The sequence below is a fragment of the Actinoalloteichus sp. GBA129-24 genome, assembly GCF_001941645.1.
In the GTDB taxonomy this organism is placed as follows: Bacteria; Actinomycetota; Actinomycetes; order Mycobacteriales; family Pseudonocardiaceae; genus Actinoalloteichus_A; species Actinoalloteichus_A fjordicus.
The window spans coordinates 2,353,723-2,469,065 of the sequence record NZ_CP016077.1; the positions used below are offsets into that span (position 1 = coordinate 2,353,723).

The 115,343-nt window shown below is 69.6% G+C and carries 104 protein-coding genes, 1 tRNA gene and 1 pseudogene (1 of these 106 running past the window's edge); 73 read left to right on the forward strand and 33 right to left on the reverse strand.

Annotated elements, in window-relative coordinates; genetic code table 11:
* The first annotated feature begins 63 nt into the window (after positions 1 to 63).
* The 20 genes from UA75_RS10630 to UA75_RS10715 all read left to right on the forward strand — a co-directional run bounded on the left by UA75_RS10630 (position 64) and on the right by UA75_RS10715 (position 14,533).
* Entirely contained in the window at positions 64 to 381 is a 318-nt protein-coding gene (locus UA75_RS10630) for a DUF6284 family protein (RefSeq protein ID WP_075740100.1), read from the forward strand.
* A complete protein-coding gene (locus UA75_RS32720) occupies positions 378 to 566 on the forward strand; it encodes a hypothetical protein (protein WP_157434104.1) in 189 nt (62 codons plus the stop codon). The genes UA75_RS10630 and UA75_RS32720 overlap by 4 nt, the downstream gene beginning before the upstream one ends.
* A gap of 2 nt (positions 567 to 568) precedes the next feature.
* A complete protein-coding gene (locus UA75_RS10635) occupies positions 569 to 1,087 on the forward strand; it encodes a hypothetical protein (protein ID WP_157434105.1) in 519 nt (172 codons plus the stop codon).
* A 44-nt stretch (positions 1,088 to 1,131) separates the two neighbouring features.
* A complete protein-coding gene (locus UA75_RS10640; RefSeq protein ID WP_075740102.1) occupies positions 1,132 to 1,410 on the forward strand; it encodes a hypothetical protein in 279 nt (92 codons plus the stop codon).
* Complete coding sequence (locus UA75_RS10645; RefSeq protein ID WP_075740103.1) at positions 1,410 to 2,549, forward strand: hypothetical protein; 1,140 nt, start codon at positions 1,410 to 1,412, stop codon at positions 2,547 to 2,549. The genes UA75_RS10640 and UA75_RS10645 overlap by 1 nt, the downstream gene beginning before the upstream one ends.
* A gap of 43 nt (positions 2,550 to 2,592) precedes the next feature.
* Positions 2,593 to 2,913 (forward strand): hypothetical protein, encoded by a 321-nt coding sequence (locus tag UA75_RS10650; RefSeq protein ID WP_157434106.1) that lies wholly within the window; start codon positions 2,593 to 2,595, stop codon positions 2,911 to 2,913.
* A gap of 90 nt (positions 2,914 to 3,003) precedes the next feature.
* Positions 3,004 to 3,333, forward strand: a complete 330-nt coding sequence (locus tag UA75_RS10655; protein WP_075740105.1) for a hypothetical protein — start codon at positions 3,004 to 3,006, stop codon at positions 3,331 to 3,333.
* Positions 3,334 to 3,410: 77 nt separating this feature from the next.
* Complete coding sequence (locus UA75_RS10660) at positions 3,411 to 5,345, forward strand: hypothetical protein (protein WP_157434107.1); 1,935 nt, start codon at positions 3,411 to 3,413, stop codon at positions 5,343 to 5,345.
* A 225-nt stretch (positions 5,346 to 5,570) separates the two neighbouring features.
* On the forward strand, positions 5,571 to 6,038 hold the full coding sequence (locus UA75_RS10665) for a Pycsar system effector family protein (RefSeq protein WP_157434108.1): 468 nt from the start codon (positions 5,571 to 5,573) through the stop codon (positions 6,036 to 6,038).
* Positions 6,039 to 6,052: 14 nt separating this feature from the next.
* Positions 6,053 to 6,406, forward strand: a complete 354-nt coding sequence (locus UA75_RS10670; RefSeq protein ID WP_075740108.1) for a hypothetical protein — start codon at positions 6,053 to 6,055, stop codon at positions 6,404 to 6,406.
* A 17-nt stretch (positions 6,407 to 6,423) separates the two neighbouring features.
* Entirely contained in the window at positions 6,424 to 6,729 is a 306-nt protein-coding gene (locus tag UA75_RS10675; RefSeq protein ID WP_075740109.1) for a hypothetical protein, read from the forward strand.
* Positions 6,730 to 6,816: 87 nt separating this feature from the next.
* Positions 6,817 to 7,440: a GGDEF domain-containing protein gene (locus tag UA75_RS10680; protein ID WP_075740110.1), complete on the forward strand. Its 624-nt coding sequence runs from the start codon at positions 6,817 to 6,819 to the stop codon at positions 7,438 to 7,440.
* Positions 7,441 to 7,585: 145 nt separating this feature from the next.
* Positions 7,586 to 7,966, forward strand: coding sequence for a hypothetical protein (locus UA75_RS10685; RefSeq protein WP_075740111.1), 381 nt, complete (start codon positions 7,586 to 7,588; stop codon positions 7,964 to 7,966).
* Positions 7,963 to 8,133, forward strand: a complete 171-nt coding sequence (locus tag UA75_RS32725) for a hypothetical protein (RefSeq protein WP_157434109.1) — start codon at positions 7,963 to 7,965, stop codon at positions 8,131 to 8,133. The genes UA75_RS10685 and UA75_RS32725 overlap by 4 nt, the downstream gene beginning before the upstream one ends.
* Positions 8,130 to 9,128: a bifunctional DNA primase/polymerase gene (locus UA75_RS10690; protein ID WP_198044250.1), complete on the forward strand. Its 999-nt coding sequence runs from the start codon at positions 8,130 to 8,132 to the stop codon at positions 9,126 to 9,128. Before UA75_RS32725 ends, UA75_RS10690 begins: the two co-directional genes overlap by 4 nt.
* Positions 9,125 to 9,835, forward strand: a complete 711-nt coding sequence (locus UA75_RS10695) for a DNA cytosine methyltransferase (protein ID WP_075740112.1) — start codon at positions 9,125 to 9,127, stop codon at positions 9,833 to 9,835. Before UA75_RS10690 ends, UA75_RS10695 begins: the two co-directional genes overlap by 4 nt.
* Positions 9,836 to 9,848: 13 nt before the next feature.
* Entirely contained in the window at positions 9,849 to 12,218 is a 2,370-nt protein-coding gene (locus UA75_RS33780; RefSeq protein WP_083690670.1) for a YfjI family protein, read from the forward strand.
* Between the two features lie 298 nt (positions 12,219 to 12,516).
* Positions 12,517 to 12,942 (forward strand): RRQRL motif-containing zinc-binding protein, encoded by a 426-nt coding sequence (locus UA75_RS10705; protein ID WP_075740113.1) that lies wholly within the window; start codon positions 12,517 to 12,519, stop codon positions 12,940 to 12,942.
* A gap of 17 nt (positions 12,943 to 12,959) precedes the next feature.
* Positions 12,960 to 13,160 (forward strand): helix-turn-helix transcriptional regulator, encoded by a 201-nt coding sequence (locus UA75_RS10710; RefSeq protein WP_075740114.1) that lies wholly within the window; start codon positions 12,960 to 12,962, stop codon positions 13,158 to 13,160.
* Positions 13,157 to 14,533, forward strand: coding sequence for a tyrosine-type recombinase/integrase (locus UA75_RS10715; RefSeq protein WP_075740115.1), 1,377 nt, complete (start codon positions 13,157 to 13,159; stop codon positions 14,531 to 14,533). Before UA75_RS10710 ends, UA75_RS10715 begins: the two co-directional genes overlap by 4 nt.
* Before the next feature lie 134 nt (positions 14,534 to 14,667).
* Here the strand turns inward: UA75_RS10715 and UA75_RS10720 are convergent.
* Positions 14,668 to 14,744: transfer RNA gene (locus UA75_RS10720), tRNA-Leu, on the reverse strand.
* Between the two features lie 430 nt (positions 14,745 to 15,174).
* Between UA75_RS10720 and UA75_RS10725 the strand changes: the two genes are divergently transcribed.
* The 6 genes from UA75_RS10725 (at position 15,175) to UA75_RS10750 (ending at position 21,246) form a co-directional block, all read left to right on the forward strand.
* Positions 15,175 to 15,804 (forward strand): ANTAR domain-containing response regulator, encoded by a 630-nt coding sequence (locus UA75_RS10725; RefSeq protein ID WP_075740116.1) that lies wholly within the window; start codon positions 15,175 to 15,177, stop codon positions 15,802 to 15,804.
* Between the two features lie 298 nt (positions 15,805 to 16,102).
* Positions 16,103 to 17,311 carry a branched-chain amino acid ABC transporter substrate-binding protein gene (locus UA75_RS10730; protein WP_075740117.1) on the forward strand — a complete coding sequence of 403 codons (1,209 nt, stop codon included), beginning with the start codon at positions 16,103 to 16,105 and terminating at the stop codon, positions 17,309 to 17,311.
* A 99-nt stretch (positions 17,312 to 17,410) separates the two neighbouring features.
* Positions 17,411 to 18,421, forward strand: coding sequence for a branched-chain amino acid ABC transporter permease (locus UA75_RS10735; RefSeq protein ID WP_232237715.1), 1,011 nt, complete (start codon positions 17,411 to 17,413; stop codon positions 18,419 to 18,421).
* Positions 18,418 to 19,563 carry a branched-chain amino acid ABC transporter permease gene (locus UA75_RS10740; protein ID WP_075740119.1) on the forward strand — a complete coding sequence of 382 codons (1,146 nt, stop codon included), beginning with the start codon at positions 18,418 to 18,420 and terminating at the stop codon, positions 19,561 to 19,563. The genes UA75_RS10735 and UA75_RS10740 overlap by 4 nt, the downstream gene beginning before the upstream one ends.
* A gap of 125 nt (positions 19,564 to 19,688) precedes the next feature.
* On the forward strand, positions 19,689 to 20,546 hold the full coding sequence (locus UA75_RS10745) for an ABC transporter ATP-binding protein (RefSeq protein WP_075743657.1): 858 nt from the start codon (positions 19,689 to 19,691) through the stop codon (positions 20,544 to 20,546).
* Positions 20,533 to 21,246, forward strand: coding sequence for an ABC transporter ATP-binding protein (locus tag UA75_RS10750; protein ID WP_075740120.1), 714 nt, complete (start codon positions 20,533 to 20,535; stop codon positions 21,244 to 21,246). Before UA75_RS10745 ends, UA75_RS10750 begins: the two co-directional genes overlap by 14 nt.
* 206 nt (positions 21,247 to 21,452) lie before the next feature.
* On the opposite strand, the gene UA75_RS10755 is transcribed toward UA75_RS10750, so the two are convergent.
* Positions 21,453 to 21,887, reverse strand: coding sequence for a hotdog fold thioesterase (locus tag UA75_RS10755; RefSeq protein WP_075743658.1), 435 nt, complete (start codon positions 21,885 to 21,887; stop codon positions 21,453 to 21,455).
* A gap of 89 nt (positions 21,888 to 21,976) precedes the next feature.
* On the opposite strand from UA75_RS10755, the gene polA reads away from it, so the two are divergent.
* Both polA and UA75_RS10765 read left to right on the forward strand, forming a co-directional pair.
* Positions 21,977 to 24,688, forward strand: coding sequence for a DNA polymerase I (gene polA, locus UA75_RS10760; protein WP_075743659.1), 2,712 nt, complete (start codon positions 21,977 to 21,979; stop codon positions 24,686 to 24,688).
* 13 nt (positions 24,689 to 24,701) lie between these two features.
* Complete coding sequence (locus tag UA75_RS10765) at positions 24,702 to 25,097, forward strand: VOC family protein (protein WP_075743660.1); 396 nt, start codon at positions 24,702 to 24,704, stop codon at positions 25,095 to 25,097.
* A 179-nt stretch (positions 25,098 to 25,276) separates the two neighbouring features.
* Here UA75_RS10765 and UA75_RS10770 read toward each other — a convergent pair whose 3' ends face one another.
* The 4 genes from UA75_RS10770 to UA75_RS10785 all read right to left on the reverse strand — a co-directional run bounded on the left by UA75_RS10770 (position 25,277) and on the right by UA75_RS10785 (position 30,033).
* Positions 25,277 to 27,412 (reverse strand): YhgE/Pip family protein, encoded by a 2,136-nt coding sequence (locus UA75_RS10770; protein ID WP_075743661.1) that lies wholly within the window; start codon positions 27,410 to 27,412, stop codon positions 25,277 to 25,279.
* Positions 27,409 to 28,137: an ATP-binding cassette domain-containing protein gene (locus UA75_RS10775; protein ID WP_075740121.1), complete on the reverse strand. Its 729-nt coding sequence runs from the start codon at positions 28,135 to 28,137 to the stop codon at positions 27,409 to 27,411. The genes UA75_RS10770 and UA75_RS10775 overlap by 4 nt, the downstream gene beginning before the upstream one ends.
* A gap of 26 nt (positions 28,138 to 28,163) precedes the next feature.
* Positions 28,164 to 29,090, reverse strand: coding sequence for a GNAT family N-acetyltransferase (locus UA75_RS10780; RefSeq protein WP_075743662.1), 927 nt, complete (start codon positions 29,088 to 29,090; stop codon positions 28,164 to 28,166).
* Positions 29,091 to 29,166: 76 nt separating this feature from the next.
* Positions 29,167 to 30,033: a class I SAM-dependent methyltransferase gene (locus UA75_RS10785; protein WP_075740122.1), complete on the reverse strand. Its 867-nt coding sequence runs from the start codon at positions 30,031 to 30,033 to the stop codon at positions 29,167 to 29,169.
* A gap of 268 nt (positions 30,034 to 30,301) precedes the next feature.
* On the opposite strand from UA75_RS10785, the gene rpsA reads away from it, so the two are divergent.
* The 4 genes from rpsA (at position 30,302) to coaE (ending at position 37,543) form a co-directional block, all read left to right on the forward strand.
* On the forward strand, positions 30,302 to 31,795 hold the full coding sequence (gene rpsA, locus UA75_RS10790; RefSeq protein ID WP_075740123.1) for a 30S ribosomal protein S1: 1,494 nt from the start codon (positions 30,302 to 30,304) through the stop codon (positions 31,793 to 31,795).
* A gap of 485 nt (positions 31,796 to 32,280) precedes the next feature.
* Positions 32,281 to 34,308, forward strand: coding sequence for an acyltransferase family protein (locus tag UA75_RS10795; protein WP_232251188.1), 2,028 nt, complete (start codon positions 32,281 to 32,283; stop codon positions 34,306 to 34,308).
* 136 nt (positions 34,309 to 34,444) lie between these two features.
* A complete protein-coding gene (locus UA75_RS10800; RefSeq protein WP_075740124.1) occupies positions 34,445 to 36,481 on the forward strand; it encodes an acyltransferase family protein in 2,037 nt (678 codons plus the stop codon).
* Positions 36,482 to 36,562: 81 nt separating this feature from the next.
* The gene (coaE, locus tag UA75_RS10805; protein WP_075740125.1) at positions 36,563 to 37,543 is read left to right on the forward strand and encodes a dephospho-CoA kinase; all 981 of its coding nucleotides are present in this window, start codon (positions 36,563 to 36,565) and stop codon (positions 37,541 to 37,543) included.
* A gap of 82 nt (positions 37,544 to 37,625) precedes the next feature.
* Here coaE and UA75_RS10810 read toward each other — a convergent pair whose 3' ends face one another.
* The gene (locus tag UA75_RS10810; protein ID WP_232251189.1) at positions 37,626 to 38,021 is read right to left on the reverse strand and encodes a DUF402 domain-containing protein; all 396 of its coding nucleotides are present in this window, start codon (positions 38,019 to 38,021) and stop codon (positions 37,626 to 37,628) included.
* Between the two features lie 267 nt (positions 38,022 to 38,288).
* On the reverse strand, positions 38,289 to 38,852 hold the full coding sequence (locus UA75_RS10815) for a DUF402 domain-containing protein (protein ID WP_075740127.1): 564 nt from the start codon (positions 38,850 to 38,852) through the stop codon (positions 38,289 to 38,291).
* A gap of 208 nt (positions 38,853 to 39,060) precedes the next feature.
* On the opposite strand from UA75_RS10815, the gene uvrB reads away from it, so the two are divergent.
* Together uvrB and UA75_RS10825 are read left to right on the forward strand one after the other, a co-directional pair.
* Positions 39,061 to 41,238: an excinuclease ABC subunit UvrB gene (gene uvrB / locus UA75_RS10820; protein ID WP_075740128.1), complete on the forward strand. Its 2,178-nt coding sequence runs from the start codon at positions 39,061 to 39,063 to the stop codon at positions 41,236 to 41,238.
* Positions 41,239 to 41,306: 68 nt separating this feature from the next.
* Positions 41,307 to 41,738 carry a VOC family protein gene (locus UA75_RS10825; protein WP_075740129.1) on the forward strand — a complete coding sequence of 144 codons (432 nt, stop codon included), beginning with the start codon at positions 41,307 to 41,309 and terminating at the stop codon, positions 41,736 to 41,738.
* A gap of 132 nt (positions 41,739 to 41,870) precedes the next feature.
* Here the strand turns inward: UA75_RS10825 and UA75_RS10830 are convergent, their stop codons facing one another.
* Positions 41,871 to 42,833, reverse strand: a complete 963-nt coding sequence (locus UA75_RS10830) for an ABC transporter permease (RefSeq protein ID WP_232237719.1) — start codon at positions 42,831 to 42,833, stop codon at positions 41,871 to 41,873.
* Positions 42,830 to 45,643, reverse strand: a complete 2,814-nt coding sequence (locus UA75_RS10835) for an alpha/beta fold hydrolase (RefSeq protein WP_075740130.1) — start codon at positions 45,641 to 45,643, stop codon at positions 42,830 to 42,832. Before UA75_RS10835 ends, UA75_RS10830 begins: the two co-directional genes overlap by 4 nt.
* Before the next feature lie 409 nt (positions 45,644 to 46,052).
* Between UA75_RS10835 and UA75_RS10840 the strand changes: the two genes are divergently transcribed.
* Positions 46,053 to 47,042, forward strand: a complete 990-nt coding sequence (locus UA75_RS10840) for a TerC family protein (RefSeq protein WP_075740131.1) — start codon at positions 46,053 to 46,055, stop codon at positions 47,040 to 47,042.
* Positions 47,043 to 47,094: 52 nt separating this feature from the next.
* Here the strand turns inward: UA75_RS10840 and UA75_RS10845 are convergent, their stop codons facing one another.
* Complete coding sequence (locus UA75_RS10845) at positions 47,095 to 48,360, reverse strand: metal-dependent hydrolase family protein (RefSeq protein ID WP_075740132.1); 1,266 nt, start codon at positions 48,358 to 48,360, stop codon at positions 47,095 to 47,097.
* 110 nt (positions 48,361 to 48,470) lie between these two features.
* Between UA75_RS10845 and UA75_RS10850 the strand changes: the two genes are divergently transcribed.
* From UA75_RS10850 to UA75_RS10860, 3 genes are all read left to right on the forward strand, one after another.
* Entirely contained in the window at positions 48,471 to 50,441 is a 1,971-nt protein-coding gene (locus UA75_RS10850; protein ID WP_075743665.1) for a S9 family peptidase, read from the forward strand.
* A 343-nt stretch (positions 50,442 to 50,784) separates the two neighbouring features.
* Positions 50,785 to 51,318 (forward strand): GNAT family N-acetyltransferase, encoded by a 534-nt coding sequence (locus UA75_RS10855; RefSeq protein WP_075740133.1) that lies wholly within the window; start codon positions 50,785 to 50,787, stop codon positions 51,316 to 51,318.
* A gap of 8 nt (positions 51,319 to 51,326) precedes the next feature.
* Positions 51,327 to 51,962 carry a GNAT family N-acetyltransferase gene (locus tag UA75_RS10860; RefSeq protein WP_075740134.1) on the forward strand — a complete coding sequence of 212 codons (636 nt, stop codon included), beginning with the start codon at positions 51,327 to 51,329 and terminating at the stop codon, positions 51,960 to 51,962.
* Between the two features lie 25 nt (positions 51,963 to 51,987).
* On the opposite strand, the gene UA75_RS10865 is transcribed toward UA75_RS10860, so the two are convergent.
* On the reverse strand, positions 51,988 to 52,662 hold the full coding sequence (locus UA75_RS10865; RefSeq protein ID WP_075740135.1) for an RES family NAD+ phosphorylase: 675 nt from the start codon (positions 52,660 to 52,662) through the stop codon (positions 51,988 to 51,990).
* A gap of 44 nt (positions 52,663 to 52,706) precedes the next feature.
* Positions 52,707 to 53,291, reverse strand: a complete 585-nt coding sequence (locus UA75_RS10870; RefSeq protein WP_075740136.1) for a helix-turn-helix domain-containing protein — start codon at positions 53,289 to 53,291, stop codon at positions 52,707 to 52,709.
* Positions 53,292 to 53,498: 207 nt separating this feature from the next.
* Between UA75_RS10870 and UA75_RS10875 the strand changes: the two genes are divergently transcribed.
* The 7 genes and pseudogenes from UA75_RS10875 (at position 53,499) to UA75_RS10905 (ending at position 61,531) form a co-directional block, all read left to right on the forward strand.
* Positions 53,499 to 54,230: a creatininase family protein gene (locus UA75_RS10875; protein WP_232237829.1), complete on the forward strand. Its 732-nt coding sequence runs from the start codon at positions 53,499 to 53,501 to the stop codon at positions 54,228 to 54,230.
* Between the two features lie 166 nt (positions 54,231 to 54,396).
* Entirely contained in the window at positions 54,397 to 56,481 is a 2,085-nt protein-coding gene (gene thrS / locus UA75_RS10880) for a threonine--tRNA ligase (RefSeq protein ID WP_412459533.1), read from the forward strand.
* Positions 56,478 to 57,023, forward strand: coding sequence for an HIT family protein (locus tag UA75_RS10885; protein WP_075740138.1), 546 nt, complete (start codon positions 56,478 to 56,480; stop codon positions 57,021 to 57,023). The genes thrS and UA75_RS10885 overlap by 4 nt, the downstream gene beginning before the upstream one ends.
* Before the next feature lie 164 nt (positions 57,024 to 57,187).
* On the forward strand, positions 57,188 to 57,799 hold the full coding sequence (gene pgsA, locus UA75_RS10890) for a phosphatidylinositol phosphate synthase (RefSeq protein ID WP_075740139.1): 612 nt from the start codon (positions 57,188 to 57,190) through the stop codon (positions 57,797 to 57,799).
* A pseudogene (locus UA75_RS10895) lies at positions 57,796 to 58,746 on the forward strand (phosphatidylinositol mannoside acyltransferase); the annotation flags it as partial. The gene pgsA and the pseudogene UA75_RS10895, both read left to right, overlap by 4 nt.
* Before the next feature lie 401 nt (positions 58,747 to 59,147).
* The gene (locus UA75_RS10900; RefSeq protein ID WP_075740141.1) at positions 59,148 to 60,293 is read left to right on the forward strand and encodes a glycosyltransferase family 4 protein; all 1,146 of its coding nucleotides are present in this window, start codon (positions 59,148 to 59,150) and stop codon (positions 60,291 to 60,293) included.
* Entirely contained in the window at positions 60,290 to 61,531 is a 1,242-nt protein-coding gene (locus UA75_RS10905; RefSeq protein WP_232237720.1) for an NUDIX hydrolase, read from the forward strand. Before UA75_RS10900 ends, UA75_RS10905 begins: the two co-directional genes overlap by 4 nt.
* 199 nt (positions 61,532 to 61,730) lie before the next feature.
* Here the strand turns inward: UA75_RS10905 and UA75_RS10910 are convergent, their stop codons facing one another.
* Together UA75_RS10910 and UA75_RS10915 are read right to left on the reverse strand one after the other, a co-directional pair.
* Positions 61,731 to 62,372 carry a lytic polysaccharide monooxygenase gene (locus UA75_RS10910; protein ID WP_232237721.1) on the reverse strand — a complete coding sequence of 214 codons (642 nt, stop codon included), beginning with the start codon at positions 62,370 to 62,372 and terminating at the stop codon, positions 61,731 to 61,733.
* Positions 62,373 to 62,647: 275 nt separating this feature from the next.
* A complete protein-coding gene (locus UA75_RS10915) occupies positions 62,648 to 63,409 on the reverse strand; it encodes a hypothetical protein (protein ID WP_075740144.1) in 762 nt (253 codons plus the stop codon).
* A gap of 281 nt (positions 63,410 to 63,690) precedes the next feature.
* On the opposite strand from UA75_RS10915, the gene pdxS reads away from it, so the two are divergent.
* On the forward strand, positions 63,691 to 64,539 hold the full coding sequence (gene pdxS, locus UA75_RS10920) for a pyridoxal 5'-phosphate synthase lyase subunit PdxS (RefSeq protein WP_232237830.1): 849 nt from the start codon (positions 63,691 to 63,693) through the stop codon (positions 64,537 to 64,539).
* 74 nt (positions 64,540 to 64,613) lie between these two features.
* On the opposite strand, the gene UA75_RS10925 is transcribed toward pdxS, so the two are convergent.
* From UA75_RS10925 to UA75_RS10935, 3 genes are all read right to left on the reverse strand, one after another.
* Positions 64,614 to 65,018, reverse strand: coding sequence for a type II toxin-antitoxin system VapC family toxin (locus tag UA75_RS10925; RefSeq protein WP_198042988.1), 405 nt, complete (start codon positions 65,016 to 65,018; stop codon positions 64,614 to 64,616).
* A complete protein-coding gene (locus UA75_RS10930; protein ID WP_157434111.1) occupies positions 65,015 to 65,260 on the reverse strand; it encodes a FitA-like ribbon-helix-helix domain-containing protein in 246 nt (81 codons plus the stop codon). Before UA75_RS10930 ends, UA75_RS10925 begins: the two co-directional genes overlap by 4 nt.
* Before the next feature lie 76 nt (positions 65,261 to 65,336).
* On the reverse strand, positions 65,337 to 65,903 hold the full coding sequence (locus UA75_RS10935) for a helix-turn-helix domain-containing protein (protein ID WP_075743668.1): 567 nt from the start codon (positions 65,901 to 65,903) through the stop codon (positions 65,337 to 65,339).
* A 64-nt stretch (positions 65,904 to 65,967) separates the two neighbouring features.
* On the opposite strand from UA75_RS10935, the gene UA75_RS10940 reads away from it, so the two are divergent.
* The 6 genes from UA75_RS10940 (at position 65,968) to UA75_RS10965 (ending at position 71,775) form a co-directional block, all read left to right on the forward strand.
* Positions 65,968 to 66,876: an AzlC family ABC transporter permease gene (locus tag UA75_RS10940; RefSeq protein ID WP_083683109.1), complete on the forward strand. Its 909-nt coding sequence runs from the start codon at positions 65,968 to 65,970 to the stop codon at positions 66,874 to 66,876.
* Entirely contained in the window at positions 66,867 to 67,175 is a 309-nt protein-coding gene (locus tag UA75_RS10945; protein ID WP_075740148.1) for an AzlD domain-containing protein, read from the forward strand. Before UA75_RS10940 ends, UA75_RS10945 begins: the two co-directional genes overlap by 10 nt.
* Before the next feature lie 160 nt (positions 67,176 to 67,335).
* Positions 67,336 to 67,956, forward strand: a complete 621-nt coding sequence (gene pdxT / locus UA75_RS10950; RefSeq protein WP_075740149.1) for a pyridoxal 5'-phosphate synthase glutaminase subunit PdxT — start codon at positions 67,336 to 67,338, stop codon at positions 67,954 to 67,956.
* A gap of 129 nt (positions 67,957 to 68,085) precedes the next feature.
* The gene (locus UA75_RS10955) at positions 68,086 to 68,838 is read left to right on the forward strand and encodes a YebC/PmpR family DNA-binding transcriptional regulator (protein ID WP_075740150.1); all 753 of its coding nucleotides are present in this window, start codon (positions 68,086 to 68,088) and stop codon (positions 68,836 to 68,838) included.
* A 33-nt stretch (positions 68,839 to 68,871) separates the two neighbouring features.
* On the forward strand, positions 68,872 to 69,369 hold the full coding sequence (locus UA75_RS10960; RefSeq protein WP_075740151.1) for a DUF4262 domain-containing protein: 498 nt from the start codon (positions 68,872 to 68,874) through the stop codon (positions 69,367 to 69,369).
* Positions 69,370 to 69,765: 396 nt separating this feature from the next.
* Complete coding sequence (locus UA75_RS10965) at positions 69,766 to 71,775, forward strand: AfsR/SARP family transcriptional regulator (protein WP_075740152.1); 2,010 nt, start codon at positions 69,766 to 69,768, stop codon at positions 71,773 to 71,775.
* Here the strand turns inward: UA75_RS10965 and UA75_RS10970 are convergent.
* From UA75_RS10970 to UA75_RS10980, 3 genes are all read right to left on the reverse strand, one after another.
* Positions 71,705 to 73,636: an AfsR/SARP family transcriptional regulator gene (locus tag UA75_RS10970; protein ID WP_075740153.1), complete on the reverse strand. Its 1,932-nt coding sequence runs from the start codon at positions 73,634 to 73,636 to the stop codon at positions 71,705 to 71,707. The genes UA75_RS10965 and UA75_RS10970 overlap by 71 nt on opposite strands.
* 729 nt (positions 73,637 to 74,365) lie before the next feature.
* The gene (locus UA75_RS10975) at positions 74,366 to 75,559 is read right to left on the reverse strand and encodes a cytochrome P450 (protein WP_075740154.1); all 1,194 of its coding nucleotides are present in this window, start codon (positions 75,557 to 75,559) and stop codon (positions 74,366 to 74,368) included.
* Between the two features lie 159 nt (positions 75,560 to 75,718).
* A complete protein-coding gene (locus UA75_RS10980; protein WP_075740155.1) occupies positions 75,719 to 76,651 on the reverse strand; it encodes an oxidoreductase in 933 nt (310 codons plus the stop codon).
* Between the two features lie 848 nt (positions 76,652 to 77,499).
* Between UA75_RS10980 and UA75_RS10985 the strand changes: the two genes are divergently transcribed.
* From UA75_RS10985 to UA75_RS11030, 10 genes are all read left to right on the forward strand, one after another.
* A complete protein-coding gene (locus UA75_RS10985; RefSeq protein WP_075740156.1) occupies positions 77,500 to 78,663 on the forward strand; it encodes an FAD-dependent oxidoreductase in 1,164 nt (387 codons plus the stop codon).
* Positions 78,664 to 79,054: 391 nt separating this feature from the next.
* A complete protein-coding gene (locus UA75_RS10990; RefSeq protein ID WP_083683112.1) occupies positions 79,055 to 79,519 on the forward strand; it encodes a hypothetical protein in 465 nt (154 codons plus the stop codon).
* Positions 79,516 to 81,102 carry a multicopper oxidase family protein gene (locus UA75_RS10995; protein WP_075740157.1) on the forward strand — a complete coding sequence of 529 codons (1,587 nt, stop codon included), beginning with the start codon at positions 79,516 to 79,518 and terminating at the stop codon, positions 81,100 to 81,102. The genes UA75_RS10990 and UA75_RS10995 overlap by 4 nt, the downstream gene beginning before the upstream one ends.
* A 448-nt stretch (positions 81,103 to 81,550) precedes the next feature.
* On the forward strand, positions 81,551 to 82,966 hold the full coding sequence (locus tag UA75_RS11000; RefSeq protein WP_075740158.1) for an NAD(P)/FAD-dependent oxidoreductase: 1,416 nt from the start codon (positions 81,551 to 81,553) through the stop codon (positions 82,964 to 82,966).
* 36 nt (positions 82,967 to 83,002) lie between these two features.
* The gene (locus tag UA75_RS11005; RefSeq protein WP_075740159.1) at positions 83,003 to 84,535 is read left to right on the forward strand and encodes a peptide MFS transporter; all 1,533 of its coding nucleotides are present in this window, start codon (positions 83,003 to 83,005) and stop codon (positions 84,533 to 84,535) included.
* Between the two features lie 141 nt (positions 84,536 to 84,676).
* Entirely contained in the window at positions 84,677 to 85,414 is a 738-nt protein-coding gene (locus tag UA75_RS11010) for an SDR family NAD(P)-dependent oxidoreductase (RefSeq protein ID WP_075740160.1), read from the forward strand.
* A complete protein-coding gene (locus tag UA75_RS11015) occupies positions 85,414 to 85,794 on the forward strand; it encodes a SchA/CurD-like domain-containing protein (RefSeq protein WP_075740161.1) in 381 nt (126 codons plus the stop codon). Before UA75_RS11010 ends, UA75_RS11015 begins: the two co-directional genes overlap by 1 nt.
* A 5-nt stretch (positions 85,795 to 85,799) precedes the next feature.
* Positions 85,800 to 86,783: an NAD(P)-dependent oxidoreductase gene (locus tag UA75_RS11020; protein ID WP_075740162.1), complete on the forward strand. Its 984-nt coding sequence runs from the start codon at positions 85,800 to 85,802 to the stop codon at positions 86,781 to 86,783.
* Positions 86,784 to 86,844: 61 nt separating this feature from the next.
* Positions 86,845 to 87,708, forward strand: coding sequence for an LLM class flavin-dependent oxidoreductase (locus UA75_RS11025; RefSeq protein WP_075740163.1), 864 nt, complete (start codon positions 86,845 to 86,847; stop codon positions 87,706 to 87,708).
* Positions 87,705 to 88,160: a DUF1772 domain-containing protein gene (locus UA75_RS11030; RefSeq protein ID WP_075740164.1), complete on the forward strand. Its 456-nt coding sequence runs from the start codon at positions 87,705 to 87,707 to the stop codon at positions 88,158 to 88,160. The genes UA75_RS11025 and UA75_RS11030 overlap by 4 nt, the downstream gene beginning before the upstream one ends.
* A gap of 370 nt (positions 88,161 to 88,530) precedes the next feature.
* On the opposite strand, the gene UA75_RS11035 is transcribed toward UA75_RS11030, so the two are convergent.
* From UA75_RS11035 to UA75_RS11045, 3 genes are all read right to left on the reverse strand, one after another.
* Positions 88,531 to 90,012, reverse strand: coding sequence for a cation:proton antiporter (locus tag UA75_RS11035; protein WP_083690674.1), 1,482 nt, complete (start codon positions 90,010 to 90,012; stop codon positions 88,531 to 88,533).
* A 101-nt stretch (positions 90,013 to 90,113) separates the two neighbouring features.
* The gene (locus UA75_RS11040; RefSeq protein WP_075740166.1) at positions 90,114 to 91,145 is read right to left on the reverse strand and encodes a methyltransferase; all 1,032 of its coding nucleotides are present in this window, start codon (positions 91,143 to 91,145) and stop codon (positions 90,114 to 90,116) included.
* Between the two features lie 316 nt (positions 91,146 to 91,461).
* A complete protein-coding gene (locus tag UA75_RS11045; RefSeq protein WP_075740167.1) occupies positions 91,462 to 93,087 on the reverse strand; it encodes an FAD-dependent monooxygenase in 1,626 nt (541 codons plus the stop codon).
* 258 nt (positions 93,088 to 93,345) lie between these two features.
* Here UA75_RS11045 and UA75_RS11050 point away from each other — a divergent pair, with 258 nt between their 5' ends.
* Complete coding sequence (locus UA75_RS11050) at positions 93,346 to 94,353, forward strand: methyltransferase (protein WP_075740168.1); 1,008 nt, start codon at positions 93,346 to 93,348, stop codon at positions 94,351 to 94,353.
* A 302-nt stretch (positions 94,354 to 94,655) separates the two neighbouring features.
* Positions 94,656 to 96,254: an FAD-dependent monooxygenase gene (locus tag UA75_RS11055; protein WP_075740169.1), complete on the forward strand. Its 1,599-nt coding sequence runs from the start codon at positions 94,656 to 94,658 to the stop codon at positions 96,252 to 96,254.
* Between the two features lie 463 nt (positions 96,255 to 96,717).
* Here the strand turns inward: UA75_RS11055 and UA75_RS11060 are convergent, their stop codons facing one another.
* The 9 genes from UA75_RS11060 to UA75_RS11105 form a co-directional block, all read right to left on the reverse strand.
* Entirely contained in the window at positions 96,718 to 97,332 is a 615-nt protein-coding gene (locus UA75_RS11060; protein WP_075740170.1) for an ABC transporter permease, read from the reverse strand.
* 210 nt (positions 97,333 to 97,542) lie between these two features.
* The gene (locus UA75_RS11065; protein WP_075740171.1) at positions 97,543 to 99,690 is read right to left on the reverse strand and encodes a GMC oxidoreductase; all 2,148 of its coding nucleotides are present in this window, start codon (positions 99,688 to 99,690) and stop codon (positions 97,543 to 97,545) included.
* Between the two features lie 251 nt (positions 99,691 to 99,941).
* Positions 99,942 to 100,349, reverse strand: a complete 408-nt coding sequence (locus UA75_RS11070) for a Dabb family protein (protein WP_075740172.1) — start codon at positions 100,347 to 100,349, stop codon at positions 99,942 to 99,944.
* Positions 100,350 to 100,406: 57 nt separating this feature from the next.
* A complete protein-coding gene (locus UA75_RS11075; protein ID WP_075740173.1) occupies positions 100,407 to 101,261 on the reverse strand; it encodes an SDR family oxidoreductase in 855 nt (284 codons plus the stop codon).
* 62 nt (positions 101,262 to 101,323) lie between these two features.
* Positions 101,324 to 102,742 carry an MFS transporter gene (locus tag UA75_RS11080; protein ID WP_075740174.1) on the reverse strand — a complete coding sequence of 473 codons (1,419 nt, stop codon included), beginning with the start codon at positions 102,740 to 102,742 and terminating at the stop codon, positions 101,324 to 101,326.
* Between the two features lie 1,551 nt (positions 102,743 to 104,293).
* Positions 104,294 to 104,683 (reverse strand): SchA/CurD-like domain-containing protein, encoded by a 390-nt coding sequence (locus UA75_RS11090; protein WP_075740176.1) that lies wholly within the window; start codon positions 104,681 to 104,683, stop codon positions 104,294 to 104,296.
* Positions 104,684 to 104,879: 196 nt separating this feature from the next.
* Positions 104,880 to 105,545, reverse strand: a complete 666-nt coding sequence (locus UA75_RS11095; protein WP_075740177.1) for a TenA family protein — start codon at positions 105,543 to 105,545, stop codon at positions 104,880 to 104,882.
* Positions 105,546 to 105,703: 158 nt separating this feature from the next.
* The gene (asnB, locus tag UA75_RS11100) at positions 105,704 to 107,548 is read right to left on the reverse strand and encodes an asparagine synthase (glutamine-hydrolyzing) (protein ID WP_075740178.1); all 1,845 of its coding nucleotides are present in this window, start codon (positions 107,546 to 107,548) and stop codon (positions 105,704 to 105,706) included.
* A gap of 46 nt (positions 107,549 to 107,594) precedes the next feature.
* Positions 107,595 to 108,764, reverse strand: a complete 1,170-nt coding sequence (locus tag UA75_RS11105) for a nucleotide disphospho-sugar-binding domain-containing protein (protein WP_075740179.1) — start codon at positions 108,762 to 108,764, stop codon at positions 107,595 to 107,597.
* Positions 108,765 to 109,021: 257 nt separating this feature from the next.
* Between UA75_RS11105 and UA75_RS11110 the strand changes: the two genes are divergently transcribed.
* The 9 genes from UA75_RS11110 to UA75_RS11150 form a co-directional block, all read left to right on the forward strand.
* Positions 109,022 to 109,705, forward strand: a complete 684-nt coding sequence (locus UA75_RS11110) for an SDR family NAD(P)-dependent oxidoreductase (protein WP_075740180.1) — start codon at positions 109,022 to 109,024, stop codon at positions 109,703 to 109,705.
* Positions 109,706 to 109,991: 286 nt separating this feature from the next.
* Positions 109,992 to 110,765, forward strand: coding sequence for a hypothetical protein (locus tag UA75_RS11115; RefSeq protein ID WP_075740181.1), 774 nt, complete (start codon positions 109,992 to 109,994; stop codon positions 110,763 to 110,765).
* Between the two features lie 339 nt (positions 110,766 to 111,104).
* Complete coding sequence (locus UA75_RS11120) at positions 111,105 to 111,440, forward strand: TcmI family type II polyketide cyclase (RefSeq protein ID WP_075740182.1); 336 nt, start codon at positions 111,105 to 111,107, stop codon at positions 111,438 to 111,440.
* Positions 111,437 to 111,865, forward strand: a complete 429-nt coding sequence (locus UA75_RS11125) for a cupin domain-containing protein (RefSeq protein ID WP_075740183.1) — start codon at positions 111,437 to 111,439, stop codon at positions 111,863 to 111,865. The genes UA75_RS11120 and UA75_RS11125 overlap by 4 nt, the downstream gene beginning before the upstream one ends.
* Positions 111,862 to 113,130 carry a beta-ketoacyl-[acyl-carrier-protein] synthase family protein gene (locus UA75_RS11130; RefSeq protein WP_075740184.1) on the forward strand — a complete coding sequence of 423 codons (1,269 nt, stop codon included), beginning with the start codon at positions 111,862 to 111,864 and terminating at the stop codon, positions 113,128 to 113,130. Before UA75_RS11125 ends, UA75_RS11130 begins: the two co-directional genes overlap by 4 nt.
* A gap of 113 nt (positions 113,131 to 113,243) precedes the next feature.
* Positions 113,244 to 114,485 carry a ketosynthase chain-length factor gene (locus tag UA75_RS11135; RefSeq protein ID WP_075740185.1) on the forward strand — a complete coding sequence of 414 codons (1,242 nt, stop codon included), beginning with the start codon at positions 113,244 to 113,246 and terminating at the stop codon, positions 114,483 to 114,485.
* 58 nt (positions 114,486 to 114,543) lie between these two features.
* Positions 114,544 to 114,804 carry an acyl carrier protein gene (locus UA75_RS11140; RefSeq protein ID WP_075740186.1) on the forward strand — a complete coding sequence of 87 codons (261 nt, stop codon included), beginning with the start codon at positions 114,544 to 114,546 and terminating at the stop codon, positions 114,802 to 114,804.
* Positions 114,805 to 114,808: 4 nt separating this feature from the next.
* Complete coding sequence (locus UA75_RS11145) at positions 114,809 to 115,276, forward strand: SRPBCC family protein (protein WP_075740187.1); 468 nt, start codon at positions 114,809 to 114,811, stop codon at positions 115,274 to 115,276.
* A gap of 28 nt (positions 115,277 to 115,304) precedes the next feature.
* Positions 115,305 to 115,343 carry the 5' end (the start) of a DUF1772 domain-containing protein gene (locus UA75_RS11150; RefSeq protein WP_075740188.1) on the forward strand. It continues 423 nt past the right edge of the window, so only the first 39 of its 462 coding nucleotides appear in the window; its start codon is at positions 115,305 to 115,307; its stop codon lies off the right edge, out of view.

Here is a 115,343-nt window from a genome sequence, read left to right on the forward strand (position 1 = left end):
ATGTGACTTTCGGGTCTCGTCGCTGGTTCTTCGTGGTTTCCGAATGAGAGAGGAAGATGCGTTATGGAAGAAGATTTCAGGCTTGACGGAATCGAGCCGACTGCGGCGGAGTTGGCTGATATCACCGCCGAATTGCCGCTTATCGAGGCGGGTATCACGGTCGTCGATGCGGAGAGTTCCTGGTGGTGTGACGGGGACGAGTTGTCCGGCCGCAGGCTGGTGGCGGCTCGTTCGGCGGAGCGCGAGTTGGCGCTGTTGGTGCAGCGTCGGCGGGCGGTGGCGCACACCACGACGGCAGTCGAGAGGACCGGCCAGGTCATTCCGCTGTTCCGCCAGCCCCGTCGGTCGGGTTCGGCGGTCGCGGCGGGTGACGCGGCATGAGCGCGCTCATCGACTGCTCTGGATGCGCTGGGGTCGGGGTCGCCGACTGCGTCATCTGTGAGGGCTACGGGGTCATGGTCGTGCGGACGTCGGTGCGCAACGTCGTTACCGGGTCGGTCACCGGATCGCTGATCCAGACCAGTGGGGACGTCACCGCGCCGATCGTGTTCGGGGGTGCGGCGTGACGGTGACCGTGATCGATGAGTCCGTTGCTCGGTACGCGGCGTACCTGCGTTTGACGAGTCACCTGTTCCGGCCATGGGACGAGCCGACGGCGGACCCTGGCGAGTTCGCCGCTGCTGCGTGGCGGGTGGCGTCGTCGCCGGTGATGTCGCCGGGCTACGTGTCGTGGCATCCGAAGGTGCAGCAGGCGGTGGTGGTACTCGACGACGATCGCCGTGCGGCGGTGCGCGTCGAGCTGATGGTTCCGCCGCATCCGCTGACCCAGCGGCTTGCTCAGTTCCGGGGCTGGCAACGGCTGGGCGGGTGGTGGGGCGAGCCCGAGAGCAACGCCGCGCTGGTCGCTACTACCACGTTGACCGTGCGCGTCCCACTTGAGAACGCATGCTTGCCGACGCCGCAGTACCAGCCTGACGGGACGCCGGAGATCGACGTCGCCGTAGCGGCGGTGGCCGCTGTGTGCGCCGCGATGTCGTCCTGCCTGCGGCCTGTGCTGGCTGCTCTCGACGCAGGAACCGACTGCTGACCAGCCGACTCCCTACCGCATCTGTCCACTATGGAGGTTCTGTCATGTCCTATATCGCTGTTCCCAACCTCGTCTTGCCCGCCGAGACGGCGGTGGACGTCGAGTCGCCCAGCGGGCTCGGCACCCAGGTTGCCGAGCTGACGACCACCGTTCCGACCCCCTCCGCCTCCGACGCGGAGCGCGCGGCGTGGCTGTGGCGCAAGGCGGCGCTGCTCGACGCGATCGCCAACAGCGGCCTGCCGGGCTGTGAGGTCGCCGAGGAGCACGCGGCGGACGCCCGCCGCGCGGCCGTCTGGCTGATCGCCGATCTGGCGGTGGTCTGATGTCCGAGGTTGATCCCTGGCTTGCGGGGAAGGCGAAGCTGGCCGAGGCGAAGGCCGGTGGACGGGCGAAGGTCGCCGAGGCTCGCGAAGCGGCTACCGAGCGGCGGCGTGAGACCCGGGAGAAGGCAGCCGAGCGGAAGCGGGCGCTGCGGGATGAGCGTCGGGTTCGGCGGTGGTCGGCGGTGCGTGAGGCGGTCGGCCGGTGGCTGCCGGAGCTGCCGTGGCTGCTGATCATCGGCTCGCCGATGGCCCTGTCGTGGTCCGCGATGATGTCGTTCGGGGTCGACCTCTACGGACCGGTCGGTGTGTTGCTGCCCGCGTTCGCGGACGCGGCGCTGCTGGTCTTCACCTTGGCCCGTGCTCGCGCGGTCCGTGCGGGCGACCCGGCAGGGGGTCTGCTGCTGGGCGTGCTCGTGAGTGCGAGCGTGGCCGCTGGTCTGGCGTTCGCTCACGGCATCTCTGATGGGGACCCGCTACGGGCTGCGGTCATGGCCGTGGTCGCCGTCGGCGGTGCGATGGTCCATCAACTCGTGCACGGCCGGTCCCCTCGGACCCGGCGGGTCCGGCGGGTCCGGCCGAGCGCCGTCGAGCGTGCCGCTGCCCGTCGTGCTGATCGCATCCGGCGGGCGGCGGTCGCGGCAGCAGTGCCGGTGGTCCGAGCGGACGGCGAAGTGACCCTGGTGCACCGGTCCGGGCCGGTCCGGGTCACCCGCAGTCGGTGGGGCCGGACCCGTGTGGTTCCCGCACCCGATCCGGCACCGGGCGACCGGCTCGCCGATGAGATCGCGCTGTGGCTCGCCGCAGGCGCCCCGCCTCGCCCCGACCTCCCCTCCGGTCCCGCCGACACCCGAGCGGACCCGAGTTTGACCAGCGGCGGTCCCGACGAGACCACCACCCCGACCGCTGCCGCACCCGCCGATCCGGCACCCCACACCGCGTCGGACTCGGACGGGTCCGACGACGAGACGGCGATTCGCCGCGTCCTCGACGCCCACGCGGCCGACGGCCGTCGGATCACCGTCGACGGCGTCCGCCAACTGCTGCGAGTCCGCAAGAACCGCGCGTCCCGGATCGCCCGCGCTGCACGGGACCGACTCCGCCGCGACGACGGCGGTACCGGACCGGTCCCGGTCCGCTGACCCATCACCTGAACCCATCACCTGATCTGAAAGGACACGAGCCGTGATCAACCCTCTGACTCGCTATTGCTTCGACCGTGCTCAGCGTGCGGTGTCGCTCTCCGCTCGAGGCCGGATGGACCGTGACGGCGTCGCGGTGCTGTTGCGGACCGCCCGGTTGTGGTCCGGGGCCGCCGACCTGGCCGCGTGGACCACGAACAGTATCGCCGCAGCGCATCTGCGGTCGTTGGCCGCCGAGCTGGACGACGTGACCGATCACCGGCAGCTCGACCGGGCCGAGGCGTACCTGCACCTGGCCCAGACGGCGCACCGACTCAACATCGACGACGTCGACCAGGCGACACCGGCTCCCGCCGCTGCCTGACGTCTGGTCTGACCGTGCCGCCCGCCCACCGCCCCATGCCGGGTCGGTGGGCGGGTACGGGGCGACCCAGCCCAGATGAAGGGAGCGGCCATGAGTGAGAGCCAGTTGGGCGATCCGGAGTTCTTCTCGACTACGGAGATCAAGGCCTATTGCCAGCGCGGTCGGAACTTGCTGCGGCCGTTGCATCACGAGCTGCACGTGGCGGGGGAGGAGATGCAGATCGTCCTCTCGTACGTGCCGGGAGTCGATTCGCGGGTGCGGGCGCGACTGGTCGCCGGACACCTGCGGCGCGCGGCGGCGGCGGTGGAAATCGCGAACCTCGAAGTGGTTCGCACCTTCATGTCGTTTCAGCGGCACTTCACGGCAGAGCTGTCCCAGGTCAAGAAGTCACCGCGCCGGGAGTTCAAGTTCGAAGACTGAGCACAAGTGCAACAAGTGATCGAGGGCGGGCCGACCAACGTCGGCCCGCCCTTTCCGTTTCGAGAGAGGAGATCGTGATGAGACGGAACCACATGGGGGGCGAGTACGCCCAGCTCAGTGCGGGGGGATCGACGGCGGGCGGCTACTACGTGCCCCGGCGGTTCTGGGCGTCGCGTCTGGCGCCGTACGCGCCGGAATGGGCGGCGCTGCCGCTGGGGTACCTGGCGCCGTTGGCGGCGCATCCGTTGGCGGCTGATCCGACGGCGATGCCGTGGGTGGCGGCCGGGTTGGCCACGAGTGCCACCGTGCTGACGGGGGTCACCTGGGCGTCCGGTTCCACACGGTCGACGGTGGCGCGGACGCACGCCACGGTCACCGCTGGTGCGGGCGGAGCGTGGCTGACGGCCGCGACGATCGCCGGGCCGCTCTCGCCGCTGCTGGCCTGGACCTATGCCCTGGCCGGTACCGCCGTCGCCGCCTCGTGGTCGATCCGCAAGGTGATGCGCAAGACCAGCGACGACGGGGACAGCGGCACCGGGTTCTTCGAGCGCATCGGACTGGCCAAGGCCAAGTTCGACGGCGACATCCAGGTGTCACCGAACAAGGTCACGGCGGCCGTACAGCTCCCTGCGGGGATGACCTCCGCCGATCTGGCGGAGAAGAAGAGCACCATCGCCTCTCATGCCCACCTGCCTGACGGTGCCGTGCGGGTCGTGGCCGACCCCGACGACGTGTCACGGGCTCATCTGACCGTGGTCCCACGTGACGTGCTGCGGCATTCCAGCAAGTGGCCCGGTCCGTCGTCGCCCGGCGGGTCGATCACCGAGCCGATCGTGGTCGGCCTGTACGAGGACGGCGAGGTGTTGCAGTTCTGGTTTCCCGGTGACCCTGCGACTGGTCGCAACGCCACACATTTCGTGGTCAACGGCATGAACGGTTCGGGCAAGACCCAGTCGGGGAAGGTCGCCTGGACCGAGGTGCTCAGCAGGCGCGATGCCGAGCTGGTGGTGTTGGACCCCTCCAAGGGCGAGCAGTCGGTGGGCTTCCTGCGGAACACCAGGGCGAAGCTCGTCTTGGGCAAGCAGGCGAGCAAGAACTATGTGAAGGCGCTGCTCGCCGAGGTGACCGAGCGGGCGGATCGTCTCGGCAAGTGGGGTTTGAGCCAGTGGACCACTGAGGCGTTCGACATCCACGGCATGGCGTACAAGGTGGTGTGGATCGAGGAGGCCACCAAGGTTCTGGAGAACGCCAAGGTGGCGACTGAGCTGGTACAGGAGGCGCGGTCGGCGGGGATCTCGGTGGTCATGTCCCAGCAGCGGTCGACCTATCGGTTGATGAGCACCGACGTGCGCGCACAGATGGGCGGTGCGTGGTGCTTCGGTGTCAATGACCTCGAGGACGCCTCGTTCATCCTCTCCGACGACACCTTGGCCGCCGGGGCACGGCCCGACCGCTGGAAGAACCGGCGGCCCGGCTGCTCGTACCTGGAAGCCCCCGGTGTCGACGAGGCCCGGTACCCGACGGCGGCGCGGGGCTTCGACGTCGATGACGCCGAGCTGCGCGCCTCGCTGGACACCACCGGCCCCGACCAGACCGGAGACACCACCGTGACCACCCAGCCCGAGGCCACTGCGGCAGACGACGAGTTCGACACCGACCCCGACGACATCGGGGACGACATCGACGACGAGGTGACGATGCCGCCCGAGGATGCCGAGGACGGCGGGCTGACCGACGACCCCGAGGCCGAGCTGCCCGACATCACCCCGATGGACCTGCCCCGACCGCGACCGAGCCTCGCCGAAGCCCGCCGGGCGCTGGGCGGCTGGCTCAGCGAACGGCAGGCCGCCGGGCTGCCGACGGTCGGCCCGAAGGACGTCCCCGAGGACCTCCACGGTCGGTCGCGGGCGTGGGTCTCCAGTGAACTGTCCCGCCTGGCCGAACTCGGATCGCTCCTCCGTACCGGTACCGACGGTGTCTACACCTACCCACCCATCGCGCACGCAGCGTAACCGCACGCGAGTGCGCGTGGTGCGTGCCTGACACCTGACGGGTGTCAGGTGTCAGGCACGCGCGAACCCCCGACCAATGCGCGCGCACATGTGCGCGCCTGCGCGTGCGCGCGCGAAACCAGTTCTATAACGCCGTTCTGACACCTCGGCTGCGGAGCTGACACCCCCCAGCCGAAGCCCCGTCACACCCAAACTCAACTACATAAAGTGACGAATGGAGTGGTGATGACCATCGACCACGACGCCCTACAGGCTCGGATCGAGACTGAGATCGAGGGCGCGCAAGCCCAGATCGCCCGAGGAGACACCAAGGCCACCGCGTTGCTGACGCTGTTCGGCGGCGGCCTGGCCGGAGTGATCGCCCTGTCCACCCGCAGCGGGCTCTCGACGGCGGCTGCGGTGCTGCTGGGGGTCGCGCTGCTGCCGATGGCCGCCGCCCTGATCGTCCTGCTGGCCGCCGTCCGCCCCCGGCTCGGCTACACGGGCGGGATCGCCCGATGGGCCGTGATCGACGCCGACGGCCGTCGAGACCTCCTCTCCGACCTCACCGCCACCGCGACACCGGCCGCCGCCGCCCGGAAGCTCGCCGCCCTCTCCGCCCTCGCCACCCGCATGTACCGCCTGGCCCGCCGCGCGGTCGATCTGCTGATCGCCGGGCTGGCCCTGGTCCTGCTTGCCGTCCCCCTCGCCTGACCTGAGGAGAAGCCATGTCCTTCACGGAAGCCACTCACTCCGCCCAGCTCGCCGCTGCCGACGTCGCTCGTGCCGCTGCCGCCGGGGGGCGACGGTTCACCCCGAATGAGGCGCTCTCCACCATCATCACCTGCGTCGAATTGATCAGCGCCGTCGAGCGCACCGTCGACGCGCTGGAGCGACACGCCCGCGACCACGTCACCGACGACACCACCCCCGACGCGGCCAGGGAGGAATGGCAGCGGCTGCTCTCCGCACTCCAAGCCGCTCACCTGCCGCTGTCGCGCAGCTTTACGCAGCTCGCCGCTGCCGAGACGCCCGCCTACTCCCTCGCCGACATCGCTCGCCGGAAGCGCCGCACCCTCTGATCAGAGGAGACATCGCCATGAGCCGACATCACCTCCCCAGCATCGATGGATGGCACACCGTCGCCGTCGGCTGGGACGCCCCGACGGGCACCTACTTCGCCCAGGTCCTCGACTGGGCTGACGCCGTGATCCTCGATCGGGGCTCCCCGATCGACCCGATCACCGACCCGACCGCCGTGCTCAACCTGGTGCGTGACCACGTCATCGAGATGCCCGCTGGTCTGGCCGCGCTGTTGGCGGCTGACCGCGACGCCGCCCCGCACGACCCGCGTCGACTCGCCCAGGCCACCGCGCTGCTCACCGTGCTGCGCGACGCCGCCTGACCACGAAAGACACCGACCAGACCGCCAATGCCTGCAAGCGAACGGCGGTCTGGTCGGCCCACCTTCCCCTTCCGAGGAGGCACCGTCATGTTCTCACTCATCCGCCGATCACGGCTCCGCCGTCTGCTCATCGAGGTCGGTGAGCTGCGTGCGATGGTCCGCACCGACCAGCTCACCGGCCTGCTCAACCGCCTCGTCCTCGAAGAGGCAGCCGACCGCTCCCGAGGCCCGGTCGGCTTGCTGCTGCTCGACCTCGACGGGTTCAAGCAGATCAACGACGTGCACGGGCACCGGACCGGAGACGCGCTGTTGTTCGCGGTCGCCGAGCGGCTCACCGACCTCACCGGCGGACCGGACGGCGACGGCGTGACCTTTGCCGCCCGACTGCACGGCGACGAGTTCGCGATCTGGCTCGGACGCACGGACCGTGCCACCGCGACGCGGCGGGCTGCCGAGGTCAGCGCCGCGCTCGCCGAGCCGTACACGCTCCCCGGTGGTCTGCGGCTGCGGGTCACCGCCTCGGTGGGCGCCGCCGTCGGCGCCGCACCTGTCGATGTCGAGACGCTGCTCGCCGACGCCGACGCCGCGATGTACCAGGCGAAGCGCGCCCGCCGCGCGAACCGAGCCGTGTCCCTGCCGAGCAACCCGGCCCGCCCCACCGCCCGCGCGCACCGCGACGACCAGGCCTCCGCCGACGAGACGGCCGCCTGATGCCCCGCGACCCGCGCGTGATCCGCGCCCGCCGCCGACGCCACACCCGACCTGGCCCGTCCCGGTGGGGCTGCCGCGACCACGGCACCCCCGCCGGAGTGCGCTGCCTGCCCTGCACCCGACCCGACACCGACGGGGAGATGCGATGAACGACCTCAACGACCTGGCCTGGCAGATGCCCGACCTGCTCCGATGGATACACCCCGCGCGCGACCCGCAGCACCACGATGTCCGAACGGTCTGGGCCGAGGTCCTCGACCAGCACCGTGCACCGCTGACCGAGGGCTGCGGGCAAGACCGCCGCTTCGTGCCCCTGCTGATCATGGCGCGCTTCATCCGCCGGAGGCAGGACGGTGACTGGTCGGTGTTCGTGACCATCGGCGGGCCGCAGATCCGCGCAGACGGCAGCATCGGCACCCGGCTCATCACCCGCGCCTACTGGTCGGATAAGCCGATGCCGACCTGGGCAGCCGACTACGCCCTGGACCACCACCCGAACAACGACCCGGCGGTGGCGACCCGATGACCACCGACACGCACCGGCAGCTCACCCCGGACGCCGACGACCCCTACGACTGCACGCACTGCACCCCCGACGGGTGGTGCCACTACCACCGGGGCTACCACGACGGTGTGGCCGACGGCTGGACGGCCCTGGCCGAGATCATGGCCGCGTCGAAGGACACCCGGTGACCGGGAACATCCGGTCCGCTCTCCGCTCCGCCGCGCTGGACGCGGCGGGGCGCGGGTGGCCGGTGTTCCCGCTGCGCGCCCCGAACGACCCGATCGGGGCGAAGAAACCCGCCTCGTTCTTCCACAGCGTCACGCGGTGTACCAGGCAGGGCTACTGCCGTGACGGGCACCAAGGCTGGGAAGAGTTGGCCATCACCGACCCCGACCGCATCGAGCGGGCGTGGTCCCGCAGTACGCACAACGTCGGCATCGCCTGTGGTCGGGCCGGGCTGCTCGTGATCGACCTCGACCAGCCGAAACCAGGCGCCCTACCGCCGAAAGAGGCTGAAGCCGGAGGGGGGATCGAGTGGGGTGCCGATGTCCTGACCGCCCTCTGCGAGCAGTACGGCCACGACGTCGCGGCACTGTGGGAGACCTACACCGTCACCACGCCCCGAGGTGGTGTCCATCTGTACTTCCGCCAACCACACGGCGTTCGGCTGGGCAACACACAAGGCGGCCGGGGTACCAGCCTGGGCGAGCTGATCGACACCCGAGGCCACGGCGGGTACGTCGTCGCCCCCGGATCGATCACCCCCGACGGCGCCTACCGGCTCGTCGAAGACCTCCCCCCGGCACCGCTGCCGGGGTGGCTGGTCCGGCTACTGGCTCCCAGGCCGTCTACGGCCGTCTCACGGCGCGCTGTGACGGCCGCTAGCCGTCTGCCGTCCTATGTGGACGCCGCTATCCGAGGCGAGTGCGAACGGGTCGCCACGGCCGCACTGGGCGCGCACAGCCGTGTCCTGCTCGCCTCGTCGATCGCCCTCGGGCAGCTCTGCGGCGGAGGAGCACTCCCCCCGGCTACAGCCGCTTCTGATCTCGCCGACGCCGCGCAACACATGATCACCAACCCCAAATGTGACTGCACCGCCCGCGAGATCACCCGCACCATCACCAACGGACTCCACCTCGGCAGCGCCCGACCCCGCCGCATCCCCAACAGGAAAGCGGCATGAGCGATCCGGTGAACGTCCTGCACCTGTTCGAAGGCATCGGCGGGTTCTCCCTCGGTTGCCAACGCGCCGGAATGCGGCCGGTCGGTCAGGTCGAGATCGACCCGTGGTGTCGCTCTGTACTTGCTCGTCATTGGCCGGAGGTGCCTCGTCATGACGATGTCCGCACGGCTGCCGCCTGGTGGCAGTCCCGACCCGATCGGCCCCGTGTCGATGTCATCACCGGTGGTTTCCCCTGCCAGCCGGTCAGCGTCGCCGGACGCCGCCGGGGAGTCGACGACGACCGGTGGCTGTGGCCTGCCATGGCCGACGTCATCGCGGCCATCCGGCCTCGATGGGTGTTGTGGGAGAACGTGCCCGGTCTGCGCACGGCTGGACTCGACGTCGTCCATGCCGACCTTGTTCGACTCGGATACCGACATCGGGTCGGCTACGCCTCCGCTTGTGAGATGGGCGCCCCACACCCACGACGACGCCTGCTCGGTCTGGCCCACACCCACCGCCCGCGACGGGCCACGGGGAGCCGGATGGAACCGACCAGGCCGCCCACTGTCGGAACGGGTCGGTGGCCCGCTGAACCCGACGTGGGTCGAGTGGCTCATGGGCTTCCCGGACGGGTGGACCGCGTCACCGCCCTCGGTAACGCCGTCGTCCCCCGCCTCGCCGAACACATGGCCCGACTCATCCTCGCCCACCACGACACTGCCTGATCAGGAGGACAGCATGATGCCGCATCGACATGTCGTGATGATGTCCGGCGGGATCGGTTCGTGGGCGACGGCGGCCCGTGTGATCGCCGAGCACGGCCGCGAGCACGTCACGTTGCTGTTCGCCGATACCCGCTCGGAGGACGAGGACCTTTATCGGTTCCTGGACGACGCTGCCGCCGGGTTCGGTGTGCCGATCACTCGGGTGGCCGACGGTCGGACGCCGCAGGAGGTGTTCCGCGACGTCCGTTGGATCGGCAACAGCAGGGTGGCGCCGTGCTCGCACCTGCTCAAACAGGTGCCGTGCCGCCAGTGGCTGGAGACCAACACCGACCCCGCCGACACCACGTTGTACGTCGGCGTCGACTGGTCGGAGATCCATCGGCTTCCTGCGATCGAGGCCGGGTGGTCTCCCTGGACGGTGCGCGCACCGTTGACCGAGCCGCCCTACACCGACAAGGCCGGGCTCATGCTCGAAGCCGAAGCCACCGGACTCCGCCTGCCGGGGCTGTACAGCCTCGGGTTCCCGCACAACAACTGCGCAGGTTCGTGTGTGAGGGGCGGGCAGGCCCAGTGGGCACTGCTGCACCAGACCAACCCTTCCCTGTTCGACTCCTGGGCGGACTTCGAACACGACATGCAAGACGTCGTCGCCGGTGACCAGCCCCGCACGATCCTGCGCGAACAACGCGACGGACAGCGCATCCCGCTACCCCTCACCGTGCTCCGAGCCCGCCTGGACACCGACCAGTACGACCGCGACGAGTGGGGCGGCTGCGGCTGCTTCACCGAACCTCCCGAGCAGACAGGAGACCCCACGATGACACCCACGGGCGCCGACGCGCCCCACCCCGACCCCCCAACCACCAGCACCGCCGCACAAGCAGCCGGATGGGAGGAGCCGATTGCCCTGGACACTGTCCGGGGATTGCCCGTGTTCCCGGTCACGGCTCTGCCGTCGTGGGTGGCGGACTTCGTGGCGGCGGTGGCGGTGGAGACGCAGACACCGCCGGATCTGGGCGGGTGCGTGGCCTTGGCGTGTCTGTCCACGGCGGCCGGTGGCCGCGCTGAGGTCGTCGCCCGTGGTTCGTGGCGGGAGCCGGTGAACATCTTCACGTTGGTGGCCCTGCCGCCTGGCGCGCGGAAGTCGGCGGTGTTCCGCGCGCTGACGTCGCCGCTGCGCACCGCACAAACACTGCTGATCGAGCGGTCACGGGTCGCGATCGCCGAGGCCGTCACCGCCCGGTCGGTGGCCGTGCGCGAGGCGGAGGCGTTGGCCCGGTCGGCCTCGTCAGACGATCCGGAGACGGTGGCACGGGCGGCCGAGGCCACGGCCTCCGCCGATGCCATCCGCGTGCCCGTCGAACCGAGGCTGATCGCCGGAGACATCACACCCGAGGTCGCCTCCACCGTGCTGGCCGACCAGGGCGGCCGCCTAGCCGTGCTCTCCGCCGAGGGACAGATCATCGCCAACCTGGCGGGCAGATACTCGGGAAAGCCGAACTTCGAGCTGTTCTTGCAAGGCCACGCCGGAGACAGCTTGGAAATCGACCGTCGAGACCGCAAGGAATTCGTCGACAAACCCGCGCTCACCCTCGGTCTGGCGGTGCAGCCTGCGGTGATCCGCGACCTGGCTGCCATCAGCGGAGCCGACGACAAGGGCCTCACCGCGCGAATCTTGTACTCGCTGCCCGCCGATAACGTCGGCTTCCGCCAGGTCCGCCCGCCCGTCGCACCGCCGGAGACCGCCCAAGCGTACCAGTCGGTGCTGTGCCGCCTGGTCTTCGACCTGGCCGCCTGGGACGAACCCGCCCTGCTCCAGCTCTCACCCGAGGCTGACGAGTTCCTCGCCGAGCTGGAGACCACCACCGAGACCGCCCTCGCCCCGGACGGGGCCTGGCGCGGGATGCGCGGATGGGCCTCGAAGTACGTCGGTGCCGTGTTGAGGATCGCGGGGCTGCTGCACCTCGCCGACCACGCCGCCCATGACGACACCGACGCGTGGCGGGTGCCGATCAGCCTCGACACCCTCACCTCCGCCGCATGCCTCGGTGAGTACTACGCCGCGCACGCCAAAGGCGCCTTCGACCTCATGGGCGCCGACACCGACCTTGAGGCCGCCCGCACCCTGCTCGACTGGATCACCCGTACTCGACCCGCGTCGTTCACCAAGCGCCAGGCCCACATCGCCAACCGCGGCACCTTCCCCCGCGCGGCCGACCTCGACGCGCCCCTTGCCCTGCTGGAGGAGTACGGCCACCTCCACCAGGCCTCCGCCCCCGCAACGCCCGGTCGCGGCCGACCACCCTCACCGACCTACTGGACCCACCCAACCCACCGAGAAGGCCCCACAGAAAGCACAGAAATCACACAAATACCCGCCTGACCACAAAACCCCAGCTCAGCGCCCCCGCGTCCCACTCGAAGTCGATCAACACACAAATCCACAGAAACACCACAGAAATCACGGACCGCCGCTCACCGAGCCGCCGACCGCCCTCGAACCGATTTGTGTGCGAATTCTGTGGATTTCTGTGCACGCCAACCAAGATCGCCCCGCGCGTCCTTGACCTGCACAGACCAGGGTCGCCCCGGCTTTCTGTGATTTGTGTGATTTCTGTGCAGCCACCCGAGGGCCGCCCGCCGCCGCGCGGGCGGCCCTTGCTCTACCCAGGAGGCAGACCATGCCCACCCGAAGCCGGTGGACCAGCAGCGCCGACTGCTGGGACGAGACCGGCGAACACCACGGCGGACTCCCCACCTACCCATGGGGACACGCACCCACCGGACTCGTCACCCGACGACAACTCCGCGCCCTCGACCTCGCCCCCGGCGGACACGACCCCGTGGCCCAAATGCTCCGACCCCGCCGACGACGCCCCACCGAACCACTCACCGCCTACCTCTACGACATCACCACCGCCGTCGACAAACGCACACCCACCGAACGGCAACAGGCCGCCATCCGCGCAATGAACCGCGCACACCGCATCTGCGCTGCCTGCGGACTCGACGCCGGATACCGAATTCCCACCACCTCTCCCTGCCTTGGCGACTGCGTCGACTGCACCGGAGCCGCCGGACGCATCGAGGGATACCAGGCCGCGTGACCGTTGAGAGGAGCCCAATGTCAATGCCGGTGAAACTCGGGAAGTTCCTCACCATAGCCGAGTTCTGCGAGGAACTGGGAATCGCGCGATCGACGTTCTACGACTGGAAGGCGAAAAGGCGCAGTCCTCGGTGTATCAAGCTGCCGAACGGCGACTTGCGGATCAGGCGGACCGAATACGAGGCGTGGCTCGACTCGCATGCGGAGGAGGCTGCATGAAGACTACTTTCGATGTCCGGTTCTGGAAGACCGAGGTGTACAAGGGTGTGAAGACCACTACGTTCACCGTGCGGTGGATTGTGGGAGGCAGGGCGTGGAAGGAACCCTTCCGGGCCAGAGCCTTGGCCGACAGCTTCCGGTCGGAACTGGTGACCGCTGCTCGAAAAGGCGAGGCATTCTCGGTGGACACCGGTCGACCGGTGTCCATGTCGCGCACCGAAAATGAGATGTCCTGGTGGGACTTCTCCATTGCCTACGTCGACATGAAGTGGCACGAATCAGCGGGCAACTCTCGAAAAGGCGTCGCTGAGACGCTGACGAACGTCAGCATGGCGATGTTGAAGGCAAGACCCGTCGCACTGGCCGACGACGTGATCAGGAAGGCGCTCAAGGGGTGGGCCTACAACAAGGAACGACGTGACACGGTGCCACCTCCGGCGGACGTCGTCACGGCGTTGAAATGGTTGCGGTCGAATACTCGCCCGGTCTCGGTTCTGAACGACCCTGCGCAGATGCGGGCACTCATGGCGCTCGTCTCACAGAAGCTCGACGGTGAGAAGGCCGCGCCATCGACGGTCAAGAGGAAGCGGGCTGTGCTCTTCAACGTGGTGGAGTACGCCGTCGAAAAGAGGCTGCTCGAGAAGAACCCGATCCCAGGTTTGAAATGGAAGGTGCCACGCGCTGTGCGCGCGATCGATAAGCGTGCGGTTGTCAACCCGCGACAGGCCGTGGCACTTCTGGATGCCGTTCGTGCGCAAGCTCCGAGCGGACCGAGGTTGGTCGCATTCTTCGCCACCATGTACTACTCGGCTGCACGGCCCGGTGAGGCAGTGAACTTGCGGAAGCAGGATGTCCTCGTCCCCGCCGGAAAGGAGGATTCCGGCGGCGAACTGTTGCTGTCGGAATCGGCGCCAGAGACCGGAGCATCGTGGAGTACCACCGGCCGCCGCCGAGATCGCCGACAGCTCAAGCATCGGGAAGTAGGGGAGACCCGACCCGTCCCGTGTCCGCCGCAGCTCGCTCTGCTCTTGCGACAACACATCGATCACTTCGGCACGGACTCCGACGGCTTCCTGTTCCGGGGAGTGCGTGATAAGGGCTTGGTATCGGAGTCGACGTACAGCCGGGCCTGGCGGCAAGCACGCAGGGACGCCTTGACGGACGGGGAGTTCGCGTCGCCGTTGGCTCGCCGCGCGTACGACCTGCGGCACGCTGCCGTCTCGACGTGGCTTGCTGCCGGTGTGCCGCCAACCCAGGTGGCGGAGTGGGCCGGGCACTCGCTCGACGTCCTGTTCAAGATCTACGCCAAGTCCCTCGTCGGACAGGAGGAGCAGTCCCGCAGGCGAGTCGCCGAGGCGTACGCGGTGAAATGATCTTCGGCGGATTTCGGCGCGCATTCGGCGTGGACAGCCGGAGATCGTCGTAGACCGCCGGACACCTCCGGACATGAGAGAAACAGCCCCTGGCCGAGAATCGCTGGTCAGGGGCTGTTTCTCCCGGTCGGTTGTGGTGCCCCCGGTCAGACTCGAACTGACACTGGACGGATTTTGAGTCCGCTGCCTCTGCCGATTGGGCTACGGGGGCGTGCGCTGGTCAGAGACTCTAGCCAATGCGATCTACTTCTGCGCAACCGGTCTCGGTAACGCGGCAGGTCGGGCCTGTCGTCGCAACGACACGCCTCGGGCGCGGACTGCTCCCGCCGGGTGGGGCAGGCTCGTCGGTGAACCCCGTCCCTGCTCAGGGTGCGGTCGACGCCGTCGGGGACTCGCGACTCCGGCTCGCCCAGGCCTCCGCTCTGCTCCGGTCGGGGGGTGGCCTCCGGTCGTCTTTCGGACCGAGTCGAGACTGCTCCTCGCCACACTGTGCCCAGCAGGCAGGACGATCACTGCGGCGCGCCGCCGACATGTGGTGAGCGTGATACACCGGAGGGGTGCGCCGGGCGCTAAGCTCGGACGTCGAGCCATGCCCATCACGATGGTCCGCCCATCCGCTGCCACACCCCTGGAGGACCCCGGTGACCGAGCCGGCTGCCGAGGCCCGACCGACGGCCCAGCCCAGCAACGCCACTCCGCCCGCGCCCCGTCGGGTGGTCGTCGCGGAGGACGAGGCGCTGATCCGGCTGGACCTGGTCGAGATGCTTCGCGAAGAGGGCTACGAGGTCGCGGGTGAGGCCGCTGACGGTGAGGAAGCCGTGGTGCTTGCCTCTCGTCTGCGTCCTGATCTGGTGATTCTCGATGTCAAGATGCCCAGGGTCGACGGAATCGAGGCCGCCTCGCGCATCGCGGGCGATCGCATCGCCCCCGTGGTGATCCTGACCGCCTTCAGCCAGCGCGACCTCGTCGAACGCGCGAGAGACGCCGGTGCGATGGCGTATCTGGTCAAGCCCTTCGCCAAGCGAGACCTGATCCCGGCGGTCGAGTTGGCGATGTCTCGCTTCGCCGAGCTTCGTGCGCTGGAGGGCGAGGTCGCCGACCTTCAGGAACGCCTGGAGACGCGCAAGCTCATCGAGCGTGCCAAGGGCATCCTGATGAAGAACCAGTCGTTGAGCGAGCCCGAGGCCTTCCGCTGGATTCAGCGCACGGCGATGGACCGACGGACGACCATGAAGGCCGTTGCCGCCGCGGTCGTCGACACCTTGGACTGACGTCGGACGTCGGCGACATCGGATGGGACAGCTCGGACGCAGAACCATCGGGCGTAAAACTGTCGGACGCAGAACCATCGGACGTAACAAAATGCTCCATTTGCCGCATTCTGGTGGAAACATGTCACTGCCTCGCTCCGAGAAGTGACTCTTCGCGCTCCGTCACGATGTGGAAACACCGACAATCTGCGTCTGGGCAATCCACCCGATCGGGCGCTACCTTCCACCCCTAACCCAGCCCCGAGTAAGCGCGGTGGCCGCCGAACAGGCGTATGGGTAGGTCTAGTGGAGGTATCGGGTGGCCCAGACACGACTCGTACGGACCCTGGCGTTAGCGGCGGTCCTGTCGCTGACGGTCGCGGGGTGCGCGCAGAACACCGATGAGCCGGCGGCCTCTGGCGAGGACAACGGCACGTCCGCCGACTCTCCCGGCGTTCCGGAGAACGTGGTGCTGCCCGCAGGCGACGGGACGGGCGAGTGCGAAGACGCCGCCATCGCCTACATCGGCACCATCGCAGGCCAGAACGCGGCGCTGGGACTCAACATCCTCTACGGCGTGCGGCTCGCCGTGCAGGAGCACAACGAGGCCAACGAGAACTGCCAGGTCGAGCTGGTCGAGTTCGACACGGAGGGCACTCCCGACCGTGCTCCCGGCGTCGTCACCGAGGCGATCAACAACGAGTCGATCCTCGGGGTCGTCGGTCTGCCCTTCTCCGGCGAGTCCGCTGCGGTCGGTCAGGCCTTCTCCGACGCGGGCCTGGCGACGATCAGCCCGTCGGCCACCCGTCCGGACCTGAGCACCAACGGCTGGGGCACCTTCTTCCGCGCCCTCGGCAACGACGCCGTGCAGGGGCCGGCCGCCGCCAGCTTCATCAGTGAGAACCTCGGCGCCGAGTCCGTCTGCATCGTCCAGGACGACTCCGCCTACGGCATGGGCCTCGCGGAGGAGGTCGCCGCCGGACTGGGCGACGCGGTCGTCTGCAACGAGCAGATCCGTACCCAGCAGGTCGAGTTCTCCGCCGTCATCGGCAGCATCGAGGCCAGCGAGCCCGACGCGATCTTCTTCGCAGGCTACTACGCGGAGGCTGCTCCGTTCGCGCAGCAGCTCTACGACACCGGCCTCGAGATCGACCTGGTCGCCCCGGACGGCGTGCGGGACAACGAGTTCGTCGCCAACGCCGGTGACGCGGCCGAGGGCGTCTACTTCACCTGCCCGTGCGTTCCCTCCGAGGGCTTCACCGACTTCTCGGACGCCTTCGAGGAGCTGTCCGGCTCCGAGCCCTCGACGTACTCCCCCGAGGGCTACGACGCGGCGACGATCCTGCTCACCGCGCTCGACCAGGGGCTGGACACCCGCGAGGACGTCCTGCAGTACGTGAGTGAGTACAGCGGTCAGGGACTGACCAAGAACTTCCAGTGGGACGAGACCGGCGAGCTTGCCGAGACGCCCGTCTGGTCCTACCGGGTCGAGGGCGGCGAGATCGTCCAGGGCGAGCAGATCGGCTGAGAACCGATTCTCCTTCACCACCGCTGAGGCGCGGTACGGCGACGCCGAGAACGGCCGTCGACCGCGCCTCAGCGCTCTCGTATGGAAACGAGTCGATCAGTGAATCAGTCTCTTTCTACTCAGGTCCTTGCCCAGGGCCAGCCGTGGATCGGGTTCGACGTGGGGCTCCTCGTCGACCGGTTCTGGTCCAACACCGTGGACGGTCTGGCCTACGGCAGCATCTACGCCCTGGTGGCGATCGGATACACCCTCGTCTACGGCGTTCTGAAGTTGATCAACTTCGCGCATTCCGAGGTCTTCATCGTCGGCGCCTTCGCCGCCTACTTCACCTTCACCGCCCTCGGGTTCCGTCCTGGCCCGACACTGGACATCCCGGTGATCGAGATCGTCGTGAACCTGCTGCTCGCAGGGGTGATCGCGATGATCTGCTCCGGGCTGCTGGCCCTGACCCTGGAGCGGGTCGCCTACCGGCCGCTGCGCCGGAAGAAGGCGCCTCGGCTGGTCTTCCTCATCACCGCGGTGGGCGCCTCCTTCGCCATCCAGCAGCTGATCCTGCTGTGGCGCGGGGCCAACCCGGAACGGGCGATCCGGCTGCTGCGACCGGAGACGGTCTTCGAGATCTTCGGCGCCAGGGTGACCAACATCCAGCTCACGGTCTTCCTGGCCTCACTGGCCCTGATGCTCATCGCGGACATCTTCATCAACCGCACCCGGCTCGGCCGAGGCATCCGTGCGGTGGCTCAGGACCCGGACACCGCCACCCTGATGGGCGTCAACCGGGAACGGGTCATCATGCTGACCTTCGTCGTCGGCGGTGTGCTCGCCGGTGCCGCCGCGCTGTTCTACATCATGCAGATTCCGCAGGGCGTCCTCTACAACGGCGGCTTCCTGCTGGGCATCAAGGCGTTCACCGCCGCTGTGCTCGGCGGCATCGGCAACCTGCGTGGGGCACTGCTGGGCGGTCTGGTCCTCGGGATCGCGGAGAACTACGGACAGTCCCTGTTCGGTGGCGAATGGCGTGACATCGTCGCCTTCGTCCTGTTGATCGCCATCCTGATGTTCCGGCCCACCGGCATTCTGGGCGAGTCTCTCGGGAAGGCACGGGTATGAACGCACGGAACTCAACCGATTCGGCTCCCGTGCCCTTCGGAACGCGGATCCGCACCTGGTGGAACGGGCTGAGCAGGTTCCAGCAGTGGGGTGTGCTGATCCCGCTGGTGGCCGTGGTCTACCTGTTGCCGCTGCTGAACTTCTTCCCGCTCACCACCGAGCCGGGCACCGACTACGAGATCGCGCTGTTCAACGCGGCCAGGATGGCGCTGCTGGCGATCGGCCTCAACGTCGTCGTCGGGCAGGCGGGCCTGCTCGACCTCGGCTACGTCGGCTTCTTCGCGATCGGCGCCTACGTGGCGGCAGTGCTCACCAGCCCGGACTCGGTGCTGTACGGCGACTATCCTTGGCTGGCGGTGGTGCCGATCGCCATGGCCGTCACGATGGTCTCGGGTGTCATCCTCGGCACTCCGACACTCCGGCTGCGCGGCGATTATCTGGCCATCGTCACCCTCGGCTTCGGCGAGATCGTGCGGCTGCTCGCGGACAACATCCCGCACCTGCGCGGCAACCAGGGCTTCCAGAGCGTCGGCGGCCCGCCGGGGACCTATTCCGACGGATCGCCGATCTTCGTCCAGACCGACGGAACACCGTGGTACTGGCTCACGGTGACCGCGATCATCCTGGTGCTCATCCTGGTCGGGAACCTCGAGCGCAGTCGGGTCGGTCGGGCCTGGGTCGCGATTCGGGAGGACGAGGACGCCGCCGAGATCATGGGCGTCGCCACCTTCCGCTTCAAGATCTGGGCGTTCGTCATCGGTGCGGCGATCGGTGGTCTCTCCGGCGTTCTCTACGCCGGTCAGGCGGCCTTCGTCAACAACCAGCGGTTCGACGTCATCACCTCGGTGCTGTTCCTCGCCGCCGTGGTTCTGGGCGGTTCCGGCAACAAGGTCGGGGTCATCCTGGGCGCCCTGGTGATCTCCTACATCCCGGACCGCTTCCAGGTGATCAGCGAGTACCGATATCTCATCTTCGGACTCGCGCTGATCGTGCTGATGATCTTCCGGCCGCAGGGGCTGCTCGGTGCGCGGCAGCGACTGCTCGCCTACGGCAGACACGGCTATCGCAGGCTGCTCGGCAGGGACGAGCCGGTAGCCACGGAGAGCCCGATGAAGGACTCCGGCAAGGGGGTGAACGCATGAGCGGGCAGAGCGGACGCGAGGCCACTCCGGGATCGGAACAGCCTGCCGAGCCCACCTCGCCGACGACCGAGACGACCGAGACGACCGAGGTCGTCGAGGGCGGCCTGGTCGCCGAGGTCGCGCAGATGACCGAGGAGGAGCGGGCCGAGCACGAGGCCGAGGTCGCCGAGGTCGTCGCGCCGGACCGGGAGATCGCCGTCGAGGTCGGGGACACCCTGCTGGAACTGCGTGACGTCACGGTCCGATTCGGCGGCCTCACCGCGTTGAACTCGGTCTCGTTCGGTATCCGTCGGGGCGAGATCCTCGGGCTGATCGGCCCCAACGGCGCGGGCAAGACGACGTGCTTCAACGCCATGACCGGGGTGTACCGGCCCAACGAGGGCCAGGTGCTCCTGGAGGGCAAGCCCCTGGGCAAGCTCAAGCGCTTCGAGATCACCCGGCGCGGCATCGCCAGGACGTTCCAGAACATCCGGCTCTTCTCCGAGATGACGGCGCTGGAGAACGTCATGGTGGGCACCGACGCCCGCCACCGCACGGGCGTCGTCGGCGCCTTGCTGCGGCTGCGTCGGCACCGCCGTGAGGAGTGGGAGGGCGTCGAGCGGGCCATGGCCCTGCTCGAGTTCGTCGGCATCGCCGACCGTGCCGCGGACAAGGCACGCAACCTGCCCTACGGCTACCAGCGCAGGCTGGAGATCGCGCGGGCACTGGCGACGGAGCCGAAGCTGCTCTGCCTGGACGAGCCTGCGGCGGGCTTCAACCCGGCGGAGAAGGAGGAGCTCATGGAGCTCATCCGCCGGATCAGGGACGACGGCTACACCGTGCTGCTCATCGAGCACGACATGAAGCTGGTCATGGGCGTCACGGATCGCATCGTGGTGCTCGAGTTCGGTGGCAAGATCGCCGAGGGGACTCCTGCGCAGGTGCGGGAGGACCCGGCGGTGGTCGCCGCGTATCTGGGGGTGCCCGACGATGACGTTGCTTGAACTGTCCGATGTCTCCGTGCACTACGGACGCATTCAGGCACTGTCCGGGATCTCCCTCACCGTCGAGGAGGGGGAGATCGTCACCCTGATCGGCGCGAACGGTGCGGGCAAGTCCACGACCATGCGGGCGGTGTCCGGGCTGCTGCCGCTCTCGCGGGGGTCCATCACCTTCGACGGTCAGGACATCAGCAGGCTGCGGGCGGACCTCCGGGTGGTGCGGGGCATCTCGCAGGCTCCGGAGGGCCGCGGCGTGTTCCCCGGCATGACCGTGCTGGAGAACCTGGAGATGGGCTGCTACAGCCGCAAGGACCGCAAGGGGGTCCGGGAGGACTTCGAGCGGGTCTACGAGCTGTTCCCCCGGCTCAAGGAGCGCGTCAACCAGACGGGCGGCACGCTCTCCGGCGGTGAGCAGCAGATGGTCGCGATCGGTCGGGCCTTGATGGCCCGGCCCCGGCTGCTGTTGCTGGACGAGCCGTCGATGGGATTGGCGCCGCAGTTCATCCGGCAGATCTTCCGCATCATCACCGACATCAACGAGCAGGGCACGACCGTGCTGTTGGTGGAGCAGAACGCACAGTCCGCGCTCAGCCGGGCCCATCGGGGCTACGTGCTGGAGAGCGGCAGCATCACCAAGACCGGCGGCGGGCGGGAACTCCTCGCCGACCCGGCGATCAAGGACGCCTATCTGGGCGTGGCCTGACCGCTTGCGAGGCTCGACCACGGGGCTTTCGATCCGTCGATGTCAGACGGGTCGAGAGCCCCGTGGTGTCTCCTGCCCTCGGGCCGGTCCAGGGACTCTCGACTCGGGGCGGCGTCTCCCGGACGGCGCCCGGCCGGTCGGGTCGGGCCGCCCGCGAGCCGGACTACCGGTCGGCGCCGTGCGCGCCGCCGGTCTCGGCACGCGGATCAGGACGCGGCGGGCTCGCCCGGCGGCCGGTCGCGCAGCATGCAGGTCAGCCGGGCGGTGCAGGTCCGCCGTTCGGACTCGTCGGTGATCACGATCTCGTAGGAGGCGGTGCTGCGGCCTCGGTGCAGCGGCACGGCGACCCCGGTCACCACTCCCTCGCGGGCCGCCCGGTGGTGGGTGCACGACAGCTCGATGCCGACGGCGATCCGCTCGGCTCCCGCGTACATCGCCGCCGCGATCGAGCCCAGCGTCTCGGCGAGCACCGCGTTGGCCCCGCCGTGCAACAGGCCGTAGGGCTGGCGGTTGCCCGCCACCGGCATCGTCGCGACGAGGCGATCCGCATCCCACTCGGTGATCTCGATTCCCATCCGGGTGGTGAGCTGCTCCTCCGTCGCCTCGGCGAGGTAACCATGCTGAGCTGCGGTGTTGCTGATCGACTCTCGGGTCGGGCCGGAATCACTCACCCGTGGCTCCTTCTGAACGGCGCGCTGGAACAGACAGTCTGACCCGCAGCCTAGACTCGCTGGCCGTGCCCCTGTCTGACGGTAACTCCGCATCCGGCCGCCTGCTGCTGCTCGACGGTCACTCCCTGGCCTATCGCGCGTTCCACGCCTTGCCTGCGGAGAACTTCCGGACCACCACCGGGCAGACCACGAACGCCGTCTACGGCTTCACCTCGATGGTGATCAACCTGCTGCGCGACGAGGCTCCGACGCATCTCGCGGTGGCGTTCGACGTGTCGCGGAAGACGTTCCGCAGCGAGGTCTACCCCGAGTACAAGGCGACGCGCTCGGCGACCCCCGACGAGTTCAAAGGCCAGGTCAGCCTCATCCAGGACGTGCTGGCCGTACTCGGCGTGCCGGTGCTGTTCAAGGAGGGCTTCGAGGCCGACGACATCATCGCGACCCTGACCACCCAAGCGACGGCCGAGGGCTTCCACACCTCGATCTGCACGGGCGACCGGGACGCGTTGCAGCTGGTCACGGACTCGGTGACCGTGCTCTATCCGCGCAAGGGCGTCTCGGACCTGACCCGGTTCACCCCGGCGGCGGTGCACGAGAAGTACGGGCTGACTCCTGCGCAGTACCCGGACTACGCGGCGCTGCGCGGCGACCCCTCGGACAACCTGCCCGGCATCCCCGGCGTGGGGGAGAAGACCGCCGCCAAGTGGATCCGCGAGTACGGCTCGCTCGCCGACCTCGTCGACCAGGTCGACCAGGTCAAAGGCAAGGCGGGGGAGGCGCTGCGGTCGCGACTGGAGTCGGTGCTGCTCAACCGCAGGCTCACCGAGCTGGACCGTGCCGTGGAGCTGGACCTCGCTCCGGCGGACCTCGCGGTGCGGTCCTGGGATCGCGACGCCGTGCATCGGCTGTTCGACGACCTGGAGTTCCGGGTGCTGCGAGACCGGCTCTTCGCGACGCTGGCCACCGCGGAACCCGAGGCGGAAGAGGGCCTCGACGTCCACGGCGGCCTGCTGTCCGCAGGTGCGCTGGCAGGCTGGCTGGCCGAGCACGCGGTCGCAGGCGTGCGCATCGGACTGGCGGCGCGGGGGACCTGGGCTCGCGGCGGAGGGGATGTGGAGGGGATCGCCTTCGCGACCGCGTCGGGACAGGGCGCCTACGTCGAGACGGTCGGCCTGACCCAGGACGACGAGCAGGCGCTCGCCGAGTGGCTGGCCGACGACGAGCGGCCCAAGGCGGCGCACGACGCCAAGTACGTCGCACATGTGCTCGCGGCCAGGGGATGGCGGCTCGCCGGGCTGACCAGCGACACCGCGCTGGCCGCGTACCTGGTCCGGCCGGGGCAGCGGTCCTTCGACCTCGCCGACCTGGTGGTCCGCTACCTCGGTCGCGAGCTGCGGCTGGCGGCGGAGGAGGAGTCCGGCCAGCTCTCGCTCCTCGCCGACGAGACCGCCGACGCCAGGGCGCAGGCCACCGACGAGATCGTCCGGGCGAACGCGGTCGCCCTGCTGGCCGACGCGCTCGACGGCGAACTCGGTCAGATCGGTGCCTCGGCGCTGCTCGGGGAGCTGGAACTGCCCATCCTCGGCGTGCTCACCGACCTGGAGGCGGCAGGAATCGCCGTCGACGCCGACCACCTCGGCCTGCTGGCCGACCACTTCGCAGGCCAGGTCAAGATCGCCGCGGACGACGCCTATCGGGTGATCGGCAAGGAGATCAACCTCGGTTCCCCGAAGCAGCTCCAGGTCGTGTTGTTCGACGAGCTGGGCATGCCCAAGACGAAGCGGACCAAGACCGGGTACACGACCGACGCGGAGGCGCTGCAGAACCTGTACGCCTCCACCGAGCATCCGTTCCTGGCGCACCTGCTGGCGCACCGCGACGCCACCAGGCTCAAGAGCACCGTCGACGGCCTGATCAAGTCCATCGCCGCCGACGAGCGGATTCACACCACCTTCAACCAGACCATCGCCGCGACCGGCCGGCTTTCTTCGACGGAGCCGAACCTGCAGAACATCCCCATCCGCACCGAGGAGGGCAGGCGGATCAGGGAGGCCTTCGTCGTCGGCAGCGGGTACACCGAGCTGATGACCGCCGACTACAGCCAGATCGAGATGCGGATCATGGCGCACCTCTCCGGTGACGAGGGGCTCATCGAGGCCTTCCGGGTGGGGGAGGACCTGCACACCTATGTGGCCGCGCGCGCCTTCGACGTCGCTCCCGAGGCGGTGGACGCCGAGTTGCGCAGGCGGGTCAAGGCGATGTCCTATGGCCTGGCCTACGGCCTCTCCGTGTATGGTCTGGCCCAACAGCTGCGGATCTCCGCCGAGGAGTCCCGCGCTCAGATGGACGCCTACTTCGCTCGTTTCGGCGCAGTGCGCGACTACCTGCAGGCTGTGGTGGAACGCGCACGCAAGGACGGCTATACCGAGACGGTGCTGGGGCGCCGCCGTTACCTGCCCGACCTGACCAGCGACAACAGGCAGCGGCGGGAGATGGCCGAGCGGATGGCGCTCAACGCTCCGATTCAGGGCAGCGCCGCCGACATCATCAAGGTCGCGATGATCGGGGTGCACCGAGGCCTCGCCGAGGCTGGTCTGCGCTCTCGGATGCTGTTGCAGGTGCACGACGAACTCGTCTTGGAGATCGCCGAGGGCGAACGAGACGCGGTCGAGGAACTGGTGCGTCGGACGATGGGCGCCGCCTACCGGCTCGACGTTCCGCTGGAGGTCTCCGTGGGTGTCGGGCGCTCCTGGGACGCCGCCGCCCACTGATCCGGAGGACAAGTTGATCAAAGTCGAACGGTTCGACCATCTCGTGCTGACCGTTGCCGACGTCGAGCGCAGCCAGGAGTTCTACCGGGACGTGCTGGGAATGCAGCCGGTGACCTTCGCCGAGGATCGACCTGGTCTCGCCTTCGGCGTGCAGCGGATCAACCTGCACTCCTCCTCGGAGTCGCTGGCTCCCGCAGCGCTCTACCCGGTGCCCGGCTCTGCCGACATCTGCCTGGTGACGCTGATGGCGATCTCGGAGGTCAAGGAGCACCTGCGGGCCTGCGAGGTGCGGATCGAGGAGGGGCCGGTCACCAGGGTCGGTGCCCTCGGCCCGATGATCTCGCTGTACTTCCGCGACCCCGACGGCAATCTGGTGGAGGTCTCGCGGTACGAGGAACTGGAAGAGTGACGTCGCCTGCGGCGGGCGCCGACCGAGCGAGCGCCTGCCTCGCGGCGTCTCACCCGGCGGCGGCCGTCGGGTCGTGAGCTCGGTCGCTGCCCGACGGGGGGGCGGGGGGTCGGTTTCGTGCTCGAATGCCATCGAGTTCCTCGTGGCCGACCGGCGTGCCGCCCCGCCGCCACGCCGATTCACCAGGCGATCTCCGGCCGCAGCTGCCCCGGCGTCCACACCCGTCGACGCATCGCCGCGGTGACCGCCACGACGAAGGCGAGCAGCAGCCAGATCAGGCACACCAGCACCGCGAGCAGCGCGGGCTCGACGTCGCCGCCGTAGAGCAGATGCCGCAGCCCGTCGACGACGTAGCCCAGCGGCAGCATCCGATGTAGCGGGTGCAGGACCTCGGGCATCGTCAGCCAGGGGAACACGCTGCCTGCCGTGGTGAGTTGGAGGACGAGGGCGACCAGCGCGAGGAGCCTGCCTGCGGGTCCGAAGGCGGCGCACAGTGCATGCGCGATACCGGTGAAGGCCAGCGCGGTGACCACCAGGAGCCCCAGCACCGCCCACGGCCGGACTGCGGGCAGGCCGATCACCAGCACCGTGGCGATGAACAGCGTCACCGCCTGTGCGAGGCCGAGCACGGCGGCGGGCAGCCAGCCGCCGAGCGCCACCCGCCAGGCCGGGACGTTCGCCGCGAGCGCCCTGGCCGACAACGGTCTCAGCAGCAGGTACGAGACGACCGCGCCCACCCACAGCGCGAGGCCGAGGAACAGCGGCGCCAGTCCGGCACCGTGGCTGCCCGCCGTGAGGTGAGTGCGGTCGGTCACCGTCACCGGGGAGGCGATGGTCTGGGCCGCCGCCTGTCGAGTGGCGGCGTCGACGTTGGGGATCTGTGCGACCTCCTCGGCGAGTCGATCCGCCAGGTCGAAGGCGGTCCCGTCGACGCCTTCCGTCAGTTCGAGGAGCTCGACGGCACCGCCGACGAGCACCTCCGTCTGTTCGGCCGCCGCGTCCGCCGCCACGGCGGCGGCCGCCTGTGCCTCGCGCTGCTCGACGGCGTCGTCCGCCAGCAGCGCCAGCGACTCGGCGAGGTCGGCCACCGCGTCGGCCACCCGTGCCCCGTCGTCCACCAGGACGTCGACCCCGGCGTCCGCCGCCGCGACGGAGGAGGACAGGTCGCCTGCCGCCGCCGAGAGCGCGGCGACGGCGTCCTGCATCGACCCGCCTGCACCTGTCAGCTCGCTCAGCCCGCCGGCGAGGCCGTCCGCCGCACCGTCCACCTCGGCGGCCCGGCCCGCGAGCGCGTCGAGATCCGCCAGCATCGTCTCGATCGTCTCGTCCGACTGGCCGAGGCGGGTGAACTCCTCGGCCAGGCCCCGCCGGATCGACGGCAGCTCGCCCGCGACCTCACCCGCCGCCTCGGCCAGCAGCCCGCTCGATTCCGTCAGCCCCGTCGCCGCTGCCGCCGCCGAGGCCACGGACGTCGACTGTCCGTCGACGGCCTCGGCGTGGTCCCGGATGCGGCTCACCACCTCGCGCAGCGCCGCGCCGCCCGCCTCGAGTGCCGCAGCCCCCTCGCCCAGCGACGCCGCGTCGGTCGCGGAGACGCCTGCCGCGTCGGCGAGATCCACGGCCTGCTCTGCCCGGTCCTGTGCCGCGAAGGCCTCTTCGGCCGCGAGCTCGGCGGTCTCCGCAAGGAGTTCCTGCGCGATCACGAGGGCCGCGATCAGCTCGCCGGTCGACTCGGTCAGCTCGTCGGCCTCGGTGGATGCGGCGGCCGTCTGCTCGTACACGGTGTTGAGACTGAGCAGCAGCCGGTCGGCCGTCTGCCTGCCGACCTGCGTCGCCACGGTGGAGCGGACCCGCTCGGCCAGCTGCTCGGCGACGGTGCCGAGCAGGTGGTTGTTCGCGTCGTTGGTGATCACGGTGAGCCGGGCCGCCCGAGGATCGACGGCGGCGTGGGACATCAGCGCGCTGGAGAAGTCGGGCGGCACGACCAGCGCGAAGCCGTAGCGACCTGCGGCGACGCCTTGATCCGCCTCCTCGGGGGAGACCCGACGCCAGTCGAAGTCGCCCGCCTCGATGAGCTGCCTCTCGACCTCCACACCCGCGTCGAGTACCCCGCCGTCGGCGCCCACGGCTCCGTCGTCGGCCATCACGATGGCGGCGGGCACCGCGCTGAGCCGTTGATAGGGGTCCCAGTTGGCGTAGATCGACAACGCGCCGTAGAGCAGCGGGACGAGCGCCGCCGCGACGAGGGCGAGCCGGGTGATCCGTCCGGCGGCGAGCCTGCGCAGCTCGAGTGAGGCGAGACGTCGTGCGCTCATCGCGACTCCCGCCACGCGGCCTCGGCTGTGGGGGAGAGCAGCGGAGTGGTGATCTGCTGCGCAGTGAAGCCGGAGCGGCGGTAGGCGGGGCAATGGCCGTCATGTGCGCCGATGCGCGCGGCGGGCACGCCCAGCATCAGGACGGACTCCGGCGAGCACAGCACCGCGACGGCCCAGCCCTGCTCGGCGTGGTCCCTGGCGACCGCGAACCAGCCCTGCGGGGCGCCGCCGTGCCGATCAGGACAGTCCAGGACCAGGGCGTGCACTCCGGGCCTGGCGGCCGCGAGATCGGTGAGCACCCGAGTGCGGACCACGGGATCGAGCCGGTCGGCGCGTTCCTCGGACTCGGGGAGCAGCCTGCGTTGACGCAGCCACCAGGTGATCGACTCCCGGTCGTCCGGCCTGCCAGCCTCGGACAGGCCCTCTGCGACGATGTCGCGAAGGAGCGCGCCGGGCTCCGGGGCACTGACCTCCGGCGCGTCCACCACGGCGGACCGACGGCGCAGCTCCGCGCGGGACAGCGGCCCGTCGGACTCGACTCGACCGTCGTGCGGTCGCATCCGGCCGGTGAGCACCAGCGCGAGCGCCGTCCTGCCGGAACCTGGCCGCCCCGAGATCAGCGTCAGTTCACCCGCCCGGAGTTCGACGCTGGTGGCGGCGAGGAGTCGTCCCCTGGTGTCGGCGAGGCTGACCTGACGTGCGTGGATGTCTACCGGACGTTCCACACTCCAACCCCCTCAGCCTGCTCGCCTCACCGGAGCGCGGAGGCGGGACGCACCTCCCATACCGTCCACAGAGGACGATAACCCTGTCTCGGCCAGAACACAGCGGAGAGCGGATTGGCCGGGTTGTAGTACAGGTAGGTGCCCGAGGCTCCGGTGGCGAGGAAGTATCGGTGCACCGTGTCCACCAGGATCGATCCGACGCCCGAACCGCGCAGCTCGGGGACCACGGACAGGCAGTTCACGTATCCCCAGATCCCGGGACGGAGCCTGCCCTCGCGGTCGTCGGAGCCGACCGTGTTCCAGGCGCACTCGGCGAGTCCGACCGGCAGACCGTCTCGCTCGGCCAGCCACACCGGGGCGTCGGCGGCGAGTCGGGCACCCAGACTCGCCCGTTTGAGGTCCACCAGATCGGGGCACAGCATGGTGCCGCCGACGAGCGCGGAGTACCGCGTCTCGATCAGCGCCAGCTCCAGGGCCGCGTCGAGATCGGCCGGACCCGCTCTGCGCATGGTCAGGCCGGGCACGGTGGGCGGCAGCGGCAGCCCGCCCGCCGCGCGGATCGCCAGGACGGTGAGCGGCACGAGTCCGTGATCGAGCAGGACCCGCGATCCGTGGACGTCCCGGCTCGGCCAGGTGATCTCACAGGCCGAGTCCTGCTCCGGCGGTCCGAGCCTGCCCAACTCCGCTCGCCAGACCGACAGGAGCGCATGCAGGCCCGCAGGCTCGGCCGTGTCGAGCAGCGGGGTCAGGGAGCACGACCACTGTGCCGACCACAGCATCGCGGTCGAGCCGGGTCGGTGCTCCGTGACGACGCAGACCCCGGCCACGCGACTGCCGTCGGCCAGGGCGGCGTGGATCAGGGGCCCCGGCGGCCTTCTGGCCTGGTCCGGCAGCAGTGGATCGAGGGCGATCAACTCGGCGGGACGTCGGGTGGGCAGCAGGTCCTCGGTCACGGCAGGTCTCTCCCTCTCGGGGAATCGTCCGTCCCCGTCGGTGTCGACCAAGCCTCGACGATCCGAGGTGACCGCGCTAGCGGGTGCGACAGCAGAAGATCGCGGTGCCGGGGAAGAGCCGTCCCCGCAGCGGGCTCCACTGTCCCCACTCCCGTTCGTGGCCTGCCGGCCATTCCGGCTCGATCAGATCCGTCAGGCGCAGGCCTGCCTGCTCGATCGCGCGGACGAAGTCGCCGAGGGTCCGGTGGAACTCGACGTAGGTCGGCGTGCCCTCGTCGTCGGCCTCCACATAGGGCGCGCGATCGAAGTACGACTGACGCACCGTCAGGCCGTCGGGGCCGGGATCGTCGGGGAAGATCCACCGCATCGGGTGCGTCACCGCGAACACCCAGCGGGCCCCCGGCCGCAGCACCCTGGCGACCTCGCGCATGACCTGATCGAGGTCCGCGACGAAGGGGATCGCGCCGAAGGCGGAGCAGGCCGCGTCGAAGGAGTCGTCGGCGAAGGGCAGCGCGTCCGCGCTCGCCTGCACCAGCGGGACGTGCCGCCCGGTGCGTCGCGCGCCGATCTCGGCATGCCGGAGCATCCCCGAGGAGATGTCGAGTGCGACCGGCGCCGCGCCCCGGCCCGCCAGCCATCGGGAGCACGAGGCGGACCCGCAGCCCACCTCCAGCACCGACCGCCCTGCCACCTCGCCCAACAGGCCGACCTCGGACTCCAGCAGGCCCTCCGGGCACCAGCGGAACTCGGCGTCGCCGAGGAAGTCGCCGTGGGAGGCCTGGTACTCGTCGGCGTCGGCGTCCCACCAGGCGCGCCCCGCGAGGCGCGCGGCGGCCCCGTCGACCTCGGCGTGGCCGTACCTCGTCGCACCCAGCGCGGCCTGGGCCGCCGCATAGCGATCGGACTGCTGTGCTGCGGTGTCCTGGGGTGAGTCGATGGTCACGCGGGGTGCTCCGTTTCACGCGGTCGGGGGTTTGATCAGATCGAGCGCGTGCCGGGTTTGCTCACCGAACGCCTCTACGCGTACGATATCGCTGCGTAGTGGGATCGTTCCGCCCACGTTCGGCGCCGCCCGACTCCGAGAGATCGAGAGTTGCGGACGGTGTCGTTCGGTTCCCGGTTCATCGTCACCGTACCGGGGTGTCGGCCGTTCCCGCCGAGTGACAACCGCAGAGCCCCCTACCCCTATCCGTACCGGAGCCATCTACCTGATGTCCACCGACACTTCCACCGTCCCCGCCTCGCCCGTCCACGCCGGTGGAGGTGAGTCGCAGATCGCCGTGAACGACATCGGGACGGCGGAGGACTTCCTCGCCGCCATCGATGAAACCATCAAGTACTTCAACGATGGTGACATCGTGGAGGGCACCATCGTCAAGGTCGACCGCGACGAGGTGCTGCTCGACATCGGTTACAAGACCGAGGGTGTCATCCCCTCTCGCGAGCTGTCGATCAAGCACGACGTGGACCCGGCCGAGGTGGTCACCGTTGGTGACCACGTCGAGGCCCTTGTTCTCCAGAAGGAGGACAAAGAAGGCCGTCTGATCCTCTCCAAGAAGCGCGCTCAGTACGAGCGTGCCTGGGGCACCATCGAGGCGCTCAAGGAGAAGGACGAGCCGGTCAAGGGCACCGTCATCGAGGTCGTCAAGGGCGGCCTGATCCTCGACATCGGACTGCGTGGCTTCCTGCCCGCGTCGCTCGTCGAGATGCGTCGGGTCCGCGACCTCCAGCCCTACGTCAGCCGCGAGCTCGAAGCCAAGATCATCGAGCTGGACAAGAACCGCAACAACGTGGTGCTCTCCCGGCGTGCGTGGCTCGAGCAGACGCAGTCCGAGGTCCGCAGCGAGTTCCTGAACCAGCTGCAGAAGGGCCAGGTCCGCAAGGGCGTCGTGTCCTCGATCGTCAACTTCGGTGCGTTCGTCGACCTCGGCGGCGTGGACGGTCTGGTGCACGTCTCGGAGCTCTCCTGGAAGCACATCGACCACCCGAGCGAGGTTGTCGAGGTCGGCCAGGAGGTCACCGTCGAGGTGCTCGACGTCGACATGGAGCGCGAGCGCGTGTCGCTGTCGCTCAAGGCGACGCAGGAAGACCCGTGGCGTCAGTTCGCCCGTACGCACGCCATCGGCCAGATCGTGCCCGGCAAGGTCACCAAGCTGGTTCCGTTCGGCGCGTTCGTCCGGGTGGACGAGGGCATCGAGGGCCTGGTGCACATCTCCGAGCTGGCCGAGCGGCACGTCGAGGTTCCCGAGCAGGTCGTTCAGGTCGGCAACGACGTCATGGTGAAGGTCATCGACATCGACCTCGACCGCCGTCGTATCTCGCTGTCGCTCAAGCAGGCCAACGAGGGCTTCACTCCCGAGATGGAGTTCGACCCGACGCAGTACGGCATGGCCGCCGAGTACGACGCAGACGGCAACTACATCTACCCCGAGGGCTTCGACTCCGAGACCCAGGAGTGGATGGAGGGCTTCGACACTCAGCGCGAGGAGTGGGAGCGGCAGTACGCAGAGGCTCAGGTCCGCTTCGAGCAGCACAAGAAGCAGGTCACCAAGGCTGCGGAGGACCACGCCGAGGCGGGCGAGGCAGGCGAGCAGAACTACTCGTCCGACTCGCCGAAGGCTGCGGACACCGGTTCCTCCAGCGGCTCGCTGGCCAGCGACGAGCAGCTCGCGGCACTGCGGGAGAAGCTTTCCGGCGGAGCGTGACGACTGACTGAGTCCGGGTTCGTCTCGGGCTGCTGAACAATTCAGAGGGTGATCTTCGACCAGCTGGTCGAAGATCACCCTCTGTGCATTATGCGACATAATCCTCGTGAATCGGTCGCATTCTGTTCGCGATGGTCACCGACGAATCTCGTCTGCTGGTCGCCTGGATAACAAAGCGGACCCGGCTGTCATGTCGGTGCGTAGTTGTGTCACGTTATACCGCGCTGACGGTTGGTCGTTCTCACCGAATTGTTGCAGGGTTGAGACGCACGTCACATCAGTTCCAATGATGGCGCGGGCACTCGTGGATGCATCGCATGGAGAGCTGCGCATGGCCTACCCGAACCGACCGGTCAGTGGTCCTCGATCGGTCGACGAGTCGGGCGAGCCGTCGTGGCGATGAACAGAGGAAGAGCGTGGCGACTCTTAGTCTGACCAGCACGGCCGAGGGATCGGATTCGATCGTCAGATCGACGTCTCCGCCGGTGACCGGTTCCCATCTGGTGGCGCCGCCTGTGGTGCGGAAGTATCGGCCGGAGTTGCAGGGGCTTCGGGCGGTGGCGTCGCTGCTGGTGGTCGTGTATCACATCTGGTTGGGTCGGGTGTCCGGTGGGGTGGATGTCTTCTTCCTGATCTCGGGTTTTCTGATCACTGGTCAGTTGGTGCGGAGTGTGGAGCGGTCGGGGGGTATCCAGTTTCGTCCGTTGTGGGGGCGGATGATCAAGCGGCTGTTCCCCGCCGCACTCACCGTCCTGGCCGTCGTGACGGCCGCATCGTTCCTGCTGCTCCCGACCAATCGCTGGTTCCAGACGATTCGGGAGATCATCGCCTCGGCGCTCTATCTGGAGAACTGGCAGCTGGCCGCCGACTCCGTGGACTATCTGGCGCAGAGCAACGCCGTGAGCCCGGTGCAGCACTACTGGTCCTTGTCGATCCAGGGGCAGTTCTACATCGTCTGGCCGCTGCTGGTGCTGCTGGTCATCGGGGTCGCGAAGTTCAGCGGGAACCGCTTTCGGCTGACGCTGCTCGGGACGTTGTTCGCGGTGTTCACCGCCTCGCTGATCTTCTCTGTCATCAGCACGGCGAACGACCAGGCCTTCGCCTACTTCAACTCGCTGACCAGGGTGTGGGAGTTCGCTCTCGGTGGGCTGCTGATGCTGGGCATCGACCACATCAACCTGCCGAAGCTCGCGAGAGTGCTGCTCGGGTGGTTCGGCATCATCGCGCTGGTGGCCTGCGGCCTGGTGCTCCAGGTGAGTTCGGTCTTCCCCGGTTACATGGCGCTCTGGCCGACCGGCGCAGCGCTGCTCGTGATCCTCGCGGGTGCCTCGGGGACGCGCCTGGGCGTCGACTGGATCCTGTCCTCCCGGCCGCTGGAGTACCTGGGCAACATCAGCTACGCCCTTTACCTGTGGCACTGGCCGGTCCTCGTCTTCTACCTGCTGCTGCGGGAACCGGTGGACGGTGTCGGCCTCGCCGGCGGTGCCTTCATCATCGGTGTCTCGGTCGTGTTGTCGGTGTTGACGTATCACCTGGTGGAGAATCCGCTGCGGCGGTCGGCGGTGGGGACGCGCACGCCGTGGGCGGGGTATCGCTTCGGCCTGGTGTTGCTGATCCCGGTCCTCGCCGCCGCCGGAACCTGGCAGTACACGGCCGTGCAGCGTGCCGGAGCCTACGAGGGAGTCATGGACGACCCCGACTATCCCGGCGCGGTGAGCCTGACTCCCGATTTCACCTACTGGGGAGAGGATGACGTGGTGCCCGCGCCGCCCTTCATCAACCTGTCCGACGATGCCGTGCAGATCGACCGCGACAACTGTCAGACCTCGCCGCACTACGAGGAGCTCCGGGTCTGCCAGAACAGCATCGACGGCCCCGCCGAGCGTCACATCGTGGTGGTGGGCGACTCGCACGCCGAGCAGTGGGTCACCGCGCTGTACCTCATGGCAGAGGACCGCGGCTGGCGGATCTCCTCCATGTACAAGGGTGCCTGCCCGTTCTCGGTGGTGTCCGAGACGTTCCCCAGCAACGAAGACTGTGTCGAGTGGAATGCCGCGGCGGCCGCGCAGACCATCGACCTGAACCCCGACCTCGTCTTCACCACGGCGACCCGTGAGGTGCGCGTCGGATTGACCGAGGAGACGCCACAGGGCTATCTCGAACAATGGCGGAAGCTGGAAGCCGCGGGTATTCCGGTGATCGCCATGCGTGACAATCCCCGGTACGACTACAAGCCCTCTGAGTGCGTGCAGAACGCCGGAGTCGACGCGGCGGAATGCTCGGTGCCGCGCGCGGAACTGTTGGCCGAGCGGGCGCCGTATGACTTTATGCCCGAGGTGCCGAGCAACGTCTCGTTCCTCGACTTCAGCGACTACCTCTGTGTCGAGGACACCTGCCCGCCGGTGATCGGCAACGTGCTGGTGTACCTGGACGAGAACCACATCTCCGCGAGCTACATGGCTAGCATGACGCCGATGTTAGAGGAGGCGATCCTCGATGTGACCCAGTGGTGACGCCGTACCGAGATCGGTTCGACGCCTGCTGCCGACCGTCCGCGCCGGGCGGAGCGGGGCCCGCAGAGCAGGCGATGAGTAGAGGAAGAGCATGGTGACTCTCAATTCGGCAGGTACTGCCGGATCGAATGCAGAGGTGACGAAGCCGGTGACCGGTTCCCATCTGGTGGCGCCGCCTGTGGTGCGGAAGTATCGGCCGGAGTTGCAGGGGCTTCGGGCGGTGGCGTCGCTGCTGGTGGTCGTGTATCACATCTGGTTGGGTCGGGTGTCCGGTGGGGTGGATGTCTTCTTCCTGATCTCGGGTTTTCTGATCACTGGTCAGTTGGTGCGGAGTGTGGAGCGGTCGGGGGGTATCCAGTTTCGTCCGTTGTGGGGGCGGATGATCAAGCGGCTGTTCCCCGCCGCACTCACCGTTCTGATCGCGGTCATGGCGGCCGCCGTCCTGCTCTTGCCTCAGAATCGCTGGTTCCAGACGATTCGGGAGATCATCGCCTCGGCGCTCTATCTGGAGAACTGGCAGCTGGCCGCCGACTCGGTCGACTACCTCGCCCAGACCAACGAGGCGAGCCCCGTCCAGCACTACTGGTCGCTGTCGATCCAGGGCCAGTTCTACATTGTCTGGCCGTTGCTGATGCTGCTGGTCATCGGCGTCGCGAAGCTCACGCGCAACCGGCTCCGGCTGACGCTGCTCGGCACGCTGTTCCTGGTGTTCACCGCCTCGCTGATCCTCTCCATCATCAGCACGGCGGCCAACCAGCCGTTCGCCTACTTCAACTCGCTGACCAGGGTGTGGGAGTTCGCTCTCGGTGGGCTGCTGATGCTGGGCATCGACCACATCAACCTGCCGAAGCTCGCGAGAGTGCTGCTCGGGTGGTTCGGCATCATCGCGCTGGTGGCCTGCGGCCTGGTGCTCCAGGTCGGCACCGTGTTCCCCGGCTACATGGCGCTCTGGCCGACGATGGCGGCGCTGCTGGTCATCCTGGCGGGTGCCTCGGGAACCCGCTTCGGCGTCGACTGGATCCTGTCCTCCCGGCCGCTGGAGTACCTGGGCAACATCAGCTACGCCCTGTATCTCTGGCACTGGCCGGTGCTGATCTTCTACCTGGTGGCCCGGCAGCGTACCGAGGTCGGCCTCGCTGGCGGTGCCTTCATCATCGGTGTCTCGGTCGTGTTGTCGGTGTTGACGTATCACCTGGTGGAGAATCCGCTGCGGCGGTCGGCGGTGGGGACGCGCACGCCGTGGGCGGGGTATCGCTTCGGCCTGGTGTTGCTGATCCCGGTCCTCGCGGCGGCGGGGACCTGGCAGTACATCGCGCATCGGCAGGTCACCGCCCAGGAGGTCGCCGTCGGCGATCCCGACTTCCCCGGTGCCGCGGCCCGCACCCCGGGCTTCGAGTACAGCGGTGGCCAGGACGTCGGGGTGGCGCCGTCCTACATCGCGATCGGCGACGACTGGGCGCAGATCGAACAGGCGCACTGCGCGAACTCGGGCCGCAACGAGGAGCTGGAGATCTGTCGCAACGCGGTCGGTGACGACTTCGCACGGCACATCGTCATCGTCGGCGACTCCCATGCAGAACAGTGGGCGACCGCCCTCTACGAGATCGCCGATCGGGAGAATTGGCAGATCACCTCGATGCTGCGCGGTGCCTGCCCGTTCTCGCTCGAGTCCGAGACGGACCCGAACGACGACGGATGTCGGCAGTGGAACGCCGACGCGACGGAGGAGATCATCGAGATGGCACCGGACGCCGTCTTCACCATCGGCTCCCGTGACGTCCGAGTGGGTCTCACCGAGGCGACGCCGCCCGGCTACGTCGACCAGTGGCGGCGCCTCGACGACGAGGGCATCCCGGTGCTCGCGATGCGGGACAACCCCCGTTTCGACTTCAAGCCCTCGGAGTGCGCTGCGGAGAACGGCGTCGACGCGCCGGAGTGCTCGACGTCGAGGGCGGAGCTGCTTCCCGAGACTCCGCCGTACGCGCTGATCGGCGACGTACCTGGCAACGTGTCGTTCTTCGACTTCAGCGACTACATCTGTACTGAGGACGCCTGCCCGCCTGCGATCGGCAACGTCCTGGTGTACCTGGATCACAACCACATCGGCGCCACGTACATGCGGACCATGACGCCCTATCTGGAGGCTGAGATCCGGGCGGCGACCGGCTGGTAGGCCGACCGCGACGGCCGGTCCGTCCTTTCTCCGGAGGGGACGGACCGGCCGATGTCGTGACGCGGCCGGCAGGATGGCCGAGTGCTGCGTATCGGGCTGACCGGAGGGATCGGGGCGGGCAAGTCGACCGTCGCGAGGCGATTCGCGGACCACGGGGCGGTGATCGTGGATGCCGACCGGCTGGCCAGGGAGGTCGTCGCTCCCGGCACGGCGGGACTGGCGGAGATCGTCGACGCCTTCGGTTCGAGGATGCTGACCGACGACGGCGAGTTGGATCGGCCCGCCATGGGCGAGCTGGTGTTCGCCGATCCGGCGGCTCGTGCTCGGCTCAACGAGATCGTGCATCCCAAGGTGGGCGCCCGGACCGCCGAGGTGCTCGCCGAGGCCCCGGCCGACGCCGTCGTCGTGCATGACGTCCCCCTGCTCGTGGAGAACGGTCTGGCGCCCGGCTATCACCTGGTGGTGGTGGTCGACGCCGACGAAGCGATCCGAGTGGAGCGGGTGCGGCGGACCAGGGGCATGACCGAGGAGGCCGTGCGGGCGCGCATTGCCAGCCAGGCGAGCCGGGCGGACCGGCGGGCCGTGGCGGACGTCTGGCTCGACAACGACGGTGCGCAGGCGGAGCTGATCACGCTGGTGGACGCGCTGTGCAGGGATCGGGTGCGGCCCTTCGAGGAGAACCTGCGCCTGGGCAGGCCCGCGCAGTCGGTCGACGGCACCGTTCGCGAGCACGACCCGGAGTGGCCCGCGCAGGCAGGCCGCCTGATCCGCAGACTGCGTCATGAGCTGGGTGAACGGGCGGCGGCGATCGAACACGTCGGAGCCACGGCCGAGCCGGGGCGCCCGGCCCCCGACCTGCTCGAGCTCGAGCTCGCCGTGCCGTCGGTCGAGACCGCCGACTCGCTGACGCCATTGCTCGCTCAGGCGGGGTTCCCGCCGCTCGCCGATGCGGCGGCTCGGCACCAGCGGGCCGATGCCGGACGTCAGGGCGCCCGAGTGTTTCGGTCGGCTGATCCGGGCAGGCCCGCCGACCTGTACGTCACGGTCGCGGATCGGCCGTGACCGTGCGGGTCGCTGAGCGGGCCTGCCTGCTCGGCGCAGGATGCAGCGACGCGGTGGGCGGCCGCCGATCGACGGCAGGCACTCAGCGCGGCGGCCAGCTCTCGAAGATCCCGGAGGACAGCAGCCACCGGGAGAGGTCGTGCCGTTGGAGGCTGACCTCCTCCAGCGTCCGGTGCACCGTGCGCAGCGCGAGATCGGCGTCTCTCGGCGGCAGGACCCGGCCCGCCACGGCGGCGGCGAACTCCTCGGAACGCACGATCCGTGCCGTCGTCCCGCCGGGAACGGCGAGTCCGAGCAGCAGGTCCGTGGTCCGCCAGCTGCGATGATCTCGCTCGACATGCACGGCGGTGAGGACACTGGGACCACTGCGTCCGTGTCGGGAGCGCGGCCGCTGGTGCACCAGCCGTAGCCCGAGATCGGCGAGGATCCAGGTCACCTCGGAACCCGCGAAGGGGTCTTCCGGGGTGAGGTATTCCATCCGAAGTCCCCACCGTTCGACAGAACAGGTGGTGAGACGTCGGCGGGTACCCGAGGAATAATTACGTACCGAAGTGATCGTATCGACCACATCGACCAACTGCGGAGTGATAACGGCGCCCACAGGGCCAGAGCGTAGCGGCGTGGGCGCTGTTTGTGACCAGGCTTACTGCTTCTTTTCCGTCACGGATCGCCATCGTGTGGATTGCTTTCCGTCAATTGGTCACAACCCCACCGCATCAGCGGTTGACGCGGCCTCGAATGCCGGTTAATCGGCTGGTAGGGCCGGGTGTGGGGTGTTCGTCGTCCCGGCGAGGTCGAAGCCTGCCGTCCGCAGCCACCGGAACACGTCGTGACCGTTGGCGGCGATGCCCTCTACCGCGCGGTGGGTGTTCTCCATGGCGATCTGTGCACTGGCGGGGTCGAGCAGGTCGGCGGCGAGCGCGGCCAACAGCTCGTCGGAGTCCACGACGGTGATGCCTCGGCCCGTCCAGACCAACAGGTCGAGATAGTGGTCGACGCTCGTCCAGCTGGTCCTTCCCGGCGTCACCGCCACCAGGTCCAGGTAGAGATCGCAGTCGGGCACCGCGCCGGGGTGCAGGTCGTAGTCCGTCACCCGAAGGCCCAGTTCCGGGAGCAGCCAGGAGCGGAGGTACGCGATGCGGTGGTGTCCGACGACCGGCCGAGCGAGAAACAGCCCGAACGGGTGAACCTCGAAGCGGTCCACGGTGCGGACGATCCCTTTGGGATCGGTATTGGTCATGCGGTCCAGGTCGAACGTCTCGACCTTGGGCGCGTGGACGTGCGACGCGATCTGAACCTCGACGCTCATACACCCATACTGCCTAATCCGTGACCGTAGCGTGATCCCCCGATCGTGTAAGTGCTGTGGCGACAGGTCCGCCCGACGGGTGGCCGACCCGAGCATGTCGCGGGTGGTCTTCGAGCCGCCGGGGCGGCGCGACAGTGGTGTGACGACGGTGGTGTGACGACAGTGGTGTGACTCGGCACGACAGTGGCGTCGCCCACGACGACGGACGATGTCGGAGGGCAGGCCTACGCTGGTCGGCGTGGCAGATGCACCGGTGACCGCCTCCTCCCAGTTCCGTCCGATCAGCGACGTCCCCCGCTCGGACGGCCGCTTCCGCGTCGTCAGCGACTACGAGCCTGCCGGGGACCAGCCGCAGGCGATCGCCGAGCTGGAGAAGCGCCTGCGTGCGGGCGAGCGCGACGTCGTGCTGCTCGGCGCGACCGGAACCGGCAAGTCGGCGACCACGGCCTGGCTGGTCGAGAAGGTGCAGCGACCGACGCTGGTGATGGCGCCGAACAAGACGCTGGCCGCCCAGCTCGCCAACGAGTTGCGCGGATTCTTCCCGGACAACGCCGTGGAGTACTTCGTCAGCTACTACGACTACTACCAGCCCGAGGCGTACGTCCCGCAGACCGACACCTTCATCGAGAAGGACTCCTCGATCAACGAGGACGTCGAGCGACTGCGGCACTCGGCGACGATGAGTCTGCTGACTCGGCGCGACGTCATCGTGGTCGCCTCCGTGTCCTGCATCTACGGCCTGGGCACTCCGCAGTCCTACCTCGACCGCTCCATCCCGCTGGCCGTCGGCCAAGAGGTCGACCGCGACCTGCTGCTGCGCGCACTGGTCGACGTCCAGTACGACCGCAACGACCTGGCCTTCAGCCGAGGCACGTTCCGGGTCCGCGGGGACACCGTCGAGGTCATCCCGGCTTATGAGGAGCTGGCCGTCCGCATCGAGTTCTTCGGCGACGAGGTCGACAAGCTGTACTACCTGCATCCGTTGACCGGCGAGGTGGTCCGTGAGCTGACGGAGGTGCGGATCTTCCCCGCCACCCACTACGTCGCCGGACCGGGCCGGATGGAGAAGGCGATCCACTCGATCGAGGCCGAGTTGGAGACGCAGCTGGCTCGGCTGGAGGGACAGGGCAAGCTGCTGGAGGCGCAGCGGCTGCGGATGCGCACGTCCTATGACATCGAGATGATGCGCCAGGTCGGCTTCTGCTCCGGGATCGAGAACTACTCCCGCTTCATGGACGACCGGGAGGCGGGCTCGGCGCCCGCGACCCTCATCGACTACTTTCCCGAGGATTTCCTCCTCGTCATGGACGAGTCCCATGTCACGGTGCCGCAGGTGGGCGGGATGTACGAGGGCGACGCCTCACGGAAGCGGACCCTGGTCGACCACGGCTTCCGGCTGCCCAGCGCACTGGACAATCGGCCGCTGACCTGGGAGGAGTTCTCCGATCGGATCGGGCAGACCGTCTACCTGTCCGCCACCCCCGGCCCCTTCGAGCTGGGGCAGACCGGCGGTGAGTTCGTCGAGCAGGTGATCCGCCCGACCGGCCTGGTCGACCCGCAGGTGCTGGTCAAGCCGACCGACGGGCAGATCGACGATCTGGTGCACGAGATCCGGCTGCGTGCGGAGCGGGACGAGCGGGTGCTCATCACCACGCTTACGAAGAAGATGGCCGAGGACCTGACCGACTACCTGCTCGAACTGGGCATCCGGGTGCGATACCTGCACTCGGAGGTCGACACCCTGCGTCGGGTCGAGCTGCTGCGGCAGCTGCGCCTCGGCGAGTTCGACGTGCTGATCGGCATCAACCTGCTCCGCGAGGGCCTCGACCTGCCGGAGGTCTCGCTGGTCGCGATCCTGGACGCGGACAAGGAGGGCTTCCTCCGGTCGGGCACCAGCCTCATCCAGACCATCGGCCGCGCGGCGCGCAACGTGTCCGGCGAGGTCCACATGTACGCGGACCGGGTGACGGATTCGATGCGTCGGGCCATCGACGAGACCGACCGACGGCGGGCCAAGCAGATCGCCTACAACGAGGAGCGCGGGCTCGATCCGCAGCCGCTGCGCAAGCGGATCGCCGACATCCTCGATCAGGTGTACTCCGAGGCCGAGGACACCGCGACGACCGAGGTCGGCGGGCGCAACGCCTCCCGAGGCCGCAAGCCGGTCGGCGAGCGGGGACAGCCTCGGGGCAGCGCGGGCGTGCTGGCCGATCGGGACACCACCTCGATGCCGAGGGCGGAGCTGGCCGATCTCGTGCAGCAGCTCACCGATCAGATGATGAACGCGGCCCGTGAGTTGCAGTTCGAGCTGGCGGGCAGGCTGCGCGACGAGATCGCCGACCTGAAGAAGGAACTGCGGTCGATGGACGCCGCCGGGGTGTCCTGAAGCGGACTCGTCGCGATGATCTTCGCGTCGTCCGGGCGCGGGGTTAGCCTCGACGGCGAGGTGAGTGGATGAGTATCGGTTTTCAGGTGACGTTCGACGCGATCGACCCTGCCCGGCTCGCCGACTTCTGGGCGGAGGCTCTCGTGTACGAGCTGGAGCCGCCGCCCGCGGGCTTCGCGACGTGGGAGGACTTCGGTCGGGCCGTCAACCTGCCCGCGGCGCGCTGGAACGACCGGGCCGCGGTGCGCGATCCGGAGGGCAGCAGGCCCGGGCTGGTGTTCCAGCGTGTTCACGAGGGCGGGTCGGCGAGGAACCGGGTCCGTCTCGACGTCCACGTCAGCGAGGGCGCCGCGGACATGGACGAGCAGAAGGCCAGGGCGCGGGCGCACGTCGAGCGTCTGGTGCAGGCGGGGGCGGCGGAGCTCCGCGAGGTGGACGGCGTCACCGGCTGGTGCATCGTCCTGACCGATCCGGAGGGCAATGAGTTCTGCGTCCGGTGAGGCGACCCGTGGCGACGAGCCGCCGGTGCGGCGCGGGACGCGGTGTGGCCGGCAGGGCGGCCCGATCGCACCTGGTCGCCCGTCCCGGTCGCCGGTCGTGCGGCTGTCTCGCCAGAGGAGGGCGAGCCGAGGTCAGCTCGTGATGTCCTTGCGCTCGAAGCGGAAGCCTGCCGCCAGCAGGAACACGGTGGCGTAGGCGATGGACGCGAACACGCCCCGCGCGGGGTCGGTGAAGTCGGGCTGCGCGCTGAGCAGGTCGGTCCAGGCATAGGCGTAATGCGTGGGCAGGAACATCCGCAGATCGCCGAGCGCGGTGATCTGGTCGAGGATCTGCGAGACGATGAACACGAGCACCGCGCCGCCGACGGCACCGAGCGGCGCATCGGTGGACACCGACAGCAGCAGGGCGAGCCCCGCGATCCACAGGTAGAAGACGAGCAGGTAGGCCACGACCATCGCCAGGGCCGCCAGGCCGGTGGCGAAGGGCAGCGTCTCGCCGGCAGGAGTGGTCAGTGACCCCGAGCCGTAGGCAGCCAGACCGACGAGCAGCGCCGCACCGGGCAGCAGCACCAGCGACGCCAGCCCGAGCAGCCCGGACACCAGCGCCTTCTGCCGCAGCAGCCTGGCGCGGGGGATCGGCACGGCCAACAGGTACCGCAGACTCGACCAGGCGGCCTCGCCAGCGACCGTGTCCCCGAAGAACAGCGCGATGACCACCACGAAGAGGAAGCCGACCGAGGCGAACAGCGAGAACAACGCGAAATTCAGGCCGCTGCCGGTGGCCAGATCGACGAAGCCGCCGCGTTCGGGCCCCGACTCGTCGGTGCCGATCTGGAAGGCGGCCCACAGGATGACCGGCAGGGCGACCAGTAAGGCCAGGGTGATCCGCGTCCGTCTTCGCCGCAGCTGCCTGCCCAGCTCGACGCGCAGGCGCAGCGTGTTCGACGGACGGTAGCCCGTGGCGGCACCCTGCCCGGCGTCACGCCAGGTCCCTGCGTGCGAGTGCGATGCGTGCGAGTGCGATGCGGCGCGATCCTCCGACGGGCCCTCGACGGGTGCGTCGGGCGAGATCGCCTCGTTCTGTGGCCTGTTCACGGTGCGGTCTCTCCTCCCACGAGCTGGAGGAACGCGTCCTCGAGCCTGCCACGCGGGCCGACCTGGTCGACCGCGATGCCTGCCGCCACCAGGGCGGCGACCACTGTCGACACGGGCGTGTCGACCAGCCGCGCCGTCACCGAGTTCTCGTCGGCGGCGACCTCCTCGACTCCGCGCAGCGTGCGCAGAGCCAGACCCGCCGCCGCCGGATCGTCGACCACGAAGGTGACCTCGCCGTCGCCGGTGACGATGTCGGAGACCGGTCCCGCCGCGACCAGCCTGCCCCGGTGCATCACCACGAGGTGATCGCAGGTCTGTTCCACCTCGGAGAGCAGATGGCTGGAGACCAGCACGGTGCGTCCGGTGGCGGCGTAGTCGGCGAGCACCGTGCGAAGCCGATGGATCTGCGGCGGGTCGAGGCCGTTGGCAGGCTCGTCCAACACCAGGAGGTCGGGCATGCCGAGCATGGCCTGCGCAAGGGCCAGGCGCTGCCGCATGCCCTGGCTGTAGGCGTCCACCCTGCGGTGCACGGCGGTGCCCAGGCCCGCGATCGTCAGCGCCTCGTCCAGCCGGGCGCTCTCCTCGGAACGCCCGGTGGCGGCCCAGTAGGACCGCAGATTGTCCAGGCCGGACAGATGCGGCAGGAATCCCGCCCCCTCCACGAAGGAGCCGACTCGAGACAGCACGGGAGCCCCCGGCCGGATGAGGTGACCGAAGACCCGCACCGACCCCTCCGACGGCGAGATCAGGCCGAGCAGCATGCGCAGCGTGGTGGTCTTGCCTGCGCCGTTGGGCCCGAGGAGACCGACGACCTGGCCGGGATCCACGCGAATCGACAGGTCCGAGACGACGGCGACTCCGCCGCCGTAGGACTTGCCCAGTCCCTCGGTCGACAGCGGGACGTCGGCCAGTTCGGGGTCGAAGTCCGCCGTCTGCCGCCGTCGGATCGCGCTGACGACCGCCACCGCGACACCCAGTACCACCACCGCCAGCGCGCCGAGCAGCGGTTCCGTCGGCGGCTCGATGTTCGTGGGAGTGCCTGCGACGGTGGGCAGGCTGAGGTGTTCGTCGCCGCCGAGCCCGACCAGCGTGACGCCCGGCTGCGTCGTACCTCGGTAGGCCTGATCGGTCGTGGTCACGGCGACCTCGACCCGGTCGCCTGCGTCGAGGGTGTGCACGATGCCGGGCAACGTGACCACGACCTCGGTGGGTGATCCGTCGGCGCGCAGGTCCCCGAGCCGGATCGGCGCGACCGCACCACCCGGCAGCCTGCGGTCGTCGCCGGTCCCGAGGTCGTAGAGCTTGACGAAGAGCACCGTCGACCCGGTCCTGGGCTGGCCGGGGACGGCGGAGACCTGGAGCGTGATCCTCGGTGCTCCGGCGATCAGGACCGATTCCGACAAGGGCTCGCTGGTGAACGTCGCGACCTGGCCTGGCAGGTCCGTGGCGAGGCCGCCTGCTCCGCCTGCGGGCAGGCCGCCCAGGCCGAGGCCGGGCAGGCTGCTGACCGAGGCGGGCTGACCGCCGGGCGGGCTGAGCACGGGCGTCGGCTCGCCTGCCAGCCGAAGGTTCTCCCAGGCGGTGCCGTCGTCCTCGGCCAGACCGGGATAGGCCGCCGCGGTGACGGTCTGGGGCGGGGCCTCCTCGTTGGGACCGGTGTTGGGCAGGGCGTATTCGAATCCGGTGCCCGGATCGGACCCGCGATCCGCGAGGTGGAAGTCGAACCAGTCGCCGACCTCGTCGAGGAGGTCCGGACCGGGCGACTCGCCGTCGTGGCCGCCGTCGTACCAGATCATGCGCACGGTGCCGCCTGCCTCGGTGATCTCGCGCGCGGTGGCGTCGGACTCCTCCAGGCCGAACAGGGTGTCCTGCCTGCCCTGGATGAGCAGCGTCGGTGCCTGGATGGAGTCGGTCACCGACGAGGGGGATCGGGCGGCGAGGAGGTCCACGGTCTCGGCGCTGGGTCTGCCGGTCGTGGCGAGTTCCGTGTAGGCCTCGCAGACCGCGCTGCTGAACCGGCCGCAGGTCAGCGGGCCGTCCGCGCTCGCGGGTGCTGCCGGCTCTGCCTGATCGGCGTCTGGCTGATCCGCCGATGCCTGATCGGCAGGCTCCGGCGGGCCTGCGGGGGTGAAGCCCGTGCTGAACAGGGCGGCCGCCCAGGACTGCTTGAACACGCCGGGCACGGCATCGGGGCCTGCCGCGGGCGTCGACGCGCCTGCGGGCGGGTCACCTGCGGAGTTGGGCAGCAGGGCGTGTGTGAGGTCGTTGTAGGTGATCATCGGCGCGATGGCGTCCACTCGATCGTCGGTGCCCGCCAGCAGCAGCGCCAGTGCGCCGCCGTAGGAGGCGCCCGCGACGCCCACCACCGGGTCGTCGGGGCCGTCCGACAGGACCTGTGGCCTGCCCGCCAGCCAGGTGATCAGCTCCCTGGCGTCGTTGACCTCGTGATCGGGCGAGTTCAGCCCGATACGGCCGGTGCTGGCGCCGAAGCCTCGTGCCGAGTAGGCGAGCACCACGAAGCCTCGCTCGGTCAGGCCTCTCGCCTGCTCGGCGAGATCGGCCTTGCTGCCGCCGAAGCCGTGCGCCAGCAGGATCGCGGGCGCCGGGGTGCGCTCCGGGGTGTAGAGCGTGGCGTCGATGCTCACGCGCGCGGCGTCGCCGGGGCCTGCGGGCAGTTCCAGCGTGAGGTCGCGCGCACCGACCTCCGGAACGGCGTCCTCGCGGGGCCATAGCAGGAACCCTGCGCTGATCAGGAGGACGAGGGCGACCGCGAACAGCGGTCTCCTGGTCCGTCGGGGTCGGACGGGCACAGCGGAGACTGTAAGGGAGACATCACCGTCGGCGCGTGATCTCGTCACCGATCGTCGCCGAACGGGGAGTCCGCTGCGCCGGTCGGTCGTCGCGGACGGCCGGACCGGCGCGGACCCGCCCCGCCTGCTCCTTCGGAGATCACCGATGGTCAGGCCGAGTCTTCTCACGCGATGGAGCGAGACCTCTGGCGGAACACCGGAGGTGCGCGTGGTGTCGCTGCTCACCCCGAGTGGTGCGTGGGGCGACACGTGATAGACAATGCGCAGGTTGGTGGAGGGGAGTATTCCTTCGCGGCGGTCTCGTCATCACGGTGGTCCTCTGGTGAGGATGCCCGGGGCCGTCGGTCGGTCGTTGGCCGGCGGAAGAGACCTCCGGTGATCGGCGTGTTCTGACACCGGAGGTAGGTCTGTGGACGTCCCCATGTGGGTCTGGTTCGTCACGGTCGGCGTGCTGCTCGCGCTCGTCGCCGTTGATCTCGTGTTGGTGGGGCGTAATCCCCACGAGGTCGGATTGAAAGAAGCCGCGATCTGGTCGATCGCCTGGGTCCTGGCGGCCGTGGTGTTCGGCATCGGGTTGTGGGTCGTCGTCGACGGGACGATGGCAGGTGAGTTCTACGCGGGCTATGTGACGGAGAAGGCGCTCAGCGTCGACAACCTCTTCATCTTCGTCATCATCATGTCGACCTTCGCGGTCCCCAAGATCCATCAGCACCGGGTGCTGCTGATCGGCATCCTGCTCGCCCTGGTCCTGCGCGGCATCTTCATCGCGGTGGGTGCCGCCGCCATCGACCGCTTCAGCTGGGTCTTCTACATCTTCGGCGCCTTCCTCATCTACACCGCCTGGGGCCTGCTGCGCCACAAGGACAAGGACGACTCCGACGCCGCCGACAACCTGATGGTGCGTCTGACCCGCCGCTTCATGCCGGTGACCGACGACTTCCACGGCAGCAAGTCCATGGTGCGCATCGACGGCAAGACCTGGCTGACGCCGATGGCGATCGTGCTGGTGGCCATCGCCAGTGCCGACCTGCTGTTCGCCCTCGACTCGATCCCGGCGATCTTCGGTCTGACCCAGGAGCCCTACCTGGTGTTCACCGCGAACGCCTTCGCGCTGATGGGACTCCGGCAGCTCTACTTCCTGGTCGGTGGACTGCTCAACCGTCTGGTGTACCTGTCGATCGGCCTCTCGCTCATCCTCGCGTTCATCGGTGTGAAGCTCGTGCTGCACGCGTTGCACGAGAACACCCTGCCGTTCCTCAACGGCGGCGAGCCCCTGTCCGTGCCCGAGGTCTCCACCGGCCTGTCGCTGACCGTCATCATCGGCATCCTCGTGGTGACCACCGTCGCCAGCCTGTGGAAGGTCAAGCGCGATCCCAGTGCGGTGAAGAAGGTCGACTGACCGACCGGCGCTCGCCGTTCGTCGTCTCGTTCGGCGAGCGCCGTCTCGATGGTCAGGTCTCGGACGTCTCGGTTCTGGCGTAGACCCGCCTGCCGTCCGTCCAGACCTCGCGGACGGCGGCCCGCATCGCGGCTCCTCCCAGGGGGATCAGCGCGGCCGGGTCGCCGTCCAGCACCACCAGATCGGCCTGTCTGCCCGGCTCCAGCGTGCCGAGCCGGTCGGCGACGCCCAGCAGCTCCGCGGCCGAGCGGGTCGCGGCGTGCAGGGCCTGTTCCGGACTCATCCCGCACTCGGTGAGCAGCCGTAGTTCATCGAGGTTGTCGCCGTGTGGTCCGACGCCCGCGTCCGTGCCCATCGCGATGCGCACTCCCGCCGCGATCGCCGCGCGAGCCGACTCGATGTGCTGATCGAGCACTCGACGCGCCTTGTCGATCACGCCGGTGGTCAGCCCCGCCCCGGATGCCGCGCCCGCAAGCAGCGCCCTCGGCGCGTGCAGCGTCGGGACCAGCCAGGTGTCGTGCTCCAGCATCAGTTCGATGACCTCGTCGGTCAGGTAGATGCCGTGCTCGATGGAGCGCACTCCGTTGCGCACCGCCACGGCGATGCCCTCGGTGCCCTGGGCGTGGGCCATCACCGCGATCCCGGCCGCCTTCGCCTCGGCGACCATGACCGCCACCTCGTCGTCTCGGAAGTGGGCGTGGCGCGGGTCGTCGCGTTGGGAGGCGACCCCGCCGCTGGTGGCGACCTTGATGACGTCGGCGCCCGCCCTGATCAGCTCGCGGACCTTCCTGCGCACCTCGTCCGGGCCGTCCACGACCGTGTTCGGTTTGCCGGGATGCGAGGGCATCAGCGGCAGGCGGCCGCCGTTGAGCAGGTGGTCGTCGCCGTGACCGCCGGTCTGGGACAGCATGGAGATCGCGATCTGCATCCGAGGCCCGGGGATCATGCCGCGTCGCACCGCCTCCGCCACGCCGAGGTCCGCCCCGCCCGCATCGCGGATGGAGGTGATCCCACAGCTCAGCGTCGTCTTCAGGTTCCCGACCGCCGCGAAGAACGGCAGTGAGAAGGGCGTCGTCACCGTCTGGAGGGTGTCGATGCCGCCGAGCATCACGTGGGTGTGGCAGTCGAACAGGCCGGGCAGCACGGTCGCGCCACTCACGTCGATGATCTGCTCCCCGGACCGGGAGCGGGAGTCGACTCTCTCTGGCCTGCCGGTCACGGACTCGATGCGATCGTCCGCGACGGTCACGTCGGCGGGCCGGGCGGGGGAGCCGGTCCCGTCGAAGACTCGACCGCCGGTGAAGTGGATGCGTGTCATGCACAGACGGTAGCGGGGCCGGAGCGGCGCGGACGGAATCTTGTGAGACTTGCTAACGATTTGGTTCGGACTCCCCGGCGCGGTCGGCTGTGCGGGGTAGCTTCGGCCGCGTGCGTCCACAAGACCTTTCCGTCCTGCGTGTTCCCGGTGATCTCGCCCTGCACGGCGATCTGCTGCTGGTGGAGGTGACCCGTCCCGACCTCGAGGAGAACGCCTATCTGAGCGGGATCGAGCGGGTGCCGCTCGACGGCGGCGACCCGGCGCGGTGGACCAGAGGAGGCCGCGATCGCACCCCTCGGATCTCGCCGGACGGGCGGCTGACGGCCTTCCTCCGTGCGGAGGCGGGACAGCGCCCTCAGCTCTTCGTGATGCCGGTGGACGGCGGCGAGGCCCGGCGCCTCACCGCGCTGCCGGGCGGCGCGGGTGAGCCGGTGTGGAGCCCCGACTCGCGGCGCATCGCGTTCGTCGCCAGGGTCGGCGAGGCGGGCCGATACGGCACCGAGGAGGGCGTGGACGCCTCGGCGGAGGCGCCGCGTCACATCACCCGGCTGATGTACCGCGTGGACGGCGTCGGCTTCCTCGGCGACCAGCGGCGCAGGCTCTTCGTGGTGGACGTCGTCGACGGCGACTCCGAGCCGGTTGAGCTCACCGACGGCGAGTTCGACGTCGACCAGCCCGCCTGGGCGCCCGACGGCAGCCGACTCGTCGTCGTCGCGGATCGGGACCTCGGCCGCGTCGACACACTGCACAGGGACCTCTACGTGGTGCCGGTCTCGGGTGCGGCACCGAGGCTCGCGGTGCGCTCGACGGGCACCGTGTCCGCCCCGGTGGTCAGCGCGGACGGCCGCCTGTACTACCTGGGCACCGAGTTCGCAGGCCTGGACGAGGTGGCACGCAACGGCGGGCTGTTCCGGGCCGAGCTGCCCGCCGACGGCCGGATCGCCGAGGGCGTCCGGCTGACCGACGTCGAGACGGTCGACGTCGAGTCGGGCTGCGGTCCCGTGCCGGTGGCAAGCGGCGTCCTGGTGGTCGTCCGGGAGCGCGGCTCCGCGCGGCTGCGGCTGGTGCCCGACGACGTCATCGCGGCGCCGCTTTCCGCGCTTCCCGCGCTCACCGAGGAACGGGCCTCGGTGCGGCGGTTCGTGGTGCACGGCGATCGGATCGCCGTGGTGCGGGCGGACGTCGACGGACCCGCCGAGGTCGTGCTGACCACGGTGCACGCCTCGGACGACGCGGCCGCCGCCGAGGCCGCCACGACGTTGACCGACTACGGGCGAGACATCCGGGATCGAGGGGTACGCCCGCTGCGGGAGCTGATCGGTGCCGGACCGGACGGCTACCCGGTCCACGGCTGGCTGGTGCTGCCGGAAGGTCCCGGCCCGCATCCGGTGCTGCTGCTGGTGCACGGCGGACCGTTCGCCCCCTACGAGTGGAGCTTCTTCGACGAGGCCCAGGTCTACGCCTCCGCCGGGTACGCGGTGGTCATGTCCAACCCGCGCGGGTCGGCGGGCTACGGCCAGCGACACGGACGCGCGGTGGTGGAGGCCATGGGCACGGTGGACGTCTCCGACCTCCTCGCCGCGCTCGACCTCGGCCTTGCCGAGCCGGAGTGCGACGCGACACGGGTCGGCGTGATGGGCGGCTCCTACGGCGGGTTCATGACGAGCTGGCTGGCGGCCCACCACGGGGAGCGGTTCACGGCCGCCTGGAGCGAGCGCGCGGTCAACGCGTGGGACTCCTTCCACGGCAGCTCCGACATCGGCTGGTTCTTCACCGAGGCCTACCTCGGCCCGGACCCGCAGGTGTGGCGGGACAAGAGCCCCGTCTATCACGCCCATCGGGTCGAGATCCCCTTCGCGGTGGTGCACTCCGAGCACGACTGGCGCTGCCCGGTCGAGCAGGCTCAGCGCCAGTACGTCGCGTTGCACCGGGCGGGCGTCGACGTGGAACTGCTGCTGTTCCCCGGCGAGGGACACGAACTGAGCCGCAGCGGCCAGCCACGGCATCGGCGCCAGCGCTTCGACGCCGTGCTGGACTTCTGGAACCGCCGGATGCCGGTGCGCGGCGCGGCCGAGCGCTGAGTCGTCTCGGCGACGTCCTGCGTGCTGGTCGGATGTCCGGCGTCTCCTGGACCGAGACGGAGGCCTGCCGAGACGGGGGGCCTGCCGCGACGGGGCCTGCCGGGCCGGGAGGCACGACGAGGAGGCGCCGGGACGGCGTGCTCCGCCACGCCCGCCTGCGGAGCCGGGACCGCGCACCGCTGGTCGCGGCCCCGGCAGGCGGCGTGGCAGGTCAGGAAGGCGTCATCGGGGCAGGCACGGCGTGTCCCCGCTGGCGGGCGGCGTGGCGTGCCAGCTGGTTGGTCGGCCTCGACGTCGGAAAACCGCTGGCCCCGAGCGCAGGCGAAGCCGCATTCTTCTTCGCATGCGATGGACGGTGCGTCGAGCGGTCCCGGCGGATTCCCCCGAGGTGTCCCGGATCAACGTCCGGTCTTGGCAGCAGGCCTATCCGGGCGTGGTCCCGGCGAGCGTCCTCCTCGGGCTGCGACCCGAGTCCAGGGAGCCGGGCTGGGCCCGTTGGCTGGGGCGGCCCGAGCCGAGCGCGGTCTTCGTGGCGCTCGACGAGGCAGGCAGGCTCGGCGCGTACTGCGCCGTCTCCTCGGCGCGTGAGGAGCGGGACCGGCTGCCCGGCGTGCGTGTCGGAGAACTCGTCGCCCTGTACGTCGATCCCGATGTGTGGGGGACCGGCGCAGGCCATGCCCTGTCACAGACGGCGACGGACTTCCTCGCCGAACAGGGCTTCGAACATGCGGTGCTCTGGGTGTTGCGGGCGAACCTGTCCGGTCGTCGCTTCTACGAGCGTCACGGCTGGTCCGACGACGGGGTCGCGCTGGAGTCGGAGATCGGCGGCGAGCGGATTCCGGAGGTCCGTTACTCCCGCAGCCTGTCCCCGGCATGATGACGCGAATGCGATGGACACTGCGACGCGCCGTGCCTGCCGACGCGGCCGTGTTGGGCAGGATGAACGTGACGGCCTGGCAGCGGGTCTACCGGGGCCTGATGCCGGACGCCCTGCTCGACGGCCTGTCGAGGGTGGACCAGACGCCGAACTGGCAGCAGACGCTGGCCTGGCCGGCGCCGCACGCCGACTTCCTGGCCGTGTGCCCCGCCGAGCCGGACCCTGCCGGATCGGACCCCGCCGACTCGCGCGCGAGCGCCGAGCCCGCCGAGGAGATCGGGGCCTACGCCACGGTGGGCCCGTTGTCCGAGCAGGCCGACGCCCACCCGACCCGCCGCACCGGCGAGCTGATCTCGCTGTACGCCGCGCCTGCGTGGCTGCGGACCGGTGCGGGCAGGCTGACCCACGACGCGGGCCTGGCGCACCTGGCAGAGGCGGGCTTCGAGCACGTCGTGGTGTGGGTGATGGAGGGCAACGCCGAGGGCCGTGCCTTCTACGAGGCCATGGGCTGGGACTGCGACGAGGTGGTGCGGCCGCTGGAGCTGCCCGGCTTCAGCCTCCCGGAGATCCGCTACTCCCGGCCGCTCCTGGTGCAGTCCGTTCCGCCTCGTGCGTCGTCCGCCGCCATAGTCGAGGCGGGCTGACGCAGCGTCGACCGGCGAGGACGGCTCAGTCGAGCAGCGTGTAGTGCAGCTGTTCGCAGATCCGGCCCAGCGGCAGGTCGAGCCCCGGATGGTTCAGCGGCAGCAGCACGTCGGGGGAGTCGGGCAGCGCGCTGCCCGACGGCGGATCCCACAGGCACACCGCCGGGCTGCCCGAGTCCATCGACGATCGGTACCACAGCCCGTCGAGCTGCGGATACGCCGTGCGGATGGCCCTGGCCCATGCCTGAGTCCTGTCCTTGGGCCCGCTGCTGATCGCCTGGGACGCCCCGGCTCTGGTGGGCCACAGCCCCGCGATGTCGAGCAGCCGCAGGGGGCGGACGGGGCGCAGGACCACCAGGTGTGGTGCCCTCGTGCGGCGGTCGACGATCGAGCCTGCCTGAAAGACCTCGGCGATGCTGGTGCGCACGGACAACCCGAAGTACAGGACCCCGTCAGCGGCCTTCGCGGCACCGGGAGCCCCCGCAGGGGCAGGGGCGTCGTCCGCGACCGGATGCGGGTCGAAGCGCGCGTGGGCCAGCGGGCCTACCCGTCGGAAGGTGTTCCAGTGCTGTTGATGTCTGCCGCCGGTCGTGAAGACGCGTACCAGCCGCGTCGCCTGGTGGACGGCCACCACGTCCTCGGTCTCCCGCAGCATCGCGCGCAGGACGTCGGGATCGGGCGGCTGAGGAAGCCGAGCCATCGTCAGTCGTTCGTCTCTCGTTCAGGCGGTTCGGGTCGGGCCGCTCAGACGGGTTCGCCGAGCCGGGCGGCGAGCCTGGCCACCCTGGCCGGGTCACCGCCTGCGAGAAGCCAGTCCCGAGGGGCGGCGTTCGCAGGCCCCACCTGGAGATCTTCCTGCACGCTGGACATGAACGCCGCGACGACCAGCGGAGGCTGGTCGGCGGGCACCGAGGCCAGCACGACGTCCAGGCCGGGGAGCACGCCGTGGGTGGTGAACTGCCAGGCGGGCAGTCGCCAGCCACGCTGATCCTTCCAGCCCGCGAGACGTCCTTCCGCGATGCGGTGCCTGACCCGGCTCGTGTCGATGCCCAGGGCCTCGGCGGCCTGCGGCACGGTCAGTGCCGAGTCGTGCAGCACCGCCTGCTGGGCCACGGCCCGCGCGCGGTGGTCGCTCTCGGTCTCGCTTCGGTGCGACAGGTCGAGCCCGACCTCGGTGAGGGCCTCGCGCTCGTCCACCGAGAGATGGGCGGCCGGATCAGGGCGTGGCGGTGCGAGCTTGCGCACGGCGTCCTCGACGAAGGTCAGGAACTCCCTGGGGGACACTCCCAGACCTGCGTTCGCCAGCACTGTCTCCAACCCTGCACTCACGTCTACAGCGTAGCTCAGCTGTGCGGGTGCGTGCGGGACGCGATTCCACTGATTGCGGTGCGTAACGAACCGGACGTTGATTTCCCCGAGGGGCGAGCGCGACCGCTCATCCGAGTGATAGATGATACCGAGATCCGGGACTCATCCTCGTGATGACGCAGTCCATTCTTCACCGATTGAGTGCTGAGGAGGAGATCGGTGAACGTGATGCGGTGGCATGGCTCCACCCGAGAACGTCTCATCGAGGCCCTGCCGGAGGGATTGGTGATCCTGCCGGTCGGCGCCATCGAACAGCACGGCCCGCACCTGCCGACCGGAACGGACACCCTGATCGTTCAGGCTGTCGTCGAGGCGGCGGTGGCGCAGGCGTCGGAACGCTGCCCACGGCAGCTGATCATCACCCCGCCGGTGGCCTTCGGCTCGTCCGACCACCACCTGCCCTTCGGCGGCACCCTCTCGCTCACCTTCGAGACCTTCACCCAGGTGCTGCTCGACCTCGTCCGCTCCATCGCGATGGGCGGCGGGCGCCGCGTGGTCCTCGTCAACGGCCACGGCGGGAACAAGGGCCCCTGCCACTCGGTGGCCGAGGCCGCCGCGATCCGATTCGACCTCTCGGTCGGCTATGCGGACTACTGGGACCTGTTCCCTGCCGAGGCGGGCGGCAACAGCCCGTTGGTGCCGGGACACGCCGGAGTGTTCGAGACCGCGATGCTGCTGGCCCTGCGCGAGGAGCTGGTGGAGGAGCGTCCGGGCGCCCGCGCGGTCAGCGAACTCCAGGCGATGACGGGGATCACCCTGCACAGCCGCGAGCGGTGGCGCCGGATCGACGGCTACACCGACGAACCCGGCCGGGCCTCCGCCGAGAAGGGCAGGCGCTGGCTCGACGCCTGCGCCGCCGCCCTGGCCGATCGGCTGCTGCTGCTGTCCAAGACCCTCTAGCGGGCGGGGTCGCCGGTCGCGCCGAGTCCGGCGCCGTGCGCCGCGCCCATGGCGGGCATGGCATCGAGCCTCGGCGGGGCAAACCGTGCGGTGTCGGCGCGACGGCGCCGGATAGCATCGGGGTCCGCACCGTGCCCGGTGTTTCCGTCATCGTCAAGGAGTGACCGTGTCCCGACCGCAGTTCCCGCCGCCCGAGTCCGCGTCGCCCGTGAGGGTGCAGGCCGGGACCACCGCGGGGACGACGGTGCGCGAGGCGGGGCTGCCCGCCAAGGGCCCCGACGCCGTCGTCGTGGTCCGCGACCCGGCAGGCGTCCTGCGCGACCTGTCCTGGGCGCCGGAGACCGACACCGACGTCATCCCCGTGGCGGCCGACACCGAGGACGGCAGGGCCGTCATCCGCCACTCGACGGCCCACGTGCTGGCCCAGGCGGTCCAGGACCTGTTCCCCGAGGCGAAGTTGGGCATCGGTCCGCCCGTCACCGACGGCTTCTACTACGACTTCGACATGCCGCGTCCCTTCACTCCGGAGGACCTGCAGGCGCTGGAGAAGCGCATGAAGCAGATCGTCAAGGGTGCACAGCGGTTCTCCCGACGGGTCGTCGGCTCCGTGACCGCGGCGAAGGAGGAGCTGGCCGCCGAGCCCTACAAGCTCGAACTCGTCGACGTCAAGGGCGGGCCGGGCCAGGGCGAGGCCGCGGTGGACACCTCCGAGGTGATGGAGATCGGCGGCGCCGAGCTGACCGTCTACGACAACCTCGACCCGCGCAGCGGCGAGCGGGTCTGGGGCGACCTGTGCCGGGGTCCGCACATCCCGACCACCAAGCACATTCCCGCGTTCAAGCTGATGCGCAGCGCGGCGGCCTACTGGCGGGGCAGCGAGAAGAACCCGCAGCTCCAGCGGGTGTACGGCACCGCATGGGAGTCCACCGAGGCGCTGGAGGCGTACCTGGAGCGACTGGCGGAGGCCGAGCGCCGGGACCACCGCAGGCTCGGGGCCGAGCTGGACCTGTTCAGCTTCCCCGACGAGATCGGCTCCGGGCTGCCCGTCTTCCACCCCAGGGGCGGCATCATCCGCCGGGAGCTGGAGGACTACTCGCGCCGTCGTCACGAGGAGGCGGGCTACCAGTTCGTCTACACCCCGCACATCACCAAGGGCACGTTGTTCGAGATCTCCGGACACCTCCAGTGGTACGCCGACGGCATGTACCCGCCCATGCACCTGGACGCCGAGGTCGACGCCGACGGCGCGGTGCGCAAGCCCGGCCAGGACTACTACCTGAAGCCGATGAACTGCCCGTTCCACAACCTGATCTTCCAGTCGCGGGGCCGGTCCTACCGTGAGCTGCCGCTGCGGGCCTTCGAGTTCGGCTCGGTGTATCGCTACGAGAAGTCCGGCGTGGTGCACGGCCTGACCAGGGTGCGCGGCCTGACGATGGACGACGCGCACATCTACTGCACCCCGGAGCAGGTCGGCGAGGAGATCCGGTCGCTGCTCACCTTCGTGCTGGACCTCCTGCGCGACTTCGGGCTGGACGACTTCTACCTGGAACTGTCCACTCGCGACGAGGAGAAGTACGTCGGCTCGGACGAGGTCTGGGCCGAGGCCACCGAGACGCTGCGGGAGGTCGCCGTGGCGAGCGGGCTCGAGCTGGTCCCCGATCCGGGCGGTGCGGCCTTCTACGGGCCGAAGATCTCCGTCCAGGCCAAGGACGCGCTCGGTCGCACCTGGCAGATGTCGACCATCCAGCTCGACTTCAACCTTCCCGAGAAGTTCGGCCTGGAGTACACCGCCTCCGACGGCTCGCGACAGCGGCCGGTGATGATCCACCGGGCGCTGTTCGGCTCCATCGAACGTTTCTTCGGGATCCTGACCGAGCACTACGCGGGTGCCTTCCCCGCCTGGCTCGCGCCGGTCCAGGTGGTGGGCATCCCCATCGCCGACGAGCATGCCGAGTACTTGGCGGGCGTCGCCAAGGCACTGCGGGCCAAGGGGCTGCGGGTCGAGGTCGACACCTCCGACGACCGGATGCAGAAGAAGATCCGCAACCACACGACGCAGAAGGTGCCGTTCCTGCTGCTGGCAGGCGGCAAGGACGTCGAGGCGGGTGCGGTCTCCTTCCGCTTCCGTGACGGCAGCCAGATCAACGGCGTGCCGGTGGATCGAGCGGTCGAGGCGCTGGCCGACTGGGTCGGCCGCCGGGAGAACTCCTCCCCGACCGCCGAGGCCTTCGACCCCGTGCGACCGGGATGACCGAGTTCGCCGAGCAGCAGGGCGTCGGCATCCCCGACGCCCTGCAACGGCTCTGGACACCGCACCGGATGAGCTACATCCGAGGAGAGAACAAGCCTGCGGGCACGGCCGAGGACGGCTGTCCGTTCTGTCTGCTGCTGGCATTCGACGACGCCGACGCGTTGATCGTCGCTCGCGGTGAGCTGGTCTTCGCGGTGCTCAACCTGTACCCGTACAACCCCGGCCATCTGATGGTGCTGCCCTACCGGCACGTCCCGGACTACACCGACCTGACGGCTCGGGAGACGGTCGAGCTGGCGGACTTCACCCAGCGCGCCATGCGGACGATCCGGCTGGCCTCGGCGCCGCACGGCTTCAACATCGGGATGAATCAGGGCCCCGTCGCGGGCGCGGGCATCGCCGCGCATCTGCATCAGCACGTGGTGCCGCGTTGGGGCGGCGACGCGAACTTCATGCCGGTCATCGCCCACACCAAGGTGTTGCCGCAACTCCTGGGGGAGACCCGTTCGCTGCTCGCCGCCGCCTGGGCGGAGAGCGGATGAACCCGACCGGGTCCCGCGCGAGGGGCGATGTCGGCAATGTCGGTGATGCCGCCGCCGTGCGGTGCGGTGTCGCTCGTTAGTCTGATTTCCGAAACCTGACATGCCCGCTGGCAGGACCCGCCCGGGTTCGCGCCGTCGATGGAAGGTCTGAGTCGACCAGTCCCATGCTCAACATCTTCGCGCGTGCCTCGGTCTCCCGCGTCACCGATCCGGTGGGCGGGTGGCTGGTGCGTCGTGGGCTCTCGCCGAACGTCATGACGGTGATCGGCACCCTCGGCACGATCGTCGCCGCTCTGTGGTTCCTGCCCAGGGGCGAATTGTTCGTCGGCGCGGCGGTGGTCACGGTGTTCGTGCTGTTCGACCTTCTCGACGGCGCGATGGCGCGGGTCAGCGGCGGCACCACCACCTTCGGCGCGGTGCTGGACTCCTGCTGCGACCGACTGGCCGACGCGGCCCTGTTCGGCGCCATCGCCTACTGGTGCTTCGTCGGTGCCGACGATCGGGTGACCGGCATCGCCGCGCTGATCTCGTTGAGCTGCGGCCAGGTGATCTCCTACGTCAAGGCCAGGGCCGAGGCCTCCGGGCTGTCCGCCGACGGCGGGCTGGTCGAGCGGGCCGAGCGGTTGATCATCGGGCTGGTGGGCGTCGGCATCCACGGTCTCGGCGTGCCGTACATCCTCCAAGTGAGCCTGTGGCTGTTGGCGGTGCTCTCGGTGATCACCGTGGGACAGCGTCTGCTGGCCGTGCACCGCTCCGCCTCGGAGCAGGCGGTATGAGCGGCCCAGCGGACGGCTCCTCGACGCACTCGACACACTCGCTGCGGGAGCGGCTCGTCGACGGCGCCTACACCGCAGGATGGCGCCTGGTGCGGCTGTTGCCGGAGCGGGCGGCCCGACTGCTGTTCCAGGCCGGCGCCGATCTGGCGGTGCGGCGCGGCGGCCGGGGCATCGACCAGCTTCGCCGGAATCTTCGGCGGGTGGCGCCGGAGCTGACGGAGGCGGGACTCGACGACCTGGTCCGGCGATCGATGCGGTCGTACCTCCGCTACTGGCGGGAGGCGTTCCGGCTCCCTGCGATGGACCTGCGGACCGTCAGCGCGCGGGTCGACGCGGGCGTGGTCGGCCGCGAGCATCTGGATGCGGCCTTGGCGCAGGGACGCGGCGCGATCGCGGTCCTGCCGCACAGCGGCAACTGGGACATCGCAGGCGTGTGGGCGGTGAGCAGGTACGGCGGATTCACCTCGGTCGTCGAGCGGCTGCGGCCGGAGCCGCTGTACCGGCGGTTCGTCGCGTACCGCGAGTCGATGGGCTTCGAGATCCTTCCCCATGACGGTGGCCGACAGATGATGTCGACGCTGCTCACCCGGCTGCGCGAGAACCGTCTGCTGTGTCTGATCGCCGACCGCGACCTGAGCCGCCGGGGCGTCGAGGTGCAGTTCTTCGGCGAGACCACCCGGATGGCGAGCGGGCCTGCTCGGCTCGCCGCGGCGACCGGGGCGGTGCTGGTGCCCGCCGCGTGCGAGTTCACCGACGACGGCTGGGCGATCCGGCTCTACGAACCCGTGCCGGTGACCGGTGCGAGTCCGGCCGAGGTACAGGCCGCCACGCAGCAGGTCGCCGACGTCTTCGCCGCCGACATCGCCGCCCGCCCGGAGGACTGGCACATGATGCAGCCGCTCTGGCTCGCCGACCTCTCGGCGCGGCGCCGAGCGATCCTGGCCGAGGACGCCGCCACGACGGGCGCTGCGAGTGCGGACGCGGCGGCCGGGACGACGGGCCCCTCGGCGGGCCCGGTCGCCGGGGAGGGCGTCGCCGGGGACACCGCTCGCGCCGAGAAACCCGAAGAGCCCACGGACTCCGCCGACCGCGAAGACTCCGTGGACCACGAGTCCGGACCGGGCGGGGAGGCGGACGAGACGTCGGCTCGCCGAGAGCGTCCCGGCTCGGGAACGGGTGCCGGATCCGACCTCGCCGTGCCCGCCGATGCGGCGGCAGAGTCCGAGGCCTCCCGCGCTGCCGGGACGCCCCACACAGCCGGGCACCCCGACGCGGCGGCGGGATCGATCGAGGCTCCCTCGCCCGCCCACGAGCAGCCGACCGGCCGAGACCGCGCGGAGCCGCCGTCGTGAGGATCGGTCTGGTCTGCCCGTATTCCCTCGAGGTTCCCGGCGGGGTGCAGGCCCACGTCATGGATCTCGCCCACACCCTCATCGGGCTGGGCCACCGGGTGAACGTGCTCGCCGCCGCCGACGAGGACGCCGAGCTGCCGAGCTTCGTGACGCCTGCGGGCCGCGCGTTGGGCATCCCCTACAACGGGTCGGTCGCCCGGCTCTCCTTCGGCCCGGTCTCCTTCGCCAGGGCGCGTCGGTGGGTTCGTGATCATCGGTTCGACGTGCTGCACCTGCACGAGCCGGTCGCGCCCAGCCTGTCGTTGCTGGCGTTGATGGTGGCGGACGGCCCGATCGTGGCGACCTTCCACACCTCCACGCAGCGCTCGCGAACCCTGGCGGCCTTCCACTCGGTCCTTCAGCCGTTCCTGGAGAAGATCACCGCACGGATCGCGGTGTCCGCGCTGGCCAGGCGGGTCCAGGTCGAGCACCTCGGCGGTGACGCGGTGCTCATCCCCAACGGCGTGAACGTCGACTTCTTCGCCGCCGCCGGGCAGCTCGACGGCTATCCGAGGCAGGGCGGCACCGTCGGGTTCGTCGGTCGTTATGACGAGCCGCGCAAGGGCATGCCGATCCTGCTCGACGCGATGCGCCTGCTCATCGAGCGCAGGCCCGATCTGCGGCTGCTGGTCGTCGGGAGGGGCGACGCCGACGAGCTGCGCGCTCGGGCAGGCGCCGAGCTGGCAGGCAGGCTGGATCTGCTCGGTCAGGTCGACGACGTGGACAAGGCACGCGCACTGCGCAGTGTGGACGTGTACTGCGCGCCCAACACCGGCGGCGAGAGCTTCGGCATCATCCTGGCCGAGGCGATGGCGGCAGGCACCGCTGTACTGGCCAGTGATCTCGACGCCTTTCGCCGGGTGCTCGACGACGGCCGGGCCGGGGTGCTCACCCCGGTCGGTGACGCCGAGGCGCTGGCGCGGCGGCTGGCCGACCTGTTGGACGACGCCCCGCGCCGAGCCGAGTTCGCCGAGGCGGGCAGCCGCTTCGTCGAGAACTTCGACTGGCCGGTGGTGGCTCGTCAGGTGCTCCGGGTCTACGAGACCGCGATGGCGGCCGATCCGCGCCGCGTCGGCGAGGCTGACGGCGGCGATGCCGAATGAGCGTGACCACGCTGCTGGTCGTCGTCCTGATCGTCCTCACGCTCCTGCTGCTCATCGGCGGCTGGTCCGTCCTCATCGCCAACCGTCTCAACCGGCTGCACGTCCGCACCGACGCGGGCTGGGCCGCGTTGGAGGCGGCGCTGGGCAGACGGGCCGTGGTGACGCGGGCGGTGGCGGCGGTCGGCCCGGTCGCGGCCGTCGCGGAGTCGCCCCGTGGCGCGGCACTGGACGCCAGGCCGCCGTGCATGTCGCCGGTCGACCCCGCGACGCCCGACGGAACACCCCCGGACGCCGAGTCGTCGCCGACCGCGTGGTCCGCTGCCGAACCGTCGCGGGTGTCGTCTCTCGACGGGGAGCCGTCGCGCGTGTCGTCCTTCGACGCGGAGTCCTCACGTGTCTCGTCCTTCGACGCGGAGTCCTCGCGCGTCTCGCCCCTCGACGCCGAACGCCTCCGGGCCGCTGCCCTCGACGCCGAACTGACCCCGAGGGCGGGACGGGAGAACAGCGAGAACCTGCTGGGCCGGATGCTGGGCGAGCTCGACCGGTCCCGACTGCCCGTCCCGTTGGCCGCCGAACTGACGGAGGCCGAGGAACGGGTGATGCTCGCCAGGCGGGTCTACAACGACGCGGTGCGCGACACCCTCGCCCTGCGGGCCCGGCGGCCGGTGCGGTGGCTGCGGCTGGCGGGCGGTGCGCCCCCGCCCGAGTACTTCGAGATCGTCGAGCGGGCGAGCGAGCCGGAACCGGCCAGTCCGGTGATCTACCGCCCGTCGGCGCGGGTGCTGCTGCTGGACGACGCGGACAGGCTGTTGCTGTTCGAGTCCAGCGACCCCGGCAGACCGCAGGAGACCTTCTGGTGCACCGCAGGCGGCGGCGTCGAGGCCGGTGAGGAGCTGCGGGCCGCCGCAGTCCGTGAGGTGACCGAGGAGACGGGTCTGGTGCTCGTCGAGTCCGACCTGGTCGGGCCGGTCTGGCTTCGCCGAGCCGTCTTCGGTTTCGACGGGGAGGTCTTCGACAGCGAGGAGTGGTTCTTCGTCGCCAGGATCGAGCCGGGCACGGCGGGCGTCGACGTCTCCGGTTTCACCGACCTGGAACGGCGCACGGTGCGTGGCCATCGGTGGTGGACGGCTGCGGAGCTCAGGGAGACCGAGGCCACGGTGTACCCCGTGCAGCTCGCCGAGTTCCTGCCCGAGGTGCTCGCAGGCCGCTGGGACGGCCGGGTGCGCACCATCCGCTGATGCGGCAGCGGAGGCGGGTACCCGAACAGGGCACGGCCCGCGCAGCACGGATCCGATCGAGCCGATCTCTTCGCCACCGGCCTCTCGCCCCCTGGGCGGCTCCTCCCGCGACCTACCGGCATGACGAGCAGCGCCCGCCCCGGCTTCGTCACGGACGAGGCGGGGCGGGCGCGTGGATCGTGACGTCCCTACCGACGGCTCAGCCGCCGAAGACGACGTCGGAGCAGTTGTAGAACGCCTCCGGGCTGTCGGAGCGCTGCCAGATCGAGTAGATGATGTGCTGACCGGACTTGCCCTCGGGCAGCTCGGCGGTCCACTGATACGAGCCGTCCACGATCGGCGGGTCGGTCACGGTGGAGAACGGCTCCGGTTCGAGGTCCGACCACGTCAGCGGCGAGCTCGGGTCGAAGCCGTCCTTGGTCACGTACAGGTCGAAGTCGCCGGGATGCGGCGCCCAGGCCACGTACTCGAAGGTCCACTCGCCGCTCGTGGGCAGGGTGGTGGTCTGCCAGTCGCGCGGGACGTCATAGGCGGCGTACTTGTCGGTGCCCGCGCCGCAGAGCTGTCCGTCGGGGATCAGCTCCTGATGCCTGCCTGCGGCGTCGCTGATGAGGATGCCGAACCAGTCGTACAGCGGCTGGGTGCCGCCCTCGGCGATCGCGTCCGTGCACGCCTCGGACTGCGGGTTCTCCGGCCCCTCCTCGAAACAGAAGTACGTGCGGGTCCCCGGTGAGGACATCCCGCCGTGGGCCAGCGCGCTGCTTGCGGGCAGCAGAGCCGCGAGCAGGCCGACGACTCCGGCCAGCACGCCGATCAACGCGCCCTTGCGTCGTCTCGTCACGGTTATCTCCTTACGTGATGCTCCCGACTGCTGACGGTAATTAACAGTCCGGCGGGTGACTATCCGCTCGGTGGCGCCACCTGAGCCGCGCATCCGGTCGAAGCGGCTGGCCGAGACGGCCCAGTTCGAGGCCGGTCCGTCGAGGCAGGGCGGGTCCTGCCGGTCTGCGGACCGGCCCGCCCGGCGCCGGGGGACCAACGGGCGTCCGTGCCGCCTGCCGCGCACGCGACCGCGGGCGATCGGTTCGTCGACCCGATCGCCTCCTCGGCACGCTTCTAATCTGCGGCCGGAGTTCCTCGCTCACCCAGGCGGGCGGTGCCGCCCCTGATGCTCGGCCGGGGCCCGCTCGACCGGCGGATTCGATCCGGCGCCCGCCCACTGCGGTCCGCCGCCACACCTGGCACGGGTCGGCGGGCGCGGGTCCGGTGGGTGAGCAGCGTGTCGACGATGACCCTGGCGGTCTCCTCCACGCTCTGCTGGGTGGTGTCGAACACCAGCAGCCTGGCGTGTCGGGCGCCCATGCCGTCGACGAGCACCCGCGTGAACTCGGCGGCGAACTCGGCATCGGCCACCGAGTGCCGGTCGTTGGTGTCGGCGTCCGACCGTTCGGCGAGCCGGGCCGCGCGCTCGGCGGAGGGCGCGTGCAGGTAGACGGCGAGGTCGAAGGCCACGAACCAGTTCGCCCGGCGCAGTGCCCAGCGGGCGGGCAGGTAGGGGCCTGCGGCGATGCCCGACGCAACGCAGCGGTCCACGTAGCCGTCCTGCACGAGCACGACGTCGGGATGCCGATACGGCAGCAGCCTGGTGAGCAGCGCGTCCAGGGCGTACCCGGCCAGCAGGAACGTGGTGCTCGCCAGCGTGCGGCGGGGCAGCCGGAAGGGGCGCAGCGGTCGGCGCAGCGGCTCCAGCAGCGTGCCGATGCTGATCAGCCCTCGATGCCGCCGGGCGGGAACGCCACGGGCGGCGAGCATTCTCACCACGACCTCGGTGAGAGTGGACTTGCCGGTCATGTCGAGCCCGTCGACCAGGATGCGCATCGAACCTCCGTTGTCGTGAAAGCACGATATGCGACCTATGGGAGGTCGTGATCACGAGTCACGCGGAGCGGGAAGTGGACTGGTCAGATCGAGGTCGATTGGCCTGGGGCACCGGTCCACGTCAGTCGTAGACTAGCCGGACCACACTCGTACGAACGGGTGAATCGCTACTCGACGTTCCCTGAAAGGCGCACGCTGTGACCTCGGCCGACATCACCACCTCCGACTCCGAGCAGCCCGCCGTGACCCCGGTGACGGGGACCGCGCGGGTCAAGCGCGGCATGGCGGAAATGCTCAAGGGCGGCGTCATCATGGACGTCGTCACCCCCGAGCAGGCGAAGATCGCCGAGGACGCGGGCGCCGTCGCGGTGATGGCGCTGGAGCGGGTCCCCGCCGACATCCGGGTGCAGGGCGGCGTCGCGCGGATGTCCGACCCCGACATGATCGACGGCATCATCGACGCCGTGTCGATCCCCGTGATGGCCAAGGCCCGGATCGGTCACTTCGCCGAGGCGCAGGTCCTTCAGGCCATCGGCGTGGACTACGTCGACGAGTCCGAGGTGCTGACCCCCGCCGACGAGGCCCACCACATCGACAAGTGGAACTTCACCGTTCCCTTCGTGTGCGGGGCCACCAACCTCGGCGAGGCCCTGCGTCGGATCTCCGAGGGCGCGGCGATGATCCGTTCCAAGGGCGAGGCGGGCACGGGCAACGTCGTCGAGGCCACCCGGCACATGCGTCAGATCCGGTCCGACCTGCGCAGGCTGGCCGTGCTCGATGACGAGGAGCTGTTCGTCGCCGCCAAGGAGCTGCGGGCGCCCTACGAGCTCGTCCGGGAGATCGCCGAGGCGGGCAGGCTGCCCGTCGTGCTGTTCACCGCGGGCGGCATCGCCACGCCCGCCGACGCGGCGATGATGATGCAGCTCGGCGCCGAGGGCGTCTTCGTCGGCTCCGGCATCTTCAAGTCCGGCGACCCGGCCAAGCGGGCCGAGGCCATCGTGAAGGCGACCACCTTCTACGACGACCCGGATGTGATCGTCAAGGTGTCGCGCGGCCTGGGCGAGGCGATGGTGGGCCTCAACGTGACGGACCTGCCGGAGAGCCAGCGCTACGCGGACCGGGGCTGGTGAGTCGCGGGCACTGACGTCCGGCCCGGCACCGCAGGACGTGGTGCCGGGCCGCTCGGCCGGCGCTGAAGCGCCCCTCAGCCGTTGGGGAAGAGTTCGATCTTGGCGTTGTGCCCGTTGCTTCTGGCGAGTTTCGCGTCGCAGGTGAGCAGCGGGACGTCGAAGACTTCGGCCAGTGCGATGTACAAGGCGTCGTATGCTGAGACCGAGTGTCGCAGGTTCCACGCACGCGCTACCAGCGGCTTCAGCGGGACTCTGGCAATGGGTGCCTCGGAGACCCTGGTCAGCGCTCGCTCTGCCTGAGCCGAGGAGAGTTCCTGCCGCAGATTCATACTTCGCAGCACTCGCAGGGCCTCGGCATCGATGATCTCCGGCGCGCAGGCCGAGGAAGCCAGCATCCTGCGGATGAGTCTGACATCAGGCTTGGCGACGGCCACGGACTCGATGAGTGCGGAGTTGTCGATCACACAGTCAACTGTCACTCCCCTGACTCCGGATCTCCGCCTTTGGCCTCCCGCACTGCGGCGAGTGCGGTCTCCCGATCGACTCCCCAGTCACGGTCGAGCGCGGACTCGAGCCAGGCCTTCATGTCAGGACCCGCAGTCATCTTCTCGAGTTGCTTCCGGACGTAACCGCTGAGGGACAGATCCTCACGCGCCGCTCTGACCCGCAACTCGCTGTAGGCGTGCTCCGACAGATCTCTGATCTGCAATGTTCGACCCATGCAGCCATTCTAAGACACCAAGCGCGAATTTAGCGCTGATTGTTGTCGTATTCACCCAATCGCGTGATCTTGACCGCTAGACGTGCTCCATCACCAGCACGATCCGCGTGTCCGGCGCCGTCGCCTCGTACCGATGGGGGACGTCGCCGGGGAAGCTTAGGTAGTCGCCCTCGGCCAGCTCGACGACCCGGTCCAGCGGTCCGGCGCGTAGCGATCCGCAGGCGACGACGAGGTGTTCGACGGTGCCCGGCAGGTGCGCGTCGGCCTCGCGGCTGGCGCCGGGCTGGAGGACGACGGTGAAGACGTCCCGTCGCGCCCCCGGCGGGCAGGCGGCGAGCAGCCTCGCGTCGAAGTCGGCCTGTTCGGATCGCACGCTGAGGCCTTCATTGGCGCGGACGACCTGCACCGGCCGGTTCGGCGGGTCGACCAGCCTGCTGAAGGGCACGCCCAGTGCCACGCCCAGTGCCCACAGCGTCTCCACGCTGGGGTTGCCGTTGCCCGCCTCCAGTTGGGACAGGGTCGACTTGGCGACCCCGGCGCGGCGGGCCACCTCGCTCAGGGACAGCCCCGCCCGGCTCCGCTCCCGGCGCAGGGCGGCGGCGATGACCGCCAGCGGTGCCCCGGTCTGCTCGTTCTCAGTCATGATCGCTCCAGTGAACATTCGTTCTTCTTGACGAACGAACGATGCTTGTTCAGGATGTGAGTCGATGAGTTCGATATGGCGAACGATAGACAGGCCCTTACTCCGGGACGTCGGCGCGTTGGCCGCCGCCATCGCGGTGGTCGGTGCCTCGTTCGGTGCGATGGCGGTCGCCGCCGGGCTGTCGATGTGGACCGCGCTCTTCATGTCGCTGGTCGTCTTCGCGGGCGGTGCCCAGTTCATGGTGGTCGGCGTGCTCGCGGCGGGCGGCGGACCGGTGGCCGCCGTCGTGGCGGGCCTGCTGCTCAATCTGCGTCACCTGCCCTTCGGTCTCGCGCTGGGCGACACCATGGGGCGCGGCCTGCTCGCCAAGCTCGTGGGCAGTCACGTCTTGATCGATGAGTCGGTCGCCTTCGCACTGGCCCAGCGTGACCCCGAGCGCGCGCGGGCCGCCTACTGGGTCTCCGGAGTGGCGGCCTTCCTGGCCTGGAACCCGGCGGTGGTGCTCGGGGCGCTGGCCGGGGAGGCACTCGGCGACACCGCCGTCTACGGCGTCGACGCCGCGTTCCCCGCCGCGCTCGTCGCGCTGGTCCTGCCCGCGCTGCGGGTGGCCGCCACCCGACGGGCGGCCCTGATCGGCGCGCTGGTCGCCGTGGCCGCGACGCCCGTCCTCCCGGCCGGGATGCCCGTCCTGCTGGCCTTGATCGGCGTCGTGTTCGCCCTGCCGCTGCCGCGCTGGGCGAGGCAGGGCGGCAACGCGGCCGCAGCGGACCGACTCGGGTCGCCGACGGACGGGCCGGTCCCGGATCTGAGCACCGGCGCGGGAGCCGCCCCGGCGCCGCCCGGCCCCGTCGCGCATCCCGACGGCTTCGGGGAGCCTGCGGCCGCGACAGAGCATCCCCGCACCGCGACGGAGCATTCCCGCACCGCGACAGAGCGTCGCGCCGATACCGAGGAGGAGACGCCATGTCCGTGACGACGGTGCTCGTCCTGGCGGCGGGCACCTACCTGCTGCGCCTCGCCGGTCCGCTGCTGCGCGGGCGGATCGAGGTGTCGGAGCGTGCCAGGCAGCTGCTGGCCACCGCCGCGACCACCCTGCTCACCGCCCTGCTGTTCACCGCCGCGCTCACCGAGGCGGGCGGCTTCGCGGGGTGGGCGCGGCCTGCGGGCGTCGCCGTCGGCGCGGTGCTGGCCTGGCGGCGTGCGCCGTTCGTGGTCGTCGTCATCGCCGCCGCCCTCACCGCCGCCGGTCTGCGCCTGCTCGGCATCCCCTGATCGGCGCGGCCATGGGGCGACGCGGCCGGTAGGACGGCCTGACTAGGCTGGTCGGCGCAGTGTGCTGCGGCGCAGCCCCGACAGGCAGCCCGCTGCGCCTCGGCCGTGCCCCGGCGCGTCCGTCCCCGTGCACCGCTGTCCGCTTCACAGGAGGTCGCTCGTGTCCGCCGCGCCCGTCATCGGTGTGCTCGCCCTGCAGGGCGACGTCCGAGAGCACCTGCTCGCCCTCGCCGAGCTGGACGTGCTCGCCAGGCCGGTTCGCCGGGCCGCCGAACTGGCCGAGGTCGACGGACTCGTCCTTCCCGGTGGCGAGTCGACGACGATGAGCAGGCTGTTGTCCGTCTTCGAGCTGTTCGAGCCGCTGCGGGAGCGGATCGCCGACGGTCTGCCGGTGCTCGGCTCCTGTGCAGGCATGATCCTGTTGGCCCGTGAGGTCCTCGACGGTCGATCGGACCAGCAGGTCCTCGGCGGGGTCGACATGGTGGTGCGGCGCAACGCCTTCGGACGACAGGTCGACTCCTTCGAGGCCGACCTCGACGTCGCAGGCATGCCGGGCGGTCCGCTGCGGGCGGTCTTCATCCGTGCGCCCTGGGTGGAATCGGCCGGTGCGGACGTCGAGGTGCTGGCGAGCGTGCCCGAGGTGCCCGAGGCCGGAGCCGCCGCCGGTAGGATCGTCGCGGTTCGGCAGGGGGCGGTGATCGCGACCGCGTTCCATCCTGAGCTGCTGGCGGGTGATCGGCGGGTGCACGAGCTGTTCGTCCACGCCGTGCGCGAGCGGTGAGCATGCCCTGCCGGGCCGGTCGCCGGAGTCGGTGCGGGGTGCGGTCGCGTCCGCCCGTCCGGCGCGGCGAGATGACCGCAGGCGAGATGACAGCGGCGAGATGACGATGACGTCGACGATGGAGGAGACATGAGCGGCCACTCCAAATGGGCCACCACGAAGCACAAGAAGGCCGCCGTCGATGCCAAGCGAGGTAAGCTCTTCGCCAAGCTGATCAAGAACATCGAGGTGGCGGCGAGAACCGGTGGCGGTGACCCGGAGGGCAACCCCACCCTCTACGACGCCATGCAGAAGGCCAGGAAGAACTCCGTCCCGCTGGACAACATCGAGCGCGCCCGCAAGCGCGGCGGCGGCGAGGAGGCAGGCGGCGCCGACTGGCAGACGATCATGTACGAGGGCTATGGGCCCAACGGCGTCGCGGTCCTGGTCGAGTGCCTGACCGACAATCGCAACCGCGCCGCGTCCGAGGTTCGCACGGCCATGACGCGCAACGGCGGATCGATGGCCGACCCCGGCTCGGTCTCGTACCTGTTCTCCCGCAAGGGGGTCGTGGTGCTGCCCAAGAACGGGCTGAGCGAGGACGACGTGCTCGGCGCGGTGCTGGAGTCCGGCGCCGAGGAGGTCAACGACCTCGGGGAGAACTTCGAGGTCGTCTCCGAGGCAGCCGACCTGGTGGCGGTGCGCTCCGCCCTGCGCGCGGCGGAGATCGAGTACGACTCGGCCGAGGCCGACTTCGTGCCTTCCGGCACGGTGGAGCTGGACGTGGACACGGCGCGGAAGGTCTTCCGGCTGATCGACGCGTTGGAGGACTGCGACGACGTGCAGAACGTCTTCTCCAACATCGACGTGTCCGACGAGGTCATGCAGGCCGTCGAGGCCTGAGTCACCCGCCGCCGACTCGGAAGGGCTGCTCGGATGCTTCCTGGAGACGAGGAGGCCCGCAGGAGACTGCTGGCCGACGCAGAGGAGCACGGTGCCGCGGTCGTGCACGTCGGGGGTGACCGCAACGGGCCGCCGTTCGCCTTCACCGTGGGGCTGTGGCGGCGCTGCGGCAGCCCCGAGGCGGTTGCGGTGGGCATGCCGCCGAAGGTCGCGCACGCCGTGCTGAACCAGTTCGTTCAGCGCGTGCTCGGCGGGGAGGCCTTTGCGATCGGGCAGTGTTATGACGGATTCATCCAGGACTGTCCGGTCACCTTCGAACGAGTGGACAAGGGCTACTACGCTGAGTACTTCGGGCACGCTCTTCTGATGTATCGCCGGGGCGACTTTCCGGCCGTGCAATTGATCGCGGCCAGCCCGGAGGGCGCCTGGCCGTGGCAGCCGGACGCACCGAGCGGCCTCGTCCGATGGCAGCGTATTCTCACGGACAGTGGTCGTCCGGTGAGCTGGATTCCTGGCGACACCGGCCCCTGACGGCCCCGACGGCGTAGCCCGCGACGGTGCGTCACCTCTCGTAACCCGGCCGCGCGCGCAGAGACGTGGTCAGCCTGACAGTGTGTCTGGCCGCGCGTGCCGGGGTGCTCCGCCAGGTGGGTGTTTCTTGTCGAGTCGGGCGCCGTCGATCTCACGCTGAGCAGTGAACCCGGCACGTCGTTGGGTCTTCTGGGTGTATTCGTCGTCGTTTTCCTGGGCCATGGGACTAAACGGCGCAATGGAGTAGGCTGGCTCCGCCCGAGTCGGATTAGCAGATTCCTGGAATGGTGACCTCTCGGTGGGCTTTTGTTCGTCTTTTCAGCAGGCAAGCCGGTCGCTTGCCGATCACCTTCGCCGGGTGCCTTAGTCCGTTCGGGCGACGACTGGGGAGGATGCATGGCTGTACGGTTCAACACGCTCGGTCCGCTGGAAGTCCTCGTTGACGATCAAGACCTGACCCCGACGGCGCCAAAAACCCGACAGGTTCTCGCACTACTGGTCTCTCGGCACAATACCCTCGTGCACACCAGCGAACTGGTGGATGAATTGTGGGGGGAGCGACCGCCGTCCAGTGCATTGGCGACACTGCAGACCTACATTTACAAGCTGCGCAAGCTTCTGTTCGCAGAGCTGGCCGACGAGACGCAGGTCGGCCTCCGGACTCGCTACTTCGGCTACGTGATCACCACGCCCGTCGAGAGCGTCGACCAGTATAGATTCGAACAGCTTTCCCGTGAGGGACGCAGCGCATTGGACGTGGGTGAGGCGGAGGTCGCCGCCGAGCGACTTCGGGACGCACTGGCCCTCTGGCGAGGACCCGCACTCGGCGGCCTCGAGGTCGGCAACCTGCTCACCGCACATCTGACCAGGCTCGACGAGAGTCGACTCCGCACGCTGCAGTCGCGGATCGAGGCGGATCTGCGACTGGGCAGGCATCGCGAGCTGATCAGCGAGTTGAAGGAGCTGACCGTCGCCCGCTCGCTCGACGAGGGGTTCCACGGGCAGCTCATGACCGCGTTGAACCGTTCCGGCAGGCAGCACGAGGCCCTGGACGTCTATCGGCGCTTTCGGCGGAACGTGATCGACCAGCTCGGGCTGGAGCCGTCGCCCGCGTTGCAACGGGTGCACAACGACCTGCTCGCGGGCGGGGGCGAGGAGGCCGGGGTTCCGGCGGCCAGGCTGGTGCCTGCCCGACGTGCCCCCGAGGGCACCGAGATCGGCACGCCTGCACAGCTGCCCCATGACATCGCCGACTTCGTCGGTCGAAGTGGCCTGCTGGAGGACGCGCGGCGCTGGCTGGCGCCGGACTCGGGCGACGCGGCCGCCGGGGCGAGCCTGCGGGTGCTCGCGGTGAGCGGCATGCCCGGCATCGGCAAGACGTCTTTCGCCGTCCGGGTCGCCCATCGACTGCGCGGTCGGTTCGACGGCGGGCAGCTCTTCTGCGACCTCGGCGGGTCCGGCACGCCGCGCACCCCGGTCTCGGCGCTACGAGGCTTTCTCCGGGCGGCAGGCTTCGCACCCGACCAGCTCTCCGGCGAGCTGGACGAACTGGCGACGTTGTTCCGCACCTGGAGCGCGGAGCGGCGGCTGCTCGTCGTGCTCGACGACGCCGCGGGCATCGACCAGGTCCGCCACCTGCTGCCCGGCGGTGCGGGCTGCGCGGTCCTGGTCACCGCGAGGGTGGGCGTGCAGAGTCTGCCCGGTGCCAGGGTGCGGACCCTGGAGCCCTTGTCCTGTGCGGAGAGTCTGGAGCTGCTCTCCGGGATGATCGGCGCGGAGCGGGTGAATCGGGAGCGGGCGGAGGCCGAGCGGCTCGCCGACCTCTGCGGCAACCTCCCGCTGGCGGTGCGCTGTGTCGGAGCCAGGCTCAGCGCCGCCCTGGGCTGGCCGGTCTCCAGCATGGCCAGACATCTGGGCGAGAGCGGCAGGCCGTTGGATCTGCTCCGGTTCGACGGCATCGACGTCCGACGGAGCCTGGTCACCGGAACACGAGGACTGCCGGTCGGCGTCTGGCGGACCTTCCGTGACCTGTCGACACTGTCCTCGCGGTTCACCGCACCCGACGCGGCACGACGGCTCGGGTGCGACCCGGAACAGGCTGAGGCGACGTTGGCTCAGCTCGTCGGTCGCGGGCTGCTGCGCATCGCGGAGCGCACCAGGGAGGAGGAGGTGCGCTTTGAGTTCCACCCGGTCAACCGCTGGTTCGCCCGCGAGCAGTGGGAGGGATCGGTGGAACAGCGGTCCGTTACCACGACGCACCTGCCCGGCTGCTGCGACCTCCGGGACAGCGAGGCCGGGGACTGCCCGCAGGGACACGGGCAGGTCCCCGGCGACCTCACGCCTCGCTGGGCGCCGACCGAGGAGCCCAGCTTGGGCTCGCTGCCCGTTGTGCTGGCGGGGCGCTGACGGCAGGCATGAAGACCTCGTCGTGTTCAGGCACCCGTTCGAGCAGGCCTGCCGCGGCTCGCAGGTGAGTGGGGAACCGATAGCGGAAACCGCCCGGCTCCTCGGCGGCGGGCTCCGCGTCGCACAGCCTGAACTCGACGAGTTCCTCCAACAGTGATTCGGCCGAGAACTCCGTGCAGCGCAACACCGCTGCCGCGGCCTGCGGGGAGACCGGCTGTTCGTGCAGGATCGAGACGAGGCGGAAGGCGGTCCGGACTGCGGGAGAGGCGAGTCGGTAAGTCTGCTCGATGCTGGCCGACAACTCCAGTGCCTTGACCGCCAGTTCCGGACCGCGCCGCTGTTCGCGAAGAACCCACTCGACCAGGCGCGTGATCGACCAGTGCGGGCGCAGCCGAAGCCTGCTGGCGGAGGCGTGCAGCGCCAGGGGCATTCCCTCGCACAGCTCGACCAGTTCGTGGACGGCGTCGATCTCTCCGGTGATGCGGTGTGCTCCCAAGGTCGACCCGAGCAGCTGTAGCGAGTCGCCGATGTCCAACGGCGGCATCTCCAAGGTGGTGGTGATCATCGGGTTGGAGAGGCGTCTCCTGCTGGCGGCGAGCACCGCGCACCCGCTTCCCGACGGCTTGAGTCGGAGCAGCTGTTCGGCGCTGACCACGTCGTCGAGCACCACCAGCACCCGCCTGCCCGCCGTCCGACCCCGGAACATCTGGCATCGTTCCTCCAGCGAGCGCGGCAGGGACGCCGGGGTCACGCCCAGCGCACGAAGGAAGTGCGCGAGCACATCGGCGAGATCGACCGGCTCGCCTCTCGGGTCCAGCAGCTGGGCGTAGAGCTGGCCGTCGGGGTAGTCCGACCGCACCAGGTGGGCGGCGTGGATGCAGAAGGCCGACTTCCCGGTGCCGGGTGCCCCGACGCCGACGACCACCGGCGGCGCCTTGCGGTCCGTGGTCGTCAGGGCCGTAAGCGCCACGGCGAGCTGCGCGTCCCTGCCGACGATGGAGGGCATGTCCGACGGCAGTTCGGCGGGCGGCTCGACCTCCTGCGTGGTGCGGACCGTCTCCCGGATTCGGGGTGCCTCCAGCGCCGGGTCGGCCGACAGGACCGCGGCGTGCAGCTTCTGGAGTTCGGACGAGGGATCGAGACCGAGTTCGTCGGCGAGCACCTTGCGGGCCCGCTGGTAGACCTGGAGCGCGTCGGAACGCCTGCCCGACCGGTAGAGCGCCAGCATCAGTCGGGCCTGAAAGCCCTCGTGGGTCGGTTCTCGGGTCACGGCGGTGGTCAGCTCGCCGAGCAGCTCCCGATGCCTGCCCAGTGAGAGTGCACTGTCGATGCGTCGTTCCAGCGCGTTCTTGCGGATCTCGTCGAGCCGGACCACTTCGGCCTGTAGCACCGGACCTGGCGTGACGTCGATCAGCGCCGGTCCGCGCCACAGCTTCAGCGCGGCGCCGAGGGTGTCGGCGGCCTCGGCGAGTGATCCCGATTCGAACTCGGTCCTGCCTCGTTCGGCGAGCTGCTCGAAGCGATGCGAGTCCATGGCGTCCGGCGGCAGCCCGAGGAGGTAACCACTGGGAGAAGTCAGCAGCACGGCCTCGGTGAGGGGCTCGTTGCGATGGATCGCAGGCCCGCCGGAGCCGCTGAGGCGAAGGAGTTTTCGTAGTTGGTAGACGTAGGTCTGCAGTGTCGTGGTGACGCTCTTGGGCGGATGGTCCTCCCAGAGCTCCTCGATGATCTGATCGGTGCGGACGATGCTGTTGGCGTGGGTGACCAGCAACGCGAGCACCTGACGGAGCTTGGGCGCGGACGGGGTGGCGAACCGCCCGTCTCGCAGTACCTCGAACGGTCCCAGTACATGTACCTGCACTACTACCACTCTCCTTCCGGTCGACCTTGTCAGGCGAGCCCGTGTCCGGACCGACGAGTACCGTGCCTGCGTTCTCGGCAGGCCGCGATGTCGCCGGGAGACGAGAAGAGTCGCTACAGCCTTGACAAGTCCCCTCACAACCTCGGTATCGGTGGATCTCAGCTCATTCAGGCGGATTTCCCCTGAGGCTCTGCCGCTTCCACCAGTCGGGACATTCGTCGCCTCGACTGGAGGCTCGCTGGAGTCTGGCTAGAGCAAGTCTAGAAAACGACTGAGCGTCATATTTCCCGGTCGTGGCTGGGGCGTCGGCCCGGGGAGGGCTCGGCGGTTCCCGAAGCGAGGATCGCGTGGTCATATGCCTGTAGTACCTTATGGATGTTTCGATCCCCGGCGTTGATGCCTGTTCGATCGAGTGAACGGCGGACACCGCCCATTCTCGTGTGACCTTCGAGTGGGGAATTTCAGGTGAACGGGCAACTATTTTTCGGCGCCGTCGTTGAACCCGACTCGAATTCACCTTCACGGGAAAGAGAGACCGGGCGACGGTGCTCTACTTCGCGTCGCGTTCGGTGGACGCCGCCCCGGCGTCGCCGCGGGGCGAGGTGCCCGCCGCCTGCGCGCGGCCTGCTGAGCGTCAGTGCGCGACCCGTGTGCCGCAGGCCGGACCTGGCACGGCACCGGCGGTCGATGTCCGCCGGTGCCGGGATGATCTCGGTTCGTGGATCGAGATCAGGTCCACTCGATCGACGTGGCCAGGTTCCGAACGCCGTAGAGGCCCCAGCCGTAGGGGTCGAACGGAGGCGTCGCGGTCACCCGCATGCTCCGCAGGCGGTCGAACAGGACGTTCATCGCCACCCTGCCTTCGAGCCTGGCCAGCGGTGCCCCGAGACAGAAGTGGATGCCGCGCCCCAGACCCAGGTGCGGATTGGGGTCGCGGCGGATGTCGAAGCGATCTGCCTGGGCGAACTGTCGCTCATCGAGATTCGCGGAGAGCAGCCAGGGCATGATCAGCTCGTCCTTCGGAATCCGGACACCCGCGACCTCGACGTCCTCGACGGCCACCCGCTTGGTCTGCATGAAGGGCGCTCGGTATCGCAGCACCTCTTCGACCGCCGTCGGGATCAGCGCCCGGTCGGCGCGCAGTTCGGCCTCGGCGCCCGGCTCGTCCCGCAGGCACAGCAGGGCGTTGCCCAGCAGGATCGTGGTCGTCACATGTCCGGTCATCAGCAGCAGACCCGCGAAGGTGGCGATCTCCTGATCGTCGAGCCGCTCCCCGTCCACCTCGGCCTCGACCAGCCGGGTCATCAGGTCGTCCTGCGGAGATCGCCTGCGCGATTCGCAGTGGCGCAGCATGTAGTCACCGGTGTTGCGTACCGAGTCGCCGAACGAGGTGATGAAGGCCTCGTCGCCCATGTCGGAATGGTCGGCCAGCAGAATGCTGTCGGCCCACTGCTGGAAGAGCACCCGATCGGCGGGCGGCACGCCCAGCAGTTCGGCGATCACGATCACCGGCAGCGGATAGGAGAAGTCCTGCACGATGTCGATCTCCTCGGCGCCGTCCATCGCGTCGAGCAGCTCGTGGCAGATTCGGTGGATTCGACCTTCGAGCGCATTGATCGCTCTGGCCCCGAAGGCCTGACTCACGAGGCCGCGAAGCTTGCGGTGATACGGGGGATCGACCATCGTGATGTTTCCAGGCCGGAATTGCTGATTGTCAGCGTAGGCCTTGCTGTAGTCGGCCGAGAAGATCGAGTAGTCGGTGATCACTCGGCTGACGTCCGCGTAGCGGAAGACATGCCAGACCCCGATGCCGTCTTTCCAGACCGGAGCCCGATCGCGCATTTCCTCGAGCCAGGCGATCAGGGCGGTGCCCCCGTCGGGCTCGATGCCGGGTACCGGGCGTAATTGACTGCTTCGTGTCACGGGAAAACCCTCCGAGAAGTGCGCAGAAATACTGCCTGTCGTGCGGTGGGAGGCCCTCGTCGACGGCCGCCGTCGACGTCCCGGCCGCACCGCCCCAGTAATATTACTCCCAGTGATCGTTCCATCACTCGAATCGTGAGCAATGGCCCTCTGGTGAGATCAATCCGGGGCGGGTTCGGGGTGTTCCTGATAGCGGACATCGGTCAGCTCCTCGGAGACCGCCCAGAGCCGACGGGCGGCCGCCTCGTCGTAGGCCTGTTCCGACGCGCGGACCACGACGGGGAAGCCGCTCTGCTCACCCCGGTCGTGCGGCCCGAAGTACTGGCCTCCCTCGACGTCGGGCGCGGTGGCGGCGCGTAGCTGGGGCAGGGCGCCCGCCTCCGCCGACTGTGCGAAGCGCGGCACCATCACGCGACCGAACAGGCCGTAGAGGCCGCCTGCGCTCGCGAACAGATTCGTCGCGGCGAGGCCTGGGTGAGCGGCCACGCTGATCAGGTCTGCGGACGAGGCCCTGCATCGCCGGTCGAGCTCGAAGGCGAACAGCAGATTGGCGAGTTTGGACTGCGAGTACGCCGCCATCCGGCTGTAACGCCGGGTGAAGTCGAGATCGTCGAAGCGGATTCGGCCCGCACTGTGCAGTCTGCTGCTGACGGTGACCACGCGCGCCCGTCGACTGCGGGACAGCGCGGGCAGCAGGAGGCCGGTCAGGGCGAAGTGCCCGAGGTGGTTGGTGCCGAACTGGCGCTCGAACCCGTCGGCGGTGAGCTGCCTCGGGATCGCCATCACCCCGGCGTTGTTCACCAGGACGTCCAGCGTCGAGTGGTCGGCGTGGAACTGCTCTGCGGCGGCGCGGACCGAGCCGAGATCGGCGAGGTCGAGTCGGAGCCACTTCGGCACGGGCCCGGTGGCCTCGGTCGCGACGGTCTCGGTCGCGGCCCGGCCTCGGTCGGCGTCCCGGCCCGCGAGGACGACCAGGGCGCCACGGCGGGCGAGCTGCGTGGCCGTCTCCAGGCCGAGTCCGCTGTTGGCCCCGGTCACCAGCGCTGTTCGGCCGGTCAGGTCGGGGATGTCTGCCTCGGTCCACTGTGTCATGGTCGTTCCCTTGATCGGGTGACGGCGGGCGGAAGTACTCACGCGGGACAGGAGGACGGTGTGTCACTCCTGTCGAGTGCCGGGTCTGTGGACGGCGGCGCGAGGCGCGTTGATCACGACGTCCATCGGCCGAGCATGCCGGGCGTCACTCGAACCTCGCATGAGAACGTCTGCCGCCGACTGTCCGGCGAGGGCGTGCCGGGCGTGGTCTCGACCGAGTCGTGATGTCGTGTCGTTCCGCGTTCGCCCTGGTCGCGAGATGTTCCCGGCGGCGGCCGCCGTGTCTGGCGCCGTCGCGGACACGAGGTGAGTCGCGCCCTCGGGGTCGCGTGACGTCGGAGGAGACGTCCTCCGTGTCCGGAATGCGCGAATTCGGTCGCTCGGGGGCTCTCCTCTGATCGGACTCAGGGGGCGTCCCTGATCGGAGATCGGGGAATTCCCCGGGGCGAGGAGGCCGTCCGGCGGTGTTGACTCGGCGGCATACGCGGCACGACCCCGGCGATCGTCGGCCGTCGGGTCGCCGTGTTCGCCGATCGGCATACTGACACCACGGATATTTGGTACTTGGATAGGCCGTCCTTGTGGGCGGCCTGACGTGCTGTCCTGGCCCGTGTCGGTCGTGCCCGGCTGCGCGGTCGCCTTTCGAGTCCTCCGATCGAACGAACAGGCCGGCTAGCTGCATCGTTCGACGATCCTCCGCCTGGGTGTCCGTTCGGAACGACCGCTCCGTCGCGGCGAAGACCGCCGCCGTCCCGGATGAGTCGGCGAACCCGACGGTCGTCCGGGCCGCGAACCTCGAACGGTGGTATTGAATGCTCGGGTTTGTATAATCGTGCTAAGTTGTCGGCATGACGACGAGCAACGGACAGCGCAAGCGCGTACTGGTCATCGGCTGCGGCATCGCGGGGCCGGTGGTCGCCCTCTATCTGAAGAAGGCAGGCTTCGAGCCGGTCGTGCATGAGCGGCGGGCCGCGGACGCCGCCGACGACGGCGGCTCCTTCAACCTGGCACCCAACGGACTCTCGGTACTGCGGACCCTCGGCCTCGCCGACAAGGTCGTGGGCATCGGACAGGCGACGGAGCGCACCGAGTTCCTCAACCACCGGGGCAGGCGGCTGGCGCTGTTGTCCGAGTCCACGGTGCTGTTGCATCGGGGCGAGCTTCATCGCCTGCTGGTGGCCGAGGTCGAGGCGCAGGGCATCCCGACGACGTTCGGTCACGAGGTGACCGAAGTGGAGTCCACGGCGGACGGCGTCCGGGTCCGGTTCGAGGACGGTGCCGAGGACCACGGCGATCTGCTGGTCGGCGCCGACGGCATCCGGTCGAGGGTGCGCCATGCGGTGGTCAAGGGCCTTCCGCAGCCTCGCTACACCGAGATGATCGACTCCGGGGGCATCGGCTACCTGCCGGGACTCAAGGCCGACGGCACCATGCGGATGACCTTCGGGCTCAAGGGGTTCTTCGGCTATCAGGTCCTGCCCGACGGACACGTCTTCTGGTTCCAGAACTATCACCAGGCCGACGAGCCCAGCAGGCACCGGCTCCGCAGCATCCCGAACGCCGTCTGGCGTGAGCACCTGATGGAGATGCACCAGGGTGACCGCGCGCCCATCGTGGACATCATCGCCTCGACCGACGAGATCGACCGCTACCTGCTGTTCGACGCGCCGACCCTGCCCAAGTGGCACACCGACCGCATCGTGCTGCTCGGCGACGCGGCCCACGCGATGGGGCCGCATACCGGGCAGGGCGCGTCGATGGCACTGGAGGACGCGATCGTCCTGGCGAGGAGCCTGCGAGACGGGACGAGCATCGCGGAGGGGCTCGCCGACTACGAGCGAATCCGCAGGCCCAGGGTGGATCACGTGATCGCGCAGACTCGGCACAACGGCAACCAGAAGGCGGCACCCGGCCCGGTCGGCCGCGTCTTCCGCGACCTCGTCCTGCCGATCTTCCTCAAGGCCGGGGTCAAGCAGGGTGCCGCGTTGTACACCCACCAGATCCCCTGGTGATCCACGAGCCGTCGCCAGAGGTGTCGGGCGTCGATGTGGCCGCCCGACCGGCTGACCAAGCTGTGAAGCCGACTGATTCACTCGGCTCGGGACATTGGACGTCGGGGGTCTGAAGATCGATCCCGGTGGGCCCTCCGCTGCGAGGCGATCGGCTTCCGTGCTGTGCGCCGCTCTCCCAGCGGGTCCCGACGGTTCTTTCAGTCGAATGGCTCAGCCGGTCGACAGCACCGAATTACCCGGTATGTAGTAATCTGCGCTCGATCTGCCCGAGCGCACTCGGGCCGAACTGGGGATGACGAGGATGCGGTGAGCGGAACGCCCGCGTCCGGCAGCGGCGATGACGGCGGGCGGGCCGATGAGCCGCCCGATCTAAAGGAGATCGGAGTAGCCGATGGCGAACCGGGTAGAACCGGACTCGGCCGACCAGACCACCACGACACCGGACAGGCGACGCGGACTGCGCCTGGTGATCGCCCTGACCATCCGGGTGCTGGTCGTCCTGTACTTCGTGAGCACCTTCCTGCAGGCGGTGTTGGCCGGGCTCTTCGTCACCGGCAACGTCGGAATGCTCGCGATGCACGAGATCAACGCGCACACCAACCTCTTCCTGCTCTTCCTGCTGATCATCGCTGCCGTGCTGCTGCGCTGGCCGGTGGGCGGGCCGGGCTGGCCGATCATCGCCTTCGTGCTGCTGGCCGTCCTGGTGTTCGCTCAGACCGAGATGGGCTTCATGCGCGTGATCGACCTGCACATCCCGGTCGGCGTACTGCTGTTCGGCATCTCCGTCGCGCTGCTCATCTGGGTGTTCACCGCCCGATTCGACGTGTCGCGACGGACCGTGAGGAGGCGGGGATGAACCGGCGATCCGGTCCCTCGGTCTCGCGCCGGGGCTTCCTGGCGCTGACGGGCGGACTCGGCCTGGTCGTCCTCGGCGGAAGCGGCTGCGCGAGCGTGTTCGGCGAGAACGCCGGAGTCCTGCTGCGCAGCGACCTGCCGTTGCCAGAGCCGTTCCGCGTCGGTCTGCCGATACCCGCCGTCGCCGAGCCGGTGCGCACCGAGGGCGGCACCGACTATTACGAGCTGGTGCAACGCGCCGCTGCCCTGGAGATCGTGCCCGGCACCACGACTACGATCTGGGGCTTCGACGGATCCTTCCCCGGCCCCACGTTCCGGGTTCGCTCCGGACAGCGCTCCGTGGTGTCGGTGCGCAACGAGCTGCCGGTTCCGACCTCGACGCACCTGCACGGGGGAGTGACTCCGCCGGACTCCGACGGCTACGCCACCGACCTCGTCGTGCCCGCAGGCTACCCGCACGACCCCAGACTGCACTCGCACGACGTGATGCAGGTGCCGCCCGAGGCCTGGACGCTCCACGAGGAGGTCAAGGAGCACACCTATCCGCTGGAACAGCGGGCGGCGACGCTCTGGTACCACGACCACCGGATGGACTTCAGCGCCCCGCAGGTGTGGCGAGGGCTCCTCGGCGCGTTCCTGTTGCACGACGACGAAGAGGACGCGCTCTCGCTGCCCGCAGGCGACAAGGACGTCCCGTTGCTGATCTGCGATCGGGCCTTCGGCGCCGACGGCGAGTTCAAATACCCGTCGCTGGACGCGACGCTGACCAGCGTCCCCGGCGTCGAGCCCGACTATCACTCCGGGGTGCAGGGCGACGTCGTCCTGGTCAACGGCGCGCCGTGGCCGGTGATGGAGGTCGCCGACACGCGGTACCGCTTCCGGCTGATCAACGCCTCCAACGCCCGCCGCTACCGATTCGCGCTCTCGCCCGCGCCGGAGAACGGTCCCGCATTCGTCCAGATCGGTTCCGACCAGGGTCTGTTCGCCGCGCCCGTGGAGCGTGACGAGTTCGATGCGGCGCCTGCGGAACGCTTCGACCTCGTGATCGACTTCTCCGCCTATCCGGTCGGCACCCAGGTGGTCCTGGAGAACCTCCTCGGCGAGGAGGGCACGCGACAGGTCATGCGGTTCGACGTGGTCCGCGAGGAGAGCGACGAGTCCGAGATCCCCGAGCGGCTCTCCGAGATCGAGCGGCTCACCAGGGAGGAGGCGGTCGCCGAGCGGGACTTCGACTTCCGGCTCACCACGATCAACGGCCACCAGACGTGGACGATCAACGGCGAACCGTTCGACCCGATGAGCAACATGGCGACCCCGGCACTCGACACCGTCGAGCTGTGGCGGTTCACCAGCGACTTCCACCACCCGGTCCACATTCACCTCGCCCATTTCCAGGTCCTCACTCGCAACGGAGCCGAGCCGGAGCCTGCCGAGCAGGGCTGGAAGGACACCGTGGACATCCGCCCGTATGAGGTGCTGGAGGTTCTGGTGCGCTTCAGCGGCTTCCGGGGCCGCTACCTGGTGCACTGTCATAATCTCGAGCACGAGGACATGGCGATGATGGTCAACTTCGAGGTCGTCTGACCTGTCCGTCCTGGCGGCGTCGCCGTCGTCGTGCACTCCGTACGACCTCGGCGCGCCGCCAGACGGCGAGCTGACCCACGCACTCCTCCCGTACTGCTCGCCGGGCCGGAGTCCGACCGCATGACGGGCGGGTCGGCGCCACTGCCCGCCGCCAGCTCGCTCGCCGTCGGCGGCACGGTGCGGCGCGCCCGCGCCCTCCTGCCGGGTCGGCCCGCGCTGCGCGGCGACGAACCAGGCGGTGAGCCCCGCCGTTCCGGTCCGAACCGAGCCGTTCTCGCGCCTCCAACCGGGATCCGACTTCCGCCCGCCCTCGCCTGCGGGAATCTGCCCCAGATCGACTTGAGTCGTTCTCGATGGGCCGTTGCCAGTCTGGGCCGTACGAACGGACGACCCTGGCCGTGGCGACGCCTCGGTATCCGGGTTTCCGCAGGCCGGAGTGGAGACGCCCATGCGCGCTGCGACCCAGATCCTTGTCATCGGAGGTGGGCCCGGCGGGTCCACCACGGCGGGGCTGTTGGCTCAACAGGGCTTCCAGGTCACGTTGTTAGAACGAGACCGCTTTCCCCGCTATCACATCGGCGAGTCGATCCTGCCCTCGTGCAGACCGATCTTCGAGCTGTTGGGGGTCTGGGACAAGGTCACCTCGCACGGCTTCCAGCCCAAGGGCGGCGCCTACTTCCTCTGGGGACCCGAGGAATGGGAGGTCGTCTTCAACGACCTCGGCAGCGACGGGACCAACGCCTTCCAGGTCATCCGCTCGGAGTTCGACGAGCTGCTGCTCAACCATGCCCGCGAACTGGGCGTCGAGGTGGTCGAGGGCACCTCGGTGAAGGAGCTGCACTTCGAGGACGGTCGGCCGGTCTCGGCGACCTGGGCCGAGACGAAGAACGCCGACGTGACGGGCCGGATCAGCTTCGACTACCTCGTTGACGCCTCCGGTCGGGGCGGGGTGATGGCGACGAAGTATCTCAAGTCCAGGCGGTTCCACGACGTGTTCCGCAACGTCGCGGCCTGGTCGTACTGGAAGAACGCCAAGCGACTGGACCGGGGCTCCGAGGGCGCGATCGTCGTGGCCTCCGTTCCGGACGGCTGGTTCTGGGCGATTCCGCTGCACGACGGGACCATGAGCGTCGGCCTGGTGACCGGCCGCGACGACTTCAATCGGCGTCGCAACGAGCTCGGCAGCATCGAGGCGGTGTACCGGCAGTCGCTGGACCAGTGCCCCGGCGTGCTCGACCTGCTCTCCGAGGCGGAGAAGGTCAGCGAGATGAAGGTGGAGCAGGACTACTCCTACGCCGCCGAGTCCTTCAGCGGTCCCGGCTATCTCCTCGTCGGCGACGCGGCCTGCTTCCTCGACCCGCTGTTGTCCACCGGAGTCCACCTGGCCACGTACAGCGCCATGCTCGGTGCGGCGAGCATCGGCAGCGTGCTCCGGGGGGAGACCACCGAGGCCGAGGCATGGGGCTTCTTCGACACCGTCTACCGCCAGTCCTACGAGCGGATGCTCGTGCTGGTTTCGGTCTTCTACGACAGCTACAAGGGCAAGGAGCACCACTTCTACAACGCCCAGCGTCTCTCCACCGCAGACCACCAGGAGCTGAACATCCAGGCCGCCTTCGACCGGATCATCACCGGAATCGAGGACATGAACGATGCTCAGTCGGTCTATCGGAAGGTGCACGAGCACCTGACCGGCTCGGAGAGCGGAAACCCCAACCCGCTGGCGAACCTGAACAAGGTCCACGAGCAGAAGAAGGCGCCCATGCATGCCGGGAACGCCGTCGACGGTCTCTACCTGTCGTTCCGTCCGCAGCTCGGTCTTGCGCGCACCTCGGCCGCAACGCCGTCGGTGCAGCAGGCCTGACATCAACCACGGCACGACACCCACGGGAGTTGCTCGATGAGTTCCGCGACACGGGAGTCCTCGGCGGAGTCCGGCCCGCGCCGAGGCCTGCCCCGCTGGTATCTGACTCTCTTCTCCACCGACGCCCTGGAGCGCTTCGGCTTCTTCGGCATGCAGGCGATCCTCGTCCTCTATGCCTCGGCGCCCCGCTCGGAAGGCGGCCTGGGGCTGCCGATCGGCGAGGCCGCCGCGCTGTTCGGCGCGTGGATCGGCCTGATGTTCATGCTGTCGCACCCCGGCGGCTGGGTGGGCGATCGAGTCCTGGGCCAGCGGCCCACCCTGGTGGTGTCCTCCTTCCTGGGCATGGCGGGCTACCTGCTTCTCGCCGTCCCGGCGGGCTGGAGCACCGCCGTGGGCCTGGGCATCCTGGCGGTGGCGGGCGGCCTGTACAAGCCGAACCACCAGGGAATGATCAACCTGATGTACCCCGACGCCCGGCGTCGGGAGTCGGGCATCTCGTTGATGTACGTCGGCATCCAGGTCAGCGCGTTGCTGGCCCCGCTGGTCACCGGCTACCTCGGCGAACGGGTGAACTGGGGGCTCGGCTTCTCGGTGGCGGCGGTCGCCATGCTGTTGTGCGGCCTGCAGATCGCCCTCAGCGGGCGACAGTTCCAGGGCGTGGGCGCCGGACCGGGCCGACCACTGGACCCGCAGGAGCGGGCCAAGGCGCTGCGCATCGTCCTGAGCGTGGCGGGCGTGCTCGCCGCACTGCTGCTCGGCCTGTGGGCGGCCGGGGTGCTCAGTCTGATGGTCGTGATCGCGATGGCCGGGCTGAGCGCCGTGATCGCGCCTGCCTTCGGCTACACCCTGCTCTACCGGAACAAGGGGCTCGGCGCGGGCGACCGACGGCGGCTGCGGGCCTTCCTGGTCGTCTTCCTCGGCGCGACGCTGTTCTGGATGATGAACGCCCATGCTTCCTCGCTGCTGAACCTGTTCGCCCGAGACCACACCGACCGGGTCATCCTGGGCTGGGAGATCCCGGCCAGCTGGCTGCAGTCGGCCACCCCGATGTTCATCCTCGTCCTCGCGCCGGTGATCGCCCTGTCGATGCCGAGGATCGGCAGGAAGAACAACGTCGCGGTGAAGTTCTCGATCGGCCTGGTCCTGATGGGCGGCAGCTTCCTGCTGATGTCGGTGGCGACCACGCTGGCCGCCGACGGCACGCTCGTCTCGCCGATGTGGCTGCTCGTCGTCTACCTGGCCCACGCCTGCGGTGAGGTCGTGGTCGCCGCGGTGACCATCGCCGCCGCCGCCGACGTGCTGCCACGGCAGTACACCTCGCGAGTCCTGGGCCTGCTCTGGCTGTTCGCGGGCATGGGCGGTGGTTTAGGCAGCGGGGTCGTGCAACTCGCCACCGTCATCCCCGAACCGCTCTACTACCTGCTGCTCGGCTCCGCCGCGACCTCGGTCGGCCTGTTCTTCGCCCTCCGGCGACGAGCGCTGACCAGGTCGTTGGGCCCGGACGGGCCTGCCGAGAGCGGTACGGAGAAGGTCGCGGAACCGCCGACCCCGATCACCTCCTCCTCCTGACGCCGCGAGATCGGCGAGACAGGCGGGGTCGTCCGGCGAGGACGGCCCCGCGCTCGCAGGCGTCCGGGCAACACGCACTACGGCAAGCAGGCACTGCGGCGGCCGTGACCCGTCACGGCCGCCCTGACGAGAGGAGCTTCGGTGGATCAAGGATTGTCCGGCAGGAAGGTCGTCGTCACCGGCGGCACGCGAGGCATCGGACGCGCGACCGTCCTGGCCTTCGCGAGGGAGGGCGCCCAGTTGATCATCGTCCATCGCAGCCCGGGCGAGGCTGCGGAGGACCTCAGCCGGGAGCTGAAGGAGCGCGGTGTCACCCACCGGCTCGTCCAGGCCGACGTCACGGTCTCCGCCGACGTCGAGCAGTTGGCCGATGCGGTCCGCGAGACCTTCGGGACGGTCGACGTCCTGGTCAACAACGTCGGCGTCGACGGTGCCGTGCCGTTCGGCGAGCTCGAGGAGACGGAGTGGCACCGCGTCCTCGAGCACAACGTCACCGCCGCCTACCTGGTGACCCACGCCCTGCACGATCTGCTCGCCGAGGGCGCCTCGGTGATCGGAATCGGTTCCTCGGTCGCGTTGCGCGGCCGGTCCGCCGGTGTGCACTACACGGCGTCCAAGGCCGCGCTGATCGGCTTCACCCGTGCGTTGTGCAAGGAACTCGGCCCGAGGGGCATCCGGGTCAACGTGGTCGCCCCCGGCCTCACCGAGACGACCGAGGGCGCCGGGCTGCCGCCGCAGGCGGTCGAACGGATCGTGGGCATGACCGCGCTCGGCCGGATCTGCCAGCCCGACGACGTGGCGGGCGCCGTGATCTTCCTGGCAGGCGACACGTCCCGCTACATCACCGGAGCGACCCTGAACGTGGATGGAGGAGTCTGATGCCGTACGCCGCGATCACCTACAAGGTGCAGCCGGGCCACGAGGACGAGATCGCCGAGATCTTCGCCCGATTCCAGCGGGTGGACACTCCCGAGTTCCAGGCCGAGGACGGCGCTCCCGCCGGGCGGCTGCTGGGCACCGCCGTCTTCATCAAGGACGAGTTCATGGTGCGGGTCATCCACTACGAGGGCGACTTCCGTGCCATCGCGCGCCACATGGCCGGGCAGAAGGGCGTGCACCTCATCGAGGACCAGCTCGCGCCCTATCTGGCGGAGCAGCGGGACACCTCCACGGCGGAGGGCTTCGGCGCGTACTTCAAGAACGCCAGTATGCGCTGCATCTCGCAGCTCTCCGTCGACACGCACCCGGTGGGGAGTTGAGCGCCGTGGCCCTCCGACCGGTCGCCGTCATCGGACTCGGCGGCATGGGCGGCGGGATGGCACATGCGCTGGTGGCCGCGGGCTTCCCGGTGACGGTCTACAACCGTACGAGGGAGAAGGCCCTGCCACTGGTCGAGGCGGGTGCGACGCTCGCCGAGTCGGCGGGCGACGCCGCCTCGGCGGCCTCGGTGATCCTGCTGAGCCTGGCCGACGAGGCCGCCGTCGAGAAGGTGCTCTTCGGCGAGGTCGCCGGGCGGCTCGCCGAGGGCAGCACCGTGATCGACGCGTCCACGGTGGCCCCGGACTACGCCAGGAACGCCGCACAGCGACTCGCGGAACTGGGCGTCGCCCGAGTGGAGGGCTGTGTCGTCGGGAATCCGCAGATGGCCAGGCTCGGCAAGCTGCGGGTGTTCGCCTCCGGCGATGAGGCGGCGGTGGCGGCGGTCGCCGACGTCCTCGACGCGGTGGGGCAGGAGGTGCGCTACCTCGGCTCCTGGGGCAGGGCCAGCTCGTTGAAGCTGGCCTTCAACCTGATCCTGGGCGTGCAGACCGCAGGTCTGGCGGAGGCGCTGGCCTTCGCCGAGTCGGCGGGCCTCGACCGGGACATGGTGCTCGACGCACTGGACGGCAGCGGCTGGAAGTCGCCGGTGCTCAGCTTCCGGGCGGACTTCATGCGCAGGCGCAGCTACACGCCTGCGGGATTCCGCACCGAGCTGATGCGCAAGGACCTCCGGCTGGTGCAGGAGGCCGCCGCGCAGCGGGGCTTCGGGCTGCCGGTCGTCGACGAGACGGCCCGCCGCTATGACGCGGTGATCGCCGCGGGCCGGGGCGACGACGACGCAGCGGCGGTCGTCGACACCGCTGTCGTCGACCTCGCGACGACCGACCGCGTCGCCGCAGACCTCGGAGCGGTCGAGGCGGCGGCTGCCGGGCTCGACGTCGGCGGAAAGAAGGAGCGGGCCGCCGTCGCGCAGGAGGTCACCGGCTGATTCGCCCGCCTTGCGCAGCGAGGGCGTGGGACATCGACACGGAAGGGAACGGAGAGTCACGATGGACATCGGAGTCGGCCTGCCGACGACGGTACCGGGCGCGCGCGGTCGGGATTTGACGGAGTTCGCGCGTCGGGCCGACCAACAGGGTTTCAGCACTCTGGCGGTCCTGGACCGGTTGGTCTACGACAGTTATGACCCGCTCATCGCCCTCGCCGCCTCGGCGGCGGCCACCGAGCGCATCCGGCTCGCCAGCACCATCCTGCTGGCGGCCTATCGGCCCAGCACCGCCGTGCTGGCCAAGCAGTTGGCCAGCATCGACCGGATCTCCGACGGCAGACTCGTCGTCGGACTGGCCGCAGGTGGCCGAGAGGATGACTTCCTCGCCTCCGGGGTGCGCTACGGCGGTCGTGGTCGCAGACTCGATCAGATGATCAGCGAGTTGACGAAGATCTGGCAGGGGCAGGGCTCGGGTCCGTCGGCGGGCGTCGGACCTCGGCCTGTCGACGGGGGCCCGCCGCTGCTGTTCGGCGGGCATTCGCCCTCGGCCATGCGCCGAGCCGCGGAGCACGGCATCGGCTGGATAGCGGGCGGCAGTTCGGCGACCGCGTACCCGGAACTGGTTCGCCAGGCCCAGGAGGAGTTCCGTCGGCACGGCCGCGAGGACAAGCCGAAGATGGTGTCGCTGAGCTACGTCTGTCTCGGTGCCGGCGGTCGAGAACGAGGCGGTGCCTACCTCCGCGACTACTACTCCTACATCGGTCCGAAGGCGGAGCGGGCGGCCTCGGCGGTCATCGTCGACGAGGACCAACTGCGCAGGACCGTCGCCGAGTTCGCCGAGGCGGGCTGTGACGAGCTGCTGCTCTTCCCGTGCACCGCAGATCCCGATCAGGTCGACCTGATCTCCAAGGCGGTTCTGGCGTGACGGCGGTGGTGCTCGGGGTGCTCGCCGTCCTGGGCAGCGGCGTGGTGGCCGGCGTGCTCTTCGCCGTGGCGTTGAGCGTGCTGCCTGCCTTGACCGCCATGCCGCCGGATCGTTACGTCTACACGCACAAGCTGATCGGCCGGAACTGGGACCCGACGATGCCGATCATCGTGTTGTCCTCGATGCTGGTCTGCATCGTCCTCGCGGTGCTGTCGCCGCCCGGGACGGGGCGGACCCTCTACATCGTGGGAGCGGTCCTGCTGCTGGCCGTCTCCGTGGTGTCGCACTTCTGCAACGTGCCGATCAATCGTCGCGTCAAGGGCCTGGACCCCGAGTCCATGCCCGTCGACTGGTCGGATCCTCGGCCGTTGTGGCGCCGATGGCACACGCTGCGTACCGCGCTGGCGGTGCTGGCGGTGCTGGCCAATGCGGTGGCGATCAGCCTGGCATGAGTTGATGGTCGACAGGGCCGGGTCCGGGAGGGCCCGGCCCTGTCGTGTCTGCTCTCGGCAGCCGGTCGGCGTCCCGAGCCTGCGGATTGTGTAGTCCCGCCCGTCCTTGAGTTCCGCCTGCGCTGCGCCGAGTCTGCGCCGAGTCTCGGACGCCGGAAAGTCTGCGGGTCCGAGGTCCGTCGTCCCACGGTCGCAGCCTCCTCCGCTCGGTGCGCCGGTGCCTCGTCCCGAGTGGACACTCCGCACCTGCGGCCGCGGGCCGAGGCGAGGTCGTCGACGTGCCGCCGGCCTGCTCCGCGACGGGACTGCTGCGTGGCCGAGGCGACGGCCCGGCCGACCCGCCCGAGCGCACGAGGACGCGGCCTGCTGATCAGACGCCGGTGGTCGCAGGCGTCGTCGTCCCGGCCGTGGGCGGAACCTCTGACCACAATGAGTCGAGGCCCTGTCTGCGAGGCCGAATCAGCTCCAACAGCGGCCCCGTGATCGCGGTAGTGATCAGGGTCATCACCAGCAACGCGGCGAACAGGTCGGTCGAGATCACGCCGAGGGACAGGCCCAGCTGGAGGACGATGATCTCGGTCAGACCCCGGCAGTTCATCATCACGCCCAGCGCGAGCGAGGACCGCCGATCGGTGCCGACCGCCAACGCGGGCAGCACCACCCCGAGGAACTTCCCGCCCATCGCGACAGTCAACACGAGGAGCATGATCAGCCACCCCGCGCCCGAGGCGGCGTCCCAGAGGTTCGTGCTCAGGCCGATGCCCGCGAAGAACACCGGCAGCATCAACCAGTGTGTCGGGCCCGCGAGCCGGAACCCGAACTCCTCGGCGCCTCTCGAGCCTCGGGGAGTGACCACGCCCGCGAGAAACGCGCCGAAGATCGCCTCGATGCCGATCATCGCGGTGACGCCTGCGGACAGCAGCACGAGCATCAGGATGGCGACCATCAGCATCGGCTTGCGGTCCGGCTGCGCGTCGGCGTGCCGAGCGAGCCGCGCCATCAGCGGGCGAACCCCCCACCACATCACGGCGGCATAGACCGCCGAGAGCAGCACGGTGGCCCCCACACCGCCGAGCGAGTCGCCGTTCACGCCCGCCACGACCAGTGCGAGCAGACACCACGCGGTGACGTCCTCGATTCCCGCCGTCGCCATGCCGAGCGCGCCGATACCGGTGTCCTTCAGCCTGCGGTCCTTGAGGATCCTCGCGAGCACCGGGAAGGCGGGGACGCTCAGCGCCACGCCGAGGAACACCGCATAGGGACCGGTGCCCGTGCCCTCGGGGCGCAGGCCTGCCAGCGGCCACAGCGCGAGGGCCACTCCACAGAGGAACGGAACGGCGATGCCCGCGTGACCCGCGACCAGCGCGGTGCCTGCATTGCCTTTGAGCAGCGCGAACGGTAGTTCGCGGCCGACCTCGAACATGAAGAAGATGACACCGAGCTGGCCGATGGCGGTGAGGAAGAACTGCACGTCCGGCGGAAAGAGGACCTCGGCGACAGACGGAGCCAGCCTCCCCAGCACGGTGGGGCCCAACAACAGGCCTGCGGTGATCTCCCCGATGACCCTCGGCTGGCTCAGGCGGACGGCCAGGGAGCCCGCCAGTTGGGTGGCGACCACGATGACCGTGCAGGCGATGAGCACCATGCCCAGCACGTCGTGCAACGGTGCCACGACGTGTCCGGCCGTCTCACCGGCGCCTGTCTGCCTGCCTGTCCACTCCGTGCGCCCCTGGATGAGGGCGAACGCGGCGATCGAGGACGGGACGACGAAGAGAAGGTAGATCAACAGACGTCGCCGATCACGGTGACGTCCGTTCGGCGGCCCGTCGTGCCGAGCCTGAACTGAGGACATGACGCAAGCTCCTGACGGATCGCTCCGGACAGACGTACTGAGACAGAGTTCCGGGCCCGCCGATGACCTGGCGGGCCCGGAAACGGGTGACGCTGACGGAGTCAGGCCGCCTTGTGTCCGATGACAAGTGTGACGTCGTGCCCGAGCGAGAGGTGGCTGACGGTCGCGAAACCGGCGTCCGTCAGCCACTCGACGCACTCTTCGAGTCGGTAGCCGGTGCCGTGCGGTGTCATGAGCTGAAGGTTGAGGCTCGTGACGAGGTTGCGCAGGTAGCCTTCCTCGCCCTCCACGATGATCGGGTCCCAGATCAGGAACGCGCCGCCGGGCTTCAGCGCTGCGAAAGCGTTGGCCAGCAGCTGCCGTCGCTGCGCGTCCTCCCAGTCGATCAGCGAGTGACCGATCATCATGACCTCGGCCTCGGGGATCGAGGCGAAGAAGTCGCCGCCTTCGAACCGCACCGTCCCCGTGGTGCCGAGCGTGACCATGTGCTCGTCGAAGGCGGGCCGCAACTGGGGGAGGTCCAGCACCGTGCCGTCCAGATGGGGATGGGCCTGGACGAGTTGGGCCAGGACGTTGCCCCGACAGCCGCCGAGTTCGACGACGAGGGTCCGGGCGGACCAGTCGAACCGCTCGATCAGCGCGGGGATCAGCGGCTTGCTGGCCGCCTCTGCCATCCCGATGAAGTCGACGCGCTTCTCGTCGCTCTCGTAAAGCTGCTCGAACATGGCGTCGCCCGTGTAGGTCGCGGCCTGCGGCCGTCCCGTGCGCAGCGCCTCGGCGAGCCTGCCCCACGCCGGGTACATCACCCGGTTGGCCATGTGCAGCAGACCGCCCATGTACTCGTCATGACTGGGGACGAGGAAGAACTCGGCGGCCTGGCTGTTGCGGAAGACGTCGTCGTCGCGGTCGAGCATCCCGAGCTCGACGAGCGCATCCAGGAAGTGCCCGGTGCCGCGCGCGTGCAGGCCGAGCCGCTCGCGGATGACGGGCTCGGTGGCAGGTGCCTCGGCCAGCAGATCGAACAGGCCCACCTCCAGCCCGGCGAGCACCATCTTCGACGGCTGGAACGCCATCGCCTTGTCCAGGAAGTGACGCGGATGCGGCCGGGTCGCCGGTTCCAGATGAGTCGTCATGTCCGTCCTTCTCGGTAACTGTCGTCACCCGGAGTCGTGGGTGCGCCGTGGGCGTCGTCCGGTCTGCCGGGCAGGCAGGCGGGCACGTCGGGCCGAGCCGCGTGCGGGGGGTCTCGGAGGTTCGGCGGTGGGCGGGCCGAGGCCTGCGGCGAACGGCCTCGGCGAACGGCTTTCATCGAACGGGCGGCGACGCGGACGGCCCGACCGCCGGACCTCCAGACAGGTCCGGCGTCGGCCGTGATCGTCCGGGGAAGGCGTCGTCGGCCGCTCGCGACAGCCGCCCGCGTCGCAGCAGAATGCCTCGCGGCGGCTGCCTTCAGCTCTTCTCGTCGGGATCGAGACCTGCGGCCAGCGCCAGTGCGGCGGCCAGGGCCCGGTCCGCGTCCTCGGCGGGTTCCTGCTGCCGCCAGGCGACGAAGGCGTCCGGCCTGACGAGCACCGCACCCTCCGGTCCGACGCCGTAGGCCTGCGCCCAGTCCCGGCCGTCGGGGATCAGATCGCCGTCCTGGCCGATCACCTCGCAGCGCAGCGGGACGCCGAGCTGCTTGGCGACGCGGTCGGCCGCCTCGGGCCATCCGCTGGTGCGGGAGCCGGTCAGCAGGACGAACTCGTCCCAGAACAGGTCCACGGTGGAGATCCGCTCGCCGTCCCGCCGGAGCCAGACGTGCGGGGCCCGGGTGCCGGGAGCACCGGTGAGGGTGAGCTTCGGCGAGAGCACCCTGGCATCCTGATCGACCCCCACGATCGAGGTGGACTTGTAGCGGTAGCCCAGGGTGATGATGACGTCGTCCACCATGAGGGCCCTGGTCTCGTCGTCGGCGTATCCGTGGCGAATGCGATTGCGGACCATCGCCTGCTCGGCCATGGCCTCGCCCACCCTGCGCCGCTCGGCGTCGTAAGTCTCCAGTAGCGCGTCCCCGCTGACCCCCTTGAGCACCGAGGCCAGTTTCCAGGCCAGATTGTGGGCGTCGTGGATGCCGGTGTTGGCACCGAATCCGCCTGCGGGCGGGTGCAGGTGCGCCGCGTCGCCAGCCAGGAAGACCCGCCCTCGGCGGAAGGTCTCCGCGACGAGCTGGGCGCCCTGCCACGGCACCTTGTCCATGATCTCCACGTGGAGGTCGTCCTTGCCCGCGGCGGTGCGCACGATCTCGATGCACCGCTCGTCGGTGAAGTCCTCCGGCTTCTCACCCTGGTCGGGGTGGTAGAGCGGCGCGGCCAGCCACGGGTCGCAGCCGTGCAGCCGCGACAGGCCCATCAGGGTGCCGGGAGCGGCGGTGGCGTAGCAGAGGATGAACTTGCGATCCTTGAGCAGCGCCTCCAGTTCCGGCGCACGGAAATAGATGCTCAAGGCGTTGAAGACGGTGCCCCGGCCCTCGCGCTCGACACCGAGGGTGGTCCTGGTCCGACTGTTCGCCCCGTCGGCGCCGATCAGGTAATCGGCACGCACGGTGGTGCGGGCACCCGTGGCGAGGTCTTCGACGATCGCGGTGACCCCGTCGTCGTCCTGTTCGAACGAGTGCAGTGCGGTGTTGAACCGCACGTCAGAGCCGTTGTCCTTGGCGATGTCGACCAGCACCCGCTCGTAGCGGTCCTGGCCGCAGCCCATCACCCGCTCCGGGCTGATGTCCGGTCCGTCGAGCGACGGAGACTCCAGCACCACCGCGTCGTCGATCTCGGCGAAGGTGTTGACCTGGATGATGCCGCCCTCGAAATACGGATGCGAGTCGCCCATCTCCAGGGCGCGCACCGTCTCGTGGAAGCCTGCGGCGCGGAACAGCTCCATGGTCCTCGCCTGGAGGCCGGGCGCACGCGGCAGTCGGGAGGTGCCGTCCCGCTTTTCGACCAGCATCGTCTTGATGCCATGGCGCCCTAAGAAGAGGGCGGAGGACAGGCCCACCGGGCCACCGCCCACGATCAGCACCGGGATCTTCACGTCATACATGCCCGTTTCCTCTGTTCGAGATCCAGCGGGACAGGGTCGAGGCCGCCCGCGCGACCCCGAGAACGCGGCCACACCATCGGGTGACCTCGATGCAGGATTACTGATGCGACCTCGAATATCTCTGAACTCGAGAGCAGGTCTGCTGCCCGGCCTGCGCCTCGAACGTGTCTTGAGTGTGCCTCCAACCGATGGTGTGAGGCTCGACGCGAAATCGGAATGGCAGCCTCGCCATCCGCCGTCGGAAAAGGAGTCGTGCGAATGACGAGCACAGCCCCGGACACCAGCACTCCGGCAGGCCTCATCCGTCTCGGCAATGCGTTCTGTGACGCGAAGGCGTTATTGACCGCGGTAGACCTCGATCTGTTCAGTCTGCTGCGCAAGGGTCCCGCGACCGTGGAGGAGATCCGGTCGGCGCTGGACCTGCACGGCCGCGGACTGTCGGACTTCCTGCAACTGCTGGTCGCACTCGGACTTCTGGACCGCGAGGGCGACCGCTACCGCAACGCCGAAGGCGCCGACCGTCACCTCGTGCGTGGCGAGAAGGGCTACGTCGGCGGCTTCATGCTGCGTTCCGACCGCAACCTGTACCCGGCCTGGGGCAAGCTGGCCGAGGGGCTGCGGACCGGGCGGCCTCAGTCGGTCGGCGACTTCGACGCGGTGCTGGCCAACCCGAAGTTCCTGGCCCAGTTCGTGCACATGATGGACGCCTTGACCCATGTCCTCGGCCCGGAGCTGATCGAGCGCATCGACTTCACGCCTTATCAGTCGATCCTGGACATCGGCGGGTGCCGCGGCAACATGGCGGGCCAGATCGTGAAGGCCAACCCGCACCTGGTCGGCCATGTCTTCGACATGCCGCAGATGGAGCAGTTCTTCGACAAGCACATGGCGGAGTACGGCGTCACCGGCCGGGTGCACTTCCACGGCGGCAGCTTCTTCGAACAGGACCTGCCGAAGGCAGACCTGGTGATGCTGGGCCACGTCCTGCACGACTGGGACCGCGACCAGCGGGAGTTCCTGGTCAACGCGGCATACAAGGCGTTGAATCCCGGCGGAACGCTGCTCGTCTACGACCGGATGCTCGACGACGATCCTCGGCACGTCGAGAACCTGGTGATCAGCCTCGACATGCTGCTGGTCACCGACGGCGGCTCCGAGTACGCGGTCTCCGAACTGCGCGGACACGCTGAGAAGGCGGGCTTCACGTCGATCACCGACGAGCCCTTCAGCGATTTCGACACGCTGCTCATCGCGAAGAAGAAGTAGCGGCAGGCCGCTTGCCCCGCGCCGCCGTGGCCGTGCCTGGCGGCGCGCGGCTGTGCGGCCTTGCCGCCGTGTGCGGCCTCGGGGGAGCGGCGTGGCAATGGGGGGCGGCGGTGGCGTGCGGACGGTCGTCTCGTCCGCACGTCCTCGGCCACGCCGACTCCCGCCGGTGCACTCGTCCGCCGCTGCGGTCCGGCCGACGCGGCGGCGGACCGAGGGACCAGTACCGACAAGGACCGCGGAGCAGCCGTGTTCCCCGAGGGCTCCGCGTCATCGACGACGGACTCAGACGAAAGGCAGCTGGCATGACGACACCTGACGAGCGGGTACCGGTGCTGATCGTGGGCGGGGCACTGGCGGGCCTGTCGACCGCGGTCTTCCTCGCCTCGCACGGGGTGAAGGCGCTCGTGGTGGAGCGACACCCCGACACCCTCCTGCATCCCCGCGCACGGGGGATCAATCCCCGCACCGTGGAGACCTTCCGGCAGGTGGGGCTCGAAGCCACGCTGCGTGCCGAGGCGAGCATGAACGCCGACTTCGGCTCCCTGCCGATGCTCCGGGCGGAGACGTTGGCGGGTCGGGAGATCTTCTCCGGGCCTGCCGACCAGCCCGATCCCAGCGGTGACGTCAGCCCCACCACCTGGGTGCCCATCGACCAGGATCGACTGGAGCACGTCCTGCGGGCCAAGGCCGTGGAGCTGGGGGCCGAGCTGCGGTTCGCCACCGAGGCCGTCTCGCATCACCAGGACGCCGACGGGGTGTCCGTGGTGCTGCTCGACCGCGAGACGGGGCGGCAGCGCACCGTCCGGGCCGACTACCTGGTGGCCGCCGACGGCGGTCGCAGCCCGTTGCGGGAGGCGCTGGGCATCGGCGTGCAGGGGCCCGGCATGTTCGCCACGACCCTGTCGGTGCTGTTCGAGGCGGACCTGACGCAGGCGTTACGCGGTCGGCGATTCGGCATGTCCTACCTGGACAAGCCGCATCCGCAGACGGTGATCTACCCGCACGACGGCGAGCGGCGGTGGATCTTCGCGACCCGCATCCCCGAGGGCCGGGTCCTGGAGGAGATGACCGACGATGAGTTTCGCACGTTGATCAAAGCCGCCATCGGGCTGGACGACGTCGACGTCACGATCCTCGCGCAACTGCCTGCGGGCGGCGTGAAGGCGCTGCGATTCGACCTCGGTGCGCAGGTCGCTCAGCGGTATCGGGCGGGTCGGATCTTCCTCGTCGGCGACGCGGCACACCTCGTGCCACCGACCGGCGGCTTCGGCGCCAGCCTGGGCATCCAGGACGCGCACAACCTGGCCTGGAAGCTGGCCGCCGTGCTGGACGGCAGTGCCGCGCCCGTCCTGTTGGAGACCTACGAGCGTGAGCGGCAGGCCGTCGCGTTCCTCACCTTCCGACAGTCCCTGGCGCTGATGCACGACCGGACCGGCGACGACGCGGACAAGGATCACTCCGCCGACTACGGGGCCACCGTCTTCGGTTATCGCTACGACGACGGGGCGCCCGTCGCGCCGAGCGACCTGACCGGTCAGCCGGGCACCCGTGCCCCGCATGTCGTCCTCACCGACGGCGCGGCCGAATCCTCGTCGCTGGATCTGTTCGGTGCGTCGTTCGTCCTGCTCACCTCGGGTGCGGGGGACTGGGCTGAGGCCGGGGCGAAGGCCTCGGCACGGACCGGTGTCGCGCTGTCGGCCCACGTCGTCGACGGGACGGACTCCGATCTGCGCAGCGTCGCGGGCGGATTCGCCGCCGCCTATGGCATCGAGGGCGGCGGGGCGGTCCTGGTGCGACCCGACGGGTTCGTCGCCTGGCGGGCCGAGGCGTCCAGCGCCACGGCCGAGGACGAGCTGACTGCGGCGCTGCTGGCGGCGACCGCGCGTACCGACGTCGGCTGAGGCTCGCCGACGGCCCGCGCGGCAGGCTCGGTGGACGAGCGGGTGACGACGGTCGACTGCCTGCGTCGAGGGCAGGCGCGTCGTCGACTGCCCTCGACATCCGGGAGGCCGTCGGCCCGGTGCGCGCCCTGGTCTGCGCGAGCAGATCGGGCAGACGTTCGCCGGGCCGCCGTGGGCCGGCGAGATCCTGGCCCGCGCGAGGCGCCCGACCGGATTGCGGCGGCAGACTCCGTGGTCGCCCTCGGTGCCGGGGCGGCGACCCGGCCGGTATGGATCACCTGCCCCGAGATGACCGCGCACGCACGCGCACCGGCGAACCGTGCCGTGCCCGCCGCCGCAGACCGGCGACGCCCCCGGCCGAGCGCCGTCTGAATGACGGAGCGCCGTGACGAACGACGAAGCGCGGTGGTCCGTGGCGGACCACCGCGCTCCGCCTTCGCGGGGGAGACGGGATGAGACGGGCTCAGCCGAGGGCCGCGAGGCGGCGCCCTTCGAAGCGGGCGGCGAGGAGGTAGCCGCCGCCACCGGCGATGGCCAGCACCCAGAAGGGGCCCGGCCCGGTGAGGAAGAGCGCGGCGGTGGAGATGAGCGCGAGCCAGCTGCCGAGGGAGTAGTGCAGGACATTGCGGCGGACGGCGCCCTCGGCGATGTTGATCATGCCGACGATGAACACGGCGCCGATGGGGAAGAGGGAGTTCTCGACGTCCGAAGGCAGGTCGACGTTACTCGTCAGACCCGTGATGGCGAGGGTGACGGCGATGAAGCCGGTGCCCCAGGCGCTGCCGATGAGCTTCTCTCCTGCGATGACGTCCGGGGTGGCGCCGCGCTGGGCGAGCTTGCCTCCGATGAGGGAGCCCGCCACGCCGGGCACGATGCCCATCGCGAGCAGGACGAAGGGTAACCAGCCAGGCAGGTTCACCAGGGGATCGTCGCCCGCGGACAAGGCGAAGGCGCCGTAGCCGAACACGAAGGCGAAGGCGAAGCTCATGTACGGGCGACGGCTGTCGATCGGGTTGGGGCCGGGGACGCTCGCGGCGTCGCCTGCAGCGGAGGTCGTAGCGGCGGTCGAGTCGTTCATGGTGAGTCTCCGGTCGGGCTCTCGTCGACTGGGCATGGGTCGGGTGACTGCACGGTGAGGAAACGGGAGGCGGCAGGGATCTGCTCCGCGCCCGTGACGCCCGCGCGGGGTGATACGCGGCGCTCAGGGATCAGTCGTCGGTCGGGCTCCCCTCGTCAGATCGCGCCCGAGACGTCGCCGAGGAGCGCGGCCGCCTCGTCGAGCGATCGGTCACGGGGTCCGCCGCTGTAGCGCGGAGGTCGTGAAGAAGGACACGAAGCGGGTGAGCGCGTTCAGGCGGCGGGTGCGGGTGAATCCCCTTCCGGACATCGACGTTCCGAGCCGCACCAGGTCGCGGGTGCCGATGGTCAGCACGAAGCGCTGGACCTCGCCCGGCTCGCCGTCGACAGGGGAGATCTCGGTCCGCAGCGTGGTCAGCCCGGCCAGGAGGTCCACCGGGTTGCGGGACCGGACGGTCTTGGTGCCCGAGAGCTGCCACGGACGTCCCTGGTCGTCCTGGAAGCGCAGTGCGTACACCATCGCCTCGTGCCTGCCCTGGGGGAACAGCGACAGCGTTCCCGAGATCTCTACGTGCGTGGCGACGTCATCGATGTCGACCATGCCCCGCATCGACACCGTGTGCGCCTCGTCGGCGAGGAACGGGTCCAGGCCCGGAATCTCCGCCCGCAGGGACAGGACCATCCTCGGGTGCTCTCGGACGTGCGTGGCCATCTGTTCCTCGAAGACGATGCCGTCGCCCTTGGTGGCGGCGTGGAGCTTCGACTGGGACAGGTAGGCGCTGTCCTCGGGGACGTCGGCGGGCACCACCGAGTCCCATTCCGGTGCGCGCCACTCGGGTCGGCCGGATCGGCGGATGATCGTCTCCATCGACCGTTCCGCGGCGGCGAGGATCGTGGCGGAGGGGTTCACCCCGGTCGCTGCGGGAATCACCGAGCCGTCCATCACGAACAGGCCCGGATAGCCGTGTACCTCGCCCGCCTCGTCGACGACGCCGGTGGCGACGTCGGAGCCGGAACGCACCCCGCCCAACGCGTGGACGGTGATGGTGCGGCGGAGGAGGGACCAGGTGAAGGGGTTGTACAGCCGAGCGTCGAGGAGCTGCGCGATCGCCGGGCCGACACGCGTCTGGGACTTGTACAGCTGGGCCTGCCACCGGTTGTTCCAGGCCAGCGTGGCCTCGCCCCTGGCGTCCAGCCGCAGCGTCCCCTTACCCGAGTCCTTCCCCATTGCCAGCACGGTGAAGGTCTGGCGGGGATCGGTGTGCCGCACGCTGCGCTGCCACCAGTCGCGGACCTTCCTGCCGGGCAGGACCGTGTCGAACAGGGCGTTCAGCGGCGGAGGGAAGGCGCCGTCCTGCACCTGGTACCACACCGACCGCCGTCCCTCCGGCACGTCCAACACGGCGTTGGTCGTGATGGTGGGCCCCGTGGTCATGTCCGGCCGCTTGCCTCGCAGCTCGGCCAGCGTGAGGAAGTCGCCGTTGCCGGAGAATCCCTTGCCGAGCTGCTGAGAGAGGCCGGGCAGGGTGCGGTGCACGTCGCGGGAGCGGAGCAGGAGCTCGTTGGTCGCCACCGCACCGGCGGCGAGCACGACCTTGGGTGCGACCCACGTGCGCAGGGCGGCGTCGGGGTCGGAGGGGGTCGAGGCGTACACCGTGTAGCTGTCACCGTGCCGCTCGATGCGCTTGACCTGTGCGTCGGTGACGGCACGGGCGCCCGCATTCTCCGCTGCGGTGAGGTAGGTGTAGTCCAGCGTGTTCTTCGCTCCGTGGTTGCAGCCGATCACGCACTCACCGACGAACGCACATCCTCGGCGGGGAGCACCGTGGACGTTCGGCCGCCAGGTGTCCGGATCGCCGAAGGTCACCGCCAGGTTCGGCCGCACGGTGGCCTCGTCCTTGTCCGTGCCTTTGAGGAGTCCTTCCATGAGCTCCGTGCGGGGCGGTACCTTTCCGGTGCGGGGATCGTTGCCCACCGGCGAGACCCCCATCATGTGCGCGGCGAGGTCGTAGTACGGGTCGAGTTCCTCACGTCGTAGATGGGCAGGCCATTGTTCGCCCAGCGCCTGTCCGAAGGGGCGGGCGAACACGTTCGCGTAGACGAGTGATCCGCCGCCCCAGCCTGCCGCCTGGACACTGCCCATGTTGTCGAGCCAGCGGATGTCGTAAAGCCCTCGATCGAGGTCCCATAACCAGCCGTCCGTCAGCTCGGGCGCGCGGGGGAAGTCACCGAGCTTCCAGCGTCGGCCGCGTTCGAGGACGATGACCGAGAACCCGGCCTGCGCGAGGCGGGCAGCGGCCACGGCACCGCCGAACCCGCTGCCGACGACGATGGCATCGGCGTCGAATTGATCAGTCATGAGCGTTCCCTTCGGGGCGGGTGCCGTCGTGGGTGGGAGTGGCGCCCGCCGTGGACGGGCGTGTGGTCCGGGAGGACGGTGCGCCGCCGGACCAGAGATGCGGCCTGTTCGAAGAGGCGGCCGCAGCCCGGCACCGGGCGCACCGAACGACGTCTTCGCCCTGGCCGGCCAGGGCGGGACGAGGGCCGGGGCGGGCGCGAGGCCGTGGTCTGCCGTGGTGCTGCGACCAGCGGCCCCGCGCCCGTCGGCGGTCAGGCCGCGTGCTTGCCGGGCGCGGCGCTGCCCTTGTACTCCTTCAAGTTGGAGATCAACTCGACGAGGTCGGGCGTGGCGTCGAACCGGCGCTGGTGGATCGCGGCGAGCTTCGCGTCCATCTCCGGGTCCGGGTCGTCGGTGATGTCGAACGACGCGAACTTCTCGATCAGCGGCAGCCCCATCCGGTCGATCGCCAGGTGCGCCGGGTCGTTCATCATCTTCTCGTAGGTCTCGAGGTCCTCGACCGCGGAGACGGCTCCGTACTGGTACTCCCCGCCGAAGTCACGGCCGAAGACTCCGGACGAGTCGCCCGTGCTCTGCGCGCCGAGGCCCTCGACGATGGCGTCCGCCGTCTCCTTCGGGACGTCGGGCTTGATCGTGAAACGAATGCAGTGGTAGATCATGGCGGTTTCCTTTTCGCGGGTGTTCGGTGAACAGACCGATTACGGGTGAATCGGTGGTCAGGCCTGGCCGAAGAGCGCGGCGTGATCGCGGGCGAAGTCGGCGACGTCGCGAGCGGGACGTCCGGTGAGATCGGCGACGGAGGTGTGCACCTCGGCGGCCTCACCCTTGGCGTAGTGGGCGTAGTCCTCGACCAGGCCCGCCAGCTGCCACGGCGGGACCATTCCGGACAGAGCGGCGGTGAACTGCTCGGCGGGCACGTCCTGGAAGGCGATCTCCCGCCCGGTTGCCGCCGCCAGCGCCTGCGCGATCTCCTCATGGGTGACCGCCCGGGGGCCGGTCAGGGTGTAGGTCTGACCGGTGTGTCCCTCGCCGGTCAGCACCGCTGCGGCGGAGTCCGCGATGTCCCGGGTGTCGATCGCGCTGACGGCGGCCTCGCCGATGGGCGCGCCGAACCAGCCCTGTGCGATGGTGGGGGCGAAGCCGAGCAGCGACTGCAGGTAGAGATTGGGACGCAGCACCGTGTAATCGAGGCCGAGCTGCTGCACGTGCTTCTCGACCTCGGCGTGCCAGCGCAGGAACCGCACCGGCGAGTCCGTGCGCGCCGCGTACTGCGAGAGCAGCACGAGCCGATTCACCCCGGCCTTGACGGCAAGGTCGGCGAACCGGATCTGCAGCTCGGCGGCGTCCTCCTCCGAGGGGCTGTTGAGGAAGACCGCGTCGACGCCCTCGAGAGCGGCGGTGATCGAGTCCGGGTCCCGCAGGTCGGCGACGACGTTCTCGACGTCGGAGATCGACCGGTGGGAGTTGCGGATCATCGCGCGGACGGTGGCGCCGCGAGCCTGGAGAGCGGGGACCAGGGTGGACCCCACGGTCCCGGTCGCTCCGGTCACGAGCACGGTGGGTGCGTTCATTGTCTGGCGTCCTTATCTCGGTGTCGCCGAGGCCGTTCCTCGGCGGGGGGCTGTGTCGGGGCTCAGTGCATTCCTGTGGTGGCCTGGGTCGGCCGTGTTCGGGCAGGGGGGACGAGTGAGATCGCGAAGGCGACGAGGATGAGCACGGTCAGGGCGAGGAACGCGGTCGTGAACGAGATGTCCCCGTCGGCTCCGGCGGAGCCGATGGCGATCCCGGCCAGTGCGGCGAGACCGATCGCGCCGCCCAACTGCTGTGCGGTGCTGATCAACCCACTGACCAGGCCTGATTCGCCTTCCTTGCTGTCGCGCACCGCCATCGTGGTCGCATTGATGGTGCCGAGCCCGAAGCCGCTGCCGAGGAGCAGGAACGCGCCGATGAGGCTCACGGACAGGCCGCTGGTCGTCGGGTTCAGCGCCAGCCACAGCAGGCCTGTGAGCAGCAGGGCGAGCGCGGTCCGGAGCGAGCGGTCCGGACCGATGCGCTTGGCCAGCAGGGGCGAGGCGGCGCTGCCCGCGATGATCATGGCGGCGAAGGGGACCTGGGCCAGCCCGGTCGCCAACGCAGTCATCCCGAGCACCTCCTGCTGGTACAGGGGGAGGAAGAAGAGCAGGCTCGTCATCGTGGCGCCGAGCATCATCATCACCGAGCTCGCCATGACCACCGGTCTCGTGCGGAAGACGCCGAGCGGAACCAGGGGATGCGAGCAGCGGTTCTCGGTGATCACGAACGTCGCGAGGGAGGCGATGCCGATCCCGAGGCCGATCAGCGTGCCGGGCGCGGCCCAGCCGACCTCGGCGGCGAGGATCATGCTCAGTGCGAGTGCGGAGACTCCCACGGTGATCGTGATGGCACCGAGGACGTCGAACCGGCCGGGCCTGCCAGGGAACGCAGGCACCGCGCACGCCACGAGGATCGCGCTGATGACGCCGAACGGCACCGGGGTCCAGAACACCGACTGCCAGCCGAGCAGCTCGGTCAGCGTTCCGCCGAAGAAGACGCCGAGCAGACTGCCGATACCCGTGACCACGCCCCAGACGCCCATGACACGCGTGCGTTCCGTCGGCGACGGGTAAAGGGCGAGCAAGAGCGCCAGCGCGGAGGGCATCAGGACCGCGGCCCCGATTCCCTGCCCGATCCGCCCGATGATCAACGCAGGCCCGGTGGCGGCCAATGCGGAGCCCACCGACGCCACGAGGTAGACGGACATGGCGGCGAGAAACGTTCTCCGGGGCCCGAGCAGGTCGGCGAGACGGCCGCCAAGCAGCAACAGGCCGGCCAAGGACACCAGATAGCTGCTTGCGACCACCGTCAGTTCGGCGGCCGAGAGTCCCAGGCCCTCGCGGATCGCAGGCCCCGCGAGATTGACCATCGCGGTGCTGAGGACGACCAGGAAGGTGGAGGTCGCCAGGCCGGCCATCGCCACACCGCGCGGCACCCGTGGGCGGGCGGGCACCGTGGTGGTTGCGGTGTCGTTGCTCATCGCCTTTTTCCTTGTCCAGAGAGTGTGTGCTGCCACGTTCCGGAGCGCCTGCCGCCAGGGCGGCCGGAGCCGCGGAGGCTGGGGCGCCGCAGGCTCGTGCGGTGCGTCCGTCGCCTTGCGCTCTGATGATAGTGACTGGTCACTATCATCAGAGCCGAAAGAAAGGCTCCTCCTCGGAGTCTGCGGTCAAGAAAAGCCGGGCCCGCGCGTCGTCTTCGGTACCGGCCGACGTGCCATCCATGATGGACCGTCGGCGAGACGGCGGGGAGGTCGTGCGCTCGGCCGGTGTCGATCTCTGGACGGAACCTCAGCCCGCCTGGAGACCTCCCGTGTCCACCCGTGCATCACGGACCTCGGATGTCGGGATCCGCTCAGGTCGGTCACCCCTGAAGCAGGACGAGCCTCACCTCATGCATCGAAACGCCGGATCCGTCGCCATCGTCGGCAGCGGATCGCCGTCGGTCGCTTCGGGAGGGCGACTCCCGTTCGGCCGATGCGGATGCACGCCGTGGCGCTGCGATGAAGCTCCGTCTCAGGGAGAGGACTCGGATGAGGTGCGGGCGGGAGACCTCGGCATCCATGGCGATGGCCGCAGTCGAGCGGCCGTGCAGCCCGTTGCGACTCAACTCCTGCAACGTCACCGCGAGGGTCTGCTCGCGACGACGCTCGATGTCGATTCGTGGTCTCCGACCGACCGTCATGGTTGATAGTTAACAGTCACTACCAAGTCCGTGTCAACTCGCACCGCCGTGACGGCCACGCGTGGACCGGCCATCGTCGATGACCTGGTCGAAGGAACGGAGTTCCCCTGACGGCGGTGGCAGGCCGCTCGCCGGGCCGCCGCGACGCCAGCGGTCCTTCCTGGCAACTCTGAGCTGGCGTTTTCCGGTTGTCGACGACAGTCGGCCGCTGTGCGGAAGGAGGAGGGGTGAGCCACCGAATTCCGGTGCCGATACTGTGATCTAGGCCGCATCGAGCAGCGAGGCGACTCTGGCCCTGGCGGATCTCGGACACTCCGTCGCAAGCCGTGTTCCCGTTCCGGCTCCCGGGCCGGGGGATGGGCCTGCCTCGCTCTGGGCGTCGGCCGACAGCGCCGGTCAGGGACTTCACCGGGCTTCGGCGTCCGTCGCCGAGTGGGGTGACCAGGCCCCTGGCGGGGACGGCGACATCGAGCGTCGGAGGTGTCCCGGCACCTCCGGGGCGCCGTCCCTGAGTCGCCGGAGACCACCGATGGACGGAGGCCAGCGCACTCCGGTCCGGTCTCGGTGCCGCGCCGCAGACGATCCCGACGTGCGGCGGACCAGCTGCCGTCCGCCGGGTGCGGCGGGGACGGCACCGTCGATCGCGAGACACGAGCCCGGACCTCATGTCCCCCGACGACGATCACGTGCACGCCGACGAGACGGCCCGGCTTCCCACGGGTCGGGTGTCCAATCGCCCGGCCGAAGGTCGGCGATGCGGCGGGTTTCGGCGAGCCCGGCTCGGGCGGACTCGTGTCCCGCCGAGCCGGATCTCACCAGCGCCGAGCCGACACCCGCCGCAGGCCGAGTCTCAGGACGCGGTGGCCACCTCGGCCTCGCGCGGTACGGAGATCTGGGTGACCGAACGCAGCATGCTCTGCTTGAAGGTCGCCACGAATCCCTCGACCGTGCCGGTGTCCCGAGGGTTGTTCAGATACGGCGCGAGTCTGCGCTCCACCTCCCGGACCCCGGGCTGCACGGCCATGAATCGTGCGACGGCATCGAGGTCGCCCTCGTACTCGATGAAGCGGACCAGCAGCCCGTCCCGGATGAAGACGGCCGTGGCCAGGATCTTGGCGGCCTCCCGTCCCTCGTCGTCGGGGACGGCAGGGGACCTGACCCGGCGAAAGCCGCTGAAGACCTCGGCGACCTCGTCCTCATGGCCGGGCTTGATGTCGTAGGTGATCGCGACGAACGGCATCGGACTTCTCCTCGTCATCTGTCGAGCGGGCTGTTCTCACTGGCGGTGAATCTCATCCGCGGTCCCGCGCATCCCGCGTGCGGGATCGACGAGACGGCCGTTGCAGTGACTCGGCGCCCGGACTCCACTCGCCCGTGTCGTGACGAGGCGGGTGAAGCGGGGAACCGGCGGGCAGGCCTACGGTCGTCCTGCCTGGTCACACCGGCCAGCCTGCGCGAGACCAGGCTGTCTCGGCGAACGCCCATTCGTAACGGATGCTGAGCGAGAACTGCTCGACGAGCTCTCGGCGCTGGGCGGTCGAGGCCTGTTCGGCCACGGCGTCGACCATGGCCAGGAAGCCCTTGACCGCGTAGCGGTATCCCTCACCCGGGTGATAGACCTCGATCCACGGCGCGTAGCGCGGCGAGGAGCGACGGGCGAGCAGATCGTCGGAGACCTGATGGTTGAACCAGACCATCGGCAGCAGCGCGCCGACCCCCGCGACGAAAGAGGTCGCCGAGGCGGCGGCGAAGAAGGCGCTGTGCGCATGCGTGGCCGGGTCCACCGGCGCGGTCTCCGTCGCGGCCCGCAGGCCCAGGTCCGGCGCCAGCTCGCCGTAGGCGGCGCGCAGCCGGTCGCGGGCCTCCAGCGAGTTGAACGCCGAGCGGCCGAACAGCGCCGTGTGTGCGTCCGACGGCGCGGCCGAGGCAGTCCTGGCCAGCGCTCGCGCATAGGCGGGGAGCAGGTGCAGGGTGTCCTGTTCCACGAAGTGACTCAGACATTCCGGCGGCAGCGTCCCGTCCCGCAGGCCGGACCAGAACGGATGGTCCTTGACCTTCGCCAGCACCGGCTCCGCGAGTTCGATGAGCTCTTCGTGAAACATGTTGCACCCTCCTGAGGAGACAGTGGACGTGGTCGCGCCGCCCCGCTCGACCCGAGGACGCCGCACCCGGCCGGCGACCGCAGGGCTGCTCCGCGGCGCGTCAGACCACCGGGCGGAACAGCCACGGAGCCGGACCTGGCCGGACCGGGACGGCGGAGTCACAGTTCGAGGCGCACCTGGTACTGCCGCAGCCAGCTGTCCAGCTGCAACACCATCTCGACGTCGCGCCGCTCGCCCCAGCCGGTGCTCTCGATGGGACGGCGCGCGCGGAACAGCTCGGACGACGACTGCTCGTCGAGCAGCGGCCGGACCGGGCTGCTCGGATCGGTCATCACCGCGTCGAACTCCTCGCGCAGCAGCCGTCCGTACCCGGGGTCCTGCGTCACGGGGAACGGACTCTTCTTGCGTTTCAGCACCGACGGCGGCAGCAGATCCGCGACGGCGGCCCGCAACACGCTCTTCTCCATCCCGTCGGCGTTCTTCATCTCCCACGGGATGTTGAACGCGTACTCGACCAGTCGGTGGTCGCAGTACGGGACACGCAGCTCCAGCCCCACGGCCATCCCGAGCCGATCGTCGCGGGCCAGCAACAGCGGAAGCCAGTGCGTGAGATGCAGGAATCCGGTCTGCCGCATGAGTCGGGCCTGGTCGTCCTCGCCGTCGAGCCACGGCGTGGCCGCCACGGCGGCGGCGTAGTGATCCCGCGAATAACCGGGCACGTCGACGCGCGTGAGCAGCGACTTGTCGAGCAGCCCCGTGCTGCGACCCAGCGGCGACTTCTTCAGCCCCATCGCGACCCAGGGGAAGTTCCCCGAACTCAGCAGGCTCGGGTCGCGGAAGGACTGATAGCCGCCGAACAGCTCGTCGGCGATCTCGCCCATCAGGGCGACGGTCGAGCGCTCCCGCACCGATCGCAGCAGCAGATACAGCGATCGGTCCATGTCGGGGATCGGCGTGGGCAGGTCCTGGGCGTGCAGCGTGGCGAGCGCGACGACTGGGTCCACCATGTCCGACGTCCGCAGCCGCACCGGCTCGTGCCGGGTGCCGAGGTGCCGCGCGACCTCCACGGCGAAGGGCGAGTCGTTGTCCTGGTGCCAGTGGTCCCTTCGAAAGTTCTCCTCCTGGCCCTCGAACTCCACGGAGAAGGTACGTACCTGCTCCGACGAGGCCATCCCGGCGAAGGCGGCGATGGCACTGGAATCGAGCCCGCCGGAGAGCAGCGTGCACAAGGGGACGTCCGACACCAGTTCGGCCGCGACGGACTCGGACAGCAGGTGCCGCACCGTCGCCACCGTCGTCTCGAAGTCGTCGGTGTGCTCCCGGCTCGCGACCGACCAGTAGCGGCGCTTCTCCATCGACTTCTGTCGGACGAGGATCACCTGGCCGGGCTCGACCTCGGCGATGTCCCGGTAGACGGCCTTGCCGGGCGTGGAGATGTAGGTGAGCAGCTCGGCCAGGCCCTCGGTGTCGACCACCGCGTCGATCAGCGGATGGGCGAGGAGCGCCTTGGGCTCCGAGGCGAAGGCGATCCCCTCGCCTACCCGCGAGTAGAACAGCGGTTTGACGCCCAGCCGGTCCCGCGCCAGCATGAGCTGCCTGGCGCGCGGGTCCCAGACGGCGAAGGCGAACATGCCGTCCAGCCGGTCCACACAGGCCGGTCCCCACTCCAGATAGGAGCGCAGGACGACCTCGGTGTCGCCGTCGGAGTGGAAGCGATGTCCCCGGCTCACCAGCTCCGCACGCAGCGCGCGGAAGTTGTACACCTCGCCGTTGTAGACCAGCACGGCCAGGGTCTGGCCGTGCTCCTCCGCCCGCGCAGGCTGACGGCCGCCGGGCAGGTCGATGACGGCGAGCCTGCGGAAGCCGAGCGCGGCGCGTTCGTCGGCCCACACGCCCTCGTCGTCGGGTCCTCGGTTGGCCAGGGTGGCCACCATGGTTCGAACCGTGCTGACCTGCTCTCGTAAGTCGCGCTGGAAGTCGATCCAACCCGCGATTCCGCACATCTCGTCGTCAACCCCGTTCCCGGTGGGCGGCTGTCTGGTCTCTGGGTCAGCCGACCGGCGTCGGCACGGCGGCCAGCGCCGCCAGCTCGGCGACGACGTCGGCGGGCGGAGCCGAGACACGCATCTCCTCGGCGACGGCACGGGCCCGGTCGGGCGCGTGGCCTGCGAGGACGCGGTCCACCGACTCACGCAGCGTCTCCGGCGTCAGGTCGCCGGGATCGAGCACCTCGCCGACGCCTGCGGCGCGGACCTGGCCGGAGTGACCGGCGTGGTCGGGGAGCCTGGGCACCAGGAGCAACGGCAGCCCGTGGCTCAGCGTCGTCAGGATCGTGCCTGCACCGCCGTGGCCGACGAGCAGATCACAGCTCGGCAGGATCGCGTCCACCGGCGTGTCGACCAGGACGGTCGCGTTGTCGGGCACGTCGTCGACCAGCGGTCGCTGCGCAGCGGACACGGCCGCGACCACCTCGACGTCGGAGGTGCCCAGTGCGGAGAGGATCTCGGGCAGCAGGAACAGCGACGGGTCGAGCTTGGCCATCGTGTGTCCCCAAGTGACGCACACGCGAGGGCGAGAGGTGCGGGCGGGCAGTGGTACGACGGCGGGACCGGACCCGTTGAACGGCACGTAGCGCATCGGGATGCGTCGGTAGTCCGTAGGCACCTGGAGGCTCGTGGGCGTCGGGTCGACGGTGGCGACGCCGAAGGGCTCCAGATCGGTCAACTCGTGCCGCTCGCCGAGCGGGGCCAGCAGTTCGGGCAGTATTCCCCTGGCCCGCAGCAGGAGATCGGTGCCGTACAGGTGCCGCACCGAGGGCACACCGATCGCCGAGGCCGCGATCGGCCCGGCTAACGCGGTCGGCTCGTGCACGATCAGGTCCGGTCGCCAGTCTCTGGCGAGCGTGACCAGGTCGTCGACCATGGACTCGGCGTGGGCCAGGAACATCCGCATGGCGCGCGGGCCCTTGCCGGTCTGCTTCGCCTGTCCCGTCAGCTCCTCGCTGCGGGCGGAGGGCAACACGTAGCCGCGGACCAGGTCCGCGGCGTCGACGTCGGCGCCGACGGTGGCCGACGGCAGTCCGGTGCTGATCATCTCCCTCGCCAGCTCCGGCTGACTGACGACCAGCACCTCGTGTCCCGCCGCGCGGCAGGCCCACGCGAGCGGCACCATCGCGTAGAGGTGTGACGGCCATGCCCATGTCGTGAACAGCACCCGCATCGTCTGCTCCCATCCCTGCCTGCCGTCGGTCGACTCCGAGCGCGGATCACCGTGACGGACCGGACTCGCACGGCGCTCAAAGACCGATGGGAGCACCGAGGCTCTTCGCAGCTCACGGGCGGACGTCCCAGTGATCGTCGAGCGACGCGGAACACGATCTGCCAGGCGATCCGTCGGCGGACGTGCGAGTGCCCGCCGGTCGGCGGCGAGCCGCCCAGGGGCGAACCCGCCCGGGGTGACCAGGTGAGGAGGATCAGGTGAGCACTGGACGTACCGCGCTGGTCACGGGCGCGAACAGGGGACTCGGCCGGGCGGTGGCCGCCGCACTGCATGCCAGAGGGCTGCGGGTGGTGCTGGCGGGTCGCGATCGGTCCTCGGTGGAGCAGGCGGCGGCCGAACTGGGCGCGGGGGCCTCGGGATGCGTCCTGGACGTGACCGACTCGACGAGCGTCCTGGCCGCCCGTGCGCTGATCGGCCCGGTGGACGTGCTGGTCAACAACGCGGGCGTCCTGCTGGACGGCGGCGGTGATCCCCTCACGGTCGATCTCGACCTGGTACGAGACACCCTCGCCGTCAACGTGCTCGGCTCGTGGCGGGTGTCGCAGGCCTTCGTGCCGGACATGGTCACGCGGGGCTGGGGACGGGTGGTGATCGTCTCCAGCGGGACGGGATCGTTCAGCAACGGCCTCTTCACCGGCGCACCGGGATACTCCGTCTCCAAGACCGCGCTCAACGGCCTCACCACCATGCTCGCCGCGCAGACCGAGAACACTGGAGTGCTCGTCAACGCCGTCAACCCCGGCCCCACACGGACCCGGATGATGCCCCGTGCCGAACGCAGTCCCGAGGAGGCGGGCGAACTGATCGCGGATGCCGCGACGCTGCCCGACGACGGGCCGTCCGGCCGATTCCTGCGGGGGACACAGGTGCTGCCGTGGTGATCGGCGATGCCTGCCGTCTTCGTTCCCGAGGCGGCCATCGCGCCCGTCGAGGCTTTCGTGCCGCCGCGTCGGAGCGGCGGCCCGTCCTCGACGTCGGGGGCCTCGCTGGTCGCCGTCGTCCGGCCTCGGCAGGCCCCGCTCGGGCGGGCCGGTTCGTGAACGGAAGCAGTCATACGCGGTTCGGCCGATGACTGGGAGGGCGCCGTCGCGTAACGTATACGTAGTACGGCTACTTTTCGATTCCCCTGGGCATGCAGACCCGGTTCGGGAGGACGGTACCGCTGGTATGGACGCCGACCGGGGCGACTCCGCTTCTGGCAGGCTGCTGGTGCTGCCGATCACGGAGAGTCGCTGTCGTGAGGCGCGGTACATGGGAGCGGAACTGGCCGTGCAGGCAGGCACCTTCGGTCGGGTCGCCAATCCCGGCACCGTGGTGCTGAGTGGTCCGATGCCGCAGTGGCGGGCGGACAGGCCGTCCAGGTCGGCCGCGCTCGAGCACGTCGTCGAGAAGTCGTTCTCGGTGCGCGCCTGGCTGGTGATCGAGGGCGAGCCCGACCGACGTGTCGGCCCCGTGCTGAACAATCTCGACGCGGACGTGCTGTCGGAGACCCTCGTCGAACTCGTCATGGTCGCCGCGGGCATGGAACCGAGGGCGGACGCCCGGCTCGTCGTCGCGGTGCAGCGGTTCGTCGACGTGGAGGCCACCGTCCTGGCGGTCCTGCGGGACGAGACGGTGCGGCTGCGCACCTGTTGGGGACTGGCAGAGGCCGTGGACGGACCGCCGTACTTCGACGAGCTGTGGCTCACCGCAGACGGACTCCGGGTGCTGCGGGAGCGAGTGGTCGACAAGCCGATCGCGACCCGGGCGGCCTTCGGCGGCACCGAGGGGCGCTCCGTGCCCCGCGGCCGTCGCCGCATTCCGGTCCTCGATCCGGCGGGGGCCAGGCTGGTCGCGACGCTGGCCGCCGAACTCGACGCGGGCATCTCGGCCTCCGTCGAATGGGAGTTCGGACTGCTTGCGGACGAGGTCGTCCTGTTGTCGTGTCCCCCTACCGAGTGATCTTCGCCGATCGAGTGATCAGGAGCGACTGACCTCGTCGATCTGTTGTGCCGTCGACGGGTGCAAGTGCAGGCGCGAATCCTCGGTCTGCCCAGTCGTTCTCCAGGCCTCCTCGCCCGGTCGCAGCGCTGGTGACAGGCCTGCGGACGAGTGCGGAAGGCGGGAGAAGGCCCCGACGAGCGGGCCGACGTCTTTGCGCTGTTCTGAAAGGGTTTCGCGTCGGGCTGCCTGCCGCCCATCACCGGTCGACCAGGGCTCCAGTTCGGTTCGAGGCCCCGTTGAGGGTCGATTGTCACGCTCGTCGGGTCCGCTCGACCGCGCGACCGCAGGAGGCCGACCGTGCATCGCACTCTGATCGTCGCCAAGCTCAAGACCGACGATCCCGCTCATATCGCAGAGGTGTTCGCCGAGTCGGACGCGACCGACCTCCCCAGGATGGTCGGGGTGTCCAGACGCACCCTCTTCAACTTCCACGACCTCTACTTCCATCTGGTCGAGGCGGATCAGGACATCCAGCCAGACCTTTACCGGGCGCGGTCGCACCCTCTCTACACCGACATCAACACCCGGCTCACCGAGTTCGTGTCGCCCTACGACCCGAACTGGAAGGAGCCGAGGGACGCGATGGCTTCGCCGTTCTACGTCTGGACATCTGAGCAGGGGAGGATCGCGTGACCGCGACACGACCAGTCAAGATCAACTCTTCCGACGCCGCACCGAACCGCAAGCGCGGTGGGGATCTGCGCGTCACGCTCAGCCCGAAGACCGTCGGCTGCACCTCCGGCTTCGGCGGCATCCTCTGGCTCGAGCCCGGTGAGTTCGTCACCGAGCACTATCACCCGCACTCCGAGGAGTTCCTGCACGTCGTCGAGGGCAGCCTGGAGATGAGCCTGGACGACGTCCCGGTCTCGCTCGGCCCCGGCGACTCCCTGCTGGTGCCGATCGGCGTGCGTCACCGGCTGGTCAACGTCGGCGAGGTCCGGGCACATGCGGTCTTCCATCTCTCGCCGTTGGCCCCCCGGCCGGAGCTCGGTCATGTCGACACCGAGAAGCCCACCGCCCCCGACGCGCCGAACCCGGATGTCGGAGGGCCCAGGTGAATCGCAAGGTCGTCGTCACCGGCATCGGGGTCGTCGCGCCAGGCGGGGTCGGCCGAGAGGCCTTCTGGGACCTGCTCACCGCCGGGCGCACCGCCACCCGGACGATCAGCATGTTCGACCCGTCGAAGTTCCGCTCGCAGATCGCCGCCGAGGCCGACTTCGACGCGACCGCGGCGGGCCTGACCGCCCGTGAGATCCGCCGGATGGACCGGGCCGCACAGTTCGCGGTGGTCAGCGCCAGGGAGGCGTTGGCCGACAGCGGAGTCGATCTGACGGCGGACCCCGGCCGCGTCGGAGTGAGCGTCGGTAGCGCGGTCGGCTGCACGATGGGCCTGGAGGAGGAGTACGCGGTCCTCTCCGACAACGGGCGGAACTGGCTGGTCGACCACAGCTACGGGGTGCCGCACCTCTACGGCTACATGGTGCCGAGCACCTTGGCGGTCGAGGTGGCCAGGGACGTGGCGGCCGAGGGGCCGGTCAGTCTGATCTCCACCGGCTGCACGTCCGGGCTCGACGCGGTCGGTCATGGAGCGGCGCTCATCAGGGAGGGCAGCGCCGACATCGTGATCGCCGGTGCCACCGACGCGCCGCTCTCCCCGATCACGGCAGCCTGCTTCGACGCCATCAAGGCCACCTCGCCCCGCAACGACGATGCGGAGCACGCCTCCCGGCCCTTCGACGCCACGCGCAACGGATTCGTCCTCGGCGAAGGCAGCGCGATCATGGTGCTGGAGGACGCCGAGTCCGCTCGGCGACGGGGCGCGCACGTCTATGCCGAGCTGGTCGGCTTCGCCGGGCGGAGCAACGCCTTCCACATGACGGGCCTCAAGCCCGACGGCAGGGAGATGGCCGAGGCGATCCGCGTCGCGCTCGACCAGGCCAGGATCAACCCCTCCGACGTCGACTACATCAACGCGCACGGCTCCGGGACCAAGCAGAACGACCGCCACGAGACGGCCGCCTTCAAACGCAGCCTCGGCGAGCGTGCCTATGAGGTGCCCGTCAGCTCCATCAAGTCGATGGTCGGCCACTCGCTCGGGGCCATCGGCTCGATCGAGGTCGCCGCCTGCGCACTGGCTCTCGATCGGCAGGTCGTGCCGCCGACGGCCAACCTGGAGAACTCCGACCCGGAGTGCGACCTGGACTACGTGCCGAAGATCGCTCGGGACCACGACATGGACGTCGTGCTCAGCGTCGGCAGCGGTTTCGGCGGCTTCCAGAGCGCCATGCTCCTGGCCCGGCCGGGAGCGGTGGCTCCGCTGTAAGAGCCTGTTTTTGATCCCCCTGGCCCCGCGCAACAGGAAAGTGGGAATCAAAAACAGGCTCTAAGAGCGGAGCCGGATCAGCGTCAGGAAACCCGCACGAGGAAGGCCCAGCGATGACCGCATCCGTTCGCGCGACCGGAACCGTTGTCACCGGCATCGGCGTGGTCGCCCCCACGGGCCTCGGTGTCGAGGCGCACTGGCAGGCGGTGTTGGCAGGCAAGTCCGGCATCAGCCGGATCAGCCGTTTCGATCCGTCGCCCTACCCGGTCAAGCTGGCGGGTCAGGTGCCGGGGTTCGTGGCCAAGGAGCACGTGCCCGGCAGGTTGATCCCGCAGACCGACCACTGGACTCACCTGGGACTGGCCGCGGCCCAGGCCGCGCTCGACGACGCCGGGGTGGTGCCCGCCGAGCTGCCGGAGTACGAGATGGCGGTCGTCACGGCGGGTTCGTCGGGCGGCACCGAGTTCGGCCAGCACGAGATGGAACGGCTCTACCAGAACGGCCCGTCCTGGGTCGGCGCGTATCAGTCGATCGCCTGGTTCTACGCGGCGACCACGGGACAGGTCTCCATCCGACACGGGATGCGCGGCTCCTGCGGCGTGGTGTGCAACGAGCAGGCGGGCGGCATCGACGCCGTCGGACAGGCCCGCAGGCTGCTGCGCACCGACGCGAGGCTGGTGGTCAGCGGCGGCACCGACGCCTCGCTGTGCCCGTACGGTCTCGTCGCGCAGCTCGCGACCGGTCGACTGTCCGACAGCGAGGACCCGGACCGGGCCTACCTGCCCTTCGACGTCGATGCCGCCGGCTACCTGCCCGGTGAGGGCGGCGCCATCATGATCATGGAGAGCGCCGAGGGGGCCAGGCAGCGCGGCGCCGGTGTCGGGTACGGCTCGGTGCTCGGTTATGCGGCGGGCTTCGACCCGCCGCCGGACTCCGCGCGTCCGCCGGTGCTGCGCCGCACCATCGAGCGTGCCGTTGCGGACGCGGGGCTGACTCCTGCCGACATCGACGTGGTCTTCGCCGACGCCGCCGGTGATCGCGAGGCCGACCTGGCCGAGGCCGCCGCCATCACCTCGGTGTTCGGCGCCAAGGCGGTCCCGGTCACCGCGCCTAAGACCCTGACCGGCCGGCTCTACGGCGGCGGCGGGTCCCTGGACGTGGCCACCGCCCTGCTCGCCCTGCGAGAAGGGGTCATCCCGTTCACAGCGGGGCCCACCCGCCTCGCACCCGGCATCGAGATCGACCTGGTCCTGGGACAGCCCAGGAGCGCACCGCTGCGGACCGCGCTGGTCCTGGCCAGGGGATACGGGGGATTCAACGCCGCTCTCGTGCTCGGGCGCGGTGTGGACGACTGACGCGGGGGCTCGACCTCGACCCGCTTTCGAGCAGCAGACACGGGAAGGAGACACCCGGATGAGCAGGTTCACCCTGGAGGAACTGCGGGAGATCATGCGCACCAGCGCAGGCGTCGACGAGGGCGTCGACCTGGACTCCGACATCGGAGACCTCGAGTTCGACGAGCTGGGCTACGACTCGCTGGCCGTCCTGGAGTTCGCCAGCATCGTGCAGCGCCGCTACGGCGTGCCGATCCCGGACGACATCGTTACCGAGTCTGGAACGCCTTCGAAGGCGGTCCACTTCATCAACACGCAGATCGAGAAGGCAGGGGTCTGAAGCCGTGGCGGGTCACACCGAGAACGAGATCATCATCGACGCACCGATGGACCTGGTCTGGGACATGACCAACGACATCGAGTCGTGGACGGAGCTGTTCAGCGAGTACAGCCAGGCCGAGATCATCGAGCTGCGCGAGGGCACCATCATCTTCCGCCTCGCGCTGCACCCGGACGAGAACGGGAAGGTGTGGAGCTGGGTCTCCGCCCGCACCCCCGACGAGGCCACCAGGACGGTGCGTTCCCAGCGCATCGAGACGGGCCCCTTCAAGTACATGTGGATCTACTGGGAGTACCTGCAGACCGACGAGGGCGTGCGCATGCGCTGGGTGCAGGACTTCGAGATGCGCCCGCAGGCGCCCGCGACGGACGCGGCGATGACGGAGCGACTCAATCGCAACACGCCGATCCAGATGGCTCTGATCAAGCAGAAGGTCGAGGCCGTCGCGGCCGAGGCCACCGTCTCCAGATGAGCGGGTCGACCACAGGTGGAGGTGTGGGGTGTTACAGGTGCTCCTGCCGTTGGCACTGTTAGCCAAC

Coding starts and splice junctions, on each gene's coding strand:
- UA75_RS10630 (WP_075740100.1), top strand. CDS start 64: ATGGAAGAAGATTTCAGGCTTGACGGAATCGAGCCGACTGCGGCGGAG.
- UA75_RS32720 (WP_157434104.1), top strand. CDS start 378: ATGAGCGCGCTCATCGACTGCTCTGGATGCGCTGGGGTCGGGGTCGCC.
- UA75_RS10640 (WP_075740102.1), top strand. CDS start 1,132: ATGTCCTATATCGCTGTTCCCAACCTCGTCTTGCCCGCCGAGACGGCG.
- UA75_RS10645 (WP_075740103.1), top strand. CDS start 1,410: ATGTCCGAGGTTGATCCCTGGCTTGCGGGGAAGGCGAAGCTGGCCGAG.
- UA75_RS10655 (WP_075740105.1), top strand. CDS start 3,004: ATGAGTGAGAGCCAGTTGGGCGATCCGGAGTTCTTCTCGACTACGGAG.
- UA75_RS10660 (WP_157434107.1), top strand. CDS start 3,411: ATGAGACGGAACCACATGGGGGGCGAGTACGCCCAGCTCAGTGCGGGG.
- UA75_RS10665 (WP_157434108.1), top strand. CDS start 5,571: ATGACCATCGACCACGACGCCCTACAGGCTCGGATCGAGACTGAGATC.
- UA75_RS10670 (WP_075740108.1), top strand. CDS start 6,053: ATGTCCTTCACGGAAGCCACTCACTCCGCCCAGCTCGCCGCTGCCGAC.
- UA75_RS10675 (WP_075740109.1), top strand. CDS start 6,424: ATGAGCCGACATCACCTCCCCAGCATCGATGGATGGCACACCGTCGCC.
- UA75_RS10680 (WP_075740110.1), top strand. CDS start 6,817: ATGTTCTCACTCATCCGCCGATCACGGCTCCGCCGTCTGCTCATCGAG.
- UA75_RS10685 (WP_075740111.1), top strand. CDS start 7,586: ATGAACGACCTCAACGACCTGGCCTGGCAGATGCCCGACCTGCTCCGA.
- UA75_RS32725 (WP_157434109.1), top strand. CDS start 7,963: ATGACCACCGACACGCACCGGCAGCTCACCCCGGACGCCGACGACCCC.
- UA75_RS10695 (WP_075740112.1), top strand. CDS start 9,125: ATGAGCGATCCGGTGAACGTCCTGCACCTGTTCGAAGGCATCGGCGGG.
- UA75_RS33780 (WP_083690670.1), top strand. CDS start 9,849: ATGATGCCGCATCGACATGTCGTGATGATGTCCGGCGGGATCGGTTCG.
- UA75_RS10705 (WP_075740113.1), top strand. CDS start 12,517: ATGCCCACCCGAAGCCGGTGGACCAGCAGCGCCGACTGCTGGGACGAG.
- UA75_RS10710 (WP_075740114.1), top strand. CDS start 12,960: ATGTCAATGCCGGTGAAACTCGGGAAGTTCCTCACCATAGCCGAGTTC.
- UA75_RS10715 (WP_075740115.1), top strand. CDS start 13,157: ATGAAGACTACTTTCGATGTCCGGTTCTGGAAGACCGAGGTGTACAAG.
- UA75_RS10740 (WP_075740119.1), top strand. CDS start 18,418: ATGAACGCACGGAACTCAACCGATTCGGCTCCCGTGCCCTTCGGAACG.
- UA75_RS10745 (WP_075743657.1), top strand. CDS start 19,689: ATGACCGAGGAGGAGCGGGCCGAGCACGAGGCCGAGGTCGCCGAGGTC.
- UA75_RS10750 (WP_075740120.1), top strand. CDS start 20,533: ATGACGTTGCTTGAACTGTCCGATGTCTCCGTGCACTACGGACGCATT.
- UA75_RS10770 (WP_075743661.1), bottom strand. CDS start 27,412: ATGAGCGCACGACGTCTCGCCTCACTCGAGCTGCGCAGGCTCGCCGCC.
- rpsA (WP_075740123.1), top strand. CDS start 30,302: ATGTCCACCGACACTTCCACCGTCCCCGCCTCGCCCGTCCACGCCGGT.
- UA75_RS10810 (WP_232251189.1), bottom strand. CDS start 38,021: ATGGAATACCTCACCCCGGAAGACCCCTTCGCGGGTTCCGAGGTGACC.
- UA75_RS10815 (WP_075740127.1), bottom strand. CDS start 38,852: ATGAGCGTCGAGGTTCAGATCGCGTCGCACGTCCACGCGCCCAAGGTC.
- uvrB (WP_075740128.1), top strand. CDS start 39,061: ATGTCGGAGGGCAGGCCTACGCTGGTCGGCGTGGCAGATGCACCGGTG.
- UA75_RS10825 (WP_075740129.1), top strand. CDS start 41,307: ATGAGTATCGGTTTTCAGGTGACGTTCGACGCGATCGACCCTGCCCGG.
- UA75_RS10845 (WP_075740132.1), bottom strand. CDS start 48,360: ATGACACGCATCCACTTCACCGGCGGTCGAGTCTTCGACGGGACCGGC.
- UA75_RS10855 (WP_075740133.1), top strand. CDS start 50,785: ATGCGATGGACGGTGCGTCGAGCGGTCCCGGCGGATTCCCCCGAGGTG.
- UA75_RS10860 (WP_075740134.1), top strand. CDS start 51,327: ATGCGATGGACACTGCGACGCGCCGTGCCTGCCGACGCGGCCGTGTTG.
- UA75_RS10865 (WP_075740135.1), bottom strand. CDS start 52,662: ATGGCTCGGCTTCCTCAGCCGCCCGATCCCGACGTCCTGCGCGCGATG.
- UA75_RS10875 (WP_232237829.1), top strand. CDS start 53,499: ATGCGGTGGCATGGCTCCACCCGAGAACGTCTCATCGAGGCCCTGCCG.
- UA75_RS10885 (WP_075740138.1), top strand. CDS start 56,478: ATGACCGAGTTCGCCGAGCAGCAGGGCGTCGGCATCCCCGACGCCCTG.
- pgsA (WP_075740139.1), top strand. CDS start 57,188: ATGCTCAACATCTTCGCGCGTGCCTCGGTCTCCCGCGTCACCGATCCG.
- UA75_RS10905 (WP_232237720.1), top strand. CDS start 60,290: ATGAGCGTGACCACGCTGCTGGTCGTCGTCCTGATCGTCCTCACGCTC.
- UA75_RS10915 (WP_075740144.1), bottom strand. CDS start 63,409: ATGCGCATCCTGGTCGACGGGCTCGACATGACCGGCAAGTCCACTCTC.
- pdxS (WP_232237830.1), top strand. CDS start 63,691: ATGGCGGAAATGCTCAAGGGCGGCGTCATCATGGACGTCGTCACCCCC.
- UA75_RS10930 (WP_157434111.1), bottom strand. CDS start 65,260: ATGGGTCGAACATTGCAGATCAGAGATCTGTCGGAGCACGCCTACAGC.
- UA75_RS10935 (WP_075743668.1), bottom strand. CDS start 65,903: ATGACTGAGAACGAGCAGACCGGGGCACCGCTGGCGGTCATCGCCGCC.
- UA75_RS10940 (WP_083683109.1), top strand. CDS start 65,968: ATGAGTTCGATATGGCGAACGATAGACAGGCCCTTACTCCGGGACGTC.
- UA75_RS10945 (WP_075740148.1), top strand. CDS start 66,867: ATGTCCGTGACGACGGTGCTCGTCCTGGCGGCGGGCACCTACCTGCTG.
- UA75_RS10955 (WP_075740150.1), top strand. CDS start 68,086: ATGAGCGGCCACTCCAAATGGGCCACCACGAAGCACAAGAAGGCCGCC.
- UA75_RS10960 (WP_075740151.1), top strand. CDS start 68,872: ATGCTTCCTGGAGACGAGGAGGCCCGCAGGAGACTGCTGGCCGACGCA.
- UA75_RS10965 (WP_075740152.1), top strand. CDS start 69,766: ATGGCTGTACGGTTCAACACGCTCGGTCCGCTGGAAGTCCTCGTTGAC.
- UA75_RS10980 (WP_075740155.1), bottom strand. CDS start 76,651: ATGACACAGTGGACCGAGGCAGACATCCCCGACCTGACCGGCCGAACA.
- UA75_RS10985 (WP_075740156.1), top strand. CDS start 77,500: ATGACGACGAGCAACGGACAGCGCAAGCGCGTACTGGTCATCGGCTGC.
- UA75_RS10990 (WP_083683112.1), top strand. CDS start 79,055: ATGGCGAACCGGGTAGAACCGGACTCGGCCGACCAGACCACCACGACA.
- UA75_RS10995 (WP_075740157.1), top strand. CDS start 79,516: ATGAACCGGCGATCCGGTCCCTCGGTCTCGCGCCGGGGCTTCCTGGCG.
- UA75_RS11000 (WP_075740158.1), top strand. CDS start 81,551: ATGCGCGCTGCGACCCAGATCCTTGTCATCGGAGGTGGGCCCGGCGGG.
- UA75_RS11005 (WP_075740159.1), top strand. CDS start 83,003: ATGAGTTCCGCGACACGGGAGTCCTCGGCGGAGTCCGGCCCGCGCCGA.
- UA75_RS11015 (WP_075740161.1), top strand. CDS start 85,414: ATGCCGTACGCCGCGATCACCTACAAGGTGCAGCCGGGCCACGAGGAC.
- UA75_RS11025 (WP_075740163.1), top strand. CDS start 86,845: ATGGACATCGGAGTCGGCCTGCCGACGACGGTACCGGGCGCGCGCGGT.
- UA75_RS11035 (WP_083690674.1), bottom strand. CDS start 90,012: ATGTCCTCAGTTCAGGCTCGGCACGACGGGCCGCCGAACGGACGTCAC.
- UA75_RS11040 (WP_075740166.1), bottom strand. CDS start 91,145: ATGACGACTCATCTGGAACCGGCGACCCGGCCGCATCCGCGTCACTTC.
- UA75_RS11045 (WP_075740167.1), bottom strand. CDS start 93,087: ATGTATGACGTGAAGATCCCGGTGCTGATCGTGGGCGGTGGCCCGGTG.
- UA75_RS11050 (WP_075740168.1), top strand. CDS start 93,346: ATGACGAGCACAGCCCCGGACACCAGCACTCCGGCAGGCCTCATCCGT.
- UA75_RS11055 (WP_075740169.1), top strand. CDS start 94,656: ATGACGACACCTGACGAGCGGGTACCGGTGCTGATCGTGGGCGGGGCA.
- UA75_RS11060 (WP_075740170.1), bottom strand. CDS start 97,332: ATGAACGACTCGACCGCCGCTACGACCTCCGCTGCAGGCGACGCCGCG.
- UA75_RS11065 (WP_075740171.1), bottom strand. CDS start 99,690: ATGACTGATCAATTCGACGCCGATGCCATCGTCGTCGGCAGCGGGTTC.
- UA75_RS11070 (WP_075740172.1), bottom strand. CDS start 100,349: ATGATCTACCACTGCATTCGTTTCACGATCAAGCCCGACGTCCCGAAG.
- UA75_RS11075 (WP_075740173.1), bottom strand. CDS start 101,261: ATGAACGCACCCACCGTGCTCGTGACCGGAGCGACCGGGACCGTGGGG.
- UA75_RS11080 (WP_075740174.1), bottom strand. CDS start 102,742: ATGAGCAACGACACCGCAACCACCACGGTGCCCGCCCGCCCACGGGTG.
- UA75_RS11090 (WP_075740176.1), bottom strand. CDS start 104,683: ATGCCGTTCGTCGCGATCACCTACGACATCAAGCCCGGCCATGAGGAC.
- UA75_RS11095 (WP_075740177.1), bottom strand. CDS start 105,545: ATGTTTCACGAAGAGCTCATCGAACTCGCGGAGCCGGTGCTGGCGAAG.
- asnB (WP_075740178.1), bottom strand. CDS start 107,548: ATGTGCGGAATCGCGGGTTGGATCGACTTCCAGCGCGACTTACGAGAG.
- UA75_RS11105 (WP_075740179.1), bottom strand. CDS start 108,764: ATGCGGGTGCTGTTCACGACATGGGCATGGCCGTCACACCTCTACGCG.
- UA75_RS11115 (WP_075740181.1), top strand. CDS start 109,992: ATGGACGCCGACCGGGGCGACTCCGCTTCTGGCAGGCTGCTGGTGCTG.
- UA75_RS11135 (WP_075740185.1), top strand. CDS start 113,244: ATGACCGCATCCGTTCGCGCGACCGGAACCGTTGTCACCGGCATCGGC.
- UA75_RS11140 (WP_075740186.1), top strand. CDS start 114,544: ATGAGCAGGTTCACCCTGGAGGAACTGCGGGAGATCATGCGCACCAGC.